At 62.2% G+C, this 115,343-nt stretch carries 101 protein-coding genes (2 of these 101 running past the window's edge); 53 read left to right on the top strand and 48 right to left on the bottom strand.

From position 1 onward, the window contains the following. Together VXJ37_RS07630 and VXJ37_RS07625 are read right to left on the bottom strand one after the other, a co-directional pair. A protein-coding gene (locus VXJ37_RS07630) for an aldehyde dehydrogenase family protein (protein WP_331322446.1) crosses the window boundary here: on the bottom strand, positions 1-480 show its beginning. It extends 996 nt beyond the left edge of the window; 480 of the gene's 1,476 nt are visible here — the first part of the coding sequence; it begins with the start codon at positions 478-480; its stop codon lies beyond the left edge, outside the window. A 74-nt stretch (positions 481-554) separates the two neighbouring features. Further along, complete coding sequence (locus VXJ37_RS07625; protein WP_331322445.1) at positions 555-1,655, bottom strand: NAD(P)-dependent alcohol dehydrogenase; 1,101 nt, start codon at positions 1,653-1,655, stop codon at positions 555-557. Between the two features lie 264 nt (positions 1,656-1,919). On the opposite strand from VXJ37_RS07625, the gene VXJ37_RS07620 reads away from it, so the two are divergent. Beyond that, complete coding sequence (locus tag VXJ37_RS07620) at positions 1,920-2,897, top strand: helix-turn-helix domain-containing protein (RefSeq protein WP_331322444.1); 978 nt, start codon at positions 1,920-1,922, stop codon at positions 2,895-2,897. Between the two features lie 121 nt (positions 2,898-3,018). Here the strand turns inward: VXJ37_RS07620 and VXJ37_RS21135 are convergent, their stop codons facing one another. After that, positions 3,019-3,360: a hypothetical protein gene (locus tag VXJ37_RS21135; protein WP_369605608.1), complete on the bottom strand. Its 342-nt coding sequence runs from the start codon at positions 3,358-3,360 to the stop codon at positions 3,019-3,021. Positions 3,361-4,174: 814 nt separating this feature from the next. Here VXJ37_RS21135 and VXJ37_RS07615 point away from each other — a divergent pair. After that, the gene (locus tag VXJ37_RS07615; RefSeq protein WP_331322443.1) at positions 4,175-5,329 is read left to right on the top strand and encodes a DUF4192 family protein; all 1,155 of its coding nucleotides are present in this window, start codon (positions 4,175-4,177) and stop codon (positions 5,327-5,329) included. A gap of 116 nt (positions 5,330-5,445) precedes the next feature. Here the strand turns inward: VXJ37_RS07615 and VXJ37_RS07610 are convergent, their stop codons facing one another. Further along, positions 5,446-6,078, bottom strand: a complete 633-nt coding sequence (locus VXJ37_RS07610) for a TetR/AcrR family transcriptional regulator (RefSeq protein ID WP_331322442.1) — start codon at positions 6,076-6,078, stop codon at positions 5,446-5,448. A gap of 218 nt (positions 6,079-6,296) precedes the next feature. Here VXJ37_RS07610 and VXJ37_RS07605 point away from each other — a divergent pair, with 218 nt between their 5' ends. From VXJ37_RS07605 to VXJ37_RS07575, 7 genes are all read left to right on the top strand, one after another. After that, entirely contained in the window at positions 6,297-7,823 is a 1,527-nt protein-coding gene (locus tag VXJ37_RS07605) for an ABC transporter substrate-binding protein (protein ID WP_331322441.1), read from the top strand. Between the two features lie 58 nt (positions 7,824-7,881). Further along, positions 7,882-8,823, top strand: a complete 942-nt coding sequence (locus VXJ37_RS07600; protein ID WP_331322440.1) for an ABC transporter permease — start codon at positions 7,882-7,884, stop codon at positions 8,821-8,823. After that, positions 8,820-10,643 carry a dipeptide/oligopeptide/nickel ABC transporter permease/ATP-binding protein gene (locus tag VXJ37_RS07595; RefSeq protein WP_331322439.1) on the top strand — a complete coding sequence of 608 codons (1,824 nt, stop codon included), beginning with the start codon at positions 8,820-8,822 and terminating at the stop codon, positions 10,641-10,643. The genes VXJ37_RS07600 and VXJ37_RS07595 overlap by 4 nt, the downstream gene beginning before the upstream one ends. Continuing rightward, on the top strand, positions 10,640-11,497 hold the full coding sequence (locus VXJ37_RS07590; RefSeq protein WP_324644978.1) for an ATP-binding cassette domain-containing protein: 858 nt from the start codon (positions 10,640-10,642) through the stop codon (positions 11,495-11,497). The genes VXJ37_RS07595 and VXJ37_RS07590 overlap by 4 nt, the downstream gene beginning before the upstream one ends. Further along, on the top strand, positions 11,494-12,987 hold the full coding sequence (locus VXJ37_RS07585) for a carboxylesterase/lipase family protein (RefSeq protein WP_331322438.1): 1,494 nt from the start codon (positions 11,494-11,496) through the stop codon (positions 12,985-12,987). Before VXJ37_RS07590 ends, VXJ37_RS07585 begins: the two co-directional genes overlap by 4 nt. A 150-nt stretch (positions 12,988-13,137) precedes the next feature. Further along, positions 13,138-15,378, top strand: coding sequence for a beta-glucosidase family protein (locus tag VXJ37_RS07580; RefSeq protein ID WP_331322437.1), 2,241 nt, complete (start codon positions 13,138-13,140; stop codon positions 15,376-15,378). A 14-nt stretch (positions 15,379-15,392) separates the two neighbouring features. Continuing rightward, positions 15,393-15,641 (top strand): hypothetical protein, encoded by a 249-nt coding sequence (locus VXJ37_RS07575; RefSeq protein ID WP_331322436.1) that lies wholly within the window; start codon positions 15,393-15,395, stop codon positions 15,639-15,641. Between the two features lie 129 nt (positions 15,642-15,770). Here the strand turns inward: VXJ37_RS07575 and VXJ37_RS07570 are convergent, their stop codons facing one another. Together VXJ37_RS07570 and VXJ37_RS07565 are read right to left on the bottom strand one after the other, a co-directional pair. Beyond that, positions 15,771-17,153 carry an MFS transporter gene (locus tag VXJ37_RS07570; protein ID WP_331322435.1) on the bottom strand — a complete coding sequence of 461 codons (1,383 nt, stop codon included), beginning with the start codon at positions 17,151-17,153 and terminating at the stop codon, positions 15,771-15,773. Between the two features lie 98 nt (positions 17,154-17,251). Then, a complete protein-coding gene (locus VXJ37_RS07565) occupies positions 17,252-18,229 on the bottom strand; it encodes a LacI family DNA-binding transcriptional regulator (protein WP_331322434.1) in 978 nt (325 codons plus the stop codon). A 66-nt stretch (positions 18,230-18,295) separates the two neighbouring features. On the opposite strand from VXJ37_RS07565, the gene VXJ37_RS07560 reads away from it, so the two are divergent. Next, positions 18,296-20,233, top strand: a complete 1,938-nt coding sequence (locus tag VXJ37_RS07560) for an alpha/beta hydrolase fold domain-containing protein (RefSeq protein ID WP_331322433.1) — start codon at positions 18,296-18,298, stop codon at positions 20,231-20,233. A 128-nt stretch (positions 20,234-20,361) separates the two neighbouring features. Here VXJ37_RS07560 and VXJ37_RS07555 read toward each other — a convergent pair whose 3' ends face one another. From VXJ37_RS07555 to VXJ37_RS07505, 11 genes are all read right to left on the bottom strand, one after another. Then, positions 20,362-21,348 carry an Lrp/AsnC family transcriptional regulator gene (locus VXJ37_RS07555; RefSeq protein WP_331322432.1) on the bottom strand — a complete coding sequence of 329 codons (987 nt, stop codon included), beginning with the start codon at positions 21,346-21,348 and terminating at the stop codon, positions 20,362-20,364. A 97-nt stretch (positions 21,349-21,445) separates the two neighbouring features. Beyond that, positions 21,446-22,693, bottom strand: a complete 1,248-nt coding sequence (locus VXJ37_RS07550) for an amidohydrolase (protein ID WP_331322431.1) — start codon at positions 22,691-22,693, stop codon at positions 21,446-21,448. Positions 22,694-22,706: 13 nt separating this feature from the next. Beyond that, positions 22,707-23,459, bottom strand: a complete 753-nt coding sequence (locus VXJ37_RS07545; RefSeq protein WP_331322430.1) for a hypothetical protein — start codon at positions 23,457-23,459, stop codon at positions 22,707-22,709. A 25-nt stretch (positions 23,460-23,484) separates the two neighbouring features. Continuing rightward, positions 23,485-24,219 carry a DUF5058 family protein gene (locus VXJ37_RS07540; protein ID WP_331322429.1) on the bottom strand — a complete coding sequence of 245 codons (735 nt, stop codon included), beginning with the start codon at positions 24,217-24,219 and terminating at the stop codon, positions 23,485-23,487. Positions 24,220-24,513: 294 nt separating this feature from the next. Beyond that, a complete protein-coding gene (locus VXJ37_RS07535; protein ID WP_331322428.1) occupies positions 24,514-25,047 on the bottom strand; it encodes a VOC family protein in 534 nt (177 codons plus the stop codon). An 11-nt stretch (positions 25,048-25,058) separates the two neighbouring features. After that, positions 25,059-26,939, bottom strand: coding sequence for an oxidoreductase (locus tag VXJ37_RS07530; protein ID WP_331322427.1), 1,881 nt, complete (start codon positions 26,937-26,939; stop codon positions 25,059-25,061). A gap of 119 nt (positions 26,940-27,058) precedes the next feature. After that, positions 27,059-27,970, bottom strand: a complete 912-nt coding sequence (locus VXJ37_RS07525) for a helix-turn-helix domain-containing protein (protein WP_331322426.1) — start codon at positions 27,968-27,970, stop codon at positions 27,059-27,061. A 117-nt stretch (positions 27,971-28,087) separates the two neighbouring features. After that, positions 28,088-28,936 carry a catechol 1,2-dioxygenase gene (gene catA, locus VXJ37_RS07520; RefSeq protein ID WP_331322425.1) on the bottom strand — a complete coding sequence of 283 codons (849 nt, stop codon included), beginning with the start codon at positions 28,934-28,936 and terminating at the stop codon, positions 28,088-28,090. Positions 28,937-29,172: 236 nt separating this feature from the next. After that, positions 29,173-29,832 (bottom strand): family 16 glycoside hydrolase, encoded by a 660-nt coding sequence (locus tag VXJ37_RS07515; RefSeq protein ID WP_331322424.1) that lies wholly within the window; start codon positions 29,830-29,832, stop codon positions 29,173-29,175. Then, positions 29,825-30,724, bottom strand: coding sequence for a zinc-binding dehydrogenase (locus VXJ37_RS07510; RefSeq protein WP_331322423.1), 900 nt, complete (start codon positions 30,722-30,724; stop codon positions 29,825-29,827). The genes VXJ37_RS07515 and VXJ37_RS07510 overlap by 8 nt, the downstream gene beginning before the upstream one ends. 91 nt (positions 30,725-30,815) lie before the next feature. After that, on the bottom strand, positions 30,816-32,171 hold the full coding sequence (locus tag VXJ37_RS07505; RefSeq protein ID WP_331322422.1) for an MFS transporter: 1,356 nt from the start codon (positions 32,169-32,171) through the stop codon (positions 30,816-30,818). A 105-nt stretch (positions 32,172-32,276) separates the two neighbouring features. On the opposite strand from VXJ37_RS07505, the gene VXJ37_RS07500 reads away from it, so the two are divergent. The 8 genes from VXJ37_RS07500 to VXJ37_RS07465 all read left to right on the top strand — a co-directional run bounded on the left by VXJ37_RS07500 (position 32,277) and on the right by VXJ37_RS07465 (position 40,549). Next, the gene (locus VXJ37_RS07500) at positions 32,277-32,798 is read left to right on the top strand and encodes a PadR family transcriptional regulator (protein ID WP_331322421.1); all 522 of its coding nucleotides are present in this window, start codon (positions 32,277-32,279) and stop codon (positions 32,796-32,798) included. Positions 32,799-33,088: 290 nt separating this feature from the next. After that, on the top strand, positions 33,089-33,877 hold the full coding sequence (locus VXJ37_RS07495) for an SDR family oxidoreductase (protein ID WP_331322420.1): 789 nt from the start codon (positions 33,089-33,091) through the stop codon (positions 33,875-33,877). Between the two features lie 192 nt (positions 33,878-34,069). Then, positions 34,070-35,365, top strand: coding sequence for a CaiB/BaiF CoA transferase family protein (locus VXJ37_RS07490; protein ID WP_331322419.1), 1,296 nt, complete (start codon positions 34,070-34,072; stop codon positions 35,363-35,365). Then, complete coding sequence (locus VXJ37_RS07485) at positions 35,362-36,564, top strand: acyl-CoA dehydrogenase family protein (protein WP_331322418.1); 1,203 nt, start codon at positions 35,362-35,364, stop codon at positions 36,562-36,564. Before VXJ37_RS07490 ends, VXJ37_RS07485 begins: the two co-directional genes overlap by 4 nt. 51 nt (positions 36,565-36,615) lie before the next feature. Further along, positions 36,616-37,839, top strand: a complete 1,224-nt coding sequence (locus VXJ37_RS07480) for a thiolase family protein (protein WP_331322417.1) — start codon at positions 36,616-36,618, stop codon at positions 37,837-37,839. Next, on the top strand, positions 37,839-38,645 hold the full coding sequence (locus tag VXJ37_RS07475) for an enoyl-CoA hydratase/isomerase family protein (protein WP_331322416.1): 807 nt from the start codon (positions 37,839-37,841) through the stop codon (positions 38,643-38,645). Before VXJ37_RS07480 ends, VXJ37_RS07475 begins: the two co-directional genes overlap by 1 nt. A 2-nt stretch (positions 38,646-38,647) precedes the next feature. Further along, positions 38,648-39,517, top strand: coding sequence for a 3-hydroxyacyl-CoA dehydrogenase family protein (locus tag VXJ37_RS07470; RefSeq protein ID WP_331322415.1), 870 nt, complete (start codon positions 38,648-38,650; stop codon positions 39,515-39,517). An 87-nt stretch (positions 39,518-39,604) separates the two neighbouring features. After that, entirely contained in the window at positions 39,605-40,549 is a 945-nt protein-coding gene (locus tag VXJ37_RS07465) for a LysR family transcriptional regulator (RefSeq protein ID WP_331322414.1), read from the top strand. Here the strand turns inward: VXJ37_RS07465 and VXJ37_RS07460 are convergent. Continuing rightward, positions 40,529-42,268 carry a helix-turn-helix domain-containing protein gene (locus VXJ37_RS07460; protein ID WP_331322413.1) on the bottom strand — a complete coding sequence of 580 codons (1,740 nt, stop codon included), beginning with the start codon at positions 42,266-42,268 and terminating at the stop codon, positions 40,529-40,531. The genes VXJ37_RS07465 and VXJ37_RS07460 overlap by 21 nt on opposite strands. Before the next feature lie 194 nt (positions 42,269-42,462). Between VXJ37_RS07460 and VXJ37_RS07455 the strand changes: the two genes are divergently transcribed. The 6 genes from VXJ37_RS07455 (at position 42,463) to VXJ37_RS07430 (ending at position 49,039) form a co-directional block, all read left to right on the top strand. Continuing rightward, positions 42,463-44,094 carry a flavin-containing monooxygenase gene (locus VXJ37_RS07455; RefSeq protein ID WP_331322412.1) on the top strand — a complete coding sequence of 544 codons (1,632 nt, stop codon included), beginning with the start codon at positions 42,463-42,465 and terminating at the stop codon, positions 44,092-44,094. 77 nt (positions 44,095-44,171) lie between these two features. Next, entirely contained in the window at positions 44,172-45,542 is a 1,371-nt protein-coding gene (locus tag VXJ37_RS07450; protein ID WP_331322411.1) for an NAD-dependent succinate-semialdehyde dehydrogenase, read from the top strand. A gap of 27 nt (positions 45,543-45,569) precedes the next feature. After that, a complete protein-coding gene (locus tag VXJ37_RS07445; protein WP_331322410.1) occupies positions 45,570-46,619 on the top strand; it encodes a 2,3-butanediol dehydrogenase in 1,050 nt (349 codons plus the stop codon). Positions 46,620-46,778: 159 nt separating this feature from the next. After that, the gene (locus VXJ37_RS07440; protein WP_331322409.1) at positions 46,779-47,393 is read left to right on the top strand and encodes a cysteine hydrolase family protein; all 615 of its coding nucleotides are present in this window, start codon (positions 46,779-46,781) and stop codon (positions 47,391-47,393) included. 185 nt (positions 47,394-47,578) lie between these two features. Further along, positions 47,579-48,199 (top strand): MFS transporter, encoded by a 621-nt coding sequence (locus VXJ37_RS07435; protein ID WP_331322408.1) that lies wholly within the window; start codon positions 47,579-47,581, stop codon positions 48,197-48,199. A 180-nt stretch (positions 48,200-48,379) separates the two neighbouring features. After that, entirely contained in the window at positions 48,380-49,039 is a 660-nt protein-coding gene (locus VXJ37_RS07430) for a TetR/AcrR family transcriptional regulator (protein WP_331322407.1), read from the top strand. A gap of 68 nt (positions 49,040-49,107) precedes the next feature. Here the strand turns inward: VXJ37_RS07430 and VXJ37_RS07425 are convergent, their stop codons facing one another. Then, a complete protein-coding gene (locus VXJ37_RS07425; protein WP_331322406.1) occupies positions 49,108-50,208 on the bottom strand; it encodes an NAD(P)-dependent alcohol dehydrogenase in 1,101 nt (366 codons plus the stop codon). Positions 50,209-50,657: 449 nt separating this feature from the next. On the opposite strand from VXJ37_RS07425, the gene VXJ37_RS07420 reads away from it, so the two are divergent. After that, positions 50,658-51,236, top strand: a complete 579-nt coding sequence (locus VXJ37_RS07420; protein WP_331322405.1) for a TetR/AcrR family transcriptional regulator — start codon at positions 50,658-50,660, stop codon at positions 51,234-51,236. 121 nt (positions 51,237-51,357) lie between these two features. Here the strand turns inward: VXJ37_RS07420 and VXJ37_RS07415 are convergent, their stop codons facing one another. Genes VXJ37_RS07415 through VXJ37_RS07405 form a run of 3 tightly spaced genes read right to left on the bottom strand, consistent with a single transcriptional unit; the run spans position 51,358 to position 55,374 of the window. Next, on the bottom strand, positions 51,358-52,470 hold the full coding sequence (locus VXJ37_RS07415; protein ID WP_331322404.1) for an NAD(P)-dependent alcohol dehydrogenase: 1,113 nt from the start codon (positions 52,468-52,470) through the stop codon (positions 51,358-51,360). Positions 52,471-52,516: 46 nt separating this feature from the next. Then, positions 52,517-53,968, bottom strand: coding sequence for an aldehyde dehydrogenase (locus VXJ37_RS07410; protein ID WP_331322403.1), 1,452 nt, complete (start codon positions 53,966-53,968; stop codon positions 52,517-52,519). A 59-nt stretch (positions 53,969-54,027) separates the two neighbouring features. Next, complete coding sequence (locus VXJ37_RS07405; protein WP_331322402.1) at positions 54,028-55,374, bottom strand: MFS transporter; 1,347 nt, start codon at positions 55,372-55,374, stop codon at positions 54,028-54,030. 249 nt (positions 55,375-55,623) lie between these two features. Between VXJ37_RS07405 and VXJ37_RS07400 the strand changes: the two genes are divergently transcribed. The 8 genes from VXJ37_RS07400 to VXJ37_RS07365 all read left to right on the top strand — a co-directional run bounded on the left by VXJ37_RS07400 (position 55,624) and on the right by VXJ37_RS07365 (position 65,155). Beyond that, positions 55,624-56,475, top strand: a complete 852-nt coding sequence (locus VXJ37_RS07400) for a PaaX family transcriptional regulator (protein ID WP_331322401.1) — start codon at positions 55,624-55,626, stop codon at positions 56,473-56,475. Between the two features lie 88 nt (positions 56,476-56,563). After that, positions 56,564-58,138, top strand: a complete 1,575-nt coding sequence (locus VXJ37_RS07395) for an FAD-dependent monooxygenase (protein ID WP_331322400.1) — start codon at positions 56,564-56,566, stop codon at positions 58,136-58,138. Continuing rightward, a complete protein-coding gene (locus VXJ37_RS07390; RefSeq protein ID WP_331322399.1) occupies positions 58,131-60,167 on the top strand; it encodes an acetate--CoA ligase family protein in 2,037 nt (678 codons plus the stop codon). Before VXJ37_RS07395 ends, VXJ37_RS07390 begins: the two co-directional genes overlap by 8 nt. Then, entirely contained in the window at positions 60,164-61,837 is a 1,674-nt protein-coding gene (locus VXJ37_RS07385) for a (2,3-dihydroxybenzoyl)adenylate synthase (protein WP_331322398.1), read from the top strand. Before VXJ37_RS07390 ends, VXJ37_RS07385 begins: the two co-directional genes overlap by 4 nt. 9 nt (positions 61,838-61,846) lie before the next feature. Then, a complete protein-coding gene (locus VXJ37_RS07380; protein ID WP_331322397.1) occupies positions 61,847-62,968 on the top strand; it encodes a cupin domain-containing protein in 1,122 nt (373 codons plus the stop codon). Beyond that, positions 62,968-63,810 (top strand): fumarylacetoacetate hydrolase family protein, encoded by an 843-nt coding sequence (locus VXJ37_RS07375; protein ID WP_331322396.1) that lies wholly within the window; start codon positions 62,968-62,970, stop codon positions 63,808-63,810. Before VXJ37_RS07380 ends, VXJ37_RS07375 begins: the two co-directional genes overlap by 1 nt. After that, entirely contained in the window at positions 63,810-64,559 is a 750-nt protein-coding gene (locus tag VXJ37_RS07370; protein WP_331322395.1) for a maleylpyruvate isomerase family mycothiol-dependent enzyme, read from the top strand. Before VXJ37_RS07375 ends, VXJ37_RS07370 begins: the two co-directional genes overlap by 1 nt. A 26-nt stretch (positions 64,560-64,585) precedes the next feature. Then, positions 64,586-65,155 (top strand): adenylate kinase, encoded by a 570-nt coding sequence (locus tag VXJ37_RS07365; RefSeq protein ID WP_331322394.1) that lies wholly within the window; start codon positions 64,586-64,588, stop codon positions 65,153-65,155. A 76-nt stretch (positions 65,156-65,231) separates the two neighbouring features. On the opposite strand, the gene VXJ37_RS07360 is transcribed toward VXJ37_RS07365, so the two are convergent. Further along, complete coding sequence (locus VXJ37_RS07360) at positions 65,232-65,684, bottom strand: DoxX family protein (RefSeq protein WP_331322393.1); 453 nt, start codon at positions 65,682-65,684, stop codon at positions 65,232-65,234. 152 nt (positions 65,685-65,836) lie between these two features. Next, complete coding sequence (locus tag VXJ37_RS07355) at positions 65,837-66,334, bottom strand: MarR family winged helix-turn-helix transcriptional regulator (RefSeq protein ID WP_331322392.1); 498 nt, start codon at positions 66,332-66,334, stop codon at positions 65,837-65,839. Positions 66,335-66,436: 102 nt separating this feature from the next. On the opposite strand from VXJ37_RS07355, the gene VXJ37_RS07350 reads away from it, so the two are divergent. From VXJ37_RS07350 to VXJ37_RS07340, 3 genes are all read left to right on the top strand, one after another. Then, the gene (locus VXJ37_RS07350) at positions 66,437-67,012 is read left to right on the top strand and encodes an NADPH-dependent F420 reductase (protein WP_331322391.1); all 576 of its coding nucleotides are present in this window, start codon (positions 66,437-66,439) and stop codon (positions 67,010-67,012) included. A gap of 112 nt (positions 67,013-67,124) precedes the next feature. Then, positions 67,125-67,649 carry a VOC family protein gene (locus tag VXJ37_RS07345; RefSeq protein WP_331322390.1) on the top strand — a complete coding sequence of 175 codons (525 nt, stop codon included), beginning with the start codon at positions 67,125-67,127 and terminating at the stop codon, positions 67,647-67,649. Next, positions 67,646-68,809, top strand: coding sequence for a luciferase domain-containing protein (locus tag VXJ37_RS07340; protein ID WP_331322389.1), 1,164 nt, complete (start codon positions 67,646-67,648; stop codon positions 68,807-68,809). The genes VXJ37_RS07345 and VXJ37_RS07340 overlap by 4 nt, the downstream gene beginning before the upstream one ends. Positions 68,810-68,854: 45 nt before the next feature. Here the strand turns inward: VXJ37_RS07340 and VXJ37_RS07335 are convergent, their stop codons facing one another. From VXJ37_RS07335 to VXJ37_RS07305, 7 genes are all read right to left on the bottom strand, one after another. Next, entirely contained in the window at positions 68,855-70,021 is a 1,167-nt protein-coding gene (locus VXJ37_RS07335; RefSeq protein WP_331322388.1) for a serine hydrolase domain-containing protein, read from the bottom strand. Positions 70,022-70,045: 24 nt separating this feature from the next. Next, entirely contained in the window at positions 70,046-71,032 is a 987-nt protein-coding gene (locus VXJ37_RS07330) for an alpha/beta hydrolase (protein ID WP_331322387.1), read from the bottom strand. A gap of 29 nt (positions 71,033-71,061) precedes the next feature. Next, positions 71,062-73,542 carry a beta-glucosidase family protein gene (locus VXJ37_RS07325; protein WP_331322386.1) on the bottom strand — a complete coding sequence of 827 codons (2,481 nt, stop codon included), beginning with the start codon at positions 73,540-73,542 and terminating at the stop codon, positions 71,062-71,064. Between the two features lie 44 nt (positions 73,543-73,586). After that, on the bottom strand, positions 73,587-74,447 hold the full coding sequence (locus tag VXJ37_RS07320; RefSeq protein WP_331322385.1) for an ATP-binding cassette domain-containing protein: 861 nt from the start codon (positions 74,445-74,447) through the stop codon (positions 73,587-73,589). Beyond that, entirely contained in the window at positions 74,444-76,291 is a 1,848-nt protein-coding gene (locus VXJ37_RS07315) for a dipeptide/oligopeptide/nickel ABC transporter permease/ATP-binding protein (protein ID WP_331322384.1), read from the bottom strand. Before VXJ37_RS07315 ends, VXJ37_RS07320 begins: the two co-directional genes overlap by 4 nt. Then, positions 76,288-77,229: an ABC transporter permease gene (locus tag VXJ37_RS07310; protein WP_331322383.1), complete on the bottom strand. Its 942-nt coding sequence runs from the start codon at positions 77,227-77,229 to the stop codon at positions 76,288-76,290. The genes VXJ37_RS07315 and VXJ37_RS07310 overlap by 4 nt, the downstream gene beginning before the upstream one ends. A gap of 69 nt (positions 77,230-77,298) precedes the next feature. Then, entirely contained in the window at positions 77,299-78,798 is a 1,500-nt protein-coding gene (locus VXJ37_RS07305) for an ABC transporter substrate-binding protein (RefSeq protein WP_331322382.1), read from the bottom strand. 201 nt (positions 78,799-78,999) lie between these two features. Between VXJ37_RS07305 and VXJ37_RS07300 the strand changes: the two genes are divergently transcribed. Then, positions 79,000-79,638 (top strand): TetR/AcrR family transcriptional regulator, encoded by a 639-nt coding sequence (locus VXJ37_RS07300; protein WP_331322381.1) that lies wholly within the window; start codon positions 79,000-79,002, stop codon positions 79,636-79,638. Positions 79,639-79,681: 43 nt separating this feature from the next. On the opposite strand, the gene VXJ37_RS07295 is transcribed toward VXJ37_RS07300, so the two are convergent. The 8 genes from VXJ37_RS07295 to VXJ37_RS07260 all read right to left on the bottom strand — a co-directional run bounded on the left by VXJ37_RS07295 (position 79,682) and on the right by VXJ37_RS07260 (position 88,177). Next, positions 79,682-80,491, bottom strand: a complete 810-nt coding sequence (locus VXJ37_RS07295; RefSeq protein WP_331322380.1) for an alpha/beta fold hydrolase — start codon at positions 80,489-80,491, stop codon at positions 79,682-79,684. A 131-nt stretch (positions 80,492-80,622) separates the two neighbouring features. Further along, positions 80,623-81,378: an SDR family NAD(P)-dependent oxidoreductase gene (locus tag VXJ37_RS07290; RefSeq protein ID WP_324644916.1), complete on the bottom strand. Its 756-nt coding sequence runs from the start codon at positions 81,376-81,378 to the stop codon at positions 80,623-80,625. A gap of 25 nt (positions 81,379-81,403) precedes the next feature. Next, positions 81,404-82,420 (bottom strand): cyclase family protein, encoded by a 1,017-nt coding sequence (locus VXJ37_RS07285; protein ID WP_331322379.1) that lies wholly within the window; start codon positions 82,418-82,420, stop codon positions 81,404-81,406. Positions 82,421-82,427: 7 nt separating this feature from the next. Next, positions 82,428-82,886: a VOC family protein gene (locus tag VXJ37_RS07280; RefSeq protein ID WP_331322378.1), complete on the bottom strand. Its 459-nt coding sequence runs from the start codon at positions 82,884-82,886 to the stop codon at positions 82,428-82,430. Positions 82,887-82,939: 53 nt separating this feature from the next. After that, a complete protein-coding gene (locus VXJ37_RS07275) occupies positions 82,940-84,097 on the bottom strand; it encodes a mandelate racemase/muconate lactonizing enzyme family protein (protein ID WP_331322377.1) in 1,158 nt (385 codons plus the stop codon). A 37-nt stretch (positions 84,098-84,134) separates the two neighbouring features. Then, positions 84,135-85,493: an MFS transporter gene (locus VXJ37_RS07270; protein ID WP_331322376.1), complete on the bottom strand. Its 1,359-nt coding sequence runs from the start codon at positions 85,491-85,493 to the stop codon at positions 84,135-84,137. Positions 85,494-85,921: 428 nt separating this feature from the next. Further along, the gene (locus tag VXJ37_RS07265; protein WP_331322375.1) at positions 85,922-86,995 is read right to left on the bottom strand and encodes a zinc-dependent alcohol dehydrogenase; all 1,074 of its coding nucleotides are present in this window, start codon (positions 86,993-86,995) and stop codon (positions 85,922-85,924) included. Between the two features lie 264 nt (positions 86,996-87,259). Further along, positions 87,260-88,177, bottom strand: coding sequence for a LysR substrate-binding domain-containing protein (locus tag VXJ37_RS07260; RefSeq protein ID WP_331322374.1), 918 nt, complete (start codon positions 88,175-88,177; stop codon positions 87,260-87,262). A 174-nt stretch (positions 88,178-88,351) separates the two neighbouring features. Between VXJ37_RS07260 and VXJ37_RS07255 the strand changes: the two genes are divergently transcribed. The 4 genes from VXJ37_RS07255 to VXJ37_RS07240 all read left to right on the top strand — a co-directional run bounded on the left by VXJ37_RS07255 (position 88,352) and on the right by VXJ37_RS07240 (position 91,814). Beyond that, positions 88,352-89,062 (top strand): SDR family oxidoreductase, encoded by a 711-nt coding sequence (locus VXJ37_RS07255; RefSeq protein ID WP_331322373.1) that lies wholly within the window; start codon positions 88,352-88,354, stop codon positions 89,060-89,062. Positions 89,063-89,224: 162 nt separating this feature from the next. Continuing rightward, positions 89,225-90,427 carry a thiolase family protein gene (locus tag VXJ37_RS07250; RefSeq protein ID WP_331322372.1) on the top strand — a complete coding sequence of 401 codons (1,203 nt, stop codon included), beginning with the start codon at positions 89,225-89,227 and terminating at the stop codon, positions 90,425-90,427. Positions 90,428-90,430: 3 nt separating this feature from the next. After that, positions 90,431-91,132, top strand: coding sequence for a 3-oxoacid CoA-transferase subunit A (locus VXJ37_RS07245; RefSeq protein ID WP_331322371.1), 702 nt, complete (start codon positions 90,431-90,433; stop codon positions 91,130-91,132). A 1-nt stretch (position 91,133) separates the two neighbouring features. Beyond that, positions 91,134-91,814, top strand: coding sequence for a 3-oxoacid CoA-transferase subunit B (locus VXJ37_RS07240; protein ID WP_331322370.1), 681 nt, complete (start codon positions 91,134-91,136; stop codon positions 91,812-91,814). Positions 91,815-91,890: 76 nt separating this feature from the next. Here VXJ37_RS07240 and VXJ37_RS07235 read toward each other — a convergent pair whose 3' ends face one another. From VXJ37_RS07235 to VXJ37_RS07220, 4 genes are read right to left on the bottom strand one after another with little or no spacing between them, the layout of a single operon-like run. Then, positions 91,891-93,303 (bottom strand): MFS transporter, encoded by a 1,413-nt coding sequence (locus VXJ37_RS07235; RefSeq protein WP_331322369.1) that lies wholly within the window; start codon positions 93,301-93,303, stop codon positions 91,891-91,893. A 51-nt stretch (positions 93,304-93,354) separates the two neighbouring features. Then, positions 93,355-94,410, bottom strand: a complete 1,056-nt coding sequence (locus VXJ37_RS07230; RefSeq protein WP_440589780.1) for an MBL fold metallo-hydrolase — start codon at positions 94,408-94,410, stop codon at positions 93,355-93,357. 33 nt (positions 94,411-94,443) lie between these two features. Further along, positions 94,444-95,205: an SDR family NAD(P)-dependent oxidoreductase gene (locus VXJ37_RS07225; protein ID WP_331322367.1), complete on the bottom strand. Its 762-nt coding sequence runs from the start codon at positions 95,203-95,205 to the stop codon at positions 94,444-94,446. 32 nt (positions 95,206-95,237) lie between these two features. Beyond that, the gene (locus tag VXJ37_RS07220) at positions 95,238-96,725 is read right to left on the bottom strand and encodes an aldehyde dehydrogenase (protein WP_331322366.1); all 1,488 of its coding nucleotides are present in this window, start codon (positions 96,723-96,725) and stop codon (positions 95,238-95,240) included. A gap of 231 nt (positions 96,726-96,956) precedes the next feature. Between VXJ37_RS07220 and VXJ37_RS07215 the strand changes: the two genes are divergently transcribed. Further along, on the top strand, positions 96,957-98,114 hold the full coding sequence (locus VXJ37_RS07215) for a PucR family transcriptional regulator (protein ID WP_331322365.1): 1,158 nt from the start codon (positions 96,957-96,959) through the stop codon (positions 98,112-98,114). A gap of 756 nt (positions 98,115-98,870) precedes the next feature. Here the strand turns inward: VXJ37_RS07215 and VXJ37_RS07210 are convergent. After that, positions 98,871-99,932 (bottom strand): IS110 family transposase, encoded by a 1,062-nt coding sequence (locus VXJ37_RS07210; RefSeq protein WP_331322364.1) that lies wholly within the window; start codon positions 99,930-99,932, stop codon positions 98,871-98,873. A 404-nt stretch (positions 99,933-100,336) separates the two neighbouring features. Between VXJ37_RS07210 and VXJ37_RS07205 the strand changes: the two genes are divergently transcribed. Beyond that, on the top strand, positions 100,337-100,855 hold the full coding sequence (locus tag VXJ37_RS07205; RefSeq protein WP_331322363.1) for a hypothetical protein: 519 nt from the start codon (positions 100,337-100,339) through the stop codon (positions 100,853-100,855). A gap of 191 nt (positions 100,856-101,046) precedes the next feature. Here VXJ37_RS07205 and VXJ37_RS07200 read toward each other — a convergent pair whose 3' ends face one another. Next, positions 101,047-101,820 carry an IclR family transcriptional regulator gene (locus tag VXJ37_RS07200; RefSeq protein WP_331322362.1) on the bottom strand — a complete coding sequence of 258 codons (774 nt, stop codon included), beginning with the start codon at positions 101,818-101,820 and terminating at the stop codon, positions 101,047-101,049. A gap of 291 nt (positions 101,821-102,111) precedes the next feature. Between VXJ37_RS07200 and VXJ37_RS07195 the strand changes: the two genes are divergently transcribed. The 10 genes from VXJ37_RS07195 to VXJ37_RS21125 all read left to right on the top strand — a co-directional run bounded on the left by VXJ37_RS07195 (position 102,112) and on the right by VXJ37_RS21125 (position 113,509). Further along, on the top strand, positions 102,112-103,500 hold the full coding sequence (locus tag VXJ37_RS07195; protein WP_331322361.1) for an NtaA/DmoA family FMN-dependent monooxygenase: 1,389 nt from the start codon (positions 102,112-102,114) through the stop codon (positions 103,498-103,500). Further along, positions 103,497-104,591: an ABC transporter permease gene (locus VXJ37_RS07190; RefSeq protein WP_331322360.1), complete on the top strand. Its 1,095-nt coding sequence runs from the start codon at positions 103,497-103,499 to the stop codon at positions 104,589-104,591. The genes VXJ37_RS07195 and VXJ37_RS07190 overlap by 4 nt, the downstream gene beginning before the upstream one ends. Beyond that, the gene (locus tag VXJ37_RS07185) at positions 104,588-105,457 is read left to right on the top strand and encodes an ABC transporter permease (RefSeq protein WP_331322359.1); all 870 of its coding nucleotides are present in this window, start codon (positions 104,588-104,590) and stop codon (positions 105,455-105,457) included. The genes VXJ37_RS07190 and VXJ37_RS07185 overlap by 4 nt, the downstream gene beginning before the upstream one ends. Then, complete coding sequence (locus tag VXJ37_RS07180; RefSeq protein WP_331322358.1) at positions 105,454-106,272, top strand: ABC transporter ATP-binding protein; 819 nt, start codon at positions 105,454-105,456, stop codon at positions 106,270-106,272. The genes VXJ37_RS07185 and VXJ37_RS07180 overlap by 4 nt, the downstream gene beginning before the upstream one ends. Further along, positions 106,269-107,237, top strand: a complete 969-nt coding sequence (locus VXJ37_RS07175) for an oligopeptide/dipeptide ABC transporter ATP-binding protein (RefSeq protein WP_331322357.1) — start codon at positions 106,269-106,271, stop codon at positions 107,235-107,237. The genes VXJ37_RS07180 and VXJ37_RS07175 overlap by 4 nt, the downstream gene beginning before the upstream one ends. A gap of 58 nt (positions 107,238-107,295) precedes the next feature. After that, entirely contained in the window at positions 107,296-108,942 is a 1,647-nt protein-coding gene (locus VXJ37_RS07170) for an ABC transporter substrate-binding protein (RefSeq protein ID WP_331322356.1), read from the top strand. A gap of 9 nt (positions 108,943-108,951) precedes the next feature. Continuing rightward, positions 108,952-109,473 carry a flavin reductase family protein gene (locus VXJ37_RS07165; RefSeq protein ID WP_331322355.1) on the top strand — a complete coding sequence of 174 codons (522 nt, stop codon included), beginning with the start codon at positions 108,952-108,954 and terminating at the stop codon, positions 109,471-109,473. A 232-nt stretch (positions 109,474-109,705) separates the two neighbouring features. Further along, entirely contained in the window at positions 109,706-111,202 is a 1,497-nt protein-coding gene (locus VXJ37_RS07160; protein WP_331322354.1) for an MFS transporter, read from the top strand. A gap of 727 nt (positions 111,203-111,929) precedes the next feature. Next, on the top strand, positions 111,930-113,129 hold the full coding sequence (locus VXJ37_RS07155; protein ID WP_331322491.1) for an IS30 family transposase: 1,200 nt from the start codon (positions 111,930-111,932) through the stop codon (positions 113,127-113,129). Between the two features lie 35 nt (positions 113,130-113,164). Next, positions 113,165-113,509, top strand: coding sequence for an NUDIX domain-containing protein (locus tag VXJ37_RS21125; RefSeq protein WP_369605607.1), 345 nt, complete (start codon positions 113,165-113,167; stop codon positions 113,507-113,509). A 149-nt stretch (positions 113,510-113,658) separates the two neighbouring features. Here the strand turns inward: VXJ37_RS21125 and VXJ37_RS07150 are convergent, their stop codons facing one another. The 3 genes in view from VXJ37_RS07150 to VXJ37_RS07140 are tightly spaced (each overlapping or abutting the next) and all read right to left on the bottom strand, a layout consistent with a single transcriptional unit that may run on beyond the window. Then, positions 113,659-114,492, bottom strand: a complete 834-nt coding sequence (locus VXJ37_RS07150) for a triose-phosphate isomerase family protein (protein ID WP_331322353.1) — start codon at positions 114,490-114,492, stop codon at positions 113,659-113,661. Further along, a complete protein-coding gene (locus tag VXJ37_RS07145; RefSeq protein WP_331322352.1) occupies positions 114,476-114,946 on the bottom strand; it encodes a ribose-5-phosphate isomerase in 471 nt (156 codons plus the stop codon). The genes VXJ37_RS07150 and VXJ37_RS07145 overlap by 17 nt, the downstream gene beginning before the upstream one ends. Further along, a protein-coding gene (locus tag VXJ37_RS07140) for a dihydroxyacetone kinase family protein (protein ID WP_331322351.1) crosses the window boundary here: on the bottom strand, positions 114,943-115,343 show its 3' end. It continues 1,342 nt past the right edge of the window; 401 of the gene's 1,743 nt are visible here — the last part of the coding sequence; its start codon lies off the right edge, out of view; it ends in the stop codon at positions 114,943-114,945. Before VXJ37_RS07140 ends, VXJ37_RS07145 begins: the two co-directional genes overlap by 4 nt.

Here is a 115,343-nt window from a genome sequence, read left to right as displayed (position 1 = left end):
GATCACGCCGACGACGCCGATCGGACTGCGGTAGACGCGCAATTCCTTGCCCGGCGTGTTCGATTCGACAATGCGGCCGTGAACGCGCGTTGGGAAGGACGACGCCTCCAGCGTAATTCCGGCAGCAAGGGAGACCTCGACCTGGGCCTTGGCCACAGCGGAGCCTGACTCATTGACCAGCCAGTCGACAATCTCTTCTCGACGCTGTTCAAGGATCTGGGCTGCCCGGAGAATCACCTGCCGGCGCGCAACGGGAGTCTGGGCGGCCCAGCCTTTCTGGGCCGATTCGGCAGCACGAAATGCCTCGTCGAGGTCTTCTTTGTTGGCCTGCCGAATGAACGCCAGGACCGAGTCGTCATAGGGATTCGTGACTGTCAGCGTCTTGTCTGACCTCCCGTCACGCCACGTCCCGCCGATGAACTGCTGGCTCACGGGCTGGCCGGCGAAGGTCGCCGTGGTCTCCAGGGTGGTTGTAGTCATGGTTAATGTCCTAAGGAATTTGTGTGTGGGAGAAGTGGACTTGGGGGCGGACCCCTTCCGGGTCCGCCACGTGGCTAGAAGACCAGGACAGGCTTGATGACTTCACCGGATTCGGAAGCCTCGAAAGCGTCATTGATGTCGGCAAACGCAAAAGTCTTGGTCAACTTCTCCAGCGGGAACTTTCCCTGCTTCCAGAGGCGGATCAGCTGGGGAATGAATACCTGGGGCACGGAATCCCCCTCGATGATGGTCCGGAAGTGCCAGCCTTTGAGCAGAGAACCACCCACCTCAAATGACACTTCCGTCCCCGGAGCGGGCGCCCCCACAAGGGCCGCCGTGCCACCGGTGCCCAGGATGTCTGCAGCCTGGCGCAACACCGACGGAATGCCGGTGGTGTCCAGCGCGTAATCGACGCCGCGCTCACCGGTGATCTGCGCTATCTGTGCTGCTACGTCCGCGCTGCGGCTGTTGATCGTGTGCGTGGCCCCCAAATCCTTGGCGGTGGCGAGCCGGGACTCAACGATGTCCACCGCCACGATGGTTGTTGCCCCAACGGCGGCGGCCGCCATGAGGGCTGCGCACCCCACCGCGCCGGTTCCAAACACAACAATGCTGGTACCGGGACGCACACCAAGGGAGTTGATCACAGCCCCAGCCCCTGTCTGCAGGCCACAACCAAGGGGCCCCAGCAGTTCCAAGGGGAGCTCGGAGTCCACCTTGACCACGCTTCGCACGGCGACGTTAACGTGCGTCGCGAAAGAGGATTGACCAAAGAAGTGCGAAGAGACTGCGGATTCGCCGTCGTTCAAGGCCGTGGAGCCATCGGGGCGGGTACCGGCAAAGTTGCGGCCGAAGAATTCGCTGCAGTACGCAGGCCGTCCTGTCAGGCATTGCCCGCATACTCCACAGTAATTGGCGGATAGAACCACAGAGTCTCCGACGGCGACCGAGGTCACCAAGGAGCCGACCGCCTCCACAACTCCTGCCCCCTCATGTCCCAGAACCGCCGGCAAGGGCGTGGGGTAGACCTGGTCTCGGACGATTGCGTCGGTGTGACAGACGCCCGTTGCTACGACCTTCACCCTGACCTCATCCGGGCGGGGCTCATCAAGCGAGAGCTGAACGAGTTCGAAAGGGGCTTTGGGCGCGGTGGCCAGGGCAGCAGTGACCTTCATTGAATTGGCTCCTAGGGATGGGCATATGGTGAGAGGAAGTTCTCGACGCACCGCCGCACGCTGCTCAGGACCGTTGGGAGCTTTCCGCGGCCGGGGATCCGACGCTGGGCCCTCGGTCCTCAAGCATCTGCGGTACCGGAACAGTCCGTGCGTCCGGGGCGATGCCTATACTGTGACACGTAGCACAACAGGTGGGGTTGTCCGCAGACGACGCGAGAGTTGTCCATTGGCGCCACTATCACCGGACACAAGGAGGTGCCGTGCATGGCTGCAAGTCTGATAGCTGACGCCTGGTATCACGATATCGAGTCAACGTTCGGCGGCCTTGAAGTAACCGGCCTTGGCAGTTCTGCCGTGAAGGTTTCCGGCGCAATGGCGGTCAGGGAATTTGGCCAGGTGGGTGTCTATGGAATATCAGGCACTCCGCAGCAGCTCGTGCGAACAGACCGCACAGTGCGTCAATCGCCGACGGAATTGCTCAAGGTCTGCACCATGCGCCGGGGGCGCTGCATCATTGAACAGTCCGGACGCGAACTGACGGTCTCTCCCGGGGAGTTCGGCCTTTACGACACAGCGATACCCTATCGACTCACTTTCAGTGGTCCGTGGGAATGCGAGGTCATGACCGCACCCTCGACTGTCTTGGGCGCCCCGCGTGCCGCCATAGACGAAGCGAGGGCGCACCCTTGGTCGGCTACAGCTGGGGCCGGCTCGCTCCTGGCCCAGTTCATCAGCGCCTGCGCTTCCATGGCCGGCCCCGCGACGGCGGCATCGAACCATTTGGCCACAGCCGGCGGAGCCCTTTTGGCCAGCGTCGTCCTTCAGGACTATGAGCCCGCCTTCGAGGATATGGCTGAGGTGCTTCGGCATGAAATCGAAGCCCATATTAATCGAAACCTGCAGAACCCGGACCTCGGCCTGAAGCAGATTGCTTCCATCCACCACGTATCCGTGCGAACAGTTCAGCGTCTGTTCGCACGGACGGGACACGGGCTTACCGGCCTGATCCGGAAGGGCCGTTTGCAGGCTGTCCATCGTGACCTTGCTGATTACCGCACTGCCCATCTCACCATCGCCGAGGTGGGGGCAAAATGGTGTATTCACGATGCCCAGTGGCTCGCCAAAGCGTTCAAGACCGAGTTCGGCATGACCCCTTCGGAGTTTCGAAAATCCGCCGCGGCAGGAATCTCCGCGGACACCGGATCAGTGAACAAGGGACCCAAGGCAACGCGTCAGACATAGCGTTACCGCGCAACCCGTGCGTCGATAGACGTGCCTGAACACTGCATGACGCGCCGTTATAGGGGTCCGCGGCTATATCACGGGTTCGGCGCCGAAAGCCCTAGCAGCAGCAGGTCTGCGCCTATCGGCTCTTCGTTGTCGGTGCGGAACCGGGCTCAGTACCTGCCCTCGCCTCATGCAGCGTCTTTGCACCACCCGGGGGCCGCAACAGGGCCGGACGTGTGGGCTCTTCCTCGCGTAGCGGCTCTGTTTCAGTGAGATGATCGGCTGAGACATGCGTGAGCCAGTGGTACGTCGCGGTTCCATCAGCCTTCCAGGCCAACTCGGCCCGAGTCAGTTCACGGACCACACGTGCGGGACTACCGTGAGCGAGGTGCCGGGCTGGGATCTCTGTGTTCGAGGTAATCAAGGATCCAGCGCCCACAAACGCTTGCCTGCCGATGACCGCGCCATCAAGGACGATAGCGCCAATACCGATGAGGACATCATCGCCCACGTGGCAGCCGTGCAGGACGGCACCATGTCCCACGTGCCCGTTCATGCCTAGTTCCGTTAGGCGTCCCGGAAAAGTATGGACAATACACCCGTCTTGCAGGTTTGCCCCTTCCTTCATAACGAACCGCCCGAGATCTCCCCTTAAGGAAGCTTGTGGGCCGACATAACACCCCGGGCCCACAATGATGTCTCCGATGAGACTCGCGGTCGGGTGGATATATGCCGTGGGGTGCACAACGGGCACAACATCACCAAAAGCGTAAACTGGCGGGGCCATAAAGGACTCCTCTATATAGTGCCGTTCGCCCCTGCTGGACGGGGCCAGTGATACTGAGAAGTTTAGGGAATCGGGATCGCGCAACCGGATCCGCGTGGGCCCCGGAAATTACCAAGGCTCCCACTCCAGCAGTAATGGAGCGGCCCCCAACGCTGCTGGAGTCCCTCACCCCTGGGTGCACGCGGAAAATCATGCCGTTTGCCTTACTGACTCCGATGGAGAGGTAAACGTTCCACCGCTGCTTGTCATTCTGACGTGTCCCATGATCGCTGGGCGGGTCCTACGCGCAACCAGGGCGCTAACGCGCCGGCCCCGAAAACGAAAACTTCGGCAGACACCGCATGGATGAAGTCCCCCACGGTTGAAGTTTTCGTCTCCGTTGCCGGTCCCCCAAGTTGCACTACGGCCCCACAACCCAGCGGCTGGTCCCCTATCAGAACGACGCCCACAACCAACAACCGCAAAATTCACGGCCACACACAGGGTGAAGGGAAACCCGGGGATCATGGAAAAGCTCACGATCAAGACACCGTCAGACGTACTCAGCTTCATTGGGCATACCCTAGGCTTTTGGCCAAGGGAAAGCCTGGTCTGCATCACCCTGAACGAAGACAGCATCGGAGCCACGCTCCGCATCGACCTCCCCCGCCAGGCTGGCCAGGAACTCCCCTACGCGCGCACCGTCGCCCACTACCTGGCGAGCGACACTGCCGCGACGTCCATCCTGTTCGCTGTGTACACCAGCGAACACTGCGGACCCGGAGAGCCAAGGCCGCACGCCGGCACCATCGCCGCGCTCACCGGGGTCCTTGCCGAACGGGGCATCACCATCCGGGACGGGCTCTTCGTTGGAGACGAAACCTTTTCGCCCTACGATGGCGACCCCGGCACTGACGTGGCCCTCCCTGTCAGCTCGACCCAGACCAGCGCGATCAACGCTGAATTCATTTACCGAGGCAGCTCCATCGAACGGGCTGACCGCATTACGCTCCCCACGAGCACCCAGGAAAAAGCCAAAGCGGCCGCCGTCGAACGTTGCATCGACATTATTCGGTCCTTATCCGACGGCACCGCGCTCATGCAGGCCCGCAAACTTTGGGCTGGCTTGCTCGACGCGAAGACTTTCCCAAACGATGGCGAATGCCATGCCCTAGTCGCAAACCTGCAGTTCCCAGCCATTCGTGACCGCCTCATCGCAGACATTCCGGGACTGGACGAACCAATGCAACAGGTCCTGTTCGCACAGACTGAAGAGGCCCCGAAGTGGTCACGCATCGAGTGGGCGCAGCAACTGCTCCTGCACGCCTACACACGCACCAGTCCCCAACACGCAGCACCCGTACTCACGGNGGTCCTGTTCGCACAGACTGAAGAGGCCCCGAAGTGGTCACGCATCGAGTGGGCGCAGCAACTGCTCCTGCACGCCTACACACGCACCAGTCCCCAACACGCAGCACCCGTACTCACGGCCATCGGCTACATCAACTGGTGGGAAGGACGAGGCAGCAAAGCACACCAATTCCTCCAACTCGCCCTCGACACCGACCCGGCCTACCGCCTCGCCCGGCTCAGCGACCAAATGATCGGCTCGGGCATCGTCGCCGGCTGGAACATGAACAAAGAAACTGCCTACAAGGCGCTGCCCTTTGACTTGCAGTGAGCTGCTTGGTTCTCCAACGCCAGGAGCGCCCGCTCCCACGCGCACGCAGGTTCTGGCCAACGAGAATGTCTTCCCCGGGGACCGCCCACCGGGAATGGGAGCGGCAGTTAAACTTCTTACGGTATTTCCGCTGTTGTCAGCTCTCGGAGTCTCGCCCTGAGGCGGCCGGCCATATCCAACTGGGTTGGCATCAACAGCCACTGGACCTGGAGTCCATCGACGAGCGCGATGATGTCCGTTTCCAAGCCGTCCAATTCAATATGCGGCCTTATGAGCGAGCGGCTTGCCAGGTTCCCGAGGGCAGCTTTGGTGCGTCTGAGGGCTCTCTCGTACCGCGCCACAAAGTAGTCGTGAGCCGGATGGCCGGCATCGGACGCCTCGGTGGACAAGACGGCGAACAAACTTATGATTCCCGGATTTTGCGCGTTATGTTCAATTACCCTGATAAGCCTGCTGAAGTACTCGATGCCGTCAGAGCTTTCCTCCGGCGCATTGGCGAAGAAAAGCTCGTCATCTTTTCGGTCTCGTTCTTCGAGTACTGCTTCCAGCAGGGCTTCCTTTGTGGGGAAGTAGTGCAGGAGGGCTGTGCGGCTCACCCCGCAGTCGGCGGCCATTTGCAGCATGCTTGCATTTCGATAGCCCACGGTCGCGAAGGCATCGAAGGCCGCCTGCAGGATTTGGGCACGCCGCCATTCACTTTTCGCGTAGGGGCCCCGCGCGCCGGCCTTCTTGGCGGTTGTGTCCAACATTGCACCAACATCCCATCATTCGGACGACCCCACAACTCGAAGGCCCTCACAGCTCCGGCGCCGGCCGGTTTAGGGTGCGGCGACGGCGGAGCGGCATGCCCCGCGAACATCTTTCCAAAAAAGTCTACTTGAAAATATATACAACTGTAAGTTTTCATGGGTATCATCAATCCACGCGGTGATCCACAGGGGTATCACCCACTAATGAAGGACCATTGATGTTCCGATGGAAGACCGCCTCGGCGGCCCTGGCCATTGCCGCCCTTGCGCTGACCGGGTGCTCCAGCCCGGGCTCGGAATCAAGCAGCAACTCCGGAGGCACGCTGACACTGGCCAACACGTTGGCCCCTACGACCCTCGACGCCGCGGGCTCGGGTTGGGCCGTCATCTCGCCTTATTACCAGGCGGCTTACGACACCCTCTTGCGCGCTACGACCGACGGAAAAATTGAGCCGTTTCTCGCCGAGAAATGGTCCTACAACGCGGACAATACGGCGCTGACCCTGAACCTTCGGAAAGACGTCACGTTCAGCGACGGAAGCAAGTTAACCTCTGCCGTCGTCAAAACAAACCTTGAGCGTTTCCAGAAGGGGACGTCGCCGGACGCCTCGTTCCTTAAGGCCGTCCAGAGCATCGAAACTCCCGATGACTCGACTGTCGTGCTTCACCTGTCGGCACCCGACCCCGCCATGCTGAACTATCTGGCCCGCGACCCGGGTCTTATCGCCAGCGGCGATGCCATTTCAAAGGACCCCAAGAGTCTGGCCACGAACCCGATCGGTTCCGGGCCGTACATCCTGGATACCAAGGAAACAGTCATTGGCACCAGCTACGTCTACACGAAGAATCCGAAGTACTGGAATGCCGGTGTCCAGCACTACGACAAGCTGGTCATCAAGGTGATGGCAGACGCAACAGCTGCCCTTAACGCCATCAAATCGGGCGAGGTGAACGGCGTTCGCCTCCTCAACAACAACAACCTCGAAGAGGTCAAGGGCGCAGGCTGGACTGTAAACCAGAACGAGATGAATGTGTTCGGCATGCTGCTTCTTGACCGGGCAGGCACTTCGAACAAGGCCCTTGGCGACGTGCGGGTCAGGCAGGCCATCAACTATGCCTTCGACCGCAAGGCACTCCTCAAGGCCCTGCAGTTCGACAACGGCACCGTCACCGAGCAGGTATTCCCGAAGCGCTCTGCAGCCTTTGACGCTGACCTGGACAACCGCTACGCCTTTGATCCCCAGAAGGCGAAGCAGCTTCTGGCCGACGCCGGATACCCGGACGGGTTCACTTTGAACATGCCTACGACAGCCAGCGTCGGCGCAACAACCTGGACTCTGCTTGGCCAGCAACTCGCAGATGTCGGGATCAAGGTCGCGTTCACGGACGCCGCCAGCAACTTTGTCTCGGACATCCTCGCCCCGAAGTACCCTGCGGCGTGGATCGGCCTGGAACAGCAGTCAGACTGGCAGCTGATCCAATTTATGGTCTCCCCCACCGCCGTATGGAACCCGTTCAAATATGCGGACCCCAAGGCCGACGAGTTGATAAAGCAGGTCCAGGTGGGCGACGAAAGTGCCCGGCAGACGGCGGCCAAGGACCTTAACAAGTACATCGTGGAGCAGGCTTGGTTTGCTCCCTGGTACCGCCCAAACAACAGCTTCGCCACGGATTCAGCCACTTCCGTGAAAATGCTGCCATCCAACGTTTTCCCGGCCATCTACGACTTCGAACCGAAGAAGTAGTGGTACTGCGTCCCCCTGCCAGCAGGGGGACGCACTCCAACTCTCAGGAACAAATAACATGCTTGGATTCATTATTCGCCGCGTGATTTCCGGCGTGATTCTGGTTTTTACGATTTCAATCGTCGCGTTCACACTGCTGTATCTCGGCGGTGGCGACATTGCCCGGCGCATTCTGGGTGAGAATGCACCCGCGGAGACCGTGGCCAAGAAGGTCCAGGAACTCGGCATCGACCGTCCATTGGCTGTCCAGTACTGGGACTGGTTGAGTTCAGCCATCGGAGGCAACCTTGGCCGGTCCTGGTTTAACGGGGAGATGGTTTCGGCAAGCGTCTCCAACCGGCTGTCTGTTACGGTCTCGCTTGTTATCGGGGCCATCGTGCTTTCCGCGATCGTCTCCATTCTCCTGGGAGTTCTGGCGGCGCGGCGCGGTGGGTGGATCGACGGCCTCGTGCAGTTGGTTTCAGTCATAGGGTTTGCCATTCCCAACTTCCTCATTGCACTCTTCCTGGTCGTGGTATTCGCTATCAATCTGCACTGGTTCAAAGCGACCGGATTTGTTCCCTTGACCAAGTCGGCCAACGGCTGGCTCGCCTCGGTGACTCTGCCGATCGTGGCGCTCTCGTTGGCGGCTATTGCCAGCGTTTCCCAGCAGATCCGAAGCGCGGTAGTCGATGCAATGTCACGCGACTACGTCCGGACCCTGCGCGCCCGGGGGATCGGTATCAACCGGGTCATCTACCAGCATGTCCTCCGCAACGCAGGCGGCCCCGCACTCGCCGTCCTGGCACTGCAGTTTGTCGGACTTCTTGGTGGGTCCGTTGTTATTGAGCAGGTATTCGCCCTGCCGGGCATCGGCCAACTGACAGTTCAGGCAACGACTCTGGGCGACATTCCCGTAGTCATGGGAGTGGTCATCACGGCGGCCATCATCGTCGTCATCGTCAACCTTGTTATCGATCTGGCCCAGGCCGCACTCAACCCGAAGGTCCGTTTGTCATGACCATCATCAACCTCCCCCAGGCACTGCCGACACCGCAGGTCCGCGCTTCGCTGCTGCGGAGGCTGCGGCGCCGTCCCGTCGGACTTGCAGCCCTTATCTTCCTGGCCTTCGTGGGGCTCATCGCCGTGATCGGGCCATGGATCGCTCCACAGGACCCGAACAAAGCAGCCCTTGATCTGGTACTGTCTCCCGCCAGCCCAGCCCATCCGCTTGGAGCGGACAGCGCCGGGCGCGATGTTCTGTCCCGGCTGCTGGCCGCAACCCAGGTAAGCATTGCATCAGCCCTCGTCGCCCTGGTCACTGCACTGCTGATTGGGGTCATCGCCGGGCTTTTGGCCGGCTATTACAGCGGATGGTTCGACTCCGTGTCGTCGTGGCTCACCTCGCTCGTCATGGCCTTGCCCGCCATGGTGGTTCTGCTGGCTGCCAGGGCAGTGCTGGGTCCCTCGGTTTGGCTGGCGATGGTCGTCTTCGGCATCCTGCTGTCACCTGCCTACTTCCGTCTCGTCTATGCAGCTGTCACAGCCATCCGGCACGAGCTCTACATCGATGCTGCCCGGGTGTCCGGGCTCAGCGACTTCCGCATTATCAGCCGCCATATTCCGTCAGTCATCCGGGCCCCCATCATCATCCAGTCCGCGATCATCGCAGGCATAGCTATCGCAATTCAGTCCGGTCTTGAATTCCTCGGGCTGGGTGATGCCTCAGTTCCGACGTGGGGCCAGATGCTCAATGATGCATTCACAAACATCTACAAAGCTCCCACGCTCATGCTGTGGCCGTCACTCGCAATTTCCCTTACCTGTATTGCCCTGACGCTGTTGGCCAATGCCATGCGGGATGAACTGGAACGGACCGTCGTGACCCGGCGCCGCTCAAGCAAATCCACAGCCCGACGTTCCAGGACTGCAGCACCGGAACCATCCGGCCCAGACCACGAGACGATCGTCCACCCCGACGATCCGTTCACCGAAAAAAAGCCCGCTGCTCCCCTGCTGACCGTCCAGAACCTGCGCGTTGGCTACGACCAGCCGGACGGTTCGACACTCGAAGTCGTCCGCGGCGTCAGCCTTGAAGTGCGCAAGGGCGAAATCCACGGCCTTATCGGCGAGTCGGGATCAGGCAAGACGCAGACAGCCTTTTCCGTCCTGGGCCTGCTTCCCGCCGGCGGCCGCGTTACAGGCGGCACCATCGACCATCTGGGTACTTCCCTCCAGGGCGCATCGGAGCGGGTCTACAAGGACATTCGCGGACGCCGGATCGGATATATCCCCCAGGAACCGATGTCAAACCTCGACCCCTCCTTCAAGATCGGTTTTCAGCTCGTCCAACCGCTCCGGCTCAACCTGGGGCTGAGCAAGAAGGAAGCCACAGAGAGGGCGCTGGCACTCCTGGACCGGGTGGGCATTCCGAACCCCAAGCGCACCTTTGACGCGTATCCCTTTGAAGTGTCTGGCGGAATGGCCCAGCGGGTACTCATCGCAGGAGCCGTTTCTACTGACCCGGACCTCATCATTGCGGACGAGCCAACCACCGCCTTGGACGTCACCGTCCAAGCCGAGGTCCTGGACCTCCTGCGCGACCTCCAGCAAGAGCGCGGCATGGCCATGCTCCTAGTAACGCACAACTTCGGTGTCGTGGCGGACCTCTGCGATCGCGTCACGGTCATGCAAAACGGCGTCTTCGTCGAGCAGGGACCGGTGCGCACCATCCTCAACCATCCCAGCCATCCGTACACCCAGTCCCTGCTCAGTGCAATTCTGGACGAAGGTCCGGCACGGCCGCCTCTGGGCGCCTCTCCCATCGGAGGACGATCATGAACAACACGCTCCTTGAGGTTGAAGACCTCGTCGTCGCCTACCCAACCAAACGGCTCAGGGCGGCACCCTTCCGGGCCCTCAACGGCGTCTCGATCGACATCAAGCCAGGCGAGACGGTAGGCCTGGTTGGGGAATCGGGCTCCGGCAAGACCACCCTCGGCCGGGCGGTACTCGGTCTGGCCCCTGTCACGGAAGGTTCCATACGTTACAGCGGCCGCGATATCAGCAACCTGCACAAACGGGACCGGCGCAAGCTGAGCAGCGAAATACAGGTCGTTTTCCAGGACCCCTACTCCTCGCTCAACCCCTCTTTGACGATCGAGCAGATTCTGGCCGAACCTTTGACTGCGGCAGGGGTCCAGGCCGCTGCCGCAAAGGGCCGGGTCCGGGAACTACTGGGCCGGGTTGGGCTGCCCGCAGATGCGCAGTCAAGGCTGCCGCGCGAGTTCTCCGGCGGCCAGCGCCAGCGGATCGCCATTGCACGCGCCCTGGCTTTGGATCCCAAACTCATTGTTTGCGACGAACCGGTCTCAGCGCTTGACCTCTCCACCCAGGCCCGTGTGCTGGACCTGTTCATCGAGATCCAGGAACTCACCGGTGTCGCCTACCTCTTCATTTCCCACGACCTTGCGGTAGTCCGGCACATCAGTCACCGCGTGGCTGTCATGTACCGCGGCGAAATCGTTGAGACCGGTGAGGGGGACCAAGTCACCGCCCGGCCCAAGCACCCCTATACGCAGCGCTTGTTCCTCGCGGCGCCCGTTCCTGATCCGGACAAACAGGCGGAACGGCGCACAGCACGCAGGAAACTGCTCGCCGAGCAGGCAGACCTGGTCGAAGGAAAGACGGCATGATCGTCACTACACCCGCTGGCCGTGTGCGCGGAACAACGCGGCAGGACGGCACCACCGCATTCCTGGGGATCCCCTATGCAGAGCCCCCGTATGGAAAGAACCGCTTTCAGGAACCTGTACCCAAAGCCCCGTGGAAAGGCATATTGGAGGCGACGCGCTTCGGCGCAACGCCCCAGCGCAAGGCTCTGGCGGAGGTTACAACCATTCCGGAACCGTCCATCCCTGGAAATTCCACGCTCAATGTCAACGTGTTCACGCCTGCCCATGGTGCCGGGGAGGGTCCGTACCCGGTGTTGGTCTGGATTCACGGCGGCGGCTACGTCGCTGGATCACCCGCGAGCCCCTGGTACGACGGCGCAGCCTTCGCCCGTGACGGGGTCGTTACAGTCACGATCTCGTATCGCCTGGGCTTCGACGGCTTCGGATGGCTTCCGGATGCTCCAATGAATCGCGGCGTGCTGGACTGGATACAGGCCCTTGAATGGGTTCGCGATAGCATCGCCGCTTTTGGAGGCGACCCGGAGAACGTCACTCTCTGCGGTCAATCAGCCGGCGGTGGCGCCGTAATGACGCTGCTGACCGCCCCGCGCGCTCAAGGCCTGTTCCACAAAGCGGCGTCCTTATCGGGCGCTCCCGTCGACATTTCACTTGACCGCGCCAAGGATTACACGTTCCGTGTCGCGGAACGGCTGGGGGCGGCGGCCGAAAGCCGCGCCTTCGCTTCCGTGCCCGAGGAGGACCTGATCCAAGCGCAAAACTGGTCGCGGGCACCAGTACCCACGCAGGATGCCGTGGCATGGCTGCGCCAACTCGGGGAAGTCGAAGCGATGCTTCGCCTCGGGCCCGTGATCGATACTCAGTTGGTACCGGGGACGGTCGCGGAAGGCCTTGCTGCCGGACGGGGGAAGGATGTTCCCCTTCTGGTCGGCTCCACCCAGGAAGAATTCGGTCGTCTGCTTGCCGCACATTCGGATACCTTCGCCGCAATGTCTGCCCAGGAAGCGTTGGGAATCATGGGGGCGGACGACGCCGTCGCCAGCGCCTACTCCTCGTGCACTGCCGGAAACACGACGGCGGCCGTCGTGGGCAGATACGTCAGCGACCTGATGTTCCGTCGCCATATCCCCCGGTGGATCTCTCTTCGAGGCAACTCCCCTACCTGGGCTTACGATTTCACCTGGAAGTCATCGGTCAGCGGCGTAGCGGAACATTGCCTCGATGTGCCCTTCGTCTTTGACGTCCTGGGCGATCCGGACGTGAGCCGGGTGGCTGGCCCCAACCCACCACAGGAAATCGCCGATGCCATGCATGATGCCTTCGTGCGTTTCGCCCGGACGGGCAATCCCGGTTGGGCGGGCGCCAGCGGCACGGCACCGCACGTCCAAGGTTTCGACATCGACCCGTCCCGGACCGATGGATATGCAAGTGCGCGGATCGTGAGCGAAGCGCACCGCACCCCCCGCAACAGCGACGTCCCCATCCAAACGTAAGGTCGAAATCTGCCGCCAGTTGCGCAAGACCCATCCCTGGGCACATCACTGGCACTTACCGCCGACCGGCCAGCCCACAGCAGCCGGCATGTACCAAACCAACACGGGCCTGCACCGAGCGGGCCTCCCTCAACCTGCCCGGAGACTTCAGTGACCCACACAACAGATACACCCCCTGCACCCGCGCAGGTAGCAGCCATAACGACCGGAGCCGACTATTGGACAACCAACGGACTGCCGGACGCCGGCCTGCGCCGGCTCCGGATGGCTGATGGGCCGCATGGGCTCCGGGTTCAGGACGACGAAAATCCGGACCATCTCGGCATCGGGCGCAGCGAGAAGTCGACATGCTTCCCGCCCGCAGTAACCCTCGCATCGTCCTGGGATCCGGACCTTGTTGAGTCGGTGGGCGCGGCCCTGGGCCGGGAGGCCCGCTCCAAGGGCGTAGACATGGTCCTTGGGCCGGGCATGAACATTAAGCGCAGCCCGCTGTGCGGGCGGAACTTTGAGTACTTCTCCGAAGACCCGATGTTTACGGGCACCATGGCGGCGGCCATGATCAAGGGTATTCAAAGCCAAGGCGTCGGTGCCTGCGCGAAGCACTTTGCCGTCAACAATCAGGAGACGGACCGCCTGCGGGTGAGCGCGGACGTGACGCAACGCGCGCTTAGGGAGATCTACCTGCGTGGTTTCGAGATAGCAGTGCGTGACGCCAATCCCTGGGGTGTCATGGCATCCTACAACCGCATCAACGGCGTCTTCGCATCAGAGAACTCCTGGTTGCTGACGGATGTCCTAAGGGAAGAATGGCGCTACGACGGCGTCGTCGTATCAGACTGGGGCGCGGTGCACGACCCCGTGGCGGCCCTGAAGGCCGGGCTTGACCTCCGTATGCCCGGCAGGCCCGATGACTCCCGCATTGTCGATGCCGCCCAATCCGGAAAGATCGATAAAGAACTTGACCGGACGCTCACGCGGCTCAAAATTTTGGCGGACCGCACCCAAATGATCGAACAGGGCGAACAGCCGGATCTGGAAGCACACCACCGGCTCACCCGCCGTGCTGCGGCTGAGTCCGCGGTACTGCTTAAGAACGATCAAGCCGCCTTGCCGCTGGAAGCAGCATCGATGGAGCATGTCGTATTCATCGGGGAGCTGGCCCGAACGCCCCGCTATCAAGGGGCGGGAAGCTCAGCAGTCAATCCAGTCCGGGTCGTCTCAACAATCGACGCGCTGGTGGACCGGTTCGGGCGGCAGCCCTTGTTTTCCGCCGGCTACAGGTTGGACGGTGTCGACGACGACGGGCTGGTCGAGGAAGCCGTGGCCACCGCGGCGACAGCGGAAACGGTGGTCCTCTTCCTCGGTCTGCCGCCCGCCTTCGAATCCGAGGGCCGGGACCGGGCCGACATTTCGCTGCCCGCAAACCAACTTGCCCTCCTGGACCGTCTCGCCGCGGTCAATGACCGCATTGTTGTCGTTCTCAGCAACGGTTCGGCGGTAACGACGGCCGAATGGCGGGACAAGGCGTCGTCAATTATCGAGTTCTGGCTCACCGGTCAGGCTCACGGTGAAACGGTCGTCGACGTCCTCTTTGGTGACGTCAATCCTTCGGGAAAGCTGGCGGAAACCGTTCCTGTCCGCCTCGAGGACACGCCGGCGTTCCTTGATTTTCCGGGAGAGGAAGGACACGTCTCCTACGGCGAGGGTATCTACGTGGGATACCGGTACTACGACACCCGCGACATCAGCGTGGACTTTCCTTTTGGGCATGGTCTCTCCTACACCACCTTCGAGTACTCGGACCTGCACGCGGCCGCTTTCGATGCGGATTCCCCTCTCGCCTTCACTGTTTCACTGACAGTGAGCAACACTGGGACGTATCCCGGCGCCGAAGTCGTCCAGGTATACGTGGGCGGTTCCCAGGGCACCCTTTCCACGCCAGTGCGGGAACTCAGGGCCTTCCAAAAGGTAAATCTGGAACCCGAAGAATCCGTCCGCCTAAGCTTCGATGTGACCCGCGAGCAGCTGGGACACTACAGCACCGAACTGGAACACTGGGTCTACGACGGCGGTCCCTGCACTGTCGAGCTCGGATCATCTTCCCGTGATATCCGCCTTTCTGCCTCATTGGATGTCCCGGCCAACCCGGTACCCCGTCCCCTCACTGTCTGGTCCACATTCGGAGAATGGGACAGCGACACCGACGCCGGCCCGCGCCTTGCCAGGCTCATTGAAGGACGCGGCGGTATCCGTGGCCGGATGGGAGATCTACTCAAGGACGAGACAGGCAGGGCGAGTGTGCTCGCGTTTCCGCTTAGGGCCCTAGTCGAGTTTCCCGGGTTTCCGGTCGACCTCGACGACATCGAGAAACTTGTCGCATCGTCGATTTGAATCATCCACAGCGCATGAAGAAAACTGAAGCGGGCCACACCAGCGTCAGTGCTTCGCAGGGACCCGGGCCTGCGCCGGGAATGCTCGAAGTCAATGTGGCAACACTTGCAGAGGTCGAACCGACATTGGAGGACGCCATCCAATCCGTCTCGCCTGCGGCGGTGCACTACGGTATGGGCATCCTGATCACCCGGATTGGGGTCGGCCGGTATGTCGTCCGGGCCCATCCTCATGTTCCGGAGGGGTTTGTCCGGCGGCAATGAAGTTTGCCGCCTGAACGCGATTGGTTGCGCCGCCGGCGGCCCGGCCGAGAGCGTGAGCACGCGAGGCACGAAGTGGCGCCAGGTCGAATAACCCGGCGCCACCTCGCCCGGGCCGCACGTACATCATGGTTAGCGCGGTGCGGTTTCCAGTGCACCGGCTACTGAGGGAGACTTCGGGTTGCCCAGCTGGCGGGTCTCAAGACGAACAGTCTCCCGCATGGTCAGGATCGTGACGGTCGCGACGAGACCGCAGACGCAACAGAAGATTGCCACTGGGACCCAGTTGGTAAGGTCCGGGCCGGCCAGTCCGGCGGCAATCGTGGGCGCGAAACCGCCCAGTGCGAAACCGAACTGTGTGCCAATGGCCATGCCGGACATCCGCACGCGGGTTTCAAACTGTTCGGAGAACACGGCGAGCCCCGCACCGCCGTAGGCTGAGTAGACGATGCCCGAGAGCAGAATGCCCCACACATACATCATGGTTACGTCGCCCTTGCTCAGTGAGTGGATAAACGGCCAAATCAGGGCTGCCGAGCCAAATGCGCCAGTGATGAAGACCGGTTTGCGCCCGATTCGATCTGCCAGAATGGCCCACAGGGGGATGCTGATAACGCCGAAGACATTGGCGATGATGAGCATCCAGAGCATGGTCGCGCGTGGGATGCCGATGGTGGAGACTCCGTAGTTGAGGGCATAGACGCTGAAGATGGTGCTGGTGACAGACACCAGTGCCGCAAACACGACCTTGATGACGTCAGCGGTGTAGTAGCGGAAGAGGTAGCGCAGGGGCGCTTTGTTGTCGTTGTCCGGGTGGGCGGTTTCCTCCGATTGCTCGGCCGCGAATTCAGGGGTCTCGCTCAGCGAGCGGCGGATCCACCAGGCGACCGCCATGACAACTATGCTCAGGAGGAAGGGGATACGCCAGCCCCAGCTGAAGAACTGCTCGTCCGGCAGGGCAGAGATGGGCAGGAACACGGCGGTGGCCAGGATGAAGCCGAATTGCGTCCCGCCGAGGGTGAAGCTGGAGAAGAACGCTCGGCGACCGTATGGTGCATGTTCCATGGTCATGGATGTGGCACCGGACTGCTCACCGGCCACCGCGATCCCTTGCAGGGCACGCAGCAAGACCAGCAGGATGGGAGCGGCGATGCCGATCTGCTCGTAGGTGGGCAAGAGTCCAATGAGGAAAGTTGCAGCGCCCATCCCGGCGATGGTGAGGAACATGACGATTTTGCGGCCATGCCGGTCCCCGATGTGACCCATGAGGAACGAACCGAGTGGACGCATCACATACGCCACGCCGAAGGTGCCGAGGGACACCAGGACAGCGCCAGTTTCCCCGAGGGGTCCAAAGAACAATCGGGGGAAGATCAATGCGGCGGCGCTGCCGTAAATGAAGAAGTCGTAGTATTCCAGGGCGCTGCCAATCCAGGCGCCTGCGGCAGCTTTGCCGGGCATCCGCCGTGGGATGGTGGTCTGCCCGTTGCCGGAGACCAAGTTGGGGGTGGGCATGGTTGTGCCTTTCCTTCTGAAATGGAGCTGAGAGCAGTGGTTTGGACAGAGGTAAGAGAACAGAGGTAAGAGAAGCGTGATCGATCGGCAATGATTGGTCAGGGTCTTGGCTTTGTACTGCCGCGCACAACGAGGTGGCATGGCACGTGCACGGGCTCGGTGGGCACGTCCTCGCCCCCGATCATCGCCATGAGCAGGCCCATCGCCCGGCCAGTGATTTCAGCGACGGGCAAATGGACAGTGGTCAAGGCGGGTTGAATGATCTGCACGGCCCAGATGTCGTCGTATCCCACGACACTGATGGCCTCCGCACGGGCACGATCGGCGGCGTCTAACACCCCAACCAGTCCCAAGGCAATCAGGTCGTTGTAGCACACCACGGCTGTCGCAGAGGAGGTCCTTACGTCTTCGACGGCGGCCTGCCCGCCGACCAATTGCGGAGGCTGGCAGGGAAGTTCGGTGAGGTCCATGTTCCTGCTTTGCAGCGCGTCCACGAGTGCGTCGTGGCGTTCCCGGGCGGAAAGAGTGTCCTGGTTGACACCGATGTAGGCCACCTTCCGGTGCCCCAGGTCCGCAAGGTGGTCAACTACCTCGACCATGGCCTCCCGGGCGGATGAGACCAATGCCGGAATGCCCTCGACGATGCGGTTAACGAGCACTATTGGGATCCCAGTTGCGATCTGGCGCAGTTCATCGTCAGTCATCTGCGGCTGAAAGAGGATCATCCCGTCGGCTTGCCGTCCCAACGCAGTGACGGCATGGCAGTCTGATTGAGATTCCGCGTCGCGGTCAGCGAGCATTACCGTCATCTCATGCCGCCGGGCGATTGCCTGGGCGGCCTTGACTGTGAGGGGGTGAACGGGGTTGGCGATGTCTGGTACAAACAACCCGATTTGTCCGTGTCGCCCCGTGGCCAGGGACCGGGCCGTGCGGCTGGGAACATAGCCCAGGTTCCGGGCCGTTTCCATAATCAGTTCCCGGGTCTCCTCTTTCACTGCGTCAGGACGCGAGAACGCCCGGGAAACAGTGGCTTTGGAGATACCCAGCTGCTGGGCGACGTCGTAGAGGGTGGTCACGGCCGCCTCTCCTCACTGATAACTAATGGCTTTGCAACCGGTTACTGTAACCGGTTGCATTTGGTTATGGTGACATGTTTCACTACTTGCGAACCATCTGTCAATACCTCGGTGCGGCGTGGGTCACACGCTCCCAACGCAATGAAAGGCCGCAGTATGCAACACCGAATGTCCGGTCCTTTGGCCGCTGGCGCCAGCGCTTATCCCTGGCCCGCCCCGAGGCGGGGTGAATTTGACGAGGCAGTCCTCGATGGCCTTGTTTATGCGGCTCCTGTCGGCTTTCGTCCTTTGTCCCTTGAACTGCGAGTCCCGGGAAGCGCTCTGGTCCGGAGCGCGCCGCCCTCCGGAACTGGTGGGGCGGCGGCCCCTGTTCCCCCGCCTGTGGTGGTCTGGGTCCATGGCGGCGGGTGGAACCTGGGAGGCCGGACCCGCCGATCCCCCAACCTGCAGGAACACTGGGTGGTCGAGCGGCTGGTGCTTGCTGGATTGGCCGTGGCGCTGGTGGACTACCGGCACATTCCTGAGGCGCCCTTTCCAGCCCCCGTGGAAGACGTGCGCGCTGCCGTGCGCTGGGTGAGAGCCCACGCAGAGCAACTGGGTTTGGACGGACAACGCATCGTTTTATGGGGGGAATCGGCGGGAGCGCATCTGGCGTGTTTGGCTGCGTCCATGAGTGACGACCAACTCGACAGCCTAACGGGCGTGGGCTCCCATTTCCGTGAGTACTCGGAACACTCCGCCGCGGTGCAGGCGCTGGTCGATTGGTACGGGCCGATGGACCCACCCGCTGGCGCCCCCGAAATCGAGACCGCTGAGGATGCTGCCGGAGCAAGGCCGGACCCTCTGGCCGGCAGTGATTGGACCGCTGAGCAGTTCTCCCCACTCGCCTGGGTGCACTCCGGGTTGCCCCCGGTCCTCGTGGCACACGGATCTGAAGACGAACTGATACCGGTGGAACAGTCCCGCCGCTACCGTGACGCCCTTCTTGCCGCGGGAGTCCGGGTGGAATACATGGAGACCAACGGCGGGCACGTCTTTGAAGGCGGTTCGGTGGTGCAGGTCCTGGAACGCACCGTGGCGTTCCTGCGCAACCGCCTGGACCTACCCGAGGCACCACAACTGGACCCGCAGACTGCCGCTGTTGAGGAAGCCATGATAGCTACCGGGCGTTTCCCTTTCTTTGACATCGATGATGCCGCAGAAGCGAGGGCACGCGGAGCCGAAATGCGTGACCAGTTCTATCCCCCGCGGCCTCAACCTATTGCCGGCATTCAGGATCTCGTGATCCCGGGTCCGTGGGGAGAGGTGGCGTTGCGGTTGCAAAGCCCCCAAGCAGCCTCCGACGTGGTGATCCTTTATGTTCACGGCGGAGGCTGGGTGCTCGGGGACCTCGACTCGCACCAAGGCACCGCTGCCCGCCTGGCCGTGGCAACACCAGCGACGGTGGTGCAGGTCGATTATCGGCGAGCCCCCGAGCACCCCTTCCCCGCAGCAGTGGACGATACCGTGGCCGCTGTGGAATGGGTGCACGCCCACCTGGCGGAACTCGGTGGGCGTCGGCTGGTGCTGGCAGGGGACAGTGCAGGTGGTAACCTCGCCGCCGCAACAGCACTGCACTGCCGCGACAATGGAATCCCTGTTGAAGCCGTAATGCTCCTCTACCCCTCCACTGATTGGACGGCCCAGCCAGTCGGGGGACTTGTGGCCACCTACGTGCCAGCAGGCCAGGACCTTACAGACCCCCGGCTGTCACCGGCGCGGGCTCCGTCCTTGGCCGGACTGCCCCCAATCATCCTGGGCGTGGGCGGACTGGACTTCCTGTTCGAAGACAACCTGGCCTACGTCCACGCCCTGCGTGGGGCGGGAGTTCAGGTGACCCTGCGGGTGTTCCCGCAACTCAGCCACGGATTCTTTAGCTATGCAACAGTCTCCGGTGCCGCCGACCGAGCCGCCGAGCAACTGTGCCAGGACCTCTCAGCACTCCTTTGGGGACTGGCCACCTAAGACGGCTGGCCAATGCCGGGCAACGGCCAGAGGTGTCAATTCCCGGTGATTTGTGGCAGAAACGTCCTCGTCCTAAGGCGCATTAGGAACAAACCCGAGCGCACTCTAAGAACGGCTCCGGACTCAGGCTACAGCGATGGCTCCTGAAACATGCCGTCGTAGTAGCGCAGGGTGCTGCGCTTGAACACCTCCGCGTAGACGGATGACCGAGCGGCTGCCACGCCGTCGCGGTTTTGCAGGTCGGCCAGGAGCGGCCCAAGGTCTTCGAGGGCGGTTACGGCTACCTGTGCCACCAGTTGGTCACCGGAGGCAGCGGCCCACCGCGTGACAGGGAGGCCAGCGATGTACTCCCCCAACGTTTTGCTCGATGAGCCTGAACACGTAACGGTGAGCAGGGATTCTACCGGGAAGCCGAAGGCTTCCAGGTCCACGACGGCCCTGATGAACACGATTCCGGTACTGGTCATGGAATCCAGGCGCCGGCTGACCGTCGCCTTGGAGACGGAGAGTTCAGAAGCCAGTTCATCCAAGGTTGCGCGGCCGTTACCGTGCAGGAGCATGGCCAGCATCCGGCTGGTCTCGTCAAGCGGCGGCCGGCCGCTCGCCTTGCCGGCAAGGCGGCCATCCTCATTCGGGTGGAGCGCCGCATACTGTTGTTTGGTGAGAACATCCGGCATCCAGCCGGACGGGGTGCGGAAGTAATCGAACAGCGGCATCAGGTTAAACGACTGGATCCCGTCCACCGCCGCGAGCCGATGGTAGAGCAGTTCTCCTAATCCGTCGGGGGCGAGGAACATGCCCGCCACAGCCTCATTCGCTCCCGATAGGGCGCTAACCCACGAAGACTCGTCCTGGTCGGCGAGCCATGAACATACGTTGCGCAGTTCCCTGGGAGTTGCTTGGACGCGGAGCAGGAAGGCAGTGCGGGAACTTACGGCTACAGGGTTGACGAACGCATTGATGCGTACCGCACCGGATTCAAGTAGCTTGTTGCCGCGGCGGGCCACCGTCCGTTCCTGTTGACCGAGGACTTCGGCAATCAGCCGCCAAGGGGCGCGGCCGTTGCGCACTAGTGCGGCCGTGATCTGCCGATCCAGGCTGTCCAACTGCTCCACGTCCCGTTCCTTCGTTGATTCTTCGGCCCCCTGGATGTGGCCCGGGCACGGCACCTCGGCTGCGGGGCGCCAGGGATGCCTGTCGCCCCGCAGATTCTCAGTTCCGGCCCAGAAAGGCTAACACTCCGGAAAGTGCTGCACCTGTTCCCACGACGACGGCGGAACGCGCCTCTGGAGCAAAGAACGGCGAGTGGTTGCCTGCCGGTGAAGCGCCGCCGTCGAAAAGTTCCGGTTCGAAGGTACCGAAAGCCCAGTAGACGCCCGGAACACCGATCGCGTCGCTGAGCAAACCCGCGTCTTCGGAGGCCATCCCCAGCGGGGCGTCAGTCACTACGTCTGCGCCGAAGTCCGTCGTGAAACCTTCGATGACGCGGCGGGTGGCCTCAGGATCGTTGTAGCACCGGGGAAAGGTGTTTATTTCGGTGATGGTGGGCTCAGGGGCAGCGGAGGCGGCGGCTTCGGCTGAAATAATCCGGCGGATTGCTGCCAGTACGGCTGCGCGGGTGTCTTCGTCCGGGGTTCGGACGTTGATCGAAAACTCAGCTGTTGCCGGGATAATGTTTTCCTTCAGCCCAGCGTGGAAAGTTCCTACTGAGATGACCGCCGGCGTGGATGGTGCCAGTTCGCGCGAGACGATGGTCTGCAGCCGAAGCACCATCGCTGAGGCGGCAACGATCGGATCTACGGACTTCTCCGGCTGCGAACCATGTGCCTGCCGGCCATGGACCGTGACCTTCCAGGAATCTGCCAAGGTAGCCATGTGCCCGCTCCGAATCAGGAGCGTGCCTTTGACCGCGGGCAGTACGTGCTGGGCCAGCACCACCTCGGGTTTTGGCGCCCGGTCCCAAAGTCCATCGCTGATCATTGCCCGGGCGCCATAGGCGGTTTCTTCGCCGGGCTGGAATATCAAAACCAGCGTCCCCTTCCAGAGCTCCCTGCGCTCCACCAGGAGGGCGGCAAGCGCGAGCGCGGCAGCAACATGGGTGTCATGCCCGCAGCCGTGCATCACGGGCACGGTGGTACCGTCCCGTTGCGTACCCGTGGCCTCGCTGGAGTATTCAAGGCCCGTCTCCTCGGCGATAGGCAGGCCGTCCGTGTCGGCCCTGAAGCCGACGACGGGACCGTCGCCGTTCGTCAGGACAGCCACTACCCCGGTGGCTCCGCAGCGAAATGAGTCGATCCCCAGGGCGGCCAAGTGGGTTTCGATGTAGGCGGCAGTCTCGAATTCCTGGCCCGAGAGTTCCGGATGGGCGTGCAGGTGCTTATAGACGTCTATGTATTCGTTCACAAATGATTCGGGAACGTCTACAGCTGCGGTGAGCCGCACGCTCGTGGTGATAGTCATTCAGAGTTCTCTTTCAGTGGGTGGTTTCGGAGATGGGAGCGGCGGGGTCAGCCGCTTCCCGGGCCTTGTCGGTTCCGGGTGTCGGGTTGTTGGACCGCGCGTACCACGAGACGACGATGGTGATGATGACGGCCAGCGCGGTGGCGTAGAACGTAAGCGCCGGGACCAAGGGCACCACCACGAAGACAATGACAGCAGCGACCAATACGGCCACGATCGTCGTGCGGCGGCTCTTCATGGCAAGCACGCTCTGCAGGACAACGGCCCCGAAGACTGCAGGGAGGATGTAGCCACGCGCGGTGGCAATCAGTGGTGCTGGGAGCATCCCGACCAGCCAGGTGCCCAGGACGCCCACAAGGAAAACCAGGGTGGTGATGTGGATGAGGACGGCACCGACAATGGCGCTTCCGGCAATGAGTTCCGCCCGACGTGTGCCCGGTTTCTCGCCCAGGTTGGCCTGTGCCACGATGGCTGCCGGGAGGAGCTTGTTGGCGATGTTTCCGATCAGGAAAGCCTGGTACATCGCCGAGCGGCCCAGTATCGGGAAATAGGAAATGGGTTCAATGATGGCTATGACGCCGAAGGTGGCCAACACGGCGACGACCGCGGTGACCAGCTCCATCCCTGTGATGCCCGCGCCAGAGCCGAAAGCTGCGTACAGCGCGGCTGCCAACGAAATGAGCAGACCCAGGCCCAGTGTGATCGGTCCCCAGATGGAGGTGGTGCGGTCAAAAGCTGCAAGTTCAGCGGAAGTTGTCTTTGACATCGGAGTGGCTCCTTTCGTGTGGTTCTCAGGCTGCTGTCATGAAGTAAGCGACCGCCAGCGCTGAGACTATGGCGAGGCCCAGACCCCACTCGCGCAGCCAAGGGCGGCGCAGCTTATGGGCCAGCAGCAGACATGCCCCCATGGACGCCGCCGATACGATCATGGTCACGAGATGCGTTGGCGACTTGACCACTTCCGTGAAGGCCAGCGTGAAGAACGCGCCAAGTAGCGCCGCTGTCGGCACCACAGCCATGACGGCCGGATTCACCTTGCGCAGCGTCGCGTCGCCCTTGCTCAAAATTGGAGTGAGAACCAGGGCCGAAAGCATCCAGGCGAGGCCACCGATGGTCATGGCGGCGAAAGCCAGGGCGAAGATCTTCTGGGTATAGGTGGGTCCGCCCAACTGCGCCCCCTGCGTGCCTGCAGAAATGCCGGCGGCGGCGACGTCGAACGCAGCCGAACCAACCAGGCCGATTCGGGCGAGCACTGCGGGTGTCCCGAAAAGCGGGAGCAGCGAAACAGCGATAAGCGCGACGGCAAGCGAAGGCCCGATCGCGGCCACAGCACCGGAACGGACAGAGCTGCTGACTTGGGCAGGCGTAAGCCCGACGGCCGGTGCCGCCTTCCGGATGGCCCGGAAATAGATGACTGATTGAAGGATGATGACGACAAAGACCCCTGCCGCCGCAGCCCAGAGGACTGGATGGTATATGAGGGGGGTGATGTCTGTAGAACGTGGATCGATAGCTGCAACAGGCACGGTATCTCCCTTGCGAGGTGAGTGCGGGATCTCTGAAATTTGTCCAAAGATCAAATAAATACTGGATACGGCGTCGCGATTTCTCATTTGTACCGCACTCAGTGACCACAAGTACATAGTTTCTTTGTTTCTTACGTATGTCCATCGGGACGCATGGGAGTAAATTCCGGTGCCGCGGCTACGTTCGAACCTTGGGAACGGTGGAAAAGCTCCTCACACAGCACAAACGGCCGAGCCAGCAGGCTCGGCCGTTCGCGTGTTGCAGAAGCTCTTCAGGATCTATCGGACGGAAAGTTACTCCTGATGCGTGTTGTCGGCATACTGGGCCGGGCGCCACCTGCGAAGCGGGGTGCGCGACTCGTAAGCCTGCGGAGACGGATAGGTCACGAGTTCGACCGTGCTGCCCCACGGGGTGCGCGCGTAGAGGTACCGGTTGCCCTCCCCTGCGTCACCCCCGGGAAGATCGCCAGGCGCGCTGAGCAGCTGCCCGCCGGCCTTTTCCAACCGGGTCGAAGCCTCCTCGATGTCGTCCACGTATACGCAGAAGTGCTGAAGTCCGTAGTCGCTCGGCACCACGGGCTCCCGCTGGGCAGCCCCGGAGTACGTGAACAACTCCAGGTTGGGTCCATCTCCGAGACGAAGCATACGGATGGCCTCGATCCTCGCCCCTTGCGGGATGCCCAGCCCAGCCTCGACAGCCGGACCCGCCAAAGGTTCGTCCAGCATGTCGTAGATCTTTTCGGCTCCGAACGCGTCCACGAAGAAGTCCGTGGCCTGTTCGAGGTCAGGAACTGTGATGCCGATGTGTTCAATTGCGCGGATGACCATTTGTACTCCTCCTAAACCTCAGCTGCGGCCCAGAAACCGGACTGGGTCGCCTCGTACATCCGGCCGCCCCTGAAGCGTGTGCCGATGGTGCGTATGCGTTCGCCGTCGACTGCCGCTGCCAGGAAATCGTTAGGTGTACGGTCCTGAGCCCACACCACTGTCCCTCCCGCAGGGGCCGGCTGGTCCGTAAGAATGTTGACGTTCCGGGAAGCGAGCAGTCCCCTCAGGTGATTGCGCTGCATGTCATTCGTGTCGAGCCCAACGTCCTCGCTGGGAGAGCTGAGCATAACCTTGCGGCCCTGCTCGGACAGCCACAGGGCCGCGAACATCGCTGTTTCAGTGTTTCCGTGCACGGTTACCTCCTTCGCCTCCGGCGCACTCCGGCCTGCCAGCATTTGCACGGCATCGATTGCCCCCTGGGGCGCACCGGCACTCTCGGTGCCGGTAGCGAGAAAGACTGTGTCGTACCCGCCCATGTCCGCTTCGGTGACCTCGGTTCCGAGCCGCACGTCGACCCCCGTGCGCTCCAGCTCGGCGCGGTAGAACTCAACAAACGTCGTGATCTCCTTGTTCAGGACCTCAGCTGCGGCCCAGGCCCGCAACTGACCGCCGATCTCCTTCTCGCGTTCCACCAGCGTTACTTCATGGCCACGGTCCGCGGCCAGAATGGCTGCCTCGCATCCGGCCGGGCCAGCGCCGACGATCAGGACCCGCTTGGCGAGAACTGCCAGCCGACGGGCTTCGGCTGCCCGCTTCTCCTGGGAGAGCGCCGGGTTGATAACACACTGCGTGTGCTGGCCATTGAACATCCAGCGCGAGATGCACTCGTTAACCGCCAGGCAGCGACGGATGTTGGACGTTGCCCCACGCCGGGTCTTCTCAACGATCGTGGGATCGGCCAGGCCTGCCCGTCCCATGGCGACGAAGTCCAGTTCACCGGCAGCGACGTCGTCGTTGAGTTCATCCAGCAACCAGACGAGACGCCCGACGCCGATGACCGGTACGGAGACCCGCTTCTTCACCTCTTTGGCGTAGTGCAGGAGGTTGCCTGGCGGGACCATGGGCAGGAGGACGTCCGCCGTGTCGTAGTTGCCGGCCGACACGTCCAAAGCGTCTACATACTTTTCAAGCATTTGGCAGAACGCCAGGCCGTCATCCAAAGAGAGCCCGCCCTCGTACGGCTCCTCGACACTGAGCCGGTACATCACCGGAAAGTCTGGACCGACCTGTTCGCGGACTGCCCGCACCACTTCAAGGGCAAACCGGGCGCGGTTTTCCAGCGGGCCTCCATACCCGTCCGTGCGTTTGTTGGTCTTGGGCGACAAGAACTGCCCCAGCAGATACCCATGGGCGCCGTGGAGTTCCACTGCGTCGAAGCCAACTTCCTTGGCGCGGCGGGCGCCTTGGGCGTACATGTTGATCAGGCCGGGAATTTCTTCGAGCTCAATGGCACGCGGCGCCGTTCCAAAGGCGCTGGTGATGCCCGCGGTCGGCGCAATCGGGGGCACATTGCCTTCGGTATTGCCCTGTGAATTCTGCCGGCCCGTGTGGTGCAACTGGACCGCAATTTTCGCGCCCTCATTGTGTACCGCCTCCACCAGGTCGGCCAGACCTGACCTGTAACGGTCATGGTCAATCCGGATCGGGTGCCCGACTGTACGGCCAACCTGCCAGTCCACAGAGGTGTTCTCGGTGATGAGCAGGCCTGCTCCACCGCGCGCCCGTTGCCGGAAATACTCAATGAGGCGGGGCCCTGCATACCCGTCGACCTCGGCATACTGCGTGAATATGGGTGACTGGACGAAGCGGTTCTTCAGGGACATCGATCCGATTCGCCCGGGCTGGAACAAAGCGGCGTGCTTCAGGGAACGCTCGCTAAGGGTACTGGTCATTGGGACTCCTTCGTCACCGTGAGGTATCTCCTCGCTATTAGCAAGTATTGGTCCCTCCCGGACCCAAAACATGCCTCCGTGTGCACAAAAATGTTCCGGATATGCACAAGTGGCAGCTGTCACATTTCGCGGCGGCCGTTCCGTGCCTCGCGGGGGGAAATTCCATAGGCAGCACGAAAGGCGCGACTAAACGATGACGGGTTGTCGAAACCGCACCGGTGGGCAACCTCGGTGACCGATACAGGTGCGGGCGAGAGCAGAAGCTGGTATGCCAGTTCACGTCGCCGCCGCATCAAAAACTCCCGGCAGGTTTCCCCTGTGCCTTCGAACAGCGCATGGAGGTACCGGATCGACACGGCATTTCCGTGCGCAATATCGTCTACAGAAAGACTGGAGTCGCCCAGCCGGGACTCGACAAAGGCTTTAACTTCCATAAGGCGGATCGCCTTTGTGTCGAGGACGATGTTGGTGGATGCGCCAATAGCGGAGGCTAAAAGATCGACCGCAATCCGTCCCGCCATCGCCGCTGAATCCTCGTCCAGATCCACCGCCCTGGTCGACGTGTGCAACCAGTCAAACAACAGACGAAGGCTGGGCGTGCTATTCAAGGGGCGTCCGACAAGTGATTCAAGGCGCGGCAACGCCTCAAGGCAGAGCTGCCGGGGCATGAAGAGTGTCGTTTTTAGGAGAGGTCCTTCGCTGAAGCACTCTCCAGGCAATACTCCGTCCCACATGACCGCACTGCCTGCTCCCACAACTGCCTGTCTGCCCCCCTGTGAAAACACTTCCCGGCCGCGCCTTACCAATAGGACGGCTGCGTAATCTCCGTCAGTATGGCTAATTTCCCGCTGGCCGCGCCGCCCTCTCATTCCGCCCAGCCGGCAATCCACAGCCCACAACCCACCAAATTCTGCCGCCCGGTGTTTCAACGCCGCGTCCCGAACCACATCCAACTGCCACGGCAGGTGGCTCGTTGAGAATTCGTCGACCATTTCGTCGTTCACTAAAGGCATCGTCGTCACCGACGTCATAGGGTCACTCCGTTTCCCTGCATCGGAGCAACCGCAGCAAAGTCGCCGGGTGGCATAATCCGACCACCCGACGACCGAAGCCTGCGGAGGCTCCACCTTCCGACAGTTGGAGTTGTATCAGTTCTCCGGATCGAGGACGAAGTCGTAGGTGACTTCCCGCCCATTGCCGTCCGTGCGGTCGGTCGGGGCGAGGATCAGTTCCGGCTTGACAGCTGAAGCAATGTCGTCTGCGACGTGCTCATCCCCCTGGAAGTACAACTGGGTGGTGATGAGTTGGTGGCCCGGAGCGGAGACCTTCAGGTGCAGGTGTGCCGGCCGCCAGGCGTGCCAGCCGGCAGCGGCAATGAGGGCACCGCAAGCGCCGTCCGTCGGAATCTGGTACGGGGCCGGCTGGATGGTGTTGATCTGGAATTTGCCGTTAGAGTCGGCAATCACGGACCCGCGAAGGTTCCAGTCAGGCAGGCCCGGCGCGAACTGGGAGTAGAACCCGAGGTCATCGGCGTGCCACAGTTCGATCAACGCGCCGGCCAAGGGCTGCCCGGCGACGCTCGTGACCTGGCCCTGGAACAGCAACGGCGTGCCCGGTTCGTCATCGCGCATGGGCAGCGTGGCCGGCGTGTTTTGAACGGGCGCGTTCGGGATGTAGTAGGGGCCTTCGATGGTTCCTTTGGAGCCGTGCCGGTTGGCGTTGGCAACTTCTTCGACGGAGTGTTCCACCCAGACGTCAAGGAAGAGTGGCCATTCCCCGTCCTCACCGACCTGGATCAGCCAGGCTTTGAGGGCGTTGTACTCGTCGTAGCTGACCTTTTCGTCGATCACGGTGTCGTTGATGGCTTTGATGATCCTGCCAGCGAGGGCGCTCACGCGTTCCTTGCTGGTTGCTGCAGCGACGTGCTTGTTTTCCCTGAAACGGGCTGTTGCGCCTGCACCTGAGGCGGCTGCGGTTGCCTGGGTTTCCGTGGTCACGGTGACTCCTTTGTCGTGGATGATTCTTCTTGCGCGCAGCACTCCCGCGGCAAACGCCGAGGGCAAGTGCCGGGCATCACACAGTGTGCGGCTGATCCAAGCGTAGGCGTCCCATTGGGCATATAGAAATACCTTTTTCTACCTGATTGAAACACTTTCCATATCAGTAGGCTTCGAGTAAAACGCCCGCCGTACAGCATAGGAGGCGGATATAGATCCGGATGCGGGCTTCCAAATCAGCCGCGGGTGATGCTCAGATTGGAGAAGAAGGCCTCGGTTCCAATGTCCACCCACAGGCCAATCTTCCCGCTGGCCGGCATGGCCTTGGTCTCAGCCAGAGCCAGGACCTCCACTCCATTGATGCCGACGCGAAGGCACTGGTTCCCCACTTCGATGCGCAGGTGGATCCACTCGTCCGGGCCGATGTCGGCTCGAGCCTCATAGCGGCCGTCGGGGTATTCAACGCGAAGACGTTCAAAGTCCCATTCGGGATAGGCGAAATACTGCACGGCGCGATTCACACGCGGACCTGGTGGATTGAGCTTCGCACCATTGAGCGGTCGAACATAGACAGACTCAAAGCGGTCAGCGTCGTCGGAAATTCGGTAGGCGATACCGGCAAAGGCACGCGCATAGTCGGGCGCGTCCGCAGTCAGGCGGCTCAATATGTCGACCTCAATGACACCGTTCTCGAACTCAGCCGGCAGCAGGACAAAGGTGGGCTGGTCGACGTAATCGACTCCGGGGACCCCCGCTGCCGCCTCGCCGGTCAGTGCCACCCGGAGGGCCCTGCGGCCCGCGATCTCGCCGGCAAATGCCGTAACGGATCTCAACGAAGCTCCCCCTGGCAGCCTGTCCAAAGGCAAAACAGTGCTGCCCGCGTTGACGTCAGTCATGAACGTGTCCTTTCACTGTGACCACAAGCTTGCCGGATACGGACCCATCCTCCATGTCCTGGTGCGCTTGGACGATCTCGTCGAACCTGTAAACCTTGCCGATGGGGACTGAGACGTGTCCGGCTTCCACGGCATCCAGGAATTCCTGCAGGACAGGTGCCGGAAGGTCTCTGGCGCCACCGGAATAGGCGGTCAACCGCACCCCGTTCGGAATGAAATCGATCGGATAGAAGTCCTTAACCGTCCACTCGTCTGACAGCATTCCGGTGAAGCAGACAGTCCCGTGGACAGCGGTAGCCCTTAGCGTGTCTTGAAGTGTCGGTGTGCCGACCAGCTCCACTGCGCCGCCGACCCCGCCCGGGAAAATTCCGCGTACCTGTTCGGCAATCGAACCGGAATCAATTACCACGTGATCCACGCCTGCGTCCAGGAGCGCCTGCCTTTTGGCTGGATTCCTGGTGGTGGACACCACGGTGATGCCGTGGCGTTTGGCGAGGACGGCCAGGGCCATCCCTATGGACGAAGTGCCGCCACGGATCAACAGGCTGCTGCCGGCCGCGGCATTTACGCCGACTGTCAGGGAGCCGTTTGCCGTTTGCAGCATCTCAGGCACGGCACCCAAAGTGGAGCAATCAAGGCTGCTCCTAAACGGGACCACGCTGGAGGCCGGCACGCTCACGTACTCCGCATAACCGCCGTCGAAAGTCCTGCCCATGCCGCCCATCAGCGCGGCGACCTGAGTGCCTTCGGCGACCTCACCGCCCGGAGCCTCTACTACAACACCGGTTGCTTCAATCCCCGGGATGCGCGGGAAGGATCCGAATGAACCCAGCCCCCTGCGGAAATGAAGCTCTGAACGGTTAAGGCCAAAGGCGTGAACCTTGATCAACACCCAACCAGGCCTGGCAACAGGCCGTGGCACTACCCGGATCTTGAGAGCTTCGGGCGCTCCAGGGCCGTCAAGGACGATTGCATGCATTTGCTCAGGCATGGTTACTTGCTTCCTTTGATTCGGTTTGCAGGTCACTCAGCTGAGGCGAACTGTCGGCCGCCGAAATTTCGGAATGCCCTCCCGCGGTTTCAGGCCCGCGGCGAATCGCGGGTATCGCGGCAACGCCGACAGCTGCAATCAGTACCCCGGGTACCAGTGACCACGTGGTGGTTTCAGTCAGCGACTGAACCACATAAGGCGCGATGCCGCCGAATATGGTGGTGGCAATCGTGCCGCCGATCGCCAGCGCGGTGAGGCGCCCCCTGACGACAAACTGCTCCGGAATTGCTGATGCGCCCACTGCGCTCAGGCTGCCGGCCAGGAACGAAAGAACCACGACGGCGGCAATCGCCAAGGGTGTAGAGGAGTAACCGGCGGCAGCGAACATAGGAACGGGCAGAAGAACGGCCGCCACCGCCAGGACGAGCAACGTCCGGCGACGCCCGTATCGGTCGGACAGCCAGCCGGCAGCCGGCGAGGCAACAACCACGACGGCGGCGGAAAGCGTCGCAAGGGCAAGCGCGGAAGATTCGGCCCAGCCCCGAACGGAAACCAGGTATGTGGGCAGGTAGACAATGCCTACGTAGTACGTTGCGGAGACAAGCCCGGAGATGACGAAGGTGCGGATAATGGCCCGCCATTGCCGCCCCACAACCTGCGGAATCGATTCCCGGGTTTCCTCTGCGCGGCTCTGCGCAAAGAGCGGGGTTTCGTGGAGGCCGGTGCGCAGCACCAGGATCATGGCAGCGAGTACGCCGCCGATGATGAATGGTATCCGCCAACCCCACGCATCCATCTGTGCCGCAGGAAGGGCGGCGATGGTGACGGCTGCGACGCCGGCAGCGAGTAGCGCTCCGATCTCGCTGGCAGCAGCGGCCAACGATGTCACCAGGCCCCGCCTGCCTGGGCTGCTGCTTTCCAAGAGGTAAGTCATGACACCGGTGTATTCACCCCCCACTGAAAAGGACATGAGGCACCTCAGTGCGAGCAGCCAGGCGGCGGCCGCTTCACCAATTTGCGCGTGCGTGGGCAGGACAGCCGTGCCTATCGTGGCCAGCAGCATCAACGCCATGGATGCCAGCAAAACGGGCCGGCGGCCCCAACGGTCCCCCACATATCCAAAGACGAGGCCGCCTACCGGCCGGAGAAGGTAGGAAACTGCAAACGTTGCCAGTGTCATGAGAACCCCCGTAGGGCTGTCACCGAAGAACACCCGTGAAAGGACGGCGCTGAGGTAAAGGAACAACGTGAAGTCATACCATTCCACCACAGTGGAGAAAACGGCGATAGCGAGCCGGCCCCGGGAAACGGTGGCTTGGGCCACAACGGGCATGGGCGAAGACGGCATGGGAGGATCCTTCGACGGCGACAACGAAACGATACCTCGAAACGAGGTAACCATCAGGGAACATTACCTCGTTTCGATGTATTCCCGTCCGCTAGCATTGTGGTCGTGCTCGAACTGATGATCCTGGGCTTCCTCGCCGAAGGCCCCCTCCACGGCTACCAACTCCGGCGCAAGATGAACGAACTCTACGGTTTCGCAAAGGAGATCAGTGACGGGAGCCTGTATCCCGCCATCCAAAGGCTCATCAAAGCGGGTGCCATTGTGCAGCGCATCGAGAATGGCCGCGCCGCCCAGCGCCACACACTCGAACTCACGCCTAAGGGCCGGGAAGACCTTCAGCAACGGCTTCGCAGCGCTTCGGGCGGAGATGTCAGCGATCTGGGGCGGTTTATGGTGATCCTTGCCTTCCTGTCCCAACTTCCCGACGTCGAAGACCAGCACGCGGTACTCGAGCGGCGGCTGAAATTCCTCGAGGCACCCGCCAGTTTCTTCTACGAAAACGGCAGGCCTTTGCGAAGCGCGGATATCCAGGACATCTACCGCCAAGGAATGCTGACCATCGGCAAGGCGGCGAGCCGGGCAGAAATTGCCTGGCTCCGCCGAACCCTGGGTGCCTCCGCGAAGTAGGATCCCCTCACCCAATGGGGGTTTCTACTGCTCCCCGACGGCCATGTTTATTGCCTCATATGCATCAATAGGGCCAATTTTGGTATTTCCCCTTGGGCAGCCTGGCGCCATACCGTGAAGACTCGCGGGATACGCCATCGGATTCACCCACGGCGGCCAACATCGAGGTGGGATGACGGTGGGCCTCCCCCCGATTCCGAGGCCAGCGGCACGACTGTTGCAGCTGCTGCGGACAAGCCGGGGAAGGACTCCCGCAACTCACGTGCACCCAAACAAAGGAGTTTTGAGCAATGGCTGGACGAGTTGACGGCAAAAGGATATTGATCACCGGCGCAGGCAGCGGAATGGGCCGGTCGGTTGCCCGGCGCCTGGCGGAAGAGGGGGCCAAGCTGACGATCTTTGACCTCAACGCTGAGGCGGCCAATGAAGCAAGGGATGAAATCGTTTCCAAAGGCGGTACAGCAATTTCGACTTCCGGCAACGTGGTCAACCGTGCGGACGTTGCGGCCGCAGTCGCAGCGGGCGTTGAGGCATACGGCGGACTGGATGTCATGTTCGCTATTGCCGGCATTATCAAACCCCTCCATTTCCTGGATGTGACGGAGGAAAACTGGCGGACCACCCTCGATGTCAACGGCCTCGGCTCCCTGATCTGCCAGCAGGAAGCGGCCAAACAAATGATTTCGCAGGGGACCGGGGGCAAGCTCATCCTCACGTCATCGATCGCAGGTCGCCAGGGATACCCAAACTTCGCCGCTTACTGCGCCAGCAAGTTCGCGGTCAACGCGCTGGTACAGGCAGCAGCCCGGGGACTGGCCGAACACCACATAACGTGCAACGCCTTTGCACCGGGCGTGGTGGACACGCCACTGTGGCGCAAGCTCGACCTCGACATCATGGAACTCGGAGACACTTCCGCGCCCGGGCAGGCTTTCAACGAATTCTCAGGGTCCATACTTGCCGGTCGCGCCGGCACGCCCGAGGACGTCACTGGAACGGCACTCTACCTGGCATCGGAGGATTCCGATTACATGACCGGCCAGGTCGTCATGATCGACGGCGGCATGGTTCTCGTGTAGCTTCCCGGAGCAAAGCCAACCCACCAAAGGCAGAGGCATCACCGACCCACCCGGCTCGGTGATGCCTCTGCCGTTAAAAGGCGGCACTAGATTATTCCGATCAAGACATCAATACTGCCCGGAATAAGTATTGGACCAGAGGTAATACGTAGTGGGATGGTTGATGCATCGACGAGCATTCAAAGGAGAGCCGTGACGATTCAAACCAGCCCAAACCTCGACTGGCCCGAGATGGCCGGTAACTACACGTCCCTTGATGAGGTTTCGGCTTCCGACGTCTTCGGCCGTAAGGGAAGCGGCCCTCTGTCCGGTGTACTGGTGGCTGATTTCGGCCGCGTACTGGCTGGCCCCTACTGCACCATGTTGCTGGCAGACATGGGCGCAACGGTTGTCAAGATCGAGAGCCCTGACGGCGACGAAACCCGGGCGTGGAAGCCTCCCGTCAGGGACGGCGAGTCCACGTATTACCTGTCGATCAACCGCAACAAGGGATCTATCGCCCTGGACCTAAGGGACGAGGATGATCGCAGGATTGCCCAGGACATCGCCCAGCGGGCCGACGTCATGGTTGAGAACTTCAAACCTAACTGCCTGGAACGGTACGGCCTGGACTATGATTCCGTGGCAAAAACGAATCCAGAAGTGATTTATGCATCCATCACCGGCTTCGGTACGGCAGGAGGTGCTTCACTTCCGGGATATGACCTGCTTGTCCAGGCGCTGTCCGGCCTGATGAGCCTTACGGGCGCACCCGATACCCCGGCGTACCGCTCGGGTGTTGCCGTGTTCGACGTGATCACCGGCCTCCACGCGGCTATCGGGATACTCGCCGCCCTTCATGAGCGGGCGCAAACGGGCCGGGGGCAGCAGATCGAAGTCAACCTCATGTCATCCGCGCTGTCCGGCATGGTGAACCAGACCGCCGGCTATCTGTTGAGCGGCACCGTCCCGACACGGCTGGGAAATGAACATCCCAGCATCTACCCCTACGAGCCGCTGCCCACGGGCGAAGGCGACATTGTCATTGCCATCGGTAACGATCCCCAGTTCCGCAAGCTGTGCCAAACCCTTGACCTCCCGCAGGTGAGCCTCGATGCCCGGTTCTCAACGGCTCCGGCCCGCAGCCTGAACCGCGAAGAACTCCGGCCTGTGCTGCAGGCGGCCCTTAGCAAAGCATCTTCTACCGAGTGGTTCGACGTTCTCACTCGGGCTGGAATTCCCTGCGCTCCGATCAACGACGTTCGCCAAGGGCTCGATTTCGCTGAACGCATTGGACTGGAGCCCGTCGTCACCATTGGTGAAGGCAGGGATGCCATCCCCACCGTCCGGAATCCGATCACTTTCTCGGAGACACCCGTCAGCTACGACCTCGTTCCCCCAGCCCATGACGGGAACCGGGACCAGGTTCTTGCCTGGCTTGAGACGGGAAAGCAAACCAAAACACACCGGCGGCCTGCATCCGCATCACAACGAAAGGTTCAACGATGACCACCACAGCCGACCGGCAGACGGCAACCTCTGATTACTTCCGGTTGGATGACGATCTCACTGCTGACGAGGTCGCTATCCGCGACAAGGTCCGCGCGTTCGCCGAGAACCGAGTACTTCCGGTTATCAACGCCTATTGGGAAAAAGCTGAATTTCCCGAGGAACTGCTCGAACCCTTGGCCGGGCTGGGTGTCATAGGGACCACTATCAAGGGCTACGGTTGCCCCGGCATGAGCCGCAAGGCCGCCGGAATGGTGGCACGCGAAATGGCCCGCGCCGATGGGAGCCTCAACACGTTCCTCGGGATCCATTCAAACCTCTGCATGGGCGCCCTTAACCTCCTGGGCAACGCCGAGCAGCGGGAACGCTGGCTCCCGCCCCTGGCCAGGATCGAAAAGACCGGCGCCTTCGCACTGACCGAGCCGGAACACGGCTCGGATTCCGTGGCTCTGGAGACCGCGGCCCGGCGCGACGGAGACTCCTGGGTGCTCACGGGCCGCAAGCGCTGGATCGGCAACGGCCACGCCGCCGACGTCATCGTCCTGTTCGCTCGAAACACGGCAGATGGAAACGTCAACGCATTCGTTATCGAAAAGGACGCCGCGGGCCGGTACCCCGAGGGCTACTCCCCCACGGTCATCTCCGGCAAGGTTGGCAAGCGTGCCATCCTTCAGGCCGACATCGAGATCACGGAAATGCGGATCCCCGACGCCAACAGGCTGGAATTGTGCCATTCCTTCCGCGACGTCTCCCGGGTGCTCCAGGCAACACGGGGCGGCGCGGCATGGGAAGCGGTGGGCCACGCCATGGCTGCCTTCGAGATCGCAGCTGACTACGCACTCAGCCGCCACCAGTTCGGAAAACCCATAGCTTCCTACCAACTGGTCCAGCACCGGCTGGCCAACATGCTCAGTGAACTGACCACCATGCAACTGCTCTGCACCCGCATGGCCGAACTCGCTGACCAGGACAAGCTCACCAACGCCATGGCCTCGATGGTGAAGATGGCCACCGCCCAAAAGGGCAAGTGGATCTGCAACGAAGCACGGGACTTGCTGGGCGGCAATGGACTGCTACTGGAAAACCATGTTGTCCGCCATATGACCGACATGGAAGTCGTCTCAACTTATGAAGGCACCGACTCGATGCAGGCCCTCATCGTAGGCCGCGACATCACCGGAATTTCCGCGTTCAACTAGACCGTCATCCGGCACACGACAGCACATCACACACCCATGATTGGAACACCCATGCCTGAGGCCTTCTTGATCGGCGGGGCACGCACCCCCGTCGGCCGCTACGGCGGCGCCCTGTCCTCCATCCGCCCGGACGACCTCGCCGCACTCACGGTGCGCGCCGCCGTCGAACGCGCCGGCATTGATCCGGCCGCCGTGGACGAGGTGATTCTCGGCAACGCTAACGGCGCCGGCGAGGAGAACCGCAACGTGGCCCGCATGGCCTGGCTCCTCGCGGGGTTCCCGGATACCGTCCCCGGCATCACCGTGAACCGCCTCTGTGCCTCCGGGCTAAGCGCCATCATCATGGCTTCCCACATGGTCAAGGCCGGGGCCGCGGACATCGTGGTGGCCGGCGGCGTCGAATCCATGTCCCGCGCACCGTGGGTGATGGAAAAGCCGGACAAGGCCTTCGCCAAGCCCGGCGCCGTCGTGGACACCTCCATCGGCTGGCGCTTCCCCAACCCCTCCTTCCTCTCCGGCGAACTCTCCCGCAGTGGCAAGGCCACCTACTCCATGCCGGAAACCGCCGAGGAAGTAGCCCGGGTCTACGGCATCTCCCGCGACGATTGCGACGAGTTCGCCGTCCGCTCCCACGAACGCGCCCTGGCCGCCATCACTGCCGGGCATTTCGTGGACGAGATCGTCTCCGTTCCGGTCAAGGGCCGCAAGGGCGCCGAAAACATCGTGGACACGGACGAAGGCCCCCGCCCCGGAACCACCCGCGACGTCCTCGCCGGGCTGCGGCCCGTGGTGAAGGGCGGCAGCGTGGTCACCGCCGGCAACGCCTCCACGCTCAACGACGGCGCCTCCGCGATCATCGTCGCATCCGAGGCCGCCGTTCAGAAGTACGGCCTCACGCCCCGGGCGCGCATCCTGGACGGCGCGTCAGCGGGCGTGGCCCAGGAAATCATGGGTATCGGCCCGGTCCCGGCCACCCGCAAGGTCCTGGAACGGACCGGACTCGCCGTGGGTGACCTCGCCGCCGTCGAACTTAACGAGGCCTTTGCTTCCCAGTCGCTGGCGTGTATGCGCGAACTGAAGCTTGAGCCCGGGATCGTGAACAACGACGGCGGCGCCATCGCCCTTGGCCATCCCCTCGGCTCGTCCGGGTCGCGGCTGGTCATCACCCTGCTGGGGCGCCTCGAACGCGAAGCCACGGACGGCCGGAAGCTGGGACTCGCCACCATGTGCGTAGGCGTCGGCCAAGGCACGGCGCTGCTGCTCGAGGGGCTCTAATGACGGACGTGATGTACGACGCCGGCACGGGCTTGGGTGCCACGGGTTTCGCAACGTTGCAGGTCGAGGAGCGGGAAGACCGATTGGCGGTCCGGCTCCACCGGCCAGAGGTCCGCAATGCCATCGACCAGGCCATGGTGGATGAGCTGCACCTGGTGTCCGCGTACCTGGAGCGAACGCCGAAAATCCTGATCCTTTCGGGCACGTCCGGGAACCCGGACACCGGGGCCAAGGGCATCTTCGCCTCAGGCGCCGACATCGCGCAGCTGCGCGAACGCCGCCGGGACGACGCCCTGGCCGGGATCAACTCCGGGATCTTCGACCGGATCGCCAAACTTCCCATGCCTGTCATTGCCGCTCTCGACGGGTACGCCCTGGGCGGCGGTGCCGAACTGGCGTACGCGGCGGACTTTCGAATCGGCACGCCGGACCTCCGGATGGGCAACCCCGAAACGAACCTGGGCATCCTGGCAGCCGCCGGCGCCACCTGGCGGCTCAAGGAACTCGTCGGTGAACCGGTGGCCAAGCAGATCCTGCTGGCGGGCAAGGTGCTGACCGGGCAGGATTGCCTTGCCGTCGGGCTCATCACCGAACTCGTGGACCCTGCAGCCTTGATGGATTCCGCGCACGCCTTGGCAGACACGATCGCCGCGCAGGACCCGCTGGCGGTCCGCATCACCAAATCCGTGTTCCACGCCCCGCGCGACGTCCATCCCGTGATCGACACCCTGGCCCAGGGCATGCTTTTCGAGTCCCAGGCCAAGTTTGACCGCATGCAGGCATTCCTCGACAGGAAGAAGAAGTAGACATGACCAACCCCGCAATTCCCGCCGGGCTCCCCCCGAAGGTCGGTGTCCTCGGCGGCGGCCGGATGGGCGCCGGAATCGCCCACGCCTTCCTGGTCAAGGGTTCCCACGTCGTCGTCGTTGAGCGCGACAGCGAGGCAGCGGACGCTGCACGCGGACGCGTCGAGGACGCCGTCGGCAAATCACTGGCCCGCGGCCTGGCCGGCAACGCAGCCGACTACACTTCCCGCCTGTTGGTCACCACGGACTACGCCTCCTTCGGTGACCGGGAACTGGTGGTGGAGGCCGTGCCCGAACTGTGGGACCTCAAAGTCTCCTCGCTGCGGGCCGTCGAGGCCGAACTCGGCAACGGCGCCGTGCTGGCCTCTAACACGTCATCCCTGTCCGTGAACGGCCTGGCAGACGAACTCGACCGTCCGCAGGACTTCCTCGGGCTGCACTTCTTCAACCCGGTCCCCGCCTCCACGCTCATCGAGGTGGTCGTGGGAAAAAAGACCTCCGAGCCGCTTGCGGCTGCGGCGCGCGACTGGGTGGAGGCACTCGGCAAGACCGCCGTCGTCGTCAACGATGCGCCGGGTTTCGCGTCCTCCCGCCTGGGCGTTGCCATCGCGTTGGAAGCGATGCGGATGGTCGAAGAAGGCGTCGCGTCCGCCGAGGACATCGATAACGCCATGGTGCTGGGCTACAAACACCCCACCGGGCCGCTGCGTACCACGGACATCGTGGGTCTGGACGTCCGCCTGGGCATCGCCGAATACCTGCATGAGACCCTCGGAGAACGGTTTGCACCCCCGCAGATCCTGCGCGAGAAGGTGGCCCGCGGCGAACTCGGCCGTAAGACCGGAAAGGGCTTCTTCGACTGGAGCCGATGAACTGCTTGAGGCGCTCAATTCTTACTTTCCGCCTCCCCGGGGAAGCTCGAGTGATACTCTAAACTCAATAATGAGCGAAGGGATGCTGTGGAAATCAACCAGCTGACCGCCTTTCTTGCCGTGGCGGAAGAACTGCATTTCGGCCGGGCCGCGGAGAGGCTCCACGTCGCCCAACCGCCCCTGAGCCGGACCATAAAGCAACTCGAAAATGAGCTGAATACGAGGCTGTTGGACCGGACAACCCGATCTGTAAAACTGACGTCCAGCGGTCGGGCTCTTGTGGGTCCGGCCACGGAAGTCCTCGATGCCCTGCGACGCGCCGAAGATGCGGTCCGGTCGGCGGATGGCGGGGAATCGGGGCTCGTTCGCATAGCCTTCGCGGGCGCCTCCACGCATCAACTGGTTGCGCGCCTGGCGCGTTTGGTGAGGGCACAACGGCCAGGTATACAGCTGGACCTTTCCAGCCAAAACTTCGCCCAACCGGCCATGACAAAGCTGGCGCAGGGCGAGACCGATGTCGCTTTCGGGCGGTGGGATGTGATCCCAGCCGAAATCGCATCGGAAGTTGTGCTGCGGGACTCCCTGGTGATCGCACTCCCCGACACACATCCGCTGGCGGGAGCGCGCCGCTTGGCGATCGCAAAGCTGGCCGCGGAAGCGTTCATCTCCTTGCCTTCCTACGAAGGCGCGGTGTTGCCCGACCGGCTTCGACGGCTCGCACGCGACAATGGCTTTGTTCCCAATGTCATCCAGGTGGCACCCGACACGCAGACAGCGTTGGCTCTTGTCAGCGCGGAAGTGGGGTGCCACCTGACGTTGGCATCGGTGGCGGACAGTGCGACCGATCCACACGTAGTCTTCGTTCCCCTGGCGGACGCCACCGCAGACGTCGACCTCAGAGCCGCCTGGCGCCCGAACGATACGAATCCTGCAGTGAAGGCAGTTCTGCAGGAAGTCATGAACCTGAGCAAGGTTTCCAGGAACCAGGTCACCGCGCGTGATGCGGAGTACTCACATGGTCGCCTCGCCTGAATCGAGACCGAGCTGACGGAGACGCCGGTAAAGCGTCGTCCTGCCCATTCCCAGCAAATCCGCTGCCTCAGACTTGTTGCCGCCGGTGGCATCGAGTGCCTTGATAATGGCATCGCGCTCAGCAGTCTTCATGAGCGACAGGGGGCGCCGGGGAGGCGCCTGCTGAAGATGCTTTGGCAGATGCCGTCTTTCGATAACGGAAGCATTGACCGACCGAACCAGATCCGTGACAGTCCTTGCCAACTCGGCCACATTGCCGGGCCAGCTCCACTGAACCAAGGACTGCAGCGCAGCCGGGGATATCGTGTGCCGCGACCCAGGATCCACTTCATTGAGAATCCTTGTCACCATCCCCGGAATGCGTTCGGGAGTTTGAGCCAGTGATGCCGTCCGCACGGTTATCCCCAGGGCGTCTATGAAGGCCTGGAGTCCTTGGGATGCGTCTTCGTTGAACACCGTGACCAAAAGGCTTCCGGAACGATCACGAGCTGCCCATCCCCTTTGCACCACATCCACGATCCTGGAGAACGCAGTGACGTCGTCGCTGCCGGCGTTTTCAAGCCTGCGCATAAGGACATCTTTGCCTTGCTGCAAAAGGGACTCGACCTGGTCCCAGGGCGTGGGCAATCCGGCCGACATCACGAACACTTCGGCGGGGCCCGATTTGCCCCATGTGGCTCGAAGGTCCAGGGCCGCCGTCGCCCGCCCAGTGCCGACTGGCCCTTCGATGACAGCGATCGCTTGCCCCGGGGCGGCCATGCGGGGACCTGACATGGAATTTGCACCGCTTTTCAACAGACCGGGCGCACCTGGTCCGCCGCGCAGTGATGGCTCCATCTCAGAGAAGTGAACAACAAAATGGACCCGCGGGCCGTCACTGACCCTCCGGGCCGTAATTTCGAGCATCGTCCCCTCGAGTTCACGCCTGAGCGTCGGCGAGGAAGACCAGTTATGGGCATTGAGCACTTCCCAAAGCATGACGTGGGAAGCAACATTCACGTACGGTAGGCCCGGTGTATTGGCGAGGATCGATTCGTGATCCAGCACGACAGTGGGGCGCTGGGAACTGGTAAAGCGCATGAACGACATAGCCAGCGCAAGGTCCTGCGGCCGCGCAGACGTTCGAAGTCTTTCCTCGATCTGCTGGCTGATCTCCCGCGCAAGCGAGAGCATGATGGGATTTGCCGCTTGAATTGGCCCACCTAAGGCGATCGAACCCACCACAAGACCAGCCGGCGTATAGATGGGCGCGGCCGCGCAGGCGTTTGTTGCCAACGCTTCGCTGTAGTGCTGGCTTCCCTTGACGAACACCGGCCGCTTTTCCACCATCGAGGTGCCCAGTGCGTTCGTTCCGATAGCGTCCTCAGAGTAGTCGAAACCCTCAGCGGCATGCATATTATCCAGGCGCCGGCGCTCACTGCTGTCACTGGTTCGCCTGTCGACGATGCTGCCGCCCCGATCGCTCAGGAAGAGGGTAGTTCCGGTGTCTTCCAGTTGATGCTGCCACCGGTCAAGTACCGGCACAGCAGCCCTGCCCAGGAGTGTGTCGGTATCAACGTCGCGGTACCGTTGCGCCGGCCCCGAGGCTTCAACTGCGCTGCCGATGGATCGGCGCCAACTACGGACGATAAGGTCCGGAACCGATTCGTCTGCCTGGTAGACCCCCGTCAGTCCGGCACGAATCAGTTTTTCACGTGCCTCCCGCACTGGATCAGTCATGTTGCACCTTTGCAGTTTCATCCCTCCCGGGCAAGCAAGCGCTGGTAATTATTGCTTTCCCGGTATCAAAGCCGGTATCGCGGGCCCCGTCCCAGTGTTTCAAGTTGAAACACTCAGCTGCCCTTCCACAGCCGCAGACTGGTTACACGAAGTGAATTATCTCACACCGTCCTATTAGCCGGAGGAGCACCATCATGGACAAAGTCGTCCCTAACGAGACCCAGCAGCTCGACGCACTCGTCGTAGGAGCAGGCTTCGGCGGCATCTACATGCTGCACAAGCTTCGCAATGAGCTGGGCCTTAATGCTGTAGCCATTGACCGGGCCGGAGGCGTTGGCGGCACCTGGTACTGGAATAAGTACCCGGGAGCCCTTTCCGATTCTGAAAGTTTTGTCTACCAGTACTCTTTTGACCGTGAGCTGTACCAGCAGACTCCGTGGGACACCAAGTACGTGCCCCAGGCTCAGATCCTCAAATACCTGAACGGGGTTGTCGACCGATACAGCCTCCGCCGCCATATCCAGCTTGAAACCGGAATGACGGAGGCCGAGTTCGACGAGGCTGCAGGAATCTGGACCGTTCGCACGGACCGCGGGGTTACCTTCCAGTCGCGATTCCTTGTCACGGGGCTGGGCCTGCTCTCTGCCACCAACCTGCCGAAGTTTCCGGGCATGGAAACCTTCAAAGGCCGCTTGGTCCACACGGGCGCCTGGCCCGGGGACCTGGATCTCACCGGCAAGCGGGTAGGTGTCATCGGCAACGGCTCCACAGGCAACCAGGTCATCACGGCCACGGCTCCGATCGCAGCCCACCTGACGTCCTTCCAGCGCACGCCGCAGTACAGCGTTCCTGCCGGCAACCGCAAGCTCACCGAACAGGAGCAGCGGGCCCACCGGGACAACTTCGAGGCCAACTGGGATCAGGTCCGCAACTCCTCTGTTGCCATGGGCTTCGAAGAAAGCACGGTCCCGACCTTCAGCGTTTCCCCTGAAGAACGGGAGCGGATTTACCAGCGGGTCTGGGAGGAAGGAGGCGGTTTCCGCTTCATGTTCGAGACCTTCTCGGATATTGCCACGGACCCTGAGGCCAACGAAGAAGCCGCGAAATTCATCCGTCGCAAGATTGCCGAGATCGTCAAGGATCCAGAAACACGCCGTAAGCTGACGCCCACCGATCTCTACGCCCGCAGGCCATTGTGCGATTCCGGATACTACGAAACGTTCAATCGGCCGAACGTATCCCTTGTCAACGTCAAGGAAAACCCCATCGAGCGGGTAACCGAAGAGGGCATCGTCACTGCTGATGGCGTCCTTCACGAACTGGACGTACTCATCTGTGCGACGGGCTTCGACGCCGTGGACGGCAACTACGTGCGCGTCAATATCCGGGGACGTGGGGGCGAAACCCTGAAGGAACATTGGGCTGACGGGCCGACCAGCTACCTCGGCATGGCAACCAACGGCTTCCCCAACATGTTCATGATCCTGGGACCGAACGGCCCCTTCACCAACCTTCCGCCGTCAATCGAGGCGCAGGTCGAGTGGATCAGCGAAACCATCGATCACGTCTCGACCTCGGGAACGGGATGGATTGAGGCCAAGGCCCAGACGGAGTCCGACTGGACTGAAACCTGCTCCGACATTGCCCACCAGACGCTCTTCCCCCAGGCAGCATCGTGGATTTTCGGCGCCAACATTCCGGGCAAAAAGCGCACCGTCATGTTCTACCTAGGCGGGATCAAACAGTACCGGTCCATCCTCTCCAACGAAGCTTCGAACAAGTACCCGAACTTCGCAACCGACGCGGACATCCTGACTCCTGCCTAAAGAAGGCTCCTGGCCGCCCGGGAAGGACAATGCCATCCATCCTTCCCGGGCTTCCCCAACATGATGAAAGTCTTTCAATGAAGAAATATGCAACTGTTGATCCCACCAGTGGAAACGTGGTCCAGGAATTTGACACCATGACCGACGCGGAGGTGGCGGCTTCCCTGAAGCGCTCCTACGAGGCCTACCGGTCTTGGCATGCGACCGACCTCGCCGAACGCTGCGCCCTCCTGCAACGGATAGCGGACCTGCACCGGCAGCACTCCATCGACCTGGCCAAGCTCATGACGCTGGAGATGGGTAAGCCCATTTCCCAGGCAAGAACCGAAGTCGAATTGTCCGCCGCGATTTTTGAGTACTACGCCACCTCCGGGGAACAACTCCTCGCTGACGAGGAACTCGATATCGCCGGGGCCGGCCGCGCCCTGGTCCGAACAGCGCCCATCGGGCCGCTCCTTGGCGTCATGCCGTGGAACTTCCCTTACTACCAGGCAGCACGGTTCATCGCCCCTAATTTGCTGCTGGGAAACACGATTCTGCTCAAGCATGCGAGCAACTGCCCGCAGCAGGCATTGCGGATCGAGGACATCATTCGTGCCGCCGGTGCGCCTGACGGGGTCTACCAGAACATATTCGCCACGTCGGGACAGGTGGCGGACCTCATCGCCAGCCCGGAACTGCAAGGCGTATCCCTCACCGGTTCCGAAAAGGCAGGCAGCGCCATCGGCGCACTGGCGGGACAGCACCTGAAGAAATGCGTCCTTGAGCTCGGAGGGTCAGACCCGTTCCTGGTGCTTCCCTCAGCCGATGTGGAAAAGGCTGCCGCCGCGGCGGCCGCAGGCCGGTTCGGGAATGCCGGCCAGGCGTGCACATCCTCGAAAAGGCTGATCGTCGACTCCGCGAATTGGGATTCTTTCCTTGACGCGTTCCTGGCAAAGGCAGCCGAATGGCAAATCGGTGACCCCATGAGCGAGGACACTCGCCTCGGTCCGATGTCTTCCGCCCAAGCAAGGGCAGAACTCGCCGAACAGGTCGACGATGCGGTAGCCAAGGGAGCCACCGTCCACCTCGGCGGGTATATCCCCGAAGGCCGCGGTTCCTACTACCCGGCGACCGTCCTGTCCGGCGTCACACCGGACATGCGCGCGTACCGGGAAGAACTGTTTGGACCAGTAGCCGTACTCCACCGGGTGAACTCCGTCGATGAAGCGATCACACTGGCCAACGACTCGCCCTACGGCCTCGGCAGCGCCATATTCACGAACGACGAGAAGCAGGCCGCCTACGTCACCGACCGCCTGGAAGTGGGCATGGTGGGAATCAACACCACCATCAAAAGTGCTCCCGACCTGCCCTTCGGTGGCGTCAAGAGTTCGGGCATCGGCCGGGAACTGGGCAAGTACGGCCTGAACGAGTTCGCCAACAAAAAGCTTGTCCGCACCATCTAAAACTGGACACACATTCGAGGAGGCGCAATGCGCGCAGCGGTGTACTACGGCAAAAACAAAGTCGAAATTGAAGACGTCCCGGAACCCACTCCAGGCGAGGGCCAAGTAAAGATCAAAGTCAGCCGCAATGGCATCTGTGGCACCGACCTCCACGAGTATTACGACGGCCCAATCTTCATCCCGCCCAGCGAGCCGCATCCACTCACAGGCAAATGCCTGCCCCTGACACTGGGCCACGAATTCTCCGGGTTGGTCACGGAAGTCGGCCGGGGTGTCACCAATGTCCATCAAGGTGACCGCGTTGTCGTGGAGCCCATCTACCGGTGCGGCGAGTGTCGGCCCTGCAGGACGGGCCTTTACAACCTGTGCAACGTGATCGGTTTCCATGGGCTGATGGCAGATGGTGGCATGGCTGAATACACCGTCGTCCCGGTCAACCAAGTCCATAAGCTTCCCGACAATGTCTCGCTGGAAATGGGGGCACTCGTCGAACCGATGTCCGTCGCCTACCACGCAGCCACCCTGGGGGAAGTCAACGACCAAAGCAGGGCACTGATCTACGGAGCCGGCCCCATCGGCATCGGCCTCTGGTTTGCCCTGCGCGGAATGGGACTCACAGAAATTGACGTCGTCGAACCCTCTGAGACCCGCCGCAAGTCCATCGAGGCCCTCGGTGCCCGCACCCTGGACCCAACAAAGGAAGACGTCACGGCCCTCATAGCCGACCGGACCAACGGAGATGGAGTAGACGCCGCCTTTGACGCTGCAGGAGTCGCCCCCGCTGTTCAGTCAGCCCTCGAATGCCTCGGGGAACGCCGCCCCCTCATCAGCGTGGCCATCTACGAAAAGCCGCTGCCAACCCCCCTGATCAACCTTGTCCTCAGGGAACGCCGCATCCAAGGCACCATCTGCTACACCAGCGCCGACTACTCCGCCGTCATCGACCTCATGGCAAAGGACCACTACAACACCACAGGATGGGTCGAAGACATCCCCCTCACCGGAGTCATCGAAGACGGCTTCGAGCAACTCCGCGCAGGCAGGAAGATGAAACTGCTTGTGGACCCCACGAGCTGAACCCAGCGCCACGCCTTGCGTTGATACGGGATTACCAAGGCTGGGCCCGCCACTGCGGGCCCAGCTTTTCCTCTGCGCGGGAATAGAATACCTCGAATCGAGGGTTTCAGCTTATGGTATTCCAACCGATCCCCCTAGCCATACGAAACAGGAGACTCCATGGCCAACGTTCCCCTTACTGCCGGCAATACAGCACTACTGCTGGTAGATCTTCAGAATGACAACGCCCACCCGGAGGGCGCTTTCGCCTCCTTCGGGGCAGCCGACCACGCCCGCGAGCAGGGCTTGGTCCCCCACGTGCGGCAGTTGCTCGAGTGGGCGCGAAGCAATTCAATGCCGGTCATCCACAACCGCATTGTGTTCTACCCTGGCGGCAAGTATGGCGGCACCAATGCCCCTATCTTCCAGATGATCGGCCCGGAGTCACTGAAGCTCGGGTCCTGGGGCGCAGATGCCTTGGAAGGTTTGGAGGCGCTTCCGGACGAGCCCGTCTTGATCCGCAACCGAATGAGCAGCTTCAACGGCACCGGCCTGGATGTGCTGCTGCGGAACGTGGGAGTAAATACGGTTGTCGTGGCAGGAGTTTGGACCAACATGGCCGTGGAACACACGGTTCGTGATGCGGCGGACCACGGCTATCGAGCGGTCCTCGCGACGGACGCAACATCAAGCATCAACGCAGACTGGCACGGGGCGGCCCTGTCCTATGCCTTGACGAACATCGCCGAGTTCCAGACGACCGCGGAGATTACCGGGGCAACGCTCCACGTATAGGGCCTGGCCCCTCGGCAGGTACAGCGGACTTCCGGGCCAGGGGCAAGACCTCTGGTGCCGGGCTTACGACCGCATTGCCGCGGAACAAGAAGCGTGGCCAGCCAAGGGCAGGCCACGCTTCTTCGCGCCTCCAGGATTTCGTCACAAAAAGTCACCAACCACGGGCTTGTGGCGAAGCGCACACCGTGAAGGAGCTCGTACAGTCCTTTTGGGTCAACCCGCTAAAGCACCGCGACTACGGGTTTGCCTGGTGGTCAAGGTTCCTGATCTTCCTGTCCAGCTTCATGTTCACTTCATTCCGCCTTCCCTTCATCGTGGACCGGCTGCACCTTGAGGCAGCCCAGGCAGCCGGCGCAGTGTTCATGGGAGTGCTCGTATATACGGTGGCCCTGGTGCCAGCGAGCTACCTGGCCGGATGGTTGTCCGACCGCACCGGCCACCGAAAGCTCCCGGTCGCTGTGGCGACCGCCCTTTTCGCCCTCGGTACGTATGTCCTCGTCCACGTGGAAAGCGTTGAACAGTTCTACCTCGTCGAGGCTTTGCTGGGTGTCGCCTTCGGCATTTACGCAAGCGTGGACATGGCCTTGGTGCTGGAAGTCCTCCCTAACGCCAACAGCACCGCAAAGGATCTGGGCGTCTTCAACATGGCCAATGCAGCGCCGCAGTCCCTGGCGCCGTTTGCAGGCGCGTGGCTCCTGACCGTCGGGGCAGCGGCAACACCCAACTATGGCCTGCTGCTGGGTGCTGCTGCAGCAGCAGCACTCGCTGGAGCTCTCGTCATCCTGCCCATCAAGGGAGTTCGGTAGCGCCGCCCTGTACGCCCCGGCTTCCTTCCGGCCGTAGGCTGTTATGGATTGCACGCGTACCGGACAATCTTTGAGCTCTTCCGGCGCCTCGCGTGAGGCAATCCTCACGTCCATTCCAGAGACGGTGGCGGTCCGCTGAAGCAGCGGCCCGCCACCGTCGCGGCACATCCAGGAGACATCATGCAGGCTGCCACCGCTGCCCGTCCGCCACGCCGCCCGAGCGGCCGTCCGAAGGGAGCTGATGGCACCATTCGCCGTGAGGAGATCCTCACAGCGGCCACCCAGTTGTTCTCCGTAGAGGGCTTCAGGGGGCTAACAATGAGCGCAATTGCCCGGGGGCGCGGAATGAGTCTCTCCGGCTTGGTGCACTACTTCCCCACCAAGGATCTCCTTTTGCAGGCCACCATGGACCGCCGCGACGAAGTGGACCAGGCCCGCATTGCGCAACCTGGGCAGGCCCACCGTAGGGGCTGGGCGTATCTGGAATCCCTCGTCGAACTCGTACGGCTCAACCAGCAACAGCAAGGGATTGTCCGGCTGTTCACCACGGTCGCAGCTGAGGCAGTGGACCCCCAGCATCCAGCAAACGCCTGGCTGCGGAGCCACCATCAAAGTTCGGCCCAGCGAATCCGGCAGGCGTTGGGCGAAGCCGCGGAGAACGGGACACTGGCTGAGGACGCGCCCGTCGATTCAATTGCCCGCAGCCTCATCGCAGCCATGGATGGGCTGCAGATCCAGTGGTTGTCTGATCCGGGCTACCCGGATATGGCCGAAGATTTCGAGATGTTGGTGTCCACAATTCGCCACCGCTGGGGACTGCCACACACCCCGGACTCCTAAGCTTTGGCAGCAAACGGAAGTGGGCGACGACGGTCGAAACCGCCGCCGCCCAGCCGGCACGATCCGGATCAGAAGATGATGACCGGTTTGATCGTCTTGCCGCTTTTCGAGTCCTCGAAGCCCTGGTTGATGTCCTCAAGCCTGTAGTCGCCCACCAGCTTTTCAAAAGGAAACCGCCCTGCCTGCCACAACTGGATGAGCCGCGGAATGAAGACCTGGGGCACGGAACTGCCCTGGACCACGGTCTTGAAGGTCCAGCCTTTTACCAGCGACGCGCCAACTTCGAAGGCGACTTCAGTACCGGGCTTCGCCGCGCCGACGAGCGCGACTGTTCCGCGGACGCCCAAAGCATCGGCCGCCTGACGAAGCAGTGCAGGAATTCCAGTGGTATCCACAACGTAGTCGACCCCGGCACCGTCTGTAATCTCACGCAGCCGCTCTGCCACGTCCTCCGTCTTGGAGTTGATGACGTGCGTTGCCCCAAGTTCCCGGGCGAGTTCCAAGCGTGAGTCGTGGATATCCACGGCGACAATGGTGGCACAGTCCGCCACTTGCGCTGCCATGACTGCCGCACAACCTACTGCCCCCGTGCCGAAGACAACGAGCGAGGACCCGATTTCCGGTTTGAGTTCATTCAGGACGGTGCCGGCACCGGTGTTAATGCCGCAGCCAAGCGGGCCGAGGTGCTCCAGGGGGATATCCTTGTCCACGCGGACAACAGACTCTTCGACGACGTTTGCGTACGTGGCAAAGGACGACTGGCCAAAGAAGTGGGATGAAATAACCTCGTCGTCCTTGCTCAGGGACGTCGCACCGTCCGCCCGGCGCCCACCGAAGTCCGCGGCCATCAAATTCTCGCAGTAGGCCATCTGGCCGTTGCGGCACCGCTTGCAGTGGCCGCAATACGCAGCCGCCAGGACCACATGGTCGCCAGGCACCACGGAAATGACCGAGTCACCGACTGCCTCGACGATGCCGGCGCCCTCATGCCCCAGCACCGCTGGCAATGGGGTGGGATAAACACCATCACGAACAAGGGTGTCGGTATGGCAGATGCCGGTGGCCACCATCCGAACCCGGACTTCATTATGGCGCAGATCGTCCAGTTCCAGCTGTTCAATCGTGAATGGGGCGCCGTTCCCGCGTGCTACAGCAGCAGTTATCTGCACTGCAATCTCCTTTGTCGTAGTCACAGGAATGGCAACCATCCCCGTGTTGCGGAACCGCTATATGCGTTTCGCACGGCGCCGCGCTCTGGTGCGCGTCGCCCTTCCGAGACGTGTCTGAAGCAGTAGGAGCCGGGGCACCGCAAAGTACACCGCGATGGGCACCACCACCAGGGTTAGAACGAAAGCGCGCAACACAGGGTGCAGTTGCGGAGCCAGCGCCCCCAGGGCGCACATGCCTGCAGCGGCCATCGGAAATATGGCCAGCCACGTTACGACTGCGCGGACATGCACGGATGCAATGCCGGTTGCGTGACGGTGATGCATGTCCGTTTCATCGGCGGCAAGAGCCCTGCCCTCGTGTTCCATTCAGTCTCCAAACGTTCGGTTGGACTAACCGTAGGCTCACCCCCGTGAAATTGCAAACGGTCAGTTGGAGTTAGGATGTAGGTATGGCATGGGACACGGACGCAACAAAAGCGAAGCTCCTCGATGCAGCCATTTCGGAGTTTTCTGACCGCGGCTTTTCGGGTGCCCGGGTGGACGACATAGCCAAGAGGTCGGGATGCAACAAAGAGCGCATCTATTTCTACTTCGGCAACAAGGCAAAGCTTTTTGAGGCAGCACTCACCCGGGAACTCGGCTCAGCGCTGGGCGATCTTCCGATACGGGGCTCTGGTCCAAAGGCAGTTGCCGAGTTCGCGGGTAGCTACTTTGACTTTGCCACGAGCCATCCATGCCTGGCGCGCCTTGCCGCCTGGGAGGGCCTTGAGCGGGATCATCCGGTCGGTGCCGACAAACGGGCCGTACATGCGGCAGGCAAAGTGGCGGAACTCCGCGCGGCCCTTTCCGGCGTAAGCCAGGCTGCCGCCGAGGACCTCCTGCTCACCATCATCACGTTGTGCCATGCATGGATGACGAGCCAGAACGTCCATGTCGTCATTACGGGCAGCCCAGATCAGACCCGCCGACGCTCAGCGATCATGCGAACCACCGAGCTTCTCGCCTGTGACGCGTCGGTAGTGAGCTAGGGATCGCACAAGGTTTGTCTGTTGGCTGGGGGCAAAACACAGAAGAGGTCGACGGCGGGTGGGCACCCGCCGTCGACCTCTTCTGTGCGAGGTGACGAACCTCAGGCAGTAGGACTGCCCATCATTGCTGGAACACAATGACGGGCTTGATGACCGTTCCCTTGGCCGAATCCTCGAAGCCCTGGTTAATCTCCTCAAGGGCGTAGTTGCTCATGAGCTTGTCCATTGGGAAGCGGCCTTCCTTCCATAGAGCGATGAGCTTGGGAATGAACACCTGCGGCACCGAACTGCCTTGAATGATGGTTTTGAACGTCCAGCCCTTGACGAGTGAAAGTCCGATCTCGAAAGTAACCTCTGTTCCCGGTTTTGCTGCGCCCACCAGCGCAAGGGTGCCGCGCAAGGCCAAGGCGTCCGCTGCCTTGCGGAGCAGCTCCGGCCGGGCCGTGGTGTCGATAACGTAATCAGCACCGCGGCCGTCCGTCAGGCGAAGGATCTCGTCCGTAAGGTCAAGTTCCTTGGTGTTGATCGCGTCCGTCGCACCGAGCTCCTTTGCTAGATCAAGCCGGGAAGTGTGGATGTCCACGGCGATGATACGCGCGCACCCCGCTACCCTGCCGGCCATAATGGCACCAGACCCGACAGCCCCGGTTCCAATGACCACAAGCGTGCTGTTCAGTGCAGGCTTCAACTCGTTGAGCACCGCACCGGCACCGGTTTGGATACCGCAACCGAGTGGTGCCACGATCTCCAGCGGGACGTCCGCGCCAATCCGGACGACGCTTTCCTCGACGACATTCGCGTACGTTGCGAAGGACGACTGGCCGAAGAAATGGGAGGAAATGACCTCCCCGTCCTTGCTCAACGCAGTAGTTCCGTCCGCCCGCCGGCCGCCGAAGTCAGCGGCGAAGAGATTTTCGCAGTACGCCATTTGACCGGAACGGCAGCGGTCGCATTTTCCGCAATACGCAGCAGCGAGCAGCACATGGTCTCCCGGCTGAACCGTCGTGACTGAAGCCCCTACTTTTTCGACAATTCCGGCTCCTTCATGCCCAAGAACTGCCGGCAATGGGGTCGGATACACCTGGTCGCGGACAATGGCGTCCGTATGGCACACACCGGTGGCCACCATCTTTACGAGCACTTCACCTGGCCGGAGTTCATCAAGCTCAAGTTCTTCAATCGTGAGCGGCTGCCTGGGCTCGCGTGCCACTGCTGCGGTTACCTGCATGGTCATGACTTCCTTGGATATTGTTCTGATTCGTTGCCAGGGTGATTTGGGCCTAGAAGGGGTACTGCTGATCAGACTGCTCTACGGTGATCCACTTGAGTTCTGTGAATTCGTTGATGACCGCCCGGCCGTCGAACCGGCCGTAGCCGCTGTTTTTCATGCCGCCGTAGGGGGCCTGCGCCTCATTTTGGACGGTGGCCCCGTTGACGTGGACGTGGCCGGCCTGGATCCGCATGGCCACCTGCAGAGCCCGGGTGCTGTCGGCTCCAAAGACTGCGGCTGCCAGGCCGTACTCGGTATCGTTGGCCACCTGGACCGCCTCTTCCACGCCGGATACGCGGACTACGGTGGTTATCGGACCGAATGTTTCCTGATCGTAGATCGACATCTCCGGCCGGACCCTGTCCACAATGGTGGCAGGCATGGAGGCACCGTTTGCACGGTCACCGACTACGAGTTCAGCGCCCTTGGCCAGCGCGTCCTCGATGAGCCCGTTGATTCGCGTACCGGACTCTTCCCGGATCATCGGACCCACAATGCAGGCTTCGTCCGTCAAGGGGTCCCCCGCACCCAACTCCGCTGCACGTGCTGCGAACTTTGCAACGAACTCGTCCGCAACCTTGTCATCGACCACGAAGCGTTCGGTGGACATGCAGATTTGGCCCTGGTAGAGGAAAGATCCAAAGACCGCTGCATTGACCGCGCCATCAATGTCAGCGTCGTCAAGGACTACGAAAGGTGCCTTGCCGCCCAGTTCAAGCAGAACCGGCTTGAGGTGGCGGGCTGCCTTTTCGGCGATGATGCGGCCGACTGATGTCGACCCGGTGAAGTTGATGCGGCGAACTGACGGGTGGGCGATTATGGCCTCAACCACCGCATCCGAGTCTTCTGCAGTGCTGGTGATGAAGTTGAGGACACCAGCGGGGACTCCGGCCTCATGCAGCACCTCGGCGATGATGGCGTGGGTACGTGGGCTCGTTTCCGACGCGCGGAAGACCACCGTGTTGCCGCAGACAATGGGGTAAGCGATGGCCCGAGCGGCGAGCACGCCTGCTCCGTTCCACGGCGCCATGCTAAGCACCACGCCGGCAGGCTGCCGTACGGTCATTGACAGGGTGCCGGGCTTGTCGGTTGGAAGTGTCTCGCCCTGGATCTGGGTAGCAAGGCCGGCCGCCTCCCGGAACAGTTGGGCCGTGAGGAAGACGTTGAAGCCGGCCCAGAGCTGGGCTGCACCAACTTCGGACATCATGGTTTCAATGAATTCCGGGCCGCGGCGTTCCATGATGTCGGCGGCCTTGAGCATCACTGCCCGCCGTTCGCTGGGGCCCGAGGTGGACCAGGTGGTGAATGCCTTGGCGGCCGATTCCACCGCGTCGAGTGCGTCGTTCACGTCGGCTGCTGCACTCTCCGTCACGAGCGCACCCGTGACAGGATGACGACGTTCGAACGTCCTGCCTTCGCGGCCGCTCCGGGGCTCGTTGTCAATGATGAGTTGCGTCTGCAAGGTGACTCCTTAATAGATGTAATTCGGCACGAGCGGCGGTGCCGCCTGAATGACGGTGGTTAGTGAGGAATAGTGTTGGATGCGGCAGCCGGAGCGGACGCGTCTTCATCCGAAGTTGCTGAACGGCGCGGCACGGCCAGGATGGCAACGACGCCGATGGCTGCGGCCACTGCCCAGATCGAGAAATTGATGAAGTTGCCCAGGGCGGCCGCCACCAGCACCCCACCACCGGAGATGGCCAGTACGGCGCCGATACGCCCGACGCCCAACGTGATCCCGAGGGCGGTGGCCCGGGTGGCACCCGAGAAATACGTGGCCACGAAGCCGTTGACGAGGATCTGTGCGCCGACTGAACCGAAGCCCACCACTGCGACCAGGAAGTACATGGCGAACAGGGGCATTATCCCTGTGCCCATAAGGACCAATGCGACCCCGGAGCAGGCAAAAGAAATCGCGGTGACGTTGCGGGGGCCGAACTTGTCTGCCATCCGGGAGGACACGAGAACGCCCACCACGGCACCGATGTTGACCGTGAGAAGGAAGGTCAAGGACGAAGCCAGTGAGTACTTGGCGATGACCATGAGCTGCGGAAGCCAGGTGTTCAAGCCGTATACGAGGGTCTGCCCGCAGATGCCGGCCAATGAGAAAAGGATCGTTGCGACGAGGAGCTTACCCGTCAAGAGGGTGCGGAACCTGCCCTTCTCAGGCGCGTCTCCCACAGCCCGGACTGGCGGCAGTGGCTCAAGGCCGTAGTCGGCAATGATTTGCTCGGCCTGCGCCCTGTCACCTTTGGCTGCAAGGAAGGTAGGCGACTCCGGGAGAAGCTTGAAGAGCAATGGCACCACCACGACCAAGGGGATACCACCCAGCGCGAGCATGCCCTGGAACCCCAGCGACGACAGGAAAGCAAGCGACAGCAGGGCCGCCAGGATGCCGCCCACGGCGTATCCCGAGAACATCAAGGCATTGTTGAAGTTGCGGCGATGGGACTGGGAGAACTCGACCGTCAAAGCAATTGCGGTGGGAATGACTCCTCCCAGGCCCAGGCCGGCCAGGAAGCGGAAAAGGCCGAACAGTTCCGGGGTCGGAGCCCAGGCGGTCAGCAGCATCAGCAGTGAGAAGGCCGCGATGGAAGCCATCATGACCTTGCGGCGGCCGACGATATCAGTGAGGTATCCGATCAGGATGGCGCCGATGAACATTCCGGCCAGAGCGTAACTGCCGATTGCTCCCGTCTCGACGGGGGTGAGTCCCCAGGGCTTGTAGGCCAGAAGCTTGGGAACGATGGCGCCGTAGACGACCAGGTCGTAGCCGTCGAAAACGATAGCCAGGAAGCAAAGGAAAATGACTACAGCCGCAGATTTGCGCGGGCGAACCGAGGATGGGGCTGGCGATTGAAAAGCCATGAGGACTCCAGGTGGGATACACGACATTGTGGTGGTTCCAGAGAATTTGGGGGTCAGGTGTGACCTGACCCACAAACAAATGTAACATTAAACCGTTGGGCGTCAAGATCAAGTTGCATAAATCTTGACACGCCCACCAACAGGAAAGGTCGGGATCCCGCGCGGCTGATGCGCCGCCACCCTTCCTATACTTGTTGCACACTGGCTCGAGCCGCCCGAAGAGGCCGGCGCATAGATATGGAGGGTTCCGTGCAGTGGAAACCCAGAGCACTGATCCTGGACCTTTTCGGGGACTACCTACGGTATGCAGGCAGTGAGGTAAAGCTTGCTGACATCACAGCGTTGCTGGCAGTTTTCGACATCGAGCCTGCGACCGTGCGGGTCAACCTTTCCCGCCTGCGGAAGGAAGGCTGGTTCACCACCCGGCGCGTAGGCAGGGAGACGGTCTATGCACTCACGCCGCATATGCTCGACATCCTCGATGAGGGGCGCGAGCGGATCTTCCGTCGCCGGGATGACAGCTGGAATGGTCGGTGGACGATGGCCATCTACCAGGTTCCCGAGTCAGAACGCTCAGTCCGGGAGCAACTGCGGAAGCAGCTCGCCTGGCATGGCTTCGGCCAGCTTTCACCTTCCACTTGGCTCAGCCCTCACGACCTGATGGCTGAGGTCCGGGAAATTGCCGACGAAAACCCCTCCGCGAAAGTCGATGCCCTCTGGTGCGGAACCGGAGATCCCGCCAAAGACCGCGAGCTTGCCGCGCGATGCTGGGACCTGGACCAGCTCGGAAGGGATTATGAGCAGTTCCTGACGACCTACGCGAGCCTTAACGACGAGGCCGTCAATACTGCAAAAGATGGCCGCACGGCCCTTATCGACCGGATGCGCATCATCGGAGACTTTCGCCGCTTCCTCTTCCGGGACCCATACCTGCCCGCCGAGCTCCAGCCCAAAAACTGGCCAAGCAGTGATGCGTACCGGCTCTTCGGAGCTGCCCACCGGCAATTGGGGACCGCCGCCACCGAATACGTTTCGCGCATACTCGGGCAGTCAATCGGCCCCGGCCAGGAAGTCGCGGAGATGGCAGCTGCTGACATGTAACAAATACTTGACGGTGCGCGCCGATTGGTTACATACTTGTTGCCGAGACTTCTCTCACCGAATTCCCAATCCTTAGAAGGTGGCATCGATGGCACTTCGCGTAGCCTGCATTGGCGGCGGTCCCGGCGGACTGTTCTTCTCAACCCTGTTCAAGCAGACCGTCCCGGACGCCGAGGTCGTACTTTTTGAACGCAACCAGGCCACGGACGCCTTCGGCTTTGGTGTGGTGTTTTCCGATGCCACGCTGAACCGCATTAACGATGCGGACCCTGTGGTCCGGGACGGACTCCGCGACTACGGCACCCACTGGGAGGACATTGAAGTCTGGCTCAAAGGTGAACAGAAATCCTTCGGCGGCAACGGCATGGCCGCCATCTACCGCAAGACGCTGCTTAAGCTGATGCAGGAACGCGCCGCCGAAGTTGGTGTCGACATGCGTTTTGGCCAGTACGTCCCCGACCTGCAGCAACTGGCGGACTTTGACCTCATCGTTGGTGCAGATGGCGCCAATTCGTCCACTCGCGAACAACTGGGCGAGAGCTTGGGCCACACCACCGAAACAGCAACCGCCAAGTTCATCTGGTTCGGTACCACGTACAAGTTCAAAGGACTTACCTTCGTTCATCGGCAGAGCGAATTTGGCAACTTCGCTGTGCATGGTTACCCGATCAGCGAGGACCTCAGCACTTTCATTGTTGAAACGGACGAAGACACGTGGCGCAAGGCGGGCCTGGACGAGTTCGATGCGAGCCAGCCTCCGGGCCCGTCGGACCTGAAGACGCAGCGATTCCTTGAAAAGCTGTTCGCCGAAGACATCGCCGGGGAGCCTCTCGTAGCCAACAACTCCCGGTGGGCCAACTTCCGGACCCGGCGGACGCGGACCTGGCACAAGGACAACGTCGTCCTTCTGGGGGATGCCGTCCACACGGCACACTTTTCCGTGGGCTCCGGCACGAAGATGGCAATGGAAGACGCCATCACCCTGGTCCGCGAAGTGGCCGCCCACCAGGATGACCTTGAGCAGGCCTTCACCAATTATGAGGCAGAACGCCAGCCTCAAGTTGCCAAGATCCAAAACCAGGCCCGCGGTGGCCTCAGCTGGTGGGAACACTTCGCCAGGTACTACAACTCCTTCGACCCCACCCAGTTCACCTTCCATTTCTTCTCCCGCAGCATCGACATCGACAAGATCCGCATGCGGGATCCGGAGCTCGTTGCCTCCGCGGAACAGGACTGGCTGGACAGGCACGGGCATGCGCCCCTTGAAACTCCGCTTCGCGCGGGAACGACGCAGTTTGGCGGCCGCTCGTTGACCCTCTCCACAGAGGGCACGGGTATGGCGCTGTCCGGACCGGGCGGAAGCATCGCACTGGTTACTGATCCGGATCAGGCCAACATCAACACTGCCCTGCTGATCACCGCGCCGGAAACGGAATCCGGGCTCAACGCCGCCTTCGCGAAGTTGCCTGCAGAAGCTGCGGCTGTTGTAATCCAGGGCGGCAACGCATTCACCCGGATCCTCCTGTCAGAGGAGGCACGCCTCGGACGCGGCCTGACCAGTATCATCGTTGATGATCGGGGGCCGGCATCCAACCTGACTTTGGTGCTCTCAGGCCGTGCTGACGCCGTAGCTACGGCAAACGTGGGGGCCACCGATGCATAACCTGTCTGCCCTCTTCGCTCCCCGGGGCATCATCGTAGTCGGTGCATCGTCAAGCCCCGAGAAGCTAGGCGCTGTCATGGCGCAATCCCTCTCAAGCTACAGCGCACCCGTTGAGCTGGTGAACAGCAGGGGCGAGAACGGCATGCACACCAGCATCGCCGAGGCTGCTGCGGCGATTCCCGGCGGCCCCGATCTCGCGGTGCTCTGCGTCCCGGCCGGCGTTACGGCCCAGGCATTGCGCGACAGCGCCGCGAATGGCGCCAAAGCTGCCTTGGTGTGCGCAGGCGGTTTTGCTGAAGCAGGCGGTCCTGGTGTCGAATACTCGGTTCAGGTGGAGGACGCCGTTCGTGACACCGGCATCCGGCTGCTCGGCCCGAACACCTCGGGCTTCTTCGTGCCTGGGCGCAACCTGCGGGCCAGCTTCGTTCCAGGTGTTGCTGACCTGGAACCGGGCGCAGTGGCAGTTGTGGCCGCCAGCGGCGGCGTCAATCACGTCCTCGCGTTCCACCTGCAGCGTTCCGGTGCAGGCGTCAGCCTCGCCGTCGGTATCGGGGCGGGAACGGACATCACCGCACCCGACGTACTGGACTACCTCATCAGCGATGAGCAGACGAAGGCAGTTGCCCTTCACTTGGAAACCGTCTCCGATGGGCCTGCCCTCGTAGACGCCGTTTCCCGCCTAACCGCAGTGAAGCCCGTCGTTGCGCTTGTTGTGGGCCGGAACGATGTGTCTGAATTCGCACAGTCGCATACCGGCGCTTTGGCCACATCGTGGCGGACTACACGTTCAGTTCTCAAACAGGCCGGAGCAGTAATTGTCGACGACGAGAACCAGCTGGTCGCCGCCGTCACCGCCCTGGCTGGCCGGCGGCTTGCTCCGGCTGCCGATCCAGGAGTTGGACTCATCACGGGGCAAGCGGGTCCAGGTCTGCTGATTGCAGATGCCCTTCACGGCGCCGGCGTGTCCGTGCCACGGCTTGCCCAGCCGACTCAGGACCTCATCGGCACGCTCTTACCGCCCCTGACCTTCCAGGCCAACCCTGTCGATACGGGACGGCCCGGACCTGGCTACGAGAAGATTGTTGCTGCGGTCGCTGCTGACCCCGCAGTCGACGTCGTAGCCCTGTACGGGCTGACCGAACCGGTGGCCGATCTCCCCCTTTCCGTCGTGGAGTCCGGCGCTGCAGGTTCAATGCCGTTTGTAATTGGCGTGGACGGACCGGAAAGCGATCTGGAACGCGCGCGGAAATCAGCCCAGCAGCATGATCTGCCTTTGATCTCCGGACCAACGTCGCTGGCCCACGGCCTCATCGCCTTGGTTAACGATTCACGGGGACAGTTCATCCGGTCTGGAGCCGAAACCAGAAGCTTCACCTGGCCGGATATCCACGGTCCATGGGATGAGAATCGCGCAAAGGACCTGGTCGGCGCGCTTGGCATCAGGACGCCGGCACGGCGGAGCTGCGCCAGCCGCGCCGCAGCGCACGAAGCCTTGTTGGAGCTCGGCAGTCCGGTAGCGGTCAAGCTGCTCGACGCCGCGGTCCTGCACAAAACCGAGATTGGCGGCGTGCATCTGGGAGTGAAATCCAGTGAAGACATGGACCGGGCTTTGGATGCCTTGGAGGCCGCCGATGCACACGAATTCCTGATTGAATCCATGGCCCCATCCGGGATTGATTTAGTCGCAGGCGTCCGTCGGGATCCTGTCTTCGGTCCGATTGTCGTTCTTGGCCTGGGTGGCACTGCGGCCGAAGTCTACGCCGACGTTGCCATCCGTTCCGCTCCCCTGTCAGATCGTGCAGCGGAAGCCATGCCCAACGAATTGCTGGCTCGTGAGCTCCTCTACGGCTTCCGGTCCGGGCCCATGCTGAATATAGCCGAACTCTCTGGCGTGTTGGTCAAGATGGGGGATGCACTTGTATCCAACGACGCAATCGCCGAGATCGAAATCAATCCCCTGCGCCTGACACACGAAGGACTCGTGGCGCTGGATGCCGTAGTGATCAATGTCGAGGAGGACATGAAATGACAAGCCACACCAGTGAGGGAACCACCCCCTGGCCGGCAGACCTTGCGGCCGAATTCCGCGCCAGGGGCTACTGGGAGGACCGCGCCCTGGGAAGCTACATTCTCGAAACGGCCGACCGCTTGCCTGACAAGGTCGCGATTGTCGATGGCGACGTTCGGCTCACCTACGCCGACCTGGCCAACCGGATGGATGCCGGCGCGGAGCGGCTTCTGCAGCTCGGCCTTCGGCCGGATGACCGTGTGATGGTCCAGTTGCCCAACGGCTGGCAATTCGCGTTGCTGACCCTGGCGTGTTTCCGTGCCGGCATCATCCCGGTAATGGCACTGCCGGCACACAGGCAGTACGAGCTCTCCTTCCTGTCGGAGCTTTCCGAATCGCGGGCCATCGCCGTCCCGGACAAGATCAAGGACTTTGACCACCAGGCGTTGGCAGAGGATCTGGTGGCTGCAATTCCATCGCTGGAGACGATCCTCGTTTCTGGTGCTGCCAATCCCATGAATGTCCGGCTCGAGGAAATCCTGGCACCGGGCAAAGATCCACAGGCTGCCCGCGCAAGACTTGATAAAAACGCACCCTCGCCTGATTCTCCTGCGTTATTCCTGCTTTCAGGTGGCACAACCGGCCTGCCAAAACTGATCACCAGGACCCACAACGACTATGCCTACAACATCAAGGCGACGTCCCTGCCGACGGGCGTCACTGAAGACACCGTCTACCTGGGGACCCTGCCAGCGAGCCATAACTTCCCGCTTGCCTGCCCCGGCATACTTGGGATCCTTTTCGCCGGCGGCCGCGTTGTTATGCTTCCCAGCCCGGAACCGCGGAAGGCTTTCGCCGCGATCGAACGGGAGAAGGTTACGCTTTCAACGGCTGTTCCGGCGGTGGCCCAACGCTGGATCGAGTACCAGGAGGAAACAGGCGGCACCCAGCTGGCCAGCCTTGAAGTGATTCAGGTCGGCGGTTCCAGGCTCCCGGATGAGATTGCCCGAAAGGTCAAGCCAGTCCTCGGCGCAACGCTGCAGCAGGTTTTCGGGATGGCTGAAGGGCTGATCAACACAACACGATTGGATGATCCGGAAGACGTTATCTGCACTACGCAGGGCCACCCCGTGTCCGAAGCCGACGAAATCCGAATCGTGGACGAATTTGGCAATGACCTTCCCGACGGTGTGGCAGGGTCCATCTTGACCCGCGGTCCTTACACGCCAAGGGGCTATTACAAGGCTCCTGAAGCAAATGCCCGTGCCTTCACCCCGGACGGTTGGTATGCGAGTGGGGACATCGTGGAGCGCCGGCCCGACGGAAACCTCATTGTCCAGGGCCGTGACAAGGACATGATCAACCGTGGCGGGGAAAAGATCTCGGCTGAGGAAATCGAAAGCCTCGTCTATCGAATCGAGGACATCACCATGGCGGCGGCGGTCGCGATGCCCGATCCGGTGCTGGGCGAAAAGCTCTGTCTCTACATCACGGTGAAACCGGGCACCGAGGTAACGCTTGAACAGATCCAGCAGATGCTCCGCGAAACTGGCATCGCTGCGTTTAAGATCCCCGAACGCCTGGTGGTCGTAGACGAACTGCCGGCCACAAAGGTCGGCAAGATCAATAAGAAGGAACTCCGCGCGGATATAGCAGAACGGCTTGCCACCGCCAGCGCCAACTCAAAGTAGAGGATTGCCATGACTGAAAACATCACCCATGAATCAGTTGCTGCCAGCCACGCATTGCCGGAGCCAACTCCGGAGGAGGCTGCCCAGCTTGAGCAGCTGTACCGGGATTTCGGTAAAGAGAACCTGATTCCGTTGTGGACGGAGATCGGGGACCTGATGCCGATGGTCCCGTCGCCCAAGGCGGTCCCGCATGTGTGGCGGTGGGATGACCTGTACCCGTTGGCTGCCCGCGCCGGGGACCTGGTGCCCGTGGGCCGTGGTGGGGAACGCCGGGCGATCGCCCTGGCCAACCCGGGCCTGGCCGGCACCCCGTACGCCACCCCGACGCTGTGGGCAGCGATCCAGTACCTGGGCGGCCGCGAAACAGCCCCGGAGCACCGCCACTCGCAGAACGCCTTCCGCTTCGTCGTCGAGGGCGAGGGAGTGTGGACCGTGGTGAACGGTGACCCGGTCCGGATGTCCCGCGGTGACTTCCTGCTGACGCCGGGCTGGAATTTCCACGGCCACCACAACGACACCGACGAGCCCATGGCCTGGATCGACGGCCTCGACATCCCGTTCGTGCACTACGCCGACGCCGGGTTCTTCGAGTTCGGCACCGAACGCGTCACCGACGAGGCCACCCCGGACATCTCCCGCTCCGAACGGCTGTGGGCCCACCCCGGACTGCGCCCCCTCTCCGGCCTGGAGAACACCACGAACTCCCCCATCGCGGCGTACCGGTGGAAGTACACCGACGCCGCGCTGCGCGAACAGCTGCTCCTGGAGGACGAGGGCCACCCGGCCACCGTGTCCCAGGGCCACGCCGCGATCCGGTACACCAACCCCACCACCGGCGGGGACGTCATGCCGACCATCCGCGCCGAGTTCCACCGGCTCCGTGCCGGCGCCACCACCGAAGCCGTCCGCGAGGTGGGCTCCAGCGTGTGGCAGGTCTTCGAAGGCACCGGCACCGTGACCCTGAACGGCGAAACCCGGGTCCTGGCCAAGGGCGACCTCTTCGTGGTCCCGTCCTGGGCCGCGTGGTCCCTGCAGGCCGAGACTGAGTTTGATTTGTTCCGGTTCAGCGACGCCCCCATCTTTGAGCGCCTGAACTTCAACCGCACCTACATCGAAGGACGCACCAAGTAATGAAACTCCTCACCCTCCGCACCGCTGACGGCACAGGCAACGGCAAGAGCACGACGGCGGTCCGCCAGGACGGCGACACCCTCACCGAAATCCCGGGCTTCTCCGACGTCGGGGCCCTCCTGCAGGACTCCGCCTGGGAAACCATCGCGAAGGCGGCCAACGGCGCAACGCACCCCTTGGCCGGCGCCGACCTTGCCGCCGTCGTGCCCTCTCCCGGCAAGATCATCTGCGTGGGCCACAACTACCGCAACCACATCAAGGAGATGGGCCGCGAGGTCCCGGAGTACCCCACCCTGTTCGCCAAGTACGCCGAATCCCTGATCGGGCCCAACGATGACCTGGCCCTGCCGCAGGAATCGGACACCGTGGACTGGGAAGCCGAACTCGCCGTCGTCATCGGCAAGGCCGGCCGCCGCATCCCCGAAGCGCAGGCCGCGGACCACATCGCCGGGTACGCCGTGCTGAACGACATCAGCATGCGCGACTACCAGTTCCGCACCATCCAGTGGCTGCAGGGCAAGACCTGGGAGAAGTCCACCCCGTTCGGCCCGGCCCTGGTCACCAAGGACGAATTCACCCCCGGCCCGCTGATGACCTCGGCCGTGGACGGCGAAGTCCAGCAACGCACCCCCACCTCGGACCTGGTGTTTACCCCGGAATACCTGGTCTCCTACATCTCCACCATCATCACCCTGAACCCGGGCGATGTGATCGCCACCGGCACCCCCGGCGGCGTGGGCCACGCCCAGGACCCCAAGCGCTACCTGCAGGAGGGCCAGGTCCTGGTCACCACCATCGAAGGACTCGGCCAGCTGACCAACCGCGTGGTCAAGGAAGCCTGATGGTCGCCCGCCACGACCAAACCACAGACCCGCGCCTGCAGGAAGACCTCCTGCAGGCGCGGCGTGGCACCGCGTTCTTCGCCCGCAAGCTCAACGAGCTTTCCGATGCAGAGCTCGACGGCGGCACCCGCCTTCCGGGGTGGACGCGCCGGCACGTCGTAGCGCACGTGGGCTACAACGCCCGGGCCATCGCGCGGCTGGTGGAATGGGCGGCCACCGGCGTGGAAACACCCATGTACCCCTCCCCCGAGGCCCGCAACCATGAAATCGACTTCGGCGCCACCCTCTCCCCGATCGCGCTGCGGCACCTCTTCGACCACTCCGCAGTGCACCTGAACGTCGAATGGCGCGACTTGCCCTCCGACGCCTGGCACCACAAGGTCAAGACCGCCCAGGGCCGAACCGTCCCCGCCGAAGAAACCGTCTGGATGCGCACCCGCGAAGTCTGGATGCACGCCGTGGACCTGGACAACGGAGCCAGCTTCAGCGACATCCCCGCACCGGTCCTGGAACGCCTGATCAAGGACATCACCGGCGCCTGGCACACGCGCGGCACCGACACCGGACTCCTCGTCACGGTGGACGGTACGGACCTGGCGTTTGGCGATGCGGGCACCGCTGACCCAACGATCATCACCGGGCCGCTGCCCGCCGTCGTCGAATGGGCCGCCGGCCGCGGCAACAGCGGCGTCACCGCCACCGGCCCGGGCACCACCGAAGGCACCCCCGCAGCACCGAAATGGATCTAGAGCGAGGGGCTTTTGCGATGACGAGAATGCTGATTATTGGACCTCCCGGTTCAGGAAAAGGAACGCAGGCGGAGCGGATTTCAGAGCGCCTCGGCGTTGTGGCCATCTCCACCGGCGACATCTTCCGTGCCAACGTGAAGAGTGGCACCCCGCTGGGCGTCAAGGCAAAGAAGTACATGGACAACGGCGACTTCGTCCCGGACAGCGTAACCAACATGATGGTCCGCGGCCGCCTGGGCGAACCCGACGTCGAAAATGGCTTCCTGCTGGACGGCTACCCGCGCACCACCGCGCAGGTGGACTACCTGGACGCGATCCTCGCTGACGCTGACGAGAAGCTCGACGTAGTCCTGCAGCTCACCGCCGACGACAAAGAGCTGGTGCACCGCCTCCTGGGCCGGGCCAAGGAAACCGGCCGGAGCGACGACAACGAAACCGTCATCCGCCACCGCCTGGACCTATACCACGAACAGACCGAACCCGTGGTGACAAAGTACGCCCAGCGCGGCATCCTCGCCCAAGTCGACGGCGTCGGCGGCATCGATGAGGTCACGGATCGCGTCATGCCGGCCATCAAGGCAGTACAGGCCATCTAGCCTTTAAGCGAAATGGCGCCGGCATCCGCTTATGCGGGTGCCGGCGCCATTCGTCGTTTATGAGTTTGGCTGCCGCTTAGGCCAGGGCTGCCAGGGTACGGTTACCGTTACGGCCAAAGAGCAAAGCGTCGACGGAGAAACGGCCTGCCCCGACGATGGCGAGGGCTGCGGCGCCGGCCGCCAGGACGAGTACGAGTTCGTAACCACCTTTGTCAGCGAAGATTCCGGCCGGGGCGTGCACCAGGAAGAGGGCGCCAAGCATGTCCAGTGCCAGGAGGATGGCCACGGGACGAACCAGCACGCCGACAATGATGGCGGCGCCCCCAAGGAGTTCCAGGAAGCCGATCGCCGGAGCAACCAGCTGCGCGGCCGGTACCCCCATCTGTGCGAACGCTGCCTGGGTGCCGGGGATGGTGTAGTCGAAGATCTTCTGCCAGCCATGGGCGAAGAAGATAACGCCCACAACGAGGCGCAGGACTGTGCGGGCGATGGTGGACTGGGCGGCAGCGGGCTGAATCGGAGAAGTCATGGTGCGGTCCTCTTTTCTCGCCTTCTGAAGCCTGCAGTAGCGGTCTTCAAAAGGAATAAGTTGATGTTTCAAGTAAAAGCCTATGGCACATTACTTGTCGCGTCAACTATTTTCACGGGGCCCACTTTGGCACCGCCCCTCCTATAGCCAACTCACTCAGGTCCGTCATGCCGGCGGTACAGAGGGGCCATCGCCGCGTCAGGGTCGAGCTTCCCCAATAGGGCATCGGCAATCCCCCGCAACTGACCGAGCTGCTCCGGCGTGAGTGCGTCGATGACGTTCCGCCGGACGTTTTCCACATGCCCGGGCGCGGTCTCGGCAATTTTGCGCTGCCCCCCGTCGGTGAGGCGGGCGTTGGTTGCACGCCGATCCTCGGGGCACGGAAAGCGCTCCACCAGGCCGCGTGCTTCAAGACGCTTTACGACGTGGGACAGGCGCGCCAGCGCGGCGCTCGTCTGCGCTGCCAGATCTGTCATCCTCAGCGTCCGCCGCGGAGCTTCCGAAAGCATGGCGAGCACGTAGTACTCGAAGTTCGTCAGATCCGCGTCGCGGCGGAGCTGGGAGTCAAGCGCATTCGGCAGCAGTTCAACCACCGTATACAGCCGTACCCAGGCGGCCAATTCATCCCTTGTAAGCCATCGTGTCTCCATGCCTTCATTCTTCCCCAAATTGGTTGTTGCAACAACTAACTTCGGGCGCTACTATTTAGTTGAAGCCTCAACCAATGGGGCCTGCACACAAAGGAGACCGTTATGACTGCAGTAAGCATCCTCGGACAGGGCAACATGGGCTCGGCTATCGCCGGCATCGCAGAGAAGGGCGGCAATACCGTCCAGGTCCTCGGCAGCGGGGACACTGACAAGACCATTACCGGAGAGATTGTCGTTCTGGCTGTTCCCTACCCGGCCGTGCAGGAGATCCTGGCCCAGCGTGCCGAGCAGCTCGCCGGCAAGATCATTGTTGACATCACGAATCCGCTGAACTTCGAAACCTTCGACTCCCTGACCGTGCCGGCCGATTCCTCAGCCACCGCCCAGATCCAGGCCGCGCTTCCCAACTCCAGCGTAGTGAAGGCGTTCAACACCACCTTCGCGGCCACACTGGCCTCGGGCGAAATCGCCGGGCAGCCCACTACAGTGCTGATCGCCGGGGACGACGCGGACGCGAAGACCCGGCTCGCCGGGCTCATCTCCGCCGCCGGGCTGCGCGCCATCGACGCCGGATCGCTGCGCCGGGCACGTGAGCTGGAGGCAACGGGCTTCCTGCAGATCGCCCTTGCCGCCGGTGAAAAGATCGCCTGGACCGGCGGCTTCGCCGTCAAGGCTTAAACAGGCAGTCAACCCGACTCCGCACCACCGTGCTTTCCGGGAACCGGCCGGCTAAGAGGCCGGCTCCCGGACCACGGGCGCGGCTTCCGTACCGAGAAAGAACCACGTTCCGATGCCAGTCTCACCCGTCCGGCTGAACCATGCTGTACTCTTCGTCACCGACCTTGCCAGGGCCGAGCGCTTTTATACCCAGCTCTTCGGAATGGAAGTCGTCGCCCGCGAACCGCGCGCCAACGCGTCCTTCCTGAGGCTTCCGCGCTCCGGCAACCACCACGACCTCGGCCTCTTCGGGGTAGGCGACACCGCGCAGCCCAAGGTGCGTGGCGGCGTCGGGCTCTACCACCTTGCCTGGCAACTGGACACCATCGAAGAGCTGGCGGAAGCCCGAAGGACCTTGGAACATGCCGGCGCGTATACAGGTCAATCCAGCCACGGGGCCACGAAAAGCGTCTACGGGGCGGATCCGGACGGCAACGAGTTCGAACTTATGTGGATGCTTCCCCGCCAGCATTGGGGCGAGTACGCGAACACCGCGCCCGTTGAGCCGCTGGAGCTCGACGACGAACTGCGCACATGGTCCGGTGTACCCACCGCTGGCCGAATCACCGAAACTAATCCTGATGAGGACAACCAATGAATAACGCCTTCGACGAACCCACGGTTGTCTGGCACACCCCTGACACCACCGACCGTCCCCTGGTGGTGCTGCTGCATGGACGCGGCGCGGACGAGACCGGCATCATCGGTTTGGCCGGACACCTGCCAGCGGGCCCGTCGTACGCCGCTGTCCGCGCACCGATTCCGGCCGGAGGCGGCTACGCCTGGTTTGCCAACCGTGGAATTGGCCGTCCGGTAGCGGAGTCCCTCAATCAGACGATGGCTTGGTTCCGCAAGTGGCTCGATAATGTCGCACCTCCGGGTCGCCAGGTAATACTCGTCGGCTTCAGCGGCGGCGCAGCATTTGCCGGAGGTCTGCTCCTGTCCGATCCACAGCGTTTCGCAGGCGCTGCCATCCTCTACGGAACATTACCGTTCGACGCCGGCGTCCCCACTTCACCTGCCCGCCTGGCCGGGGTGCCGGTCTTCGTTGCCCAAGGCGAAGCGGACACTGTCATCCCCCGCGAGCTCCTCGACCGAACGTGGACCTACCTGCTCGGTGGTTCCGGCGCACCCAGCTACGCCCGCCGCGATCCCGGCGGCCACGGCCTCACCAATGCCACCGTTGCGGAGCTTGGCGGCTGGATCGCGGAGCGTTTGCACTTCCTCGCCTCCCGCGGCACTCTGCCGTCCGACGATGGCACCTGGAGCGCCTTTCCCGACGGCGCGCTCCCGGTTCGTTCCGGCGCCCGCCCCGATGTTTCCTGGTCGATACCGCAGGAGCAGCGCTCCGACAATAGCCCGCGCCACGTCCGGGAGCGGCTCCTGGACCGTGTCCTCGCCTTGCCCGGGGTAACTGCACGCCAGTCAGCCATCTCTGTGCCCGGTGCATCAGGGTTCATGGTCGAACGCGACGCACGGGCGCCGCTCGACGCATTCCTCGTTCCACAGGCCGGAGAGTTTGCGCACCTCCACCCCGAGTACGATGGATCACTGCATACGGCCCTGCCTCCGGCTCTTGCCCGCGATGCCATAGCCAAAGGTTGGGGCGTGGCTCATCCCCTGGCCGGGATCCGGCTTGCCCGGGGAATGGTCATGATCTATGGACCACGGAACGACGCTGAGCTTGATGTCGTCACCGGAATCCTGCAGGCAAGCCACGCCTACGCCACGCTCCCCGCAGGCAGCGGGAACGCCTGACATTCCGCGGAGCCATGGCCAGAGACGGCCATGGCTCCCTGGCGCCTAGCTCTGGCGGACAGCAGCCCTCACGGTTTGCGAGAGGTGGATCGCCCTCGCATCCGCGCCGCCCGGCAGTTGCATCTGGAGCGGGATATAGCCAAAGCTGATGCCGTACAGCGGGTCAGCGTAGCCGAGCGCCCCACCGGCACCATCATGGCCAAACGCCTGGTAGCTGCCAAAATCAGAGCCTGGGTGGGGCTTCATGAAAACGACACCGAACGACGCCGGGAAATTCAGGACCCTGTCCACTCCCCACACCTGCTGCTGCCCCATCGCCGCAACAGTATCGGAGTCTACGAGGGCATCCCCCGTCAGGCCAATGGCTGCTGCGTAAACCTGCGCCAGCCCCCTTGCCGATCCGATACCGCCAACTGCGGCAGGGCCAGCCGCCCGCACTTCGCGGCGATTGGGTGAGTAGGGACCCAGGTTTGGCGGTACAAGGCTGTTGACACCGTTGAACATCAGGGCGCCAAGACCATCCGGCGACATCTGGCTTGCGGACATGATTTCAAGCTGTTCGGTCGTAGGTTGCGCGGGACGTACTGCTTCGAACCGATCCTCTTCTGATTCCGGCAGGCCGAGCCAAAAGTCAATGTCCCGGGGTGCGCGGACGGTGTTCTCGTAGAGTTCCTGCAACGTCAGGCCCGTAATCCGCCGCACGAGTTCCTCGATGACGGATCCGATGGTCAGGCCGTGATAACCGAAGCTTGATCCCGGGCGCCAGTACGGCCGTTGCGCCGCGAGTTTGGGGGCCGCGCGGCGGGAGTCCAGTATGTCCGCGGTTTCCAGCCCCGCGTCAACGTTGATCAGTCCAGCCTGGTGCGACAAGAGCTCGCGGACAAGCACCCGTTCTTTTCCGTTGGCGCCAAATTCCGGCCAATAGTGAACCACCGTTTGGTCAAGGTCCAGCTGTCCTGAGCTGACCAGCGTCGCCAGGGCTATTGCGGCGACGCCTTTTGTCGCCGAGAACGTTCCCGTCAACGTGTCGCGGTCCAGGCCGTCTCCTCCGACCAGATCAACCACGAGGTGGTCCTTCCAGTACACGGCCAGCTGGGCGCTGTAGTTGGGGTCCTCGGCGAGATAGGCATCAAACTGGGCCCGTACGTCCTCGAACCCGGGAGCGACGGTGCCTGTGGACTGGCTTTTGGCAGGAGCCGTGACGGCTGACATATGGTTCGGACCTTTCCTTGGAAACTAGTGGGGGGCCGGCGACTGGGTGTCCGGTGCTGCCGTCCCGGCGGCACCGCGGAGCCAGGCGAGCATTTGCTCAACGGAGTGTTGGGCTGGTCCTGTGTGGGGATGGTCCAGGTGTCCGTGCATGCTGTCCGGTTCCATCTCCATGCGGACTGGCACTCCTGCGGCTTCCAGTTGGGCTGCGAAGAGTTCCCCTGAGGCGCGCAGGGTGTCAGATTCGGAATTGATGATGTAGACGGGGGGAAAACCCTTGACGTCGCCCTCCCCGGCGAACGCATGCGCGTCCTTGAAGGTGTCCTCACTGCCGGCGAAATTCAGGTTGATGTCCCGGATGAAGTCCGGCCCGAAGGCAAGGTCAGCGGGAACGCCGGCCATCTTCCCGCGAAGGTCCTCGTTGAGCGGGGGAAGCTCGGCGTGGACGAGGGGGTATGCGAGCAGCAAGGAAGCAGGCATCTGCCCGGATTCGTCCCTTAGCCGTCCCGTCAACGCGGCAGTCAGCGCGGCGCCGGCGCTTGCCCCGCCAAGGTGAAGGTCTCCCACAGTTCGCAACCCCAGAGATTCAAGATTCTCACTTGCCCAGCGCCAGCCGGCGAGTATGTCGTTTGACGGGGCCGGATACTTCACGCCGTGAAGGGCCTTGCGATAGTCAAGTGACAGCACCGAAATTCCGTGCGAGGCAAGGTAGAGGCTGACCCAGTGCGCCTCCGGCATGTCCAGGTCGCCGGCAATGAAGGCTCCACCGTGGACCCAGACGAGGCCAGCCAGGGCTTCGCCGGGAGAACGGTACAGGCGTCCGGGGACCCGGCTCTCGGGGGTCGGGACATCAATGTCGACTGCAGATACAGCGGCCAACTCCGGATAGATGGACACAAGTGACTGGTGGTCTGTGTCAGTTCTGGGGTCCGGGAAGGGCCCGTTCAGCTCCAGGCTGCGGATCAGCTGGCCGGCCATTGATGTACTCGGGATTTGCGTGCCTGTATCTGCCATGTCTTTGTCGTTCCTTTTCTTGAGGGGCCCTAGTCCTGGACAAGTTCCAGCGTTGCCTGCAGCGGGGGTTCGTTGACGGAGCTGCCGATGCGGAGGGTGTACATGCCCGGCTCGTAGGTCCAGCCGTTGTCCCAGTAAGCAAGGAGCCGGGTGGGTACGTCCACACTGGCTGTAACGGTTTCGCCGGCTTCTGCCCATACAGGAACGGAGGCGACAAGCCATCGGATAGGGCGGTCGACGGCGGAGTCTGGCCTTTCCGCGTATACCTGCACGACGTTCTTGCCGGCGCGGGCGCCGCTATTCGTAAGTGTGATGGTGACTGGAAGAGCTGTATCCGCCGTGGCTGTGGCCGGGGCATCCACGGAATCCAGGTTCCAGTGCGTGTAGCCAAGTCCGTACCCGAATTCGTATGCCGGCGTCCTTTCGGCCTTGAGCCAGGCACGGTAGCCGATGTGGATTCCTTCGTCGTAGGTGAGGGTCCCGTCGGCCTCGGGCGTGACATTGATGACGGGCACGTCCTCCTGGCGTGCGGGCCATGTGGTGGGCAGTCGGCCGCCGGGTTCGGCTTCCCCCGTCAGGATGTCGGCAAGTGCATGGCCGAACTCTTGACCCCCGAAGTAGCCGATCAAGGTCGCCGCTACTTCGTCGCGCCAAGGCATCAGGACAGGAGAACCGGAGTTCACGATAACGACAGTGCGGGGGTTGGCGGCCGCCACGGCGTGGACCAAACGGTCCTGCATGCCGGGGAGTTCGAGGGAGGAACGGTCGTATCCCTCGGACTCAACACGGGAATTGGTGCCCACCACGACGACGGCAACGTCTGCAGCGCGCGCAGCTTCCACTGCCGCGGTAATGAGGCCGTCGGGGTCCGCATTGTCGGCTTCGGTACCAATCGTGATTCCGAGCGTGTTCGATAGGGCCCCTGCCGTCTTGCTTGTGAGTTCTACCCGAATGTCGAGTGGGGTGCCCTCGGCCACGTCCACCGGGACCGAGGCTGCTGGCGGCGCGAGCAATGCGGCCCCAAGGTCCGTTCCAACAGCTTCAACCGTGGCTTCATGGACAAGTACGCCATTCACGAAAATACGGCCATGCCCCACGCTGGAGAAGCCGAGCCGGATGGTGCCGGACTCGCGCGGGGTGTAGATGGTGTGGAACTGAACCGTCGATGCTGTCGAGATGGGCGCGTCTCCTCCGAACCAGACCAGCGCCGTAGAGCGTCGGTCCTCGGCGAAGAGCTCGTGACCGTTGGCGTCCAAAAAGCTGACTCTGATGCCGGGGGCTCCGGTGACCGGATTGGTGATTTGTTCCAGGGGGAATTCCGCGATCCCTTCCTGCACTACGGCGCCAACGTTGTAGCTGACGTTGTCTGGACCGAAAGCAGCGCGGATCCCGTCGAGGGGCGTGACTATTCTTTCGGGAACCACCGTGGCGGAGCCACCGCCCTGTGTGCGGGCGTAGCGGGCGTTGTGTCCGATGACCGAGACCTTTCGGACCGCGGCTGGATCCAGCGGAAGCAGGCCGTCGTTTTTCACCATCACGGTACCGGCAATAGAGGCTTCCCGGGCGAACGCGACAAGGTTCTCCCGGTCCGCGGGTCCGGGCCGTACGGCCTCGAAGCCTTCCAGGGCACCCACCCGGGCGGCGAGCTGCAGGATCCGCAACACCTTCCGGTCGATCGCGGATTCCGGAATCCGGCCGGCTTCCACCGCCGCGACGAGGGCTTCACCCCAGGGTCCATCCGGCCCCGGCATAACAAGGTCTTGGGAAGCGGCGGCACTGTCGATGCTTCGGACTGCAGTCCAGTCGCTGATGACCACGCCGTCGAAACCCCATTCGCTGTTCAAGGGGGTTTCCAGAAGATCGTTTTCGGTCGCGGTGACGCCGTTAATGGAGTTATACGCACTCATCACCAGCCACGCTTTCGACTCAACGATGGCCTTTTCGAATGCGAGCAGATAAAGCTCCCGCAGTGGCCGGCCCCCCACCTTGACGTCGACGGTGAACCTGTCAGTTTCAGAATCGTTGGCCACGTAGTGCTTGGGGGTGGCGCCCACACCATTGCGCTGCACACCTGACACGTAAGCGGCCGCCAGCTCGGCTGTCAGCACCGGGTCTTCACTGAATGCTTCGAAGTGTCTTCCCCCCAGCGGGGAACGGTGCAGGTTGATCGTCGGCCCCAGGACCACGTCCACTCCCTTGCGACGGGCTTCAACAGCCGACGCCGCCCCAAGCCGGTCGGCGATGGCCGGATCCCACGAGGAGCTAATGGCGGCAGCTGATGGAAAGTTCATGGACGGCTCACGCTCGTCCCAGACTTCACCGCGGACGCCCGTCGGACCGTCTGAGAAGAGCATGCGCCGCAGCCCGATCTTTTCGAGTGGCCAGGTAGTCCAGAAATCACGTCCCGTCAGCAGTTGGATCTTTTCCGCAAGTGTCAGTTCAGCCATCAGGGACTTCAGTCGTGCGTCGGTGCTGTGGTCGGTTTTTGCTGCGTCGGTGAGGAGTTCCATGGTGGCTTTCTTGGCTGTTCTTGCGTTGATGTTCTTGCTGTTTTTCAGGCTACGCCGGCCTGGAGGTCCTGCTGGTGCTGGAGTTCCAGGAGGCGTACTCTGTCGGCCCGGTGTTTGGCCTGCCGGTCGGGATCGGGAATCGGAGCGGCCATGAACAGCCGCTGCGTGTAGGGGTGTTCGGGCGTGCCGGTGACCTGTTCGCCGTCGCCCCATTCGACGATCTCGCCGTGGTACATCACGGCAACGCGGTGGCTGAGGTGCCGCACCACGGCGAGGTCGTGGGAGACGAAGAGGTAGGCGACACCGGTGCGTTCCTGGATCTCGATGAAGAGTTCCATGACGCGGGCCTGCGTGGAGAGGTCCAGGGCGGAGACGGGCTCGTCGCAGACGATGAGCTTTGGATCCAGGGCGAGGGCCCTGGCGATGGCGACGCGCTGGCGCTGTCCGCCGGAGAATTCCCGCGGCAGCCGGTGCGCGGCGCCGTGCGGCAGCCGGACCTGGTCCAGCAGTTCGGCCACGCGCTGGTTGGCCGCCTTGCGGTCCACTTTGCGGACGGTGAGCGGTTCGGTGAGGATCTGCTCGATGGTCATGGAGGGGTTCAGCGATGTGTACGGGTCCTGGAAAACCACCTGGATCTCGTTGCTGAGTTCCTTGCGCTGGGCGCGGGTTGCCTTGGAGATCTCCTCGCCGCGGTATTTGATGCTGCCGCCGGTAACGGGCGCCAGCCCCAGCACGGCGCGGCCCAAGGTGGTCTTGCCCGAGCCGGACTCCCCTACGAGGCCCACAGTCTCACCCGGCCGGATGTCAAGGGAAACGCCCTTGAGCGCCTTGAACTGTTCCTTCCGGAAGCCCTTGAGCGGATATTCGACGACGACGTCCTTGACGTCGAGCAGGGTGTCGGTCATGACGTCACTCCTTTCAATTCCTGGGGCTTGGCTAACTGCGCTGTGCCGGTGGCCGGGATGTACTGCCCGCGGGGGGCGGTGTCTTCGAGGATCGCGTCTAGCAGCTGGCGGGTGTACGGGTGCTGGGCATCGTTGAAGATGGCCCGGACAGGACCGGTTTCCACCACGCGGCCGGTCTGCATCACGGAGACGCGGTCGCAGAGGTCGGCCACTACCCCGAAGTTATGGGTCACCAGGATGACGCCCATGTTCAGTTCGTCCTGGAGCTCGCGAAGCAGGTTCAGCACTTCGGCCTGCACCGTGACGTCCAGGGCGGTGGTGGGTTCGTCGGCGATCAGCAGGTCCGGATTGCAGGAAACAGCGCCGGCGATCAGGACGCGCTGTGCCATACCCCCGGAGATCTGGTGCGGGTAGGAATTGAAGGTCCGTTCCGGGTGGGGAATTCCCACCTTGGCCAGCAGTGACAGGGCCCGCTTGCGGGCTTCGGCCTTGGAGATTCCCAGGCACACCCGCATGGGTTCCATTAACTGGCTGCCGATGGTGAACGCGCCGTCCAGGTTGGACATGGGTTCCTGCGGGATGTATGCGATGCGTTTCCCGCGGACCTTGGTCATTTCCTTCTCGGAGAGGTGCGCCAGGTCCTTGCCCTCGAAGAAAATTGAACCGCCCGTGATACGCCCATCCTGGGGCAAGAGCCGGAGGATGGAGAATGCCGTCTGTGTCTTGCCGGAACCAGATTCGCCCACCAGGCCGTGCACCTCGCCGCGCCGGACTGTCAGGCCCACGTGGTTCACCACCTGGGTGGTGGACCCGTCGGGCTGGTCGTAGCCGACTCCGAGGTCCGTGACTTCCAGCAGCAATTCGCCCGTGTCTGTGCCCGGCTCTTCGGGATGGACGACGGCGTCGTCCCCGCGCTTCCCGGCGGCGCCTTCGGCGCCGGCTGCTGCAGCCGCTGCCGCGGCCTTGCGGCCCTTCTTCACCGGACCGCTGCTGCGCTCCAGCTCGTCGCGCATGGCGTTGGCCAGCAATGTCAGGGCGATGCAGACAAGACCGATGACCAGGGCCGGCCACAGCACCAGCGTGGGTGCTTTGAAGATGTTGATGAAGCCGTCGTTGAGCATGCTGCCCCACGTGGGGATGCTCCGATCGCCCAGCCCCAGGAATTCCAGTCCGGCCTGGATGGCGATGGCGATGCCCAGGACCATGGCTGACTGTATGATGACCGGTGCCCGGACCACGGTGAGGATGTGGCGGCCGATGATCCTGAAGTCGCTTAAGCCGGAGACCCGTGCCGCGTCCACGTAAAGTTCGTTGCGGACTGCGGTGACGGACGCATAGACAAGCCGGAAGAAAGCCGGCGACAGCAGCACACCGAAGATCATCATGGACAACCACATGGAGGGGCCAATTACTGCGCGGGCCGCCAGCAGGACCACCATGCCCGGCAGGGCCATCAACAGTCCGGTGAGCCATGAGGAGACCGCATCGAACCAGCCGCCGTAGTACCCGGCGATGAGCCCAGCCGTGACGCCGATGACCAGCGCCACGGCGAGAGCCACCACGGCGCCGGCGAGGCTGAACTGGCCGGCGAAGAGCAGGCGGCTGAAGACATCGCGTCCGGCGCTGTCGGCCCCCAGCAGATGCCCGGATCCGGCCTTGGCCAGCACATCCTTGAGGGTGGCCTCGTTGGGATCGTGCGTTGCCAGCACTGGGGCCAGGAGGGATGCCAGTGCCACCAGGAACAGGACAAGCAGCGATGCCGCACCTGTCGGGTGTGCTACGAGCTTGCGGAAGAGGGAAATCTTGGCTGCCGTGGTGGGCAGTGCGGGAGGAGCGTCGATCATGACAGCCGAACTTTCGGGTTGAGCCAGCCCTGGGCCAGGTCGATGATGAGGTTGACGGTCACCACGATGGCAGCGGTCGCAAGCACGACCCCCATCACGACCGGGATGTCACCCTGGCCGGTAGCGGCAACGGTGATCTGCCCGAGGCCGGGCAGGGCAAAAATCTGTTCCACGATGACGGCGCCGCCCAGCAGTCCAATGAACTGCACGGCAAGTACAGCCAGGGCCGGTCCGCCCGCGTTGCGCAGCACGTGCTTATAGACAACGCGGTTGAAGGACAATCCGCGGGCGCGCAGCGTGCGAACGTAGTCCTTTCGGAGCGCATCAATCAGTGAACCGCGGACCTGCTGCACCACGGCGGCGATGCATCCGATGGAGAGGGCGATGATCGGCAGGGTGACCGTCGCCGCCCAGCCGCCAAACGACGTCGTAATGGGTACATACCCTGTGGCCTTGAACCACTTGAGGTTGAGCGCGAACAGGGAGACCAGACCCAGCGCGATCAGGAACCCGGGGATAGCGAAGCCAAGGACGCCCACGAACTGGACCACGCGGTCGATCCAGCCCCGGCGCACTGCTGCCCAAACAGCCACGACTACCGAGATACCGGCAGCGACGATGGTGGCGCCGAGGACGAGGGAAAGCGTGACCCAAACCCTGCTGCTGACACCGGTGCTCACGAGCTGTCCATTGAACCAGGAGCGGCCGAGGTCGCCCGTGACGGCGCGGGTGATCCAGTCCCAGTACTGGACAACGAGGGGACGATCGAGACCCAGTTGGCTTGCCTTCATGGCAACCTGAGCATCCGTGGCGGTGGGACCCACGATACGGCGGGCGATGTCTCCGCTGCCTGCGTACAGCAGGAGGTAAGCCACAGTGGTGATGACGAACAGCAGGAGAACACCGGCGATTAGGCGCCGAAGCACGAATCGGTACATTTGAAAATCCTTTGAAAAGGTTCCTGAGGTTGCCGGACCGGGCAATGTCGCCGGTCCGGCAACCGTTCGCTACGAAGCGGGCGTAAAGGACCAGATGTAGGGGTAAACGTTGCCCGTCTGAAGCTCGACCTTGGTCTTTGCGTCAGTTACGAAACTGTTCTGTGGGCGGTACCACGGGGCAAACCAAGCCTGCTCCACGATGTACTTGTTCAGTTCCTTCGCGGCCGATTTCTGCTCGTCCGCCGCACCCAGGTGGATCTTGTTGATCAAGCCGTCAACCGTCGGGTCCTCATACTTGTAGGGATTCCACGCTGAATTCGGGGCAATCTTCATGTTGATGAGCTGCCAGTCCGACTGTTGCTCCAGGATCATGTAGCTCGCGGCGTACTTTGCTGCCAGCAGATCGGCAATGAAGTTGTTGCCTGCGTCGACCGTCTCCACTGTGACTCCCACTTCCTTGAGCTGCTGGGTGATCAAGGTGAAGATTGAGCTGTTGACGAGCGGGGTGGACGGCATTTGCAGCGTGAAGCCGTTCGCGTAGCCCGCGTCGGCCAGAAGCTTTTTGGCCTTGGCAGGGTCATAGGCATAGCGGGAGTCCAGGGAAGCGTCGTAAGCGTCCGAGGATGGCGGGAAGACCTGGGTCGTGGTTGTTCCGCGGCCTTGGTTGACAGCATCCAGCAGCGCCTTTGTATCGAAGGCGTAGTTCAACGCCTGCCGGACCCGGACGTCCTTGAGGGCGGCGTTGGTCTTGCCGGCGCGGTCGAACAAGATCAGTCCAGTCCAGTTGCCCTCGAAAGTGTTGTTCTTGTAGCCCGCCGCTTCGGCCTCCTGGATCATCGAAATGTCAATGAGGGAGCCGTTGAGCGTTCCGGCCTTGACGGCATTGAGGAGTGACGTCTGTTCCGGGTAGACGTTCAGCACCATGTTGTCGTAATGGACCAGGCCTTTGTTCCAGTAGTCAGGATTGCTCTTGTACGAGTATGAGGTCCCGGTGACTGTGGCTGCGGTATCCAGGAAGTAGGGGCCGGATCCGACAGGTTTGGTGGCGATATCCGCGTTCCCGAATGATGCCGGGCTCTGCATGAACGATGCATCCTTGGACAGGTAGCCGAGGAATGCGGGGTCTGGGGCCGAGAGGGTCAGTTCCAGGGTCGTGCTGTCCACAGCAGTGGCTGTCTTGAGTGCTGCCAGGAACTGGGCGTCTGCCGACGTTCCTGCTTTGAATCGCTCCAGGTTTTGTTTTGCTGCGTCCGCGTTGAAAGGGGTGCCGTCGGTGAATTTGACGTCGTCGCGGAGCTTCAGGGTCAGGACGGTTTTGTCGTCGTTGTACTTCCACTCGGTTGCCAGCATGGGTACCAGCTTTCCGCCCGGTTCCATGCGGAGCAGGGTGTCGTACACGGCCTGGTAGAAAGGCGAAACGTTAGCAAAGTCGGAGTCGGCAGCAGCAAAAGATTTCGGCGCCATGAGGGTGCCCAGCGTCAGCGTTTGCGAGGAGTGCTCCGCAGTGCTTTCCCCACCTCCACCGCAGCCGGTGAGGCTCAGGGCAACGGCGGCAGCAAGTGCGGCCATGCGTGTAGGTCGGAACATCATTGGTCCCTTTCACGGTCAGTGGCGTCCACCATGGACAGCCATTGAAAGAGACCTTAACACGAAAACAGACCAAGCGGTATGTTTTCACTGCAGCTTTCCAAATCTTGCTAAATGTGACGCGCCGCACAGACATTGATGCCCGCCCCGGCGTGCCTGGTCCAAGGTTGTTAGAGTTTCAAGATGACTGAAACAGCGACCACTGCCGCCGCACGTGAACCGCGGCGCGGCCGGCCGCGCGGAACCTACGCCAAGACGGAAGCACGCCGTCAAGAAATCCTGACGGCTGCCTTCGAGGTCTTTTCGGCTTCCGGCTTTCGGGCAGGGTCGGTCCAGGACATTGCTGACAAAATCGGTCTGACGAAGACCGGCCTCCTCCACCATTTCCACAGCAAAGAGGCCCTGCTTGAGGCTGTCCTGACCCTTCGTGATGAAGATTCGTGGGCGGCTGCCGGAATCGTCACCGACAACGGCATGGAAACGCTGAATGGCATCGTACGGCTGATGCAGTACAACACGTCCGTTCCCGGGTTGGTGTCGCTCTACTGCGTGTTGTCTGCCGAGGCAACAGACCCGGAGCATCCCGCCCACGAATACTTTCAGCGACGTTACAAATGGGCGCTGGGAGTTTGCGGACAGGCATTTTCCGATTTGGACCGGCGGGGTAAGTTGCGGCACGGGCTATCACCCACCGCAGCCGCACGGCAACTGGTGGCACTCATGGACGGGCTGCAGGTGCAGTGGTTGCTGGACAACAACTCTGTGGACATGGCCGGTGAGTTAAAGAACTTCCTGGGTTCCATCACTACCGAAGAGTTTTAGTGCCCCCGGCAGGAACGTATTCCTGCCGGGGAACCACACCGTTTTACGGGGCTGCCCTCAAGAAGGTGAGCAGCTCGCGGTTGAACTCTTCCGGCTCGTTCCAATGGGGGCAGTGGCCGCTGTTTTCGAAAACGGAGAGGGAAGACTTGGGCATGGTATCTGCCAGCCACTGCATGCCTTCAAGCGGGAAAGACGGCGAGAAGCGGCCCGTGGCTACCCAGGACGGAACATTCACGGTCGGTGCAACGTCCCGCCAGTCTGCTGTGAAGTGATCCACCAGGAGCGGAAGTACAGCGCCGTCGGGAAATTGCGTGAGGCCGCCCACCTCGGAAAAGAGTTGCGCTACGTGGGGCGGCGCTGGAGGCTCAAGTGCCGGATTGCCCCATTGAAAGCGCCCGTTAACGGAATCCCACACATTGGCCCAATCGACGGACCGGACACCCCAGGCCCACGATTCGTCGTTAACGATTTTTGGCGACTGATCGATTGCTACGAACGCGCGAACGCGGTCCGTTCCGTACAGGTCGAAATATGCGAGACAGACGGAGACGCCCAAGGAATGCCCAACGAGGGCTACCTCGCCAAGCTCCAGATGCTCGAGCAATTCCCCGACGTCCTTGCCCAGGCGGGAGACACGTTGACCGCTGCCCGGGAAGTCTGAGCGGCCGTGGAACCTAAGGTCGGGCGCAATGGTCCTGTAACCTGCGGCGACCAAAGCCTGGCGCTGGAAGGCCCAGTGTGCCGCCTGGCAGGTGAATCCGTGAACAAGTAACACCGCCGGACCGGAGCCGAAGTCATCGTAAACCAGTTGTGCGCCGTCTGAGGTTCGAAAGGACCTTGTTTGACCAGTCATTGCTGCCTCCTTGGGCAATCGGTCGAAAGTGATGAGGTTGTAGCTCTAAAAAGGAGACTCCAAAGGCCGGGCTGATTCGCGGGCAGCCCGGCCTCAGGAACATCCGGCGCTTTCAGCCCGGAGGTGGCGTTTCAGCCGAAGACCACGCCGCCGTTGACGTGGAGCACTTGTCCGGTAATTGTGCCGTTGCCCGGCGCCAGGAGGAACGCGATGGCTGAGGCAATCTCCTCAGGCTTGGAAAGCCTTCCGAGGAGGGACATCCCGGCGATTCGCTCGCGATCTGCATCGTTCAAAACATCAGTCATCGGTGTTTCAGTCGCCCCGGGAGCAACCATGTTCACGCGCACCTGATGGGGCGCAAGCTCACGGGCGTATCCGCGTACCAAGCCGATGAGCGCAGCCTTTGAGGTGGCGTACGCACCGTTACCCATGAGCCCGCCTCCTGTGAAAGCTGCGGCGCTGCCAAGGACGACCACCGACCCGAGCCGGCCTGCGCGTAGAAGGTGGGGCCCTGCGGCCGAGATCGTGTTCTGGACTCCGATGACATTGATGTCGAGTACCCGCCGGAATTCGGCAGCATCGATGTCCAGCAGCGCCGACCGGCTGACTATCCCGGCAGCGGCCACAACCCCGGTCAGTCCGCCACCTGCCGCGAATTCGTCGGCTGCGCGGCGCATGGCCCCAGCGTCCGTGACATCAGCGGCCACGGCGACATGACCTTCTCCGTCCAACGTCGCCACTGCATCTGCCGCGGCTGACGGGTTCACGTCGACAATAGCTACGCGTGCGCCCCGGGCCGCAGCCTGGCGGGCACAGGTGAGGCCGATGCCGGACGCACCGCCGGTGATGAGGACAGCTTCAGCTGTCCCGGATTCGTGGTCATTCACGTCAATTACTCCTGAAGATTCATGTTTAGAGGATCGCCATTGCGTTGGCCGGGCTGCCAACTCCGCCCAGCAGGTTCAGCGGCTGGGCCGTGAGGAAGACGTCATATCGGCGTCGGGCGGCGCAGGCAGCTGCCAGCTCATCGAGCGCCCAAAGCTCGCCAATGCTCAGCCCGAGCAACGGGATCAGGATACGGTGCAGCATCCCCGTGTGGCTGGAGGCAGGCATCGCACCTGATAGTTCCGCCTGGACGGTGAGTTTGGAATCCGTTGCCGGCCAGGCTTCCAGCGCGATGTTGTCGGACGCCGCCACCGCTACTTGATGGTCCCAAAGCCACGCGGCCGATTCTTCGGTTTGGCTTAGGCCCGGCGAGCGGAGGGCGCCGTCCGAGCGGTTGGCGTCCGCCCGGATGTGTTTGAGCCATCCTGTGCGGATCATGATGATGTCGCCCGGCCGGATGGTGCTCCCCTGCCATTCAAGCGTTGCATCCAGATCAGCCACCGGAATTTGTTCGTTGGTGGCCTGGTCGATCGGGCGGCCGACCGCGTCCCGGTAGGCACCGACGTCGATGAGCAGGCCACGGCCGGCGATCCCCCGTTCGGCCACGGCCTGTATTCCGAGGCCGGGTTTTCCCGCCACCAGCCCGTTGGGATCCGCGTCATTGTAGAAGCCGTGGTCCGGATGCCCGAAGTGTCGCAACCCGTCAATTTGCGTCGACGCCTGAAGGAACAGATTGTCGATCCGGTCGTCGCGGTGGAAATCGTTGAGGCCGAACACAGTGTGTTGAATCGAACCGCGGTGGGCAATGATGGGCGGCTCGAATTCCGTCAACGGCAGGTTGAGCGGTATGACTTCGCCCGTCAAAATACTCTGACGGGCTTCAAGGACACGGGCCGGTGTGAGGTGGTTCAGGGTGCCCAGCTGGTCGGCCGGGCCCCACAGGCCCCAGGCCGTTCCCCGCAGCCGGTCGGGGCGATCAAACAGCTGGTCATACCGGGGAAATTCCCCGGCCGGGGAACGGCGTGAAGCTTGATGGGTGGTCATCGGGTGATTAGGCTTCGCCGTCCGTCATGACCTGGTGGATCTCGATCATGTTGCCGGCGGGGTCAGTGAGGAAGATCTGGTGCCAGCCTTCGACGGACCAGATGCCCCAGTCGTCGAACGGGATGTTGTTCTCGGTGAGGCGTGCCTTGATGGCCTCGATGTCATCGGTCCGGAACGCAAAGTGTCCTCCGATGAGCGGGTTGACCGAGTGTCCCTCCTGGGCTGCGAGGTACGGCTGGCGCTGGGTGGCGTGGATCTGCAGTTCGTTGGGGTCGCCGGCTTCGTAGAACTTGGCGGCTGTATCCCACTCGGCGTCGCCGTCGATGTCGTTGTCTGCATTTTTGGACGTGGCGATCATCTTGGGCGAGGGGAGCTGGTTCAGTCCCAGCGCCTTTCCGTAAAAGTCCGTCAGGATCGACATGTTGTCTGAAGTGACGTTCACGTGGTGGAGGCGAAGATAAGCCATGATTTTTTCCTTTGTGGTGTTGAGTTGGATTTCAGGGACAAGTATGACCGGAGTCAGAGGTCGACCCGATAGCGGGCCACTTTTTCCGGGTCGAGCTGGATGCCGAGGCCGGGGCCCTCAGGAACGCGCATGTATCCATTCTCAATAATGAGCGGCTGATCCAGGAGATCATCGGCCATGTCCAGGTAGTTGGACAGTTCAGCTGCCGAACGCGAGGTAATTTCCTGGGACGCACCGAAGACGAGGGAACAAACGGTTCCGACTTGCGCATCTATCTGGTTACCGATGACCGCTTCGAGGCCCAGCCCTTCGGCAAGGTGGGAAACGCGCAGCGAACCTGAGAACCCTGTTCGGGCGGTCTTGATGCTCACAGCGGTCGCTGCTCCCGCAAGGATTTCGCGGGTAACGTCAGCCGGCGTGGGCGCACTTTCGTCCGCGACGAACGGTACAGGACATTGGGAAACAAGCCAGCGCCTGCTCAACACATCGTCGGCGGGACAGAGCTCTTCCACGCGGCTCAGTCCCACGTCTTCGAGCTCCCGAAGTGCCCGGGCCGATTCCGCCGCCGTCCAACCGCGGTTCCCGTCGATGTACAGTTCCGCGTCAGGGCCTAGGGCTTCCCGGACCGCTTTGCACACGTCCACGTCCAGGTGGACGGGGCGACGCCCCACCTTGATTTTGAAGCTCGCAATTCCCAGCTTCTCCTTGAGCTCGATGGCCTCTGCGGCAACTGTGTCCGGATCATCGAACCCCAGCATGTGGCTGACCTGCAACGCATCAGTAAAACCTCCGAGGAGATGATGCACCGGTGTTCCGATGGTCTTGCCCCATGCGTCCCACATGGCCATGTCGATGGCGGCTTTGGCAGTGGGATTTCCTACCGTTCGAGCCAGGCGCGACCTTACCGCCTCGCGGTCGAGGATGGAGAGCCCGATGATGGCAGGGGCGAAAATCTTCTCGATAACGGCGACAATCGATGCCTGTGTCTCACCGTAGGTGTAGGGCCGCGGAGGGGCTTCGGCAAACCCGACCACACCGTCACTGGTGACCACTTCCACAAGCACATTGTCCGCTACATCGATCGATCCGCTGGCAAAACGCAGCGGCTTGCGGTAGGGAATCGCGTACGGGACTGTCCGTACTTCGACGATCCGTGGCGCAACTGCACGCTCACCCGCGGGTGTTGTTTGAGTGGCTGGTTGAAGTAACAAGATTTTGGTCATCCTTTGGTGTGGCTATTGGTGGAGGTCATCCCCGGGCGCGTGCCCCGGCAACATCTGTTTCGAGACTGGTAGTCCCACGGAGTCCGCCAGTCTTCCGGTCAGCCCACCCGATAAGGATGTAGACGAACACTGCAGCGAGGCCGAAGAAGCCTGACATCACCAGAAGGCCAGCGGAGCTCGAGCCGGTGAGATCGGTGAGCCATCCCTGAATGTAGGGGCCTACCAGGCCGCTGACGTTTCCGACAGAGTTGACGAGCGCGATGGACACTGCGGCAAGCGCCCCGGCATACACCTGGGCAACGGTCGCCTGGAAGGTGGACAGCGTGGCGAAGAAGCCCGCAGCGGCGATGCTGATACCGAGAAGTGACAGGAACGGGTTGCCGGAGAGCACTCCAATGAGGAGTCCGAGTGCTGCGGCAACCATGGGCAGGGTGAGGTGCCAGCGGCGTTCGCCGGTGCGGGAGATGCTGCGGACGATTACGAACATGACGATGGCGGAGAATGCCCACGGGATTGCCGAGACGTAACCGGATCCGACGACGTCCAGGTGGAACTGCTCTTTGACGATCGTCGGAAGGAAGTACGTGATCGACCAGAACCCGATCAGGATGAAGAAGTAGGTGATGGCGAAAGCCCACAGTGACGGCCGGCGCAGGGCAGCGGGAAGCTGCTTCAGTTCGTGCGCTCCGGATTCGGAACGTTGGGTGACATTCTCCGCCAAGTACGCCTTTTCCTCGTCATCCAGCCACTTGGCCTTCGCGGGGGTCGAAGGCAGGGCAAAGAAGATGACGACCGCAAGGATGATTGCCGGAATGCCCTCGATGAGGAACACCCAGCGCCATCCGGCCAGGCCGGCAACACCGTTCATGAGCATGATTGAGGAGGTTACGACGGAGCCCATAGCCAGCGCGACCGGAACGGCCAGGTTCAGCCAGGACATTGCCTTGGGCAGCAGGCGCATGGGGCACCAAAGCGCCAGGAAGAGCGCCGTCCCGGGCGAGTAGCCGGCTTCTGCAAGTCCGAGGAGGAACCGCATGATGTGAAGGCTGACCTCGTCCTGCATGAAAGCCATGCCCATCGTTACCAGGCCCCAGGTGATCATGATGCGAGCCAGCCAGACCCGGGCGCCTACCTTGGCGAGCAACATGTTTGAGGGGATCTCGAAAAGCAGGTAACCGATGTAGAAGAACCCTGCAGCAAGCCCGAATGTTGCTGCCGTCAGGCCCAGGTCTTTGGACAGGGGCCCTGCGATCACCCCAAGGTTTGCTCGATCGATGTAGGCAATGAACATGCCAAGCATGAGGATTGGAAGGACCTTCAGGGTCACTTTGCGGAAGACCCGAGCCTCAACGCTCAGATCTATGGAAGTGGTGGGGGTTTTCATCGGGACCTCTCTTCGTTGAGGGGCGTCGGAATTGGTGGCGCCTTCAAAAAGGTTAGTCAAGGATTGATCCGGTGAGAAATACCAATATTCTCTGATTTCATATGAGAATCAGAAATATAAGAGCAGACGCCAAAGCGGGACCTTGATGATGGGCTGGATCCAAAGAGGGCGATGCCACAAGGCAGACCTTCTCCCAAGGACAGCACCTACTGAGCCAGTGCGTGGACCGATTGTTTCAAATAGATGCCGGCCGGCCGTTCTTAGTGTTTGGCGGGCCCGGGGCGCAGCACTCATGCCACCGATCGGGGGGGCAAAAAATAAGTACCCTGCTGCGACGATCAGGGTACTTATCGGTTTCCCGTCAGGGCTTACCGGGGCTGCCAGCAGGCCGCACAAATGCCGTGGCCATAGGGGCGCTGGAATTGGCGTTACCTGGCGGGACCGTCACCACTCGGACGGTCATCAAGGCCCGGAATAAGCAGGACCTTGCATGCGTCCTGGGAGAGGACGTCGATGGCTTCATCGAAAGCAGAAAGAGGAAGCCGGTGGGTAATGAACATTGAAAGGTCAAGCTTTCCGACCGCTACAAGCTCCGCAATCTGGTGCCAGGTACCCCACAGGGCCCGCCCGAAGCTGCCAGTAAGAGTCAGACCCTTCTTAATCAGGTACGCTGCGACGTCCAACTCCATTGGCTTACCTGGAATTCCGACGGCTACCACCGTTGCTTCGCGGCGGACCGCTTCAAGCAGGGGCGGCAGCGCCGCCGGCACGCCAGAAGCCTCGAAGGCCACGTCAAATCCGAGCTTTTCCCCGGACAGCTTGCGGCAAAGCCCAATGACGTCATCTTCGGGAGAAAGAGCCACAGCTCCCAGCGCTTTTATCAGGCCCTGACGGTAGGAGTTAGGTTCAACGACGACCACGCGGCCGGCACCCAGGGCCTGGGCAATTGCAGCAATAAATAGCCCAACTGGACCGCCGCCGCTTATCACAACCTCAGCGCCTGAAAGGTCAATTTTGGACCGTTGGATGGCATGCATGGCGACTCCGGCAGGTTCCAGAAGGGCGCCCTGTTCTAAGGGGAAGTCTTCCGGTAATTTAAAGCAAGCGGGCGCCGGTACCACGAGCCGTTCCGCAAAACCCCCATCGAGATGCAACCCGAGCAACTCCATGTTCAGGCAGTTGTGGGCGTCACCGGTACGGCAGGGATAGCAGTCCCAGCATGCAACGTGGGATTCAAGAGCAACCCTGTCCCCCACCTGGAGCGACTCAACGCCCGGGCCAACTTCGATGACGGTGCCGGCACACTCGTGACCGAGAACCACCGGGATATTGAGGTTGAATGCCTGCGCCATGGGTGAGTATTCGTAAAGTGCCCGGTCAGTGCCGCAGACCGAGGCCGCGGCGACCTGGATCTTCACAGTTCCGGTAGAGACCTTCGGCTCCGCATACGAGGAGAAGAATTCCACTCCTCGCTCGGGCCTGGTCTTGACGACGGCACGCATAGTGGGGCCGTCATTGGAGATTTCCCGTTCGGAGGCACTTAGGGACGTCATTGTGAACCTGTCTGTTTATGCTCAAGGGATGGGGCACTCATGTGATGCTGCACCGGGCCGTGCACTACTCAGTGCTCACGCACACTGCGCCCAGTCCTCGCCAGCCCTGTCGAGTCATCGTCGGCTGGTCAGGGTGGCGCGGGGCGCTGGTCCTAACCGGTGCATCTCCAAAGCTAGTGTCAGATTGTTCGCAGCTGAAATACCAAGTTGGGCTTACCTGATAGCGAAACCAGAAAGGTCAGGAGTGGGCAGAGCGGCTTCCGACACTTGCAGCACGGCTGCAAGGGCCGGCGATGTGTCGTCCTTGCGCCATGTCAGCGTGGCGAACATGTGGCTGGGGTGAATGTCGTCCAGTTCGCGGTAGACAATTCCGACGGACTGCGCTGGCGTTACCGAACTCAATGTGATGGTGATGCCTGCACCCGCAGCAACGAGTGCAAGCGCAGTAGCAGAATCCGGAGCGACCTGGGCGATCTTGGGCCTGAAGCCCGCGGTGATACACAAAGCGAACATTGTGGCCTGCAGAATTGAACCTGTATCGGCTGGCAAACTCACAAACTCCTCGTCATGCAGGTCCGCCAAGGAAAGAATCGGCTGGCCGGCCCGCGGATGGCCTTCCGGCAGCGCGCACAGGATCTTCTCGACTTCTACAACCCGGGACTCCAGTTCCTTCTGCGGCGTGGGCAGTCGCGCGAAAGCGAGGTCGAGAGATCCCTCAAGGAGCTTGTCCAATGCCGTGTAGACGTAGGTCTGGGATTCCAGCTGCAGCTCGATGCCCGGGTGGGACTCGCGCACCGCTCGGGTGAGAATTGGGAGGGCGCGCTGACTCGAAGCGCCGGCGAACGCGATCCGAACGCGTCCCTGCTCTCCCGCAGCGATTGATTCGGCCAGGTTCTGGACGGCAGAAACTTGACTGAGTACCTTACGCGCCGGGATCAACAGCCTGGACCCTGCATCCGTAAGTGCCACCGTACGGGTGCTTCGTTCGAAGAGCTGGACGCCCAAACTTTGTTCCAGCTGCTTGATGCGTGCACTTAGCGGGGGTTGCGACATGTGCAGCCGGGCGGCCGCCCTACCGAAATGCAGCTCCTCGGCCACCACGGCAAAGGCCTCAAGATCCTTTACTTCCACTTCCTCGCCCCTTCGCAACCTGTGATTATTCCGAATTCCAGATCATTTTACTCCGCATTGGTATCGCATGGCCGCGTTATCCACCCTTCTTTCCGGGCATACTGAAAAGAACGCGTTGCACCGCCGCAACCAAGTTCCGCGCATGCCGACGTGCGTGGAGGAAGGAAAATTGTCATGGTAGAACGTCTCCTCGTTACCGGGGGTGCCTCTGGAATCGGTCGTGCCATTGCCTCGCACGGGCTGGCGCAGGGGTGGGAGGTCGTGGTCATAGACAAGCAGCCCACGGACCTCGGCCGTTCAATCACTGCGGATCTCTCCGACGTTGACAGCACAGCGGAAGCCCTCGAGGCTGCCCTGTCGGAAGGTCCAATCACTCGGCTGGTCAACAACGTCGGCGCAGTTTTCCCCGCCCCACTCCGTGAGCAATCCCTGACCCAGCTCGATCAATCACATGCGCTGAACCTTCGGTGCGCCATACAGTGCACTCAGGGCGTCCTCGACGGCATGACGGAAGCCGGGTTCGGTCGGATCGTCAATATGTCCTCGCGTGCGGCACTTGGAAAGGAACTGCGCACTGCTTATGCGGCCGCCAAGGCCGGTCTTATCGGGCTGACCCGCACCTGGGCCTTGGAACTAGGCCGAGAGGGAATCACCGTTAACGCAATTGGACCAGGGCCCATCGCCACGGAACTGTTCATGAAGGCGAACCCGGAAGACTCGCCGCGGACAAAGGCCATCGTTTCATCTGTTCCCGTGGGAAGGCTCGGCCAGCCGGAGGACATAGCCAACGCTGCAGGCTTCTTCCTGGACGAGCGCTCCGGCTTCATCACCGGCCAAACCCTGTATGTATGCGGTGGGCTCACCGTCGGAACAAATCCCGTCTAACACCCACCTCGCCCAGCCAAGCCACATGCAGCGGGCAGTGCTGCTAACTGGCCGGTGCGTTGCCTGCGTGGCCACGGCCAATTTGTAGCAGGTGCCGCGGTGCCAACACTTGCCCAAGTGGGCAGCTCTGAATGACAGAAATAGATTGAGATGGATAGGACCATGAATCAGGCTTTTGTGTACGACGCCGTGCGCACCCCGTTCGGCAAGTTCGGCTCCGGCCTCGCCGCTGTCCGTCCGGATGACCTTGCCGCGCACGTGATCAAGGAGTCCGTGAAGCGGGCACCGGGACTGGATGTTGAACGGATTGACGAGGTGGTGTTCGGCAACGCCAACGGCGCCGGCGAGGAAAACCGGAACATCGCCCGGATGGGCACGCTGCTCGCCGGTCTCCCGGTCTCGATCCCGGGCACTACGGTGAACCGGCTCTGCGGCTCCTCGCTGGATGCCGCGATCATCGCGTCCCGCCAGATCAACGCCGGCGACGCCGATCTGATGCTTGTCGGTGGTGCCGAGTCGATGTCCCGTGCCCCCTGGGTGCTGCCCAAGACGGAGAAGCCGTATCCGGCCGGTGACATGACCCTGGCCTCGACCACGCTGGGCTGGCGCCTGGTGAACAAGGCGATGCCGAAGGAATGGACCATCTCCCTGGGCGAGGCCACCGAGCGGCTCCGCGAGAAGTACGGCGTCACCCGCGAGGCGCAGGACGAATTCGCCGCGAACTCCCACAACCTCTCCGCCGCGGCGTGGGACGAAGGGTTCTACGACAACCTGGTCACCCCGGTCCCCGGCACGGACCTGGTCCGGGACGAGGGCATCCGCCCGGGTTCGTCCGCGGAGAAGCTCGCCGGCCTGAAGACGGTGTTCCGGGCCGAGAACGGCACGGTCACCGCAGGGAATGCTTCCCCGCTGTCCGACGGCGCCTCCGCGGCTTGGATCGGGTCCGAGGCTGCCGCCGGGCTGCTCGGCCTGGACCCGCTGGCCCGGATCGCCGGCCGCGGCGCGCACGCCAACGACCCTCAGTACTTCGGCTACGCCCCCGTCGAGGCGGCGAACAAGGCCCTCGCCAAGGCGGGCATCGGCTGGGACCAGGTGGGCGCCGTCGAACTTAACGAAGCGTTCGCCGCGCAGTCCCTGGCGTGCATCAACGCCTGGGGCATCGACCACTCCATCGTGAACCGCCACGGCGGGGCCATCGCGATGGGCCACCCGCTCGGCGCCTCCGGCACCCGCATCCTGGGCACCCTCGCCCGCAGCCTCCAGGCTTCCGGTGAACGCTGGGGTGTGGCCGCGATCTGCATCGGCGTCGGGCAGGGCCTGGCCGTCGTCCTCGAAAACGTGTCTGCTTCAAATGGAAAGGCATAAGCCATGCTGAACTTTGTTGATTCGGTCCAGGAGGCCGTGGCAGGGATCAAGGACGGCTCCACCGTGATGATTGGCGGCTTCGGCAATGCCGGGCAGCCCTTCGAACTGATCGATGCCCTGCTCGAGTGCGGCGCCACGGACCTGACCGTGGTGAACAACAACGCCGGGCAGGGCGACCAGGGCCTGGCCCTGCTGATCAAGGAAGGCCGGGTGAAGAAGATGATCTGCTCCTTCCCGCGGCAATCCGATTCCTGGCACTTCGACGCCAAGTACAAGGCCGGCGAGATCGAGCTGGAACTCGTGCCGCAGGGCAACCTCGCCGAGCGGATCCGCGCGGCCGGTGCCGGCATCGGCGGATTCTTCACCCCCACCGGCTATGGCACCATGCTCGCCGAAGGCAAGGAAACCCGGATCATCGACGGCCGCGGCCAGGTGTTCGAGACCCCCATCCACGCCGACGTCGCCCTGATCAAGGCCCTGAAGGCGGACGGGAAGGGCAACCTGGTCTACCGCAAGACGGCCCGGAACTTCGGCCCCATCATGGCCGCCGCCGCGAAGCACACCATCGTGCAGGTGTCCGAGATCGTGCCCACCGGGGCGCTGGACCCGGAAAACATCGTGACCCCGGGAATCTATGTCAACAGCATCGTCAAGGTTGCCGGCAGCGGCCCAGGCACCTCCAACACGGCAGAAAAGGCGGCCTGAGATGAGCATCACCCAAGAGAGCCTCAAGACCTCCGAAACGCCCCTGGGCCGGGACGACCTCGCCCGGCTCGTGGCTAAGGACATCGCACCCGGGTCCTTCGTGAACCTGGGCATTGGCCAGCCCACCCTGGTGTCCAACTACCTCACCGAGGAACAGAACATCACCCTCCACACGGAGAACGGGATGCTCGGCATGGGCCCCGAAGCCAAGGGCGAGGACATCGACGAGGACCTCATCAACGCCGGTAAGATCCCCGTCACCGAGCTGCCGGGTGCGTCCTATTTCCACCACGCGGACTCGTTCGCCATCATGCGCGGCGGGCACCTGGACATCTGTGTCCTGGGCGCCTTCCAGGTCTCCGCCACCGGTGACCTCGCCAACTGGCACACCGGCGCACCCGGGGCGATTCCCGCCGTCGGTGGTGCCATGGACCTGGCCACCGGCGCCAAGGATGTCTTCGTGATGATGACGCTCCTGACCCGTGAAGGTGCCTCCAAGATCGTGGACGCCTGCACCTACCCGGTCACCGGCGTCGGCTGCGTCACCCGGGTCTATACCGACAAGGGCGTCTTCCTCACCGGCCCGGACGGCGTCACCGTCCGGGAAACCTTCGGCTGCACCCTCGAGGAACTCCAGGACCTGGTGCCCGTCCCGCTGAAGGCCACGCCCGCCGCCGGATGAGCCTGCGCCCGTCACCGCACCTAGGATTGGTAACCATGATTGACGCCGCAGCGGGTTCAGGCGACGCGAGAGCGCGTCAGCCGTGAACGGGCACGGTCGCGATCGACTCTCCTTCGATTCCCAGCCGTCGGCGTTCGCGTTGTTGGTTGGCGAAGAGGAAGCAGAGCAATCCTGAGCCGAGGGTGAGGGCGCCGGCAAACGCGAATGCGGTGGCATACCCGGTTGCCGCGGTCTGCGACCCGCCAATGATGAAGCCGGAGACGGCTGGAGCGAAAAGTCCTCCCGCGGTGAAGAACGCGATGGCAATCGAGAGGTTTGCTCCCCGCTGGGCGGCGGTGGTCAACTCCGAAACAATCAAGGGCGTGATCACGAAGAGGGCCGGGGCCGTGCCGAAGCCGACCACCATCAGACCTATTGCCACTACGGGATTTGGCGTGTATACAGCGCCCAGGAGCGTGGCTCCCGAGAGGATTGTCCCTGCTCCAAGCACCCATGACCTGGACCGCCGGGTTGGCACGCCGCGGATGTGCAGGCGCTGGGTCAGTGCACTTAGTCCGACGGTGGCAATGGCTCCCCACGCTGCGGGGAGCGCAATAAGTGTTCCGGCCTCTTGGCTGGTCACCTTGAGAACTGTCTCGAAGTAAGCCGGTCCCCAGGACATGGCCACAGTAAATGTCCAGTAGGCGGCGAACGCCGCCAGGACCGAGAAAATCCACGTCGGGGTGAGAATCGTCCGCAGGTAGGGGACCCGTGTGGAAGAGTCCGGTGCGTCGTACCTGGCCTCCTGTCCGGACGTCTCGTTACCAGCACCGTCAAGGGCGATCTCGGCGGCGTGGCTCGTGTAGGGGCCTTCCTTGCCTGCGACCAGCCAGATGGCAGACCAGATAACTCCTGCCACCGCGAGGGTTCCGAAGGCGGCGAGCCAGCCATACTGGCCGATGACCCAGGCAAGCATTGGGGCGACGATTACGATCCCGAGGGTGGTGCCGGAACAGGCCAGGGCCGCCGGTGTTGCCCTTTTCTTCTCTGGGAACCATTTATAGATGCCGTGAAGGAGGACAGGGGCCAAAGGCCCCTCACCGGCTCCCAGCATGAGCCGGCCGATCCACAGGGCGGGGAGGCTGGCGGACACGATGATCGGTATCTGGGCCACCGACCACAGCAGGCAGAGTGTGAGCATTATCCACTTGGTGGGCACTCGGTCGATAATCGGGGCCGCTACCAATTGCGCGATGCTGAAAGTGAAAAACATGGCACTGCCGACCAGGCCGAAGGCCTCGGGTGATATCCCCAGGTCCCGCATCATTGGCACGGCTGCCAGTCCGATGACTGCTTTATCCGCCCAGTTGAGGGTCATGAGAAGGAACATCAGCGCGGTCACGAGCCACACGTAGCGCCTGCGTCTGGCCGGAGACCAGGAGGCTGGATCCGAGCGCTGCGATGCGCCGGGCCGGAGCGTCGACCGGGTGGTTTGGGTGTGGTGGACCATAGGAATCTACTCCTTCGTAGACGGTGAAATGTTTTGTCCTTCGGCGCTGCCTCAGGAAGGACGGGGTGCAGGGACGTGCCCAAGGGTGAAGGCATCCAGGTCATGCCCCACCGACACCCGCCCTGAAAAGCCCTGGACCCTGGAGAGCCAGTCGTCGTCGCGGTGCGATGCGGGGGCGAGGTGGGAGAGGATCAAATGCCCGACCCCTGCACGCTCGGCGATCGCGCCCACAGCACCCACCGGTGTGTGGGATTCAAGAAGGTGACGCTGCTTCGCCAGGGCAGCCGGGTCATCCCGTCCTTGGAAGAGGTCTCTGACCCATTCGGGATCAATGACTTCGTGGACGAGGATGTCTGCCCCTTGAGCCAGACGCATCAAGTTCCCGCTCGGCGAGGTGTCCCCTGAGAAGACGACAGACGCGTTCCCGGTTTCCAACCTGTAAGCGAATGCCGGGAACACGGGTGCGTGCTGAACAAGGGTGGCCAGCACGCGTACGTTCCCGTCGTCGTATACCTCAAAGGGTTCCATGGCAGGAGCGACGTCGGTGTCAGGGTCGGCGAGCACCTCCGGGGGCAGTGCGATTTCCTTGACCTGGAGTATCGTCGCCGGGCTCGGTCTTAGGCTGTCTCGGACGTTGTCGTTCAGGTCGGAGGCGAATGCCGCCAAGAGGCCATTGACCATCCCGTGGGTGCCCGGCGTGGGATCTGCGGGGTTCACGACGGCAGGTTCGTGGACAGCATGGGACGCCAAGGGCTGGATCCGGCCACGCGGGCCGGGCCCGGTCACAGTCACGGGGTGCGCGCCTCGACCAAGCCCTTCACCGAGACCGAACGTCAGGAGCTCGGCTAGCCCCACAGTGTGGTCAGAATGCAGATGGGTGATGAAGATGCTTCGGAGAGCCTCCAGACCGGAAAAAGCCTGGCCCTTGGCACCTCCCACATGAGCCTCGGACAAGCGCCGGCCTGCTCCCGAGCCACAATCGACCAGATAGACGGATCCTGACACGACAACGGCACTTGCAATGCCTGCCCTCGGAGTGCCGCCGTACCATGTCCTGCCCGCTGCAGTACCCAGAAGAATGAGCTGATCGTCCGATTCGTTGTTCATAGAAATCTTTCCGGTTGATATTAGCCGCACTGCTTAGGGATGGATGGAGCCGCCGTTGACGTGAAGGGTTTGTCCTGTCATCCACCTGCTCCGCTCCGACAGCAGGAAGGTGACCACATCGACGATGTCATCGGTGCCTGCGAACCGCTGAAGGGCCTGGGAAGCCAGTATGGAATCGCGCTGGGCCGGCGTGAAAGTCCCACGTGGCACTTCTGTCATGACCAGTCCCGGGGACACCGAATTGACTCGGATCCCCTTGTCCCCAAGCTCTTTCGACATGGCGTGGGTCATGCCGTAGACGGCGCTTTTGCTTGCCACGTAGTGCGCGTAGCCGGGCTTGCCCATCCATACCGCGTCGGATGAAATGTTCACGACGCTGCAGGCATCGGACTTCTCCAACAACGGCAGCAGGGCGGTCACCATGGCCCACGTGCCCCGAACGTTGACGTTCATCACGAGGTCCCATTCCGCACTGTCGATTTCCCAGAAGGGCTTCAGCGTCAACGATGAAAAGACGGCGGCGTTGTTTACCAGCCCGTCTACGGCTCCGTAGGTCACTTCCAGTTCCGCAGCGAAGTCCTTGCAGGCTTCGAGGGATGACACGTCCACACGGTGCGCGGTTGCGCTAAGGCCGCGGGCCCGCAGCTCATCGGCCGTGGACGTGACTGCGTCGAGGTTGATATCGCATAGTACAACCCGACCTCCCTGCGCTGATATTTCCTCCGCATAGGCGCGGCCGATTCCCTGCGCTGCGCCAGTTATGACGACCGTCTTGTCGGCGAACTCACCATTCATGATGTAACTCGTTTCTGTGTAAAGAGGGTTGCTTAGCCGAGGACGAACGGATCTTTGCGGGCGGAACCGAGGTTAACCCACACGGATTTGGTCTCCGTGTAGTCGAGAACAGAATCCACTCCGTTTTCCCGTCCCATCCCGCTCGCCTTGAACCCACCGAATGGGACACTAGGGGCCACCGAGCGGTAGGTATTAATCCACACCGTTCCGGCCTTGACTCGTGCGGCGACCCGATGGGCCCGGCGAATATCCGCTGTCCAGACGCCCGCGGCGAGCCCGTAGGCGGTGTCGTTTGCAATCCTGACAGCCTCTCGTTCACTATCGAAGCCCATGACCGTCAGGACCGGACCGAAGACTTCCTCACGGGCGATGCCCATCGAATTGTTGATACCGCTGACGATTGTCGGCTGTACGAACAGCCCCCCGCGCGCCGGGTCGGCTCCCCCGCCGATTTCAAATGTGGCACCCTCCGCGGCCGCTTGGCTCAACATCGCGATGACGTGCTCGTATTGCTGCCTGTTGGCGATTGGTCCAAGCTGTGTTGCAACGTCCATAGGGTCACCTGTCTTAATGGCGGCCGTGAGGGAAACGACGCGCCGGACCAGGTCATCGAGGATCGAGTGGTGGGCCAGGAGCCGGGAACCGGCCATGCAGGTCTGCCCGGCAGCGGCAAAGATGCCTGAAACGATGCCTGTGGCGGCTTCGTCGAGGTCGGCGTCGGCGAAGACGATCTGGGGGGACTTGCCTCCCAACTCCAGCGTGACGCCGTTGAGGTTTTCGGCGGCGGCCTGCGCGACTGCGCGGCCCGTCGACGTCGAACCCGTAAAGACGACCTTGTCCACCCCCGGGTGGCCCGAAAGGGCAGCTCCGAGGCGGGGATCGCTGCTTGTGACGACGTTGAACACTCCGTCGGGGAATCCCGCCTCGTGGACCAGTTGGGCGAACACGAGGGTCGAGGCTGATGCATGCTCCGATGGCTTGACCACCACTGTGCAGCCTGCAGCCAAAGCAGGTGCGAGTTTGAAGGCCAGGAGCAGCAGTGGCGCGTTCCATGGCGTGATGGCTGCCACGACTCCTACGGGTTCGCGGCTGGTGTAGACGAGATGATCCGGGTTGGGAGCCGGGATGGTTTTGCCCTCAAGCTTGTCTGCAGCGCCGGCGAAGTAGGTGAACCAGCGCGAGAGCGAGCGAACCTGGACGATCATCTCGCGGTAGAGCTTGCCGGAGTCTGCCACCTCGGCCTCGGCCAGTTTCTCTGCGTTCTGGCTGATGAGCGTCGCCAGCACCCGGAGCAAGTCCGCGCGCTGAAAGCCGGTCATGGCACCCCACTCGCCCTCAAGTGCCGCGCGTGCGGCGTTGACAGCGTCATCGACATCCTGGGCCGTTCCCTCGGCGACGGTGGCCCAAGGCTCTTCAGTGAACGGGTTAATCGTGTCGAACGTGGCTCCAGTGGAATTCTCCCGGAAGCGCCCGCCGATATACATGGGATAGCGCTTCAGATCCAAAGCTGTAGTGGTCATTTCTTCCTCCGATACGGATGACTGGCGTGCGGACCATCTGTGGAACAGATCGAAGTCCATTGACTTGGGGATCCCGCCCGGTTCCGACGGAGTACTGCCGGGGAGCCTTGCGGTGATGTAGACCACAGTAGGCCGCCAGTTTGGGGCAAATCTTCGGACCGGCAGCGGAAATGCAGACGCCATATTCAGACACCGTGTCGGAATGCCTGAGGCTTGGATTACTGTGATGGAGTGGGTGATCCTTCAGAGCTGAGCGACTTCCTAACCGAGCTTTCCGACGCTCTGGGGCGCCGGCTGTTCGTGCTCGACGATCGCTTCCGCGTTGTGGCCTACACGTTCCATCAGTCAGAGGAAGAACGGTCGCGCCTGTCGTTCGTCCTGGCCCACAGCGACAACTGGTACCCGCTCCTTAATAGGGTCGGGGACCTTCACATATCCACAGTTCCCAACCTCGGCGTCCGCGTCCTCGTTGCCCTGCACAGCGAGGGGCGATTGGTGGGATATGTGCTCCTTATCCTGTCTGACGACGAAGTCATGCCGCCCCGGGAACTCGACCTCATCAAGGAGCGGGCTCCGCGCCTCGCATTGACGCTTGCAGCCCAAATCCGGCATGAAGAGGGCGTCCAGGCACGGGCGAAGCTCCTCCTTCAAGACCTGCTTGGCGAAGACGGTCGTCGACGAGCCGCTGCGGCCGAGGCGCTCCTGCATGAGCGCCTTGTAGGCCGCGCCAGTCAGTACTGCGCGATGGTCTTGGCGGCGCCCCCGAACGCAGACAGCGCCCTTTCGTCCCTGGCAGCCAGGGCGGCAGAGGTCGTCCTGGATTACATCCGGCGGTTCTCAACTGCATCGGTGGTTGGAGCAGGACTTGACGAGGGAGTCGGCGTGCTGATCTTTCTGAGGCGGGTTGTCCGCGGCCGCGCCGAACGGATCCTTGACCGCGCCGATCTTCGGGCGGTACGGGTGGGCATCGGCCCCATGGTGGAGGGGCTCCACGAAGTACACCGCTCCTATAATCGTGCTTTGGACGCGTGGCGCGTCGCCTGCATGGGAGCCGCCGGACCGGCTGCTGCCTACTGGGACGACCTGGGGATCGACAAGATCCTGCTGCGGCTCCCCCTCGACGAAATCACGCTGGAGGATCTTCCTGCAGGTCTTCAGCGGCTACTGTCATCGAACCTGGGCGAAGTGTTCGTCCATACCTTGGACTCCTACCTGAGAATGGGAGGAGACGCGCAGCAGACTGCCCGCGTACTCAACATCCACCGCTCCACCCTTTACTACAGGTTGGGCCGGATCCGGGAAGTCACGGAGTCCGACCTCACCGACGGACTCACCCGCAGGGAACTACATACCGGCCTGAGAGTGGCCGAGCTTGCTGGTTTGCTTTAAGGCCTCCGCTGCCGCGATGTACGAAAAGGTGGCGGACATGGTGTCTTCGCCTCCCGAGGGGTGCCCGGGCCATACACTCCCGGCGCCCCGTGATCAGCTTTCCACTTCGAATATCCGGAGGCGCAACGGCTCGGGAACGGTTCGTCATGCGACGCTGCCGCTCTGGGGCCTCGGTATTCGCATCCCTTGACAGCCCTCCATTAGTACAGAGGAAATCATGGTGCTTGGCCGACCCTGCGGTTCGCCCCGGAGTCCAGGGTCTCCCCAGGTCAACGCCCAGAGCGATTCATCGCACAAACCCCGCAGGTCTGAGCCGGAGGCAGCACACCCTTGTGCGAGCAGCGACAGCGTTTCGGCCGCGATCTGGAGGGCGTCCGGGCGTCCGCCTCCCTGGGCGCGACCTCGACATAAACGCCTGGCTACCTAGCCACCCGCCGTCGTCGAATTCATCCATTCGGGGACTGGAGTCAGCATCGGCGAGGCAGCGCCTCGCCGATGCTGAGCTACGGCAGGCAAGGCCGGTCAGGCAAGGCCGATCTGCTGGTAGAAGGTCTGGTTGTTCCAGAACAGGAACTCCTCGTCCATGAGCCCCTGACGATTCCAGATCGAGATGGTCGCCATGTTTATGGCACAGCGTTTCCCGGTCGGGATGAAGCCGCCGCGCCCGTATCGGTGACGGTCGAAAACCGAGCCATTGTGACGGCTTGGCGTCTAGTGGTCGACTCTTCTATATCTGTCAAGCCGGGTTCGTCGCATCTACCGTGCCGCGCTGAGCGTGCGGTAGATGCGGCGGGCCAGGTAGCGTTTGATGCAACGACGAATTTCCTTGTCTGTACGGCCCTCGGCGCGTCGCTTCTCCACGTACTGGCGGGTTTCGCCGTCATGGGTCATCCTGACGATCGCGACCATGTGTAAGGCACTGTTCAGAGACCGGTCACCGCCCCGGTTCAACCGGTGCCGGACAGTGTTCCCGGAGGACTCGGGGATCGGGTTTACCCCGGCCAGCGAGGCAAATGCTGCCTCGTTGCGGACCCTGCCTTCGTGCGACCACGCGGTGATGCCCTTTGCAGCGCTGATCGCCCTGAACCCCGTCTCCTCCAGCAACGGTGCGGCCTCGCTGACCTTCACCAGATCGTCCAGCTGGTTCTCGTTGTCCGTGAGTTGCTCATCCAGTGCCAGGACGTGTTTGGCCAGCCGCACGGCCTCGACTCGAGCGATGGACAAGGAAAGCTCTTCCTCGCGGGAACGCCACTTTGAGATTTCCGTGATCTGGGAGTTTGTGAGCTTCTGGCGGGCATCGATGCCCAAGTCGTTGCCGCGCACCAGTGCGTTGAGCGCGTTGACCGACCGGGTCCGGTCCTTGCTCATGGATCCCCGCGCCGTGACCAGGATCCGCACGCACTGGCGGACCCCGTCATGAAGGCGTGGTCGGCGCAGCTTGTCCACGGGCAAGGGCAGAACGGCCATGGCGATCCGGTGGGCGTCCAAGGCATCAGACTTACCCACGCCCCGGCTCTTCTTGGCATCCATCCGCGGGGCCTCGGCGACTGGGAATCCGTGGGCAGCCACGGTGCCGGCGAGAATCGCACCGTAGGATGCGGATCCTTCGATGACCCAGAGGGTGTCTGCGTCAGCGTTGGTGCGGCGTGCGACCCATTTAATAACCCGGTTGATCCCGGCCGCGGTAGTGGGGAATGACTGCGTATCCAGTAGTGCGCCGTTGGTCGCGTCGAGGATGGCGTAGACATGGTTTCGGGCGTGCGTGTCGACACCCACGACAAATGGATGGGCATGCGCGACGATAGACATGGCGGTCATTCGTACCTTCCTCTTCACGGATGTAGTCATGGCCGTCACCGGCCGGCGCCAGTCCGGGTAGAGGTCACCAAAGGAACAGCACTGTGATGGGCCACGCCCCGCAAGGGGTGGGCAATCTTCTGATCAAGCTACCGAGGTGGGCCGGACGGATGCCGGCCGGACCACCCCGATGGACGGACAAGTCGACCGAATGACACCTGGGGTCAGTTGCAACATGAGTCACGTCCACGGGGTGGAACGGGCCGATAACTTATCCTGCCAGCCAGTCCCAGACCAGCTACAAACAACTCTCACAGTTGCAACACCTGAGCTTTTAGGAGTTGCAATGGGGAGAGATGAAAAGACCAAGAAGGTCGCGGGGCGCCCCTCCAAAGAACGCTGCAGGGGCTCACTATAATCAGCTGATGAAACAGGGAATGGGCAACTCTGAGGCTTGCCGGATTGTGGAAATCAGCCGCAGTTCAGGCACTCGGTGGCGCCACGGCCACTCCGTTGTTCTGAAGTCAGGAGACATCAAGAGGGTTGCTCCGATCTCGCATCAAAGGCCGGTCGTGATCTCGGCCCGATTTCTCTCCGAGTCGGAACGAATCACGGTCGCGGACCTCCTGCAAGGTCATCGGATGGCGCCGTTCGAAGGTCTTTCCTTCGCGTCCGTCTCGGGGTTGGTTGTCGATGATGAGTTGTGTTTGCATAATGACTCCCTAACTTCTGTAGATGGGCGCTGGCGGAGGATCCGCCCTATAACAGGCGTTGATAAGTGGATGCTGTTGCTGGATGCGGTGGAACCGGCAGGGGCACGAACCGCCAGCGTTGCTGCAGCGGCCGCGGAGGTTTCGTGGTTTCTGGTGCAGGAGCTGCGGGCGCAGAGATGCGGTTCGGACGTAGACAGCCGCAGCCACGATCGCCAGCGAAGAAGTTGGTGAAACAGCCGTCCGGTGCGGCCGCCCGTATGGATGATTGTCGGCCCCGATGCATCCGGTTCCGGAGGTGTTCCGGAATTGGAGGTCGTCTTCAGGAGCCTAGTGACCTAGATCTGTGCACCTGAGGGATGGCCCCTCAACGCTGGAGATCGTTAATGAGAGGACTCGTGCCATTACCGGTTCGGCAAGGTCTTCTAGCTCAATTCCGCCAAAGCACTCGCCGTAACTCGCAGTTCGTTTAGCAGCTCTTTGACGCGCGTCTGGGCCAGACGCTCGCTTGGCGCTGCGACAGCCAGCGCATACGTTGGACGAGTTTTGGCCTCTACAAGCACCGCGACTCCACTGATGCCGGGCTCGCCCTCGCCAAAATTCGTGGCATAAGCGCGTTTCGCCGTCTTGCGAAGCTGTGTCTGGAGCTCTTGCCGGGTGGCAATGCTTTTCTCGTTTGCCTGCACCAGTTCCTCTGATGGGTAGGTTTCGAAAAGTTTTTCTTCCGTCAACTGCGAAAGAAGAAGCTTTCCTACGGAAGTGCAATGAGCCGGCATAACAGCACCGAGACGTGACCCTACCCTCACTGGGGCTTCGGACTCGACGGACTCAACAAACACGACCACTGGTCCCTGAAGTATTGCGAGGCTGACCGTCTCGCCCACCCGTTCACTTAACTGTTCCAGGTAGGGCCGGGCGAAACTCCAACGGGTCTCCGTGGGCAGCAGCGCATGGGCAATGGCCATCAGCTCAGGACCCGGTTCGTAGCAACGCGTATTTGTGTTCTGCATCACCATCTGACTCACTTCCAGAGTCGTGAGAAGCCTATGGGCGGTCGAGGGGGACACGGACAACGATTCTGCAACGTCGGAGAGCCGAAGCTCACGGCGTTCTTTGAACAGTGCCAGGAGCCGGCCAGCGTTGGCGACTGACTCGATCGGGTAGCGGGCGGCTTTTGGCTGCAGCACGTCAACTGACACTGACAAACCTCCTTGTTTTGTTCCTTCTCGCCTGGCACCTCAATGGAAGACGAGTCCCAGGAAGAGTTCGACCGCCATCTCCTACAGACCGCCCGAAGCTTTCTGAGAGGTGGTGCTTTACAGCGTTGTCGCTTGAGCCTACGCCACCTCACAGCGCCCCGCTACCCTTTTCAGAAATTTTTTCCGCAAGAAAGTCTTGTGCAGAAAATAATTCTGCAAACCGTTGACACCGGCTCGTGATGCGCCTCACTGTATGTACTACCAACGCGGTGACTTACAGATAGGACTAGCGTGAAACCACTTATCCTCGGGTTGTTCCAGACAGTGACTCCAAACGGCACCTCTGGTAACAGCTGGCGGCACCCCGACAACACGACAACCAACTACCGGGACCTGTCCTATTGGACTTCCTTGGCCCAACGGGCTGAGGCGGCCAAGCTGGACTTCATTTTCCTGGCCGACTCCTTCGGCTACCCCTCGCTCAACGGAGTTGTTCCCGAGGAGGCCATTCGGGACGCCGATCTCTCGCGATCTGACCCCCTGGTATTGGTGTCCGCCTTGGCTGCAGCCACAGAGCGCATCGGACTGGTCCTGACAAGTGCCACGTCCTTTGATTTGCCGTATTCCAACGCTCGCCGCTTTGCTACTCTGGACCACTTTTCCAACGGCAGAATCGGCTGGAACATCGTTACAGGCTCCTCCGCGGACACCGCGGCGGGATTATTCGGGTTGGACGTCACCAAACACTCCGATCGATACGCCGTAGCGGACGATTACGTGGATCTCAGTCTCACCTTGTGGGAGGGTGCGTGGGAGGACGGCGCCGTGAAGGCCGACAAGGAATCAGGACTCTATGCTGATGCCTCGATGGTCCACCCCGTCGATTACGACGGTCCCTACTTTTCCTGCCACGGCATGTTCACGGTTGAACCGACCCCCCAGCGCACTCCCGTCCTCTTCCAGGCGGGGACATCAGATCGGGGCAAGGAATTTGCTGCACGGAACGCTGAGTGCGTATTCCTGCAGGGGACTACTCCGCAGGCCGTGGCCGCGAACGTTAAGGACATCCGGGAGCGGGCAGAGGCCAACGGACGGGATCGGAACTCGATAAAGATCCTTGTGGGCGTCACGCTGCTCACCGACCAGGATCCCGAGCGGGCAAAGCTTAAGGCGGAAGAACTCGCGGAGTATTCGTCCGATGTGGCCGGAGCTGTCCGATTTGCCTTCAACACCGGTATTAACCTTCTTGAGCTCGAACCTGACTCCACGCTTGAGGGCATGACCAGCGAGGTTGGACAGTCCAACATTGACCGTTACCAGGCAACGCCCGACCGCCCCGCCGCAACGGTGCGTGAGATTCTCGACGAGTTCCGCACGCGGGGCCTGCGCGGGCTCATCCTTTCCGGAACCCCAGAAGAGGTCGTCGGGAAAATGACGGCCTACGTGGAGGAAACCGGGATTGACGGCTTCATGATCGAGTCCCACATCAGTCCCGGCACTCACGATGACGTCTTCGAGCTGCTCTTGCCGATTTTGCGTGATAAAGGTTTGTTCCGCCAGGACTATGAGGAGAGCACCCTGCGTGAACGGCTGTTTGGTTCCGGGCAGCGCCATCTCCGGGAGGATCACCGCGGGTCCTCCTTCCGTGCCGGACTGAAACTTACCGCGTCCGTCTCATGAGCACGACGACTTCCCTCGCTCCCCCAACGTTGCCTGCGGCTCCCGCCCGGATGCGACCACGACGCGCAGCAAAACGTCAGGTTGCCCGGACAATCGCCGTTCGATTCGCTGGCGCGGTCTTCGTTATCTGGGGCGTCGTTACGGTGACGTTCTTCCTCTCACGCATCGTGTCTCCATCACCCGCGACGCTCCTCGTCCCCGCTGATGCCACTCCCGAAATTCGAGCGGCTATCGAACACCAGCTCGGCCTCGACCGGCCCCTGTGGGAGCAATACCTGCGTTTTCTTCAGTCATTAATGCAAGGGGACCTGGGGACTTCGTTCATGACCGGCAGGCCCGTCACGGAGGATCTGGCCTCCCGGCTGCCGGCGACCCTGGAGCTGGGCACTGCCGCTTTGGTGATCGGCATCATCATAGGAATCCTGCTGGGCGTGGTCGCGGCAGTACAACGTGACCGCATTCTCGACCACGGAATCCGTGCCCTTACCGTCGCCGCGCTTGCTATGCCGCAGTTCTGGCTGGGTCTAGTGCTGTTGTCACTGTTCTTCGTGAGTCTGGGGCTTCTGCCCGGGCCGATCGGCCGGTTGCCCTTTGGTGTCGCTCCGCCACCACCGGTTACCGGCTGGTACCTTATCGACTCAGCCCTGGCTGGGCAGTGGACTACTTTTGGAGTTTCTGCGACCCACCTGGTCTTGCCCGTCGTAACCCTGATGTTCGGTGTGTTTTCACCGATCACCCGCGTTACCCGGACCGCTATGGTGGGTGCCCTTGATAGCCCGTACGTGCGAAATGCCAGGGCCCTTGGTTTCCCGGACCATGCCATACATTTCAGGTACGCGCTCAAGAACGCTGTACTGCCCGTTATCACGATGATCGCCAACGCTGTTGCCTTTGCCTTCGCAGGGGCGGTGCTTGTCGAAAGCGTGTTTGGCTGGCCGGGTGTGGGCCAGTACGCGCTCAACGCCATCCAGCAATCCGATTTCCCCGCTTTGCAGGGCTTCGTGCTCTACTCCGCGGTCCTGTATGTGCTCATCTACACGGCGGTCGATGTCGCGTACCGCCTCGCTGACCCGAGGATCCGAACCTCATGACCATGATCCGCGCAACTCCCCAGGCGGAAATAGCCGCCCCGCTTCGTAAATCACTACGTAGTCGATTCAACGCCTTCAACCTACCGCTGATGCTTGGCCTGCTGCTCATGGGAGTGCTCGTGCTCACGGCGGTACTCGGGCAAATGTGGACGCCCTTTGATCCCAAGGCCACCGGTGTAGGCGTCCCCTTTTCGGCACCGGATGCCGTCCATTGGTTCGGGACCGACGCCGTCGGTGCCGACATTTTCTCCAAGACGCTTGCTGCAACAGCAACCGATTTCGGTGTCACGCTTATCAGCGTTGCCCTGGCCTTTGTAGCCGGGGGCCTGACAGGTGCGCTAACCGGTTTCCTGGGAGGCGCCTTTGACACAGTAGTGATGCGCCTGGTCGAAATACTTCAGGCCTTCCCGCCGCTGCTGCTCGCGATGCTCATCGTGGTGACGACCGGACCCGGCATAACGAATGTCGTCATCGTGATCATGATCGTCGGCATACCCGGTTATCTGCGGTTGGCCCGGGCAGAAGTGCTCAGCCAAAAGAACCTGGAGTACGCTGACGCGGCACGAATGGTAGGCCATTCAGGTGCCGGAGTGCTCTTCCGCCACCTGGTCCCCAACACACTCAGCCCTCTGATCTCCTTCGCTGCAATCAACGCGGCGTGGGTAGCCATCATCATCTCAAGCCTCGGTTTCATCGGAGTGGGCATTGAACCCGGCAGCCCCGAATGGGGGTCCATGATTGCTGCCGGCAGGCACGACATCGAATCCTGGTGGATCTCCCTCTTCCCGGGACTGGCGATCATCATCCTTGCCTGCGCCTTTTACCTCGTGGGCGATGGCCTGACCGACAAGGAGCACACTCCATGAGTCTTACAGCAGAAGTCCCTCACATCAGGATTGAAGGGCTCAGTGGGGTGTTCCGTTCCAGGAATGGATCAGAGCACCCGGCCCTCCATAACGTCTCATTCAACGTCCCGCGCGGCGGTGTCACAGCAGTCGTGGGTGAAACGGGCAGCGGCAAGTCACTAACGGCCCTGAATGTCCTCGGTCTCACCGCGGCGGGTTTCAAACGCACCTCCGGCCGCATCGTTATCGATGGCCAAGACATCTCGGCATGGAATGACAAACAACTGCGGACGATCCGCGGCCGGGTCATCGGCACAGTGTTTCAAGATGCCAAGGCTTCGCTGAATCCGGTCTTCACCATCGGCCGTCAACTTGAAGACGCCGCACGGCTCAACAGGACCCTCACTCGGCCTGCTGCCCGCGCCCTTGCAGTGGATTCGCTGAAGTCGGTACAAGTCTCGGAACCAGAGCATCGGATGCGGCAGTACGCCCACCAAATCTCCGGCGGCATGGCCCAACGTGTCGCCCTCGCCCTTGCCCTCGTCCGGCGTCCCTCATGCCTCATCCTCGACGAGCCCACTACCGGTCTCGACGTGACGATCCAAAGCGAAATCATCGACCTCGTCGCGAAACTCACTGCAGACGAAAACCTCACCACGTGCCTCATAACGCACGACCTGGGGGTCGTCGCCCAGATCGCCTCCCGCGTCGTCGTCATGCGCTCCGGACGCGTCATCGAACAAACCACCACGCGGGAATTCTTTGAAAACCCGCAACACGAGTACTCAGCACGGCTGATAGCCGCGAGCAGGCTCGGAGAGGAAAGAACCCGATGAGCCAGGCCCCCAGTCTCGTTGTCGATGGCCTTCGAAAGAGCTTCCCCGCCCGCTCAGGACGGGAACACGGAGAAATCATAGCTGTCGATTCGATCTCGTTCACAGTCGCCCCCGGCCAAACTCTTGCAGTAGTCGGCGAGAGCGGCTCGGGGAAATCGACCCTGGCCAAATGCATAGTAAGGATGATCGATCCGGACACCGGCGACATCATTGTCGCCGGCACGAACATCGGTCACGGGACACTCCGCCGCGCTGCACGCACGGTCTACTCCGATATTCAGATGGTGTTCCAAGACCCCCACGCCTCACTGAACCCCCGCATGAAAGTCGGCGCAATTCTCGACGAACCGCTTCGTCTGCACACGCACCTCTCAGCAGCAGAGCGGCAAGAGCGCGTCAAGGAACTGCTCCGCCTCGTCGAACTCCCTGAGACGATGGCACACCGGTTGCCCCACGCCCTCAGCGGCGGCCAGCGACAGCGGATCGGGATTGCCCGGGCCATCGCCGTGCAACCAAAAGTGATCATCCTGGACGAACCCACAGCATCACTGGACGTATCAACCCGTCGTCAAATCCTGGACCTGCTCAACGGCCTTCAAGAGCGCACGGGAATAGCCTACGTACTCATCAGCCATGACCTGGAAGCGGTCCAGTACATGGCCGACAGCGTCATGGTGATGTATCTGGGCCGCGTCGTTGAGGAAGGCCCCGCCACCGAAGTGCTCAAAAGCCCCTCCCACCCATACACCAGAGCACTGCGGGACGCCTCCCCTGTCGCTTCCTTGACCCAGCATGTACGGGAAATCCGCCTGGCCGGCGAAGCCCCCAAGCTGATAGGCGCCCGCAACGGCTGCGTCCTCGCAAGCCGATGCCCACTCGCCATGGACTCGTGCCGCGAGCACACTCCAACACTGGTCACAGTCGCAACAGGACACCGGGCCGCCTGCCACCTGCTAAACCCCTGACCTCACCAGCCCACCCCAACTCTCAACAGTCAGTTGCCACACCAATCCGAGGAACCCCATGCCCATTTTGAACCCAAAAACCTCGAAGAAGGGCATCGCCCCACTTCTTATCAGTGCCCTCCTGATAGCGCTGTCCGCCTGTACACCACAGAACACCGCCGTCAGCGCCGCAAAGCCTGAATCAATCACCGTCGCCTGGCCCAATGATGCGACCACACTTGATCCGGCGTGGTCGGCCACAGATCAAAATAACGAAGTCTCCATGAACGTGTACCAAACCCTCGTCGGGTATGAATACAGGGACGGAGATGACGGCTCAAGAGTAGCCCAAGGCCTCGTGATTACCCCCGGCCTGGCCGAGAAGTGGACCATTGACGGCTCAACAGCAACGTTCCATCTCCGTCAGAATGTGAAGTTCTACCCGAGCGGAAACCCGCTTACTGCAGCAGACGTCAAATTCTCTCTGGAACGCAACCTGGGTAAAACCGGAGGCCCCGAATTGACCAGCAGCGGCATCTATACGCCACAACAGATCGAGATTATCGATCCTGCCACCGTCGCACTCCATTACACGGACGCCCAAGGAAGCCCGGCACCCGCCTCCCCCGCGTCCCTGGCCGCTCTCCGCTTTGCCACCTACGGCATCGTCGACTCCGCCACAGCGCTCTCTCACGCTACCACCAGCGACCCCGATGGCGGCGCCTGGCTGGCCCAAAACGTCGCCGGAACGGGACCCTACTACATTGACAGCCGGACCCCTGGCCAATCGCTTACCCTGAAGGCCGTCCCCGGTGCCTGGAGCGGCGAGCCTGCCTTCTCCACCGTCCGCATCAACGTCGTCAACGACGCGAACGTCTCCTCCCTGCTCAAAGGCAACACGGTGAACGTAGGGCTCTACGGGCTGACACCGAAAGACGTCAACTCACTGCGCGGCTCAGGATTCCGCGCAGTTCACGCTCCAACCCAGAACTACCTGGAACTGCAGCTCGCTTCCGACACCGGCCCCCTCGCCAATCCGCTTGTGCGACAGGCCATCGCCCACGCCCTCCCCTACGACAAGATCGTGCAGCAGGTCTACTTCGGTGACGCCGAACGCTCCCTCTCTTTCGTCAGCCCACATGCCTCCGGATACACGCCGTCCTGGCAGACCTACGGCGACCCCCAAAAAGCACGGCAACTCATGGACCAGGCCGGCAGTCCTAGCATCAACATCACCCTGCAATACAGCAACGAAGCCGCCACCTACGAATCCACGGCACTGCTCATCAAAGACGCACTGGACAAAATTGGGATCAAGGTCACCCTACAGTCCCAGACGACGAGCACCGTCCTATCCTCAATCCTTGCCCGCGGCTCCGGCCAAACAGCGACCCCGGCGGCCGACATGATCCTGTTCAACATCTCCGTCTATCTCGAAGACGCAAAAGCGCCAACCAACCTCTGGGCAACCTCCCATGGCGTCCTTAACTTCTCACACTTCTCAAACCCTAAAGTCGACGAACTCCAAAAAACGTGGGCATCCCAGGGACCGGGCAACGAACGCGACAAGGCCTACAGCAGTATCCAGGACATAGCCGCCGACGACGCATCATTCCTGCCTATCGCCACCATAGGCCGGTCAATCGTTACCGTCCCGGGCATCACCGGGATCACCTTCCAACCAGAAATCGGGGTGCGCTACAGCACCCTCGTCCCAAGTAAGTAGGTACCAACGATGAACACTGCAACACAACCCGCAAAGCACAGCTCCAGCATTGACCCGCGCCACTTCCGTGACACCCTCGGGCACTACGCCTCCGGGCTGACGATCATTACCGGTGACGACAACGGCGAACCCCTGGGATTCACCTGCCAATCCTTCTACAGCGTCTCAGTTGAACCACCCCTCATTTCGTTCAGCGTCATGAAAACCTCAACCACATACCCCCGCATCCGCGAAACAGGAAAGTTTGCCGTAAACGTCCTCGCGCATCACCAGCACGCTGTCGCCAATCAATTCGCCCGATCCGGAACCGACAAGTGGGTCGGAATCACCTGGAACCCAACCGCAGGCGGCAATCCCATCCTCGCCGACAGCCTCATCTGGATCGATTGCACCATCCACGCCGAATACGAAGCCGGCGACCACTTCATTGTCGTCGGAGCAGTCAACGAACTCATCAGCAGCGAAAGGCACCAGCTCGAACCGCTCCTCTTCTTCAAGGGCCAATACCGGCATCTCAAGAACGGTGACTGAGACTGTTCGCCCATTCTCCCGACCGGAAGACACCCGCTCCAAGGTCGGGAGAATGGACACCTGCAGGTCCACCGTCACGCCAGACACCGCAGTCACTACCTAACGCGAGGCACCTGACAACACGGGATCGAACACCCGCAATGCTTCAGGGCTCATGTTGCCACCACCGGGCACGGCGCCGAATTCACAACTTCCCTCGCTTGAGGCCGTCCTATGAATGGAGATCTCCTACATGGCTGACACCCCGGCCGCACGTGCCGTTGCAGAACCAATAGCGCGGCACCGCTGGGCAGCACTGGTCTTTATCTCACTCGCCCAATTAATCGTCGTCTTCGACGCCTCGATCATGAACATCGCGCTCCCGCAGGCGCAGGCGGACCTCGGGTTCAACAACGCCGATCGCCAGTGGGTGATCACTGCCTACAGCCTGGCATTCGGGGCGCTCCTTCTGCTCGGCGGACGAATCGCCGACCGGTGGGGGCGATCCCGTGCGTTCTCCATCGGCCTGATCGGGTTTGGTATGGCTTCCGTGCTGGGAGGCCTTGCCGCCAATATCGAGTTGCTGCTGGCCGCCCGCGTTCTCCAGGGAGCATTCGCTGCGCTTCTTGCACCGGCGGCGCTCTCACTCCTATCGGCCACGTTCACCATTGGCAGCGAACGAGCAAAGGCATTCGGAGTCTTCAGCGCCGTCGCCGGCGCCGGCGGCGGCATCGGCATGCTCCTCGGAGGAGCACTCACAGAGTACGCTTCGTGGCGCTGGACACTCCTGGTAAACACGGTCTTCGCCGCCATCGCCCTCGCCGGCGCCGTCCGCTACATTCAAGAGACCGGGGATAAGCGCAAACACGAACGGCTCGACCTTCCCGGCATAATGCTGGCATCGGCCGGCTTGGCCAGCCTTGTGCTCGGCTTCAGTCGAGCCGAAACTTCTGGCTGGGGCCACGGTTCCACCATCGCCTCACTCGTAGCCGCAACCGTTTTGCTGGCAGCTTTCCTCATGGTGGAGCATCGCGCAGCATCTCCCCTGCTGCCGCTGCACGTGCTTGCGGATCGAAACCGGGGTGCGGCCTTCCTAAGCGGGGCACTGGCGTCAGCAGTGCTCTTCACGCAGTTTCTTTTCCTCTCCTACTATATGCAGTCCCTGCTCGGATTCTCCCCGCTGCTCTGTGGCCTGGCGTTCCTCCCCGTCGTGGCATGCCTCATCATTGGGTCCAGCTACGTTGGCCCGCCATTATTCCGCTGCATCCCAACCCGAGCCCTGATGGGAACCGGATACCTCCTCAGTGCAGCGGGCCTGCTCATGCTGACAGGGCTCACCACTGACAATGCATATGTAGCGCTCGTGCTCCCCGCAGGGGTACTGATAGGTATAGGCTCGGGGACTGCCTTCTTTTGCTCTATGGTGCTCGCCACCGATGGTGTTCCGATGAAGGACATAGGCGTCGCATCAGCCGTGGTTAATACGTCTCAGCAGGTTGGAGGCGCTGTAGGGACAGCCCTCATGAGCTCAATCGCGGCTGTGGCCGCGTCTTCGTCCGGTCAAGCCACCAGGCCTGCAGCGGTCCATGGCTACGCCACCGCATTCCTCTGGGCCTCAGGTCTGCTGCTGTTAGCGGCGATAATCGCGTTCACGGTGACCCGCCGCCAAGGTCCGAGCAACCTCCCAAACGACGCGCCCACAGAGCCCCAGGAGGAGCGGCTGACCACGAACATCACGGCCTCCAAGTGAGTCTTTGAGCCTTTGTCGAGCAGCAAGCTGCGGCATGTCATTTTGTTCGTTCAGTTCCCTCTGACAAGGGTCACTTTAGCGCTCTTTTTAGTCCACAAAAGTTGCATGAGGAGCATGCTATGAGCCAGGTCGTTACCGACGGAACAGATGCGCCGATCATCCCGCGTTCCCGTACAATCGTCGCGGTGGTCGTCGAATGGCGCGGAAAAATCGCCCTGTTCAGAAGAAGTCAAGAACTGACTCATGATAGAGGCCTGTGGCACTGTATGGCGGGTTCTAGCGGTCGTTGCAACACCCAGAATTTTTGGGAGTTGCAACGACCGTGTCGTCTTTAACGGAGGAAGCTGTCGGGCGGAGGAAGTACACGCCTGAGCAGAAGGCTCAGTTCTTCCTTGTGTTGGACCGTTGTGGGAGTGTGAGCGCGGCCGCGGTGGAGCTCGGCTTCAATCAGATGACGTGCTACCAGTGGGTGCATAAATCACGGCTCCCGGAGCGGGTCCCACGGGACCGTGAAGCTGGGCAGCGGAAATACACCCCTGATCAAAAGGCTGAGTTCTTCGTGGTGTTCGACCGGCTCAAGAGCACGACGCACGCCGCACGGGAGTTGGGACTGAACCTGGCAACATGTGCCGGCTGGGTCCGTAAAGCCGGGCTGAAAAGCCATGGGAAAACGGGGACGGGTCCGCACCCGGGCCGGGGTGAGTACTTCCGGCTGCGCAAGACCGGCGTGAGTCGGCGGAAAGCCGCCGCGGCGGTCGGGATACATCTGCGGACCGCCGAAGAGTGGGACCAAGGAATCCGGAAATCCAGCGGGCGACGCATTTACCCTGACGGCCGGGTGGTCGACTACAAACGTGGTGTGACCACCATGACCCCTCCCGACGGCGGCGTGGCCGGAACGACACCGGTCCCGGTATCCGCCTTGGAGAAACGCATCGACCCGCGATACCTCGACGTCAAGGAACGGGAGCTGATCCGGGACCTCCACGCAGCCGGGTCCTCGATCAGGGCGATCGCCCGTACTCTGGGACGATCGCCCTCAACGATCAGCCGCGAGCTGGCCCGAAATGCCGACCCCGGGATGGGCTACCTGCCGCACGGGGCTCATCGGAAGGCCACGGCCCGGCGGACCCGGCCCAAAAAAGCCAAACTCGCCGCTGAGTCAACGCTGCGTGAGTATGTGAAGGACAAGCTGCTCCTACGCTGGTCTCCGGAACAGATCAGCAACACCCTGGTCGAAGAGTTCCCCGACAACCCGGAGATGCGCGTGAGCCCAGAGACGATCTATCAAGCCCTCTACCTCCAAGCCAGAGGCGGACTCAAACGCGAGATACAGGCAGCCCTGCGCACCGGCCGGACCCGCCGCAAACCCCACATCACCGGGGAACAACGCACGCCCCGGTTCGTGGACCCCATGGTCATGATTTCCGAACGCCCGCCCGAGATCGAGGACCGCGCCATCCCAGGCCACTGGGAAGGGGACCTCATCACCGGCGCCCACAACCAGTCGGCAATCGGGACCTTGGTCGAACGCACTACGCGCTACGTAATGCTCGTCCACCTCCAGGACGACCACACCGCTGAAACTGTCCGTGACGGCCTGATCAAGACCATGTCCACCCTGCCGGAGCACCTGCGAGGCTCCCTGACGTGGGACCAGGGCGCGGAAATGGCAGGACACAAATCGTTCACCCTCGCCACCGACATGCAGGTCTACTTCTGCGACCCCGCCAGCCCCTGGCAACGCGGATCCAACGAGAACACCAACGGACTGCTGCGACAGTACTTCCCCAAAGGAACCGACCTGTCCGTCTACGGGCCCGAAGACCTCGAACACGTCGCCCAGGAACTCAACGGCCGCCCACGCAAAACGCTCGGCTGGAAAACTCCAGCCGAGCGTTTACGTGATTTACTTCTAACCACCTAACCAACAGGTGTTGCGACGACCCCTAGAAACCGCATATCACCGGATACCTTGAGAACGGCACGCCCCCTATACAACAGGCCGCCGACGAACTTATCGAAGAAACCGGCCTCCAGCCGGAAGACTTGCTCGAACTGCGTCAAGGACCGGACGTAGTCCTAAACGACGATCGCCACATGCCGTGGATGATATACACATTCATCGCAGTAACGAACCAGCGACGGTTGAAAATCGATTGGGAACATGATTCCTACCGGTGGACTCCCGCCAGCAAGACCAAGCGCTTCGGGAACAGAGTCTCCTGGCTGGACCCAATTCTCATAGCTACCGGACACATTCCTGCCCCGCGCCTCCTCGCGGCTGCGCCTTGCCAGAGGCGGTAATCACGCTCGACACCACTCCCCAGATTCGAATGAAGCCAAACGACCGCTTCATCGCATGGAGGCCACACTGGGGCCGGCCTCGATCGAAGAGCAGACTCTCCGCTGATGCGGGACCAAGCTGGACAACCCCACAATAAATCGACACGCCTTCAAGAAGCCGGGGCTGGCGCGTATTCGACGGGCCCAGCGGCCGATCTGAAGCCGATGCGCTCTGCGGTTTCGTCCAGGATGGTCTTCAGTGCTTTGGGGTCGTGGGCGAAGCGGCCCAGGAACAGGCCGGCGACGGCGGGACCGAGTTGGGTGATCAGGCCCGGCCCGGCGCTGCCGCCATAGATGACGCGGCTCTCTTCCTGCCCCGGGAGGCTGCGCAGGTGCTCGTCCAGCCCCGAAATGACGGCGTTGATATACCCGGGCGTGGCCGGCTCGGCGGCGCCGATGGCCCACTGCGGTTCATACGCCACGATGGTCCTGGCGGCGGCTGCCAGCGATGACGCGCGTTTGAGGATGCCATCGATTTCCGCCGTGCACTGGGCAACGGCTTCCTGAACGGATCCGCGGTGCAGTTCCCCGACGCAGAGGACGGGGGTCAGGCCGTTGCGGTAGGCCGCGGCGGTCTTCAGTCCGATCACGCGCTGGTCCTCGTCGAAGATCCGGCGGCGTTCAGCGTGGCCCACCTCGGCGTACCGGCCGCCGAGTTCAGCTACTGTTTTGCCGCCGACTTCGCCGGTGAACGCGCCCTCGTCTTCCCAGAAGATGTCCTGCGCTCCGGTGGCGGCACCTGCCGGACCGAGGATCCGTGCCGCTTCCGGCAGTGCCGGGAGGATGGGCAGGACAAAGAGTTCGATGTCGCCGCTTAGCACCGCGGGGTGGGCGAAGGCGATGGACGCGACGTCGCGGCAGTAGTCCACCGAGCGGGCGTAGCCGAAGTACATCTTCAGGCTGACGCCGATGATGGCCTTGGGCTTCTTAGCAGGAAGTGACACCTTCGTAGTCCTTAATCAGGGAAACTTTCTCTGCCGAGGCGGAGGTTTCGTCGAAGGTGTAGGTGAGCCATTCCCTGGCGAGGCGCCGGGCGAGTTCCAGTCCGACGACGCGCTGGCCGAAGGTGAGGACCTGGGCGTTGTTACTCAGGATGGCGCGTTCAACGGAGAAGCTGTCGTGGGCGGTCACGGCGCGGACGCCGGGGACCTTGTTCGCTGCGATGGCGACGCCGAGCCCGGTTCCACAGACCAGCAGCGCGCGGTCGGCCTGTCCTGCGGCGATGAGTTCCGCCGCCGCGATCGCCACGGAGGGATAAGGGGTGTGGCTGGTGGCGTCCACGCCCACGTCTGTGACGGACTCGACCAGGTCGGAGGCCTCGAGGTCGGCCTTGAGGGCTTCCTTGTAGTCGAAACCGGCGTCGTCGGCTCCGATGACCAGGCGCAGTTTGGCGCTCATGCGTTCTCCTTGATGGTGGTGTTCTGGCTGAGGGTGTTGTGGATGGCCCGGACGATCAGGGCCATGGAGACAGCGCCCGCGTCCGGGGTGCCCAGGCTCTTTTCGGCGTGCGGACGTGCCCGGCCCATCAGGGGCAGCAGGTGGGCGGTGTCCTCGGCGGCCCGCTGGGCCGCGGTTGCGGCGGCGTCCCAGGCGCTGGCCAGGGACTGTCCGCTCCCGACGCCGGCGGTGAGGGCATCCCGGAAGGGAACCAGGACGTCCACCAGGGTCTTGTCGCCCACCTTGGCCTTGCCGAAGTCCATGATGGCTGCCGCGGCGCCGGCCACTCCGGTGGCGACAGCACCGGCGTCGGGCGCTGTGCTGTCCCCGACCGCGTCACCGACGGCGCGCAGGGCCA

It is taken from the genome of Pseudarthrobacter phenanthrenivorans (assembly GCF_036455295.1).
Taxonomy (GTDB): domain Bacteria; phylum Actinomycetota; class Actinomycetes; order Actinomycetales; family Micrococcaceae; genus Arthrobacter; species Arthrobacter phenanthrenivorans_C.
The sequence above is the reverse complement of the archived record's forward strand: the minus strand, read 5'-3'. Positions and strand labels throughout refer to the sequence as shown.

Coding starts and splice junctions, on each gene's coding strand:
- VXJ37_RS07625 (WP_331322445.1), bottom strand. CDS start 1,655: ATGAAGGTCACTGCTGCCCTGGCCACCGCGCCCAAAGCCCCTTTCGAA.
- VXJ37_RS07620 (WP_331322444.1), top strand. CDS start 1,920: ATGGCTGCAAGTCTGATAGCTGACGCCTGGTATCACGATATCGAGTCA.
- VXJ37_RS07610 (WP_331322442.1), bottom strand. CDS start 6,078: ATGTTGGACACAACCGCCAAGAAGGCCGGCGCGCGGGGCCCCTACGCG.
- VXJ37_RS07605 (WP_331322441.1), top strand. CDS start 6,297: ATGTTCCGATGGAAGACCGCCTCGGCGGCCCTGGCCATTGCCGCCCTT.
- VXJ37_RS07600 (WP_331322440.1), top strand. CDS start 7,882: ATGCTTGGATTCATTATTCGCCGCGTGATTTCCGGCGTGATTCTGGTT.
- VXJ37_RS07595 (WP_331322439.1), top strand. CDS start 8,820: ATGACCATCATCAACCTCCCCCAGGCACTGCCGACACCGCAGGTCCGC.
- VXJ37_RS07590 (WP_324644978.1), top strand. CDS start 10,640: ATGAACAACACGCTCCTTGAGGTTGAAGACCTCGTCGTCGCCTACCCA.
- VXJ37_RS07585 (WP_331322438.1), top strand. CDS start 11,494: ATGATCGTCACTACACCCGCTGGCCGTGTGCGCGGAACAACGCGGCAG.
- VXJ37_RS07575 (WP_331322436.1), top strand. CDS start 15,393: ATGAAGAAAACTGAAGCGGGCCACACCAGCGTCAGTGCTTCGCAGGGA.
- VXJ37_RS07570 (WP_331322435.1), bottom strand. CDS start 17,153: ATGCCCACCCCCAACTTGGTCTCCGGCAACGGGCAGACCACCATCCCA.
- VXJ37_RS07560 (WP_331322433.1), top strand. CDS start 18,296: ATGGTGACATGTTTCACTACTTGCGAACCATCTGTCAATACCTCGGTG.
- VXJ37_RS07550 (WP_331322431.1), bottom strand. CDS start 22,693: ATGACTATCACCACGAGCGTGCGGCTCACCGCAGCTGTAGACGTTCCC.
- VXJ37_RS07545 (WP_331322430.1), bottom strand. CDS start 23,459: ATGTCAAAGACAACTTCCGCTGAACTTGCAGCTTTTGACCGCACCACC.
- VXJ37_RS07535 (WP_331322428.1), bottom strand. CDS start 25,047: ATGGTCATCCGCGCAATTGAACACATCGGCATCACAGTTCCTGACCTC.
- VXJ37_RS07530 (WP_331322427.1), bottom strand. CDS start 26,939: ATGACCAGTACCCTTAGCGAGCGTTCCCTGAAGCACGCCGCTTTGTTC.
- VXJ37_RS07525 (WP_331322426.1), bottom strand. CDS start 27,970: ATGACGTCGGTGACGACGATGCCTTTAGTGAACGACGAAATGGTCGAC.
- VXJ37_RS07515 (WP_331322424.1), bottom strand. CDS start 29,832: ATGACTGACGTCAACGCGGGCAGCACTGTTTTGCCTTTGGACAGGCTG.
- VXJ37_RS07505 (WP_331322422.1), bottom strand. CDS start 32,171: ATGCCGTCTTCGCCCATGCCCGTTGTGGCCCAAGCCACCGTTTCCCGG.
- VXJ37_RS07495 (WP_331322420.1), top strand. CDS start 33,089: ATGGCTGGACGAGTTGACGGCAAAAGGATATTGATCACCGGCGCAGGC.
- VXJ37_RS07485 (WP_331322418.1), top strand. CDS start 35,362: ATGACCACCACAGCCGACCGGCAGACGGCAACCTCTGATTACTTCCGG.
- VXJ37_RS07480 (WP_331322417.1), top strand. CDS start 36,616: ATGCCTGAGGCCTTCTTGATCGGCGGGGCACGCACCCCCGTCGGCCGC.
- VXJ37_RS07475 (WP_331322416.1), top strand. CDS start 37,839: ATGACGGACGTGATGTACGACGCCGGCACGGGCTTGGGTGCCACGGGT.
- VXJ37_RS07470 (WP_331322415.1), top strand. CDS start 38,648: ATGACCAACCCCGCAATTCCCGCCGGGCTCCCCCCGAAGGTCGGTGTC.
- VXJ37_RS07460 (WP_331322413.1), bottom strand. CDS start 42,268: ATGACTGATCCAGTGCGGGAGGCACGTGAAAAACTGATTCGTGCCGGA.
- VXJ37_RS07455 (WP_331322412.1), top strand. CDS start 42,463: ATGGACAAAGTCGTCCCTAACGAGACCCAGCAGCTCGACGCACTCGTC.
- VXJ37_RS07450 (WP_331322411.1), top strand. CDS start 44,172: ATGAAGAAATATGCAACTGTTGATCCCACCAGTGGAAACGTGGTCCAG.
- VXJ37_RS07445 (WP_331322410.1), top strand. CDS start 45,570: ATGCGCGCAGCGGTGTACTACGGCAAAAACAAAGTCGAAATTGAAGAC.
- VXJ37_RS07440 (WP_331322409.1), top strand. CDS start 46,779: ATGGCCAACGTTCCCCTTACTGCCGGCAATACAGCACTACTGCTGGTA.
- VXJ37_RS07430 (WP_331322407.1), top strand. CDS start 48,380: ATGCAGGCTGCCACCGCTGCCCGTCCGCCACGCCGCCCGAGCGGCCGT.
- VXJ37_RS07420 (WP_331322405.1), top strand. CDS start 50,658: ATGGCATGGGACACGGACGCAACAAAAGCGAAGCTCCTCGATGCAGCC.
- VXJ37_RS07415 (WP_331322404.1), bottom strand. CDS start 52,470: ATGACCATGCAGGTAACCGCAGCAGTGGCACGCGAGCCCAGGCAGCCG.
- VXJ37_RS07405 (WP_331322402.1), bottom strand. CDS start 55,374: ATGGCTTTTCAATCGCCAGCCCCATCCTCGGTTCGCCCGCGCAAATCT.
- VXJ37_RS07395 (WP_331322400.1), top strand. CDS start 56,564: ATGGCACTTCGCGTAGCCTGCATTGGCGGCGGTCCCGGCGGACTGTTC.
- VXJ37_RS07390 (WP_331322399.1), top strand. CDS start 58,131: ATGCATAACCTGTCTGCCCTCTTCGCTCCCCGGGGCATCATCGTAGTC.
- VXJ37_RS07385 (WP_331322398.1), top strand. CDS start 60,164: ATGACAAGCCACACCAGTGAGGGAACCACCCCCTGGCCGGCAGACCTT.
- VXJ37_RS07380 (WP_331322397.1), top strand. CDS start 61,847: ATGACTGAAAACATCACCCATGAATCAGTTGCTGCCAGCCACGCATTG.
- VXJ37_RS07375 (WP_331322396.1), top strand. CDS start 62,968: ATGAAACTCCTCACCCTCCGCACCGCTGACGGCACAGGCAACGGCAAG.
- VXJ37_RS07370 (WP_331322395.1), top strand. CDS start 63,810: ATGGTCGCCCGCCACGACCAAACCACAGACCCGCGCCTGCAGGAAGAC.
- VXJ37_RS07365 (WP_331322394.1), top strand. CDS start 64,586: ATGCTGATTATTGGACCTCCCGGTTCAGGAAAAGGAACGCAGGCGGAG.
- VXJ37_RS07360 (WP_331322393.1), bottom strand. CDS start 65,684: ATGACTTCTCCGATTCAGCCCGCTGCCGCCCAGTCCACCATCGCCCGC.
- VXJ37_RS07355 (WP_331322392.1), bottom strand. CDS start 66,334: ATGGAGACACGATGGCTTACAAGGGATGAATTGGCCGCCTGGGTACGG.
- VXJ37_RS07350 (WP_331322391.1), top strand. CDS start 66,437: ATGACTGCAGTAAGCATCCTCGGACAGGGCAACATGGGCTCGGCTATC.
- VXJ37_RS07345 (WP_331322390.1), top strand. CDS start 67,125: ATGCCAGTCTCACCCGTCCGGCTGAACCATGCTGTACTCTTCGTCACC.
- VXJ37_RS07340 (WP_331322389.1), top strand. CDS start 67,646: ATGAATAACGCCTTCGACGAACCCACGGTTGTCTGGCACACCCCTGAC.
- VXJ37_RS07335 (WP_331322388.1), bottom strand. CDS start 70,021: ATGTCAGCCGTCACGGCTCCTGCCAAAAGCCAGTCCACAGGCACCGTC.
- VXJ37_RS07330 (WP_331322387.1), bottom strand. CDS start 71,032: ATGGCAGATACAGGCACGCAAATCCCGAGTACATCAATGGCCGGCCAG.
- VXJ37_RS07325 (WP_331322386.1), bottom strand. CDS start 73,542: ATGGAACTCCTCACCGACGCAGCAAAAACCGACCACAGCACCGACGCA.
- VXJ37_RS07320 (WP_331322385.1), bottom strand. CDS start 74,447: ATGACCGACACCCTGCTCGACGTCAAGGACGTCGTCGTCGAATATCCG.
- VXJ37_RS07315 (WP_331322384.1), bottom strand. CDS start 76,291: ATGATCGACGCTCCTCCCGCACTGCCCACCACGGCAGCCAAGATTTCC.
- VXJ37_RS07310 (WP_331322383.1), bottom strand. CDS start 77,229: ATGTACCGATTCGTGCTTCGGCGCCTAATCGCCGGTGTTCTCCTGCTG.
- VXJ37_RS07305 (WP_331322382.1), bottom strand. CDS start 78,798: ATGGCCGCACTTGCTGCCGCCGTTGCCCTGAGCCTCACCGGCTGCGGT.
- VXJ37_RS07300 (WP_331322381.1), top strand. CDS start 79,000: ATGACTGAAACAGCGACCACTGCCGCCGCACGTGAACCGCGGCGCGGC.
- VXJ37_RS07295 (WP_331322380.1), bottom strand. CDS start 80,491: ATGACTGGTCAAACAAGGTCCTTTCGAACCTCAGACGGCGCACAACTG.
- VXJ37_RS07285 (WP_331322379.1), bottom strand. CDS start 82,420: ATGACCACCCATCAAGCTTCACGCCGTTCCCCGGCCGGGGAATTTCCC.
- VXJ37_RS07280 (WP_331322378.1), bottom strand. CDS start 82,886: ATGGCTTATCTTCGCCTCCACCACGTGAACGTCACTTCAGACAACATG.
- VXJ37_RS07270 (WP_331322376.1), bottom strand. CDS start 85,493: ATGAAAACCCCCACCACTTCCATAGATCTGAGCGTTGAGGCTCGGGTC.
- VXJ37_RS07265 (WP_331322375.1), bottom strand. CDS start 86,995: ATGCGTGCCGTCGTCAAGACCAGGCCCGAGCGAGGAGTGGAATTCTTC.
- VXJ37_RS07255 (WP_331322373.1), top strand. CDS start 88,352: ATGGTAGAACGTCTCCTCGTTACCGGGGGTGCCTCTGGAATCGGTCGT.
- VXJ37_RS07250 (WP_331322372.1), top strand. CDS start 89,225: ATGAATCAGGCTTTTGTGTACGACGCCGTGCGCACCCCGTTCGGCAAG.
- VXJ37_RS07245 (WP_331322371.1), top strand. CDS start 90,431: ATGCTGAACTTTGTTGATTCGGTCCAGGAGGCCGTGGCAGGGATCAAG.
- VXJ37_RS07240 (WP_331322370.1), top strand. CDS start 91,134: ATGAGCATCACCCAAGAGAGCCTCAAGACCTCCGAAACGCCCCTGGGC.
- VXJ37_RS07235 (WP_331322369.1), bottom strand. CDS start 93,303: ATGGTCCACCACACCCAAACCACCCGGTCGACGCTCCGGCCCGGCGCA.
- VXJ37_RS07230 (WP_440589780.1), bottom strand. CDS start 94,410: ATGAACAACGAATCGGACGATCAGCTCATTCTTCTGGGTACTGCAGCG.
- VXJ37_RS07225 (WP_331322367.1), bottom strand. CDS start 95,205: ATGAATGGTGAGTTCGCCGACAAGACGGTCGTCATAACTGGCGCAGCG.
- VXJ37_RS07220 (WP_331322366.1), bottom strand. CDS start 96,725: ATGACCACTACAGCTTTGGATCTGAAGCGCTATCCCATGTATATCGGC.
- VXJ37_RS07210 (WP_331322364.1), bottom strand. CDS start 99,932: ATGACCGCCATGTCTATCGTCGCGCATGCCCATCCATTTGTCGTGGGT.
- VXJ37_RS07205 (WP_331322363.1), top strand. CDS start 100,337: ATGAAACAGGGAATGGGCAACTCTGAGGCTTGCCGGATTGTGGAAATC.
- VXJ37_RS07190 (WP_331322360.1), top strand. CDS start 103,497: ATGAGCACGACGACTTCCCTCGCTCCCCCAACGTTGCCTGCGGCTCCC.
- VXJ37_RS07185 (WP_331322359.1), top strand. CDS start 104,588: ATGACCATGATCCGCGCAACTCCCCAGGCGGAAATAGCCGCCCCGCTT.
- VXJ37_RS07180 (WP_331322358.1), top strand. CDS start 105,454: ATGAGTCTTACAGCAGAAGTCCCTCACATCAGGATTGAAGGGCTCAGT.
- VXJ37_RS07175 (WP_331322357.1), top strand. CDS start 106,269: ATGAGCCAGGCCCCCAGTCTCGTTGTCGATGGCCTTCGAAAGAGCTTC.
- VXJ37_RS07170 (WP_331322356.1), top strand. CDS start 107,296: ATGCCCATTTTGAACCCAAAAACCTCGAAGAAGGGCATCGCCCCACTT.
- VXJ37_RS07165 (WP_331322355.1), top strand. CDS start 108,952: ATGAACACTGCAACACAACCCGCAAAGCACAGCTCCAGCATTGACCCG.
- VXJ37_RS07160 (WP_331322354.1), top strand. CDS start 109,706: ATGGCTGACACCCCGGCCGCACGTGCCGTTGCAGAACCAATAGCGCGG.
- VXJ37_RS07145 (WP_331322352.1), bottom strand. CDS start 114,946: ATGAGCGCCAAACTGCGCCTGGTCATCGGAGCCGACGACGCCGGTTTC.